General features: G+C 45.0%; 106 protein-coding genes and 1 pseudogene (2 of these 107 running past the window's edge). 50 read left to right on the plus strand and 57 right to left on the minus strand.

Annotated elements, in window-relative coordinates:
• The 3 genes from LX99_RS02735 to LX99_RS02745 all read right to left on the minus strand — a co-directional run.
• Window positions 1-1407 carry the 5' end (the start) of a SusC/RagA family TonB-linked outer membrane protein gene (locus LX99_RS02735; protein ID WP_109606159.1) on the minus strand. Its footprint begins 1869 nt before the window's first position, so only the first 1407 of its 3276 coding nucleotides appear in the window; it begins with the start codon at window positions 1405-1407; its stop codon lies off the left edge, out of view.
• 376 nt (window positions 1408-1783) lie between these two features.
• The gene (locus LX99_RS02740) at window positions 1784-2659 is read right to left on the minus strand and encodes a hypothetical protein (RefSeq protein WP_109606161.1); all 876 of its coding nucleotides are present in this window, start codon (window positions 2657-2659) and stop codon (window positions 1784-1786) included.
• An 11-nt stretch (window positions 2660-2670) separates the two neighbouring features.
• Window positions 2671-3918 carry a YdcF family protein gene (locus tag LX99_RS02745; RefSeq protein ID WP_109606163.1) on the minus strand — a complete coding sequence of 416 codons (1248 nt, stop codon included), beginning with the start codon at window positions 3916-3918 and terminating at the stop codon, window positions 2671-2673.
• Window positions 3919-4336: 418 nt separating this feature from the next.
• Here LX99_RS02745 and LX99_RS02750 point away from each other — a divergent pair, with 418 nt between their 5' ends.
• Complete coding sequence (locus LX99_RS02750; RefSeq protein WP_109606165.1) at window positions 4337-4792, plus strand: Rossmann-fold NAD(P)-binding domain-containing protein; 456 nt, start codon at window positions 4337-4339, stop codon at window positions 4790-4792.
• Window positions 4793-5124: 332 nt separating this feature from the next.
• Here LX99_RS02750 and LX99_RS02760 read toward each other — a convergent pair whose 3' ends face one another.
• From LX99_RS02760 to LX99_RS02795, 8 genes are all read right to left on the minus strand, one after another.
• Window positions 5125-5490, minus strand: a complete 366-nt coding sequence (locus LX99_RS02760) for a hypothetical protein (protein ID WP_109606169.1) — start codon at window positions 5488-5490, stop codon at window positions 5125-5127.
• A gap of 150 nt (window positions 5491-5640) precedes the next feature.
• A complete protein-coding gene (locus tag LX99_RS02765) occupies window positions 5641-6099 on the minus strand; it encodes a lysozyme (protein WP_109606171.1) in 459 nt (152 codons plus the stop codon).
• Between the two features lie 189 nt (window positions 6100-6288).
• Complete coding sequence (locus LX99_RS02770; protein WP_109606173.1) at window positions 6289-7320, minus strand: DUF1735 domain-containing protein; 1032 nt, start codon at window positions 7318-7320, stop codon at window positions 6289-6291.
• A 74-nt stretch (window positions 7321-7394) separates the two neighbouring features.
• Window positions 7395-9080 (minus strand): RagB/SusD family nutrient uptake outer membrane protein, encoded by a 1686-nt coding sequence (locus LX99_RS02775; RefSeq protein WP_109606175.1) that lies wholly within the window; start codon window positions 9078-9080, stop codon window positions 7395-7397.
• Window positions 9081-9103: 23 nt separating this feature from the next.
• On the minus strand, window positions 9104-11947 hold the full coding sequence (locus LX99_RS02780) for a SusC/RagA family TonB-linked outer membrane protein (RefSeq protein WP_109606177.1): 2844 nt from the start codon (window positions 11945-11947) through the stop codon (window positions 9104-9106).
• 34 nt (window positions 11948-11981) lie between these two features.
• Entirely contained in the window at window positions 11982-13841 is a 1860-nt protein-coding gene (locus tag LX99_RS02785) for a RagB/SusD family nutrient uptake outer membrane protein (RefSeq protein ID WP_245927830.1), read from the minus strand.
• Between the two features lie 15 nt (window positions 13842-13856).
• The gene (locus LX99_RS02790) at window positions 13857-17360 is read right to left on the minus strand and encodes a TonB-dependent receptor (protein ID WP_245927831.1); all 3504 of its coding nucleotides are present in this window, start codon (window positions 17358-17360) and stop codon (window positions 13857-13859) included.
• A 224-nt stretch (window positions 17361-17584) separates the two neighbouring features.
• Window positions 17585-18808, minus strand: a complete 1224-nt coding sequence (locus tag LX99_RS02795; protein ID WP_109606183.1) for a FecR family protein — start codon at window positions 18806-18808, stop codon at window positions 17585-17587.
• Between the two features lie 231 nt (window positions 18809-19039).
• On the opposite strand from LX99_RS02795, the gene LX99_RS02800 reads away from it, so the two are divergent.
• Both LX99_RS02800 and LX99_RS02805 read left to right on the plus strand, forming a co-directional pair.
• Window positions 19040-19279 carry a hypothetical protein gene (locus tag LX99_RS02800; RefSeq protein WP_109606185.1) on the plus strand — a complete coding sequence of 80 codons (240 nt, stop codon included), beginning with the start codon at window positions 19040-19042 and terminating at the stop codon, window positions 19277-19279.
• Window positions 19279-19692, plus strand: coding sequence for a PIN domain-containing protein (locus LX99_RS02805; protein WP_109606187.1), 414 nt, complete (start codon window positions 19279-19281; stop codon window positions 19690-19692). The genes LX99_RS02800 and LX99_RS02805 overlap by 1 nt, the downstream gene beginning before the upstream one ends.
• A gap of 148 nt (window positions 19693-19840) precedes the next feature.
• Here LX99_RS02805 and LX99_RS02810 read toward each other — a convergent pair whose 3' ends face one another.
• From LX99_RS02810 to LX99_RS25515, 4 genes are all read right to left on the minus strand, one after another.
• The gene (locus tag LX99_RS02810) at window positions 19841-20422 is read right to left on the minus strand and encodes an RNA polymerase sigma factor (protein ID WP_109606189.1); all 582 of its coding nucleotides are present in this window, start codon (window positions 20420-20422) and stop codon (window positions 19841-19843) included.
• A 325-nt stretch (window positions 20423-20747) separates the two neighbouring features.
• The gene (locus LX99_RS02815; protein WP_109606190.1) at window positions 20748-21218 is read right to left on the minus strand and encodes a hypothetical protein; all 471 of its coding nucleotides are present in this window, start codon (window positions 21216-21218) and stop codon (window positions 20748-20750) included.
• Window positions 21219-21387: 169 nt separating this feature from the next.
• Entirely contained in the window at window positions 21388-21639 is a 252-nt protein-coding gene (locus LX99_RS02820; RefSeq protein ID WP_109606192.1) for a hypothetical protein, read from the minus strand.
• 29 nt (window positions 21640-21668) lie between these two features.
• Window positions 21669-21836, minus strand: a complete 168-nt coding sequence (locus LX99_RS25515) for a hypothetical protein (protein WP_170122614.1) — start codon at window positions 21834-21836, stop codon at window positions 21669-21671.
• Window positions 21837-22053: 217 nt separating this feature from the next.
• Here LX99_RS25515 and LX99_RS02825 point away from each other — a divergent pair, with 217 nt between their 5' ends.
• The 5 genes from LX99_RS02825 to LX99_RS02845 all read left to right on the plus strand — a co-directional run bounded on the left by LX99_RS02825 (window position 22054) and on the right by LX99_RS02845 (window position 26798).
• Window positions 22054-22371, plus strand: a complete 318-nt coding sequence (locus tag LX99_RS02825; RefSeq protein WP_109606194.1) for a hypothetical protein — start codon at window positions 22054-22056, stop codon at window positions 22369-22371.
• Between the two features lie 90 nt (window positions 22372-22461).
• Window positions 22462-22884 carry a secondary thiamine-phosphate synthase enzyme YjbQ gene (locus LX99_RS02830; RefSeq protein WP_031266222.1) on the plus strand — a complete coding sequence of 141 codons (423 nt, stop codon included), beginning with the start codon at window positions 22462-22464 and terminating at the stop codon, window positions 22882-22884.
• A gap of 163 nt (window positions 22885-23047) precedes the next feature.
• A complete protein-coding gene (locus tag LX99_RS02835; RefSeq protein ID WP_022830823.1) occupies window positions 23048-23749 on the plus strand; it encodes an NUDIX hydrolase in 702 nt (233 codons plus the stop codon).
• 166 nt (window positions 23750-23915) lie between these two features.
• Window positions 23916-25784 (plus strand): ATP-binding protein, encoded by a 1869-nt coding sequence (locus LX99_RS02840; protein WP_109606196.1) that lies wholly within the window; start codon window positions 23916-23918, stop codon window positions 25782-25784.
• A 141-nt stretch (window positions 25785-25925) separates the two neighbouring features.
• Entirely contained in the window at window positions 25926-26798 is an 873-nt protein-coding gene (locus LX99_RS02845) for a creatininase family protein (RefSeq protein ID WP_109606197.1), read from the plus strand.
• Between the two features lie 94 nt (window positions 26799-26892).
• Here LX99_RS02845 and LX99_RS02850 read toward each other — a convergent pair whose 3' ends face one another.
• From LX99_RS02850 to LX99_RS02860, 3 genes are read right to left on the minus strand one after another with little or no spacing between them, the layout of a single operon-like run.
• Complete coding sequence (locus LX99_RS02850; protein WP_109606199.1) at window positions 26893-27585, minus strand: ATP-dependent Clp protease proteolytic subunit; 693 nt, start codon at window positions 27583-27585, stop codon at window positions 26893-26895.
• 14 nt (window positions 27586-27599) lie between these two features.
• On the minus strand, window positions 27600-27872 hold the full coding sequence (locus LX99_RS02855; RefSeq protein ID WP_146203045.1) for a hypothetical protein: 273 nt from the start codon (window positions 27870-27872) through the stop codon (window positions 27600-27602).
• Window positions 27853-28398 (minus strand): RNA polymerase sigma factor, encoded by a 546-nt coding sequence (locus LX99_RS02860; protein WP_109606944.1) that lies wholly within the window; start codon window positions 28396-28398, stop codon window positions 27853-27855. The genes LX99_RS02855 and LX99_RS02860 overlap by 20 nt, the downstream gene beginning before the upstream one ends.
• 495 nt (window positions 28399-28893) lie before the next feature.
• On the opposite strand from LX99_RS02860, the gene LX99_RS02870 reads away from it, so the two are divergent.
• Together LX99_RS02870 and lysA are read left to right on the plus strand one after the other, a co-directional pair.
• Window positions 28894-30204, plus strand: a complete 1311-nt coding sequence (locus LX99_RS02870) for an aspartate kinase (protein ID WP_109606206.1) — start codon at window positions 28894-28896, stop codon at window positions 30202-30204.
• Between the two features lie 123 nt (window positions 30205-30327).
• Window positions 30328-31497, plus strand: coding sequence for a diaminopimelate decarboxylase (gene lysA / locus LX99_RS02875; RefSeq protein WP_109606208.1), 1170 nt, complete (start codon window positions 30328-30330; stop codon window positions 31495-31497).
• A 143-nt stretch (window positions 31498-31640) separates the two neighbouring features.
• Here the strand turns inward: lysA and LX99_RS02880 are convergent, their stop codons facing one another.
• A complete protein-coding gene (locus tag LX99_RS02880; RefSeq protein WP_022830832.1) occupies window positions 31641-32294 on the minus strand; it encodes an HAD family hydrolase in 654 nt (217 codons plus the stop codon).
• 474 nt (window positions 32295-32768) lie between these two features.
• Here LX99_RS02880 and LX99_RS02885 point away from each other — a divergent pair, with 474 nt between their 5' ends.
• From LX99_RS02885 to LX99_RS02895, 3 genes are all read left to right on the plus strand, one after another.
• Complete coding sequence (locus LX99_RS02885) at window positions 32769-33905, plus strand: GAF domain-containing protein (RefSeq protein WP_109606210.1); 1137 nt, start codon at window positions 32769-32771, stop codon at window positions 33903-33905.
• Between the two features lie 121 nt (window positions 33906-34026).
• On the plus strand, window positions 34027-34221 hold the full coding sequence (locus tag LX99_RS02890) for a cold-shock protein (protein WP_109606945.1): 195 nt from the start codon (window positions 34027-34029) through the stop codon (window positions 34219-34221).
• Between the two features lie 181 nt (window positions 34222-34402).
• Window positions 34403-34789: a YtxH domain-containing protein gene (locus tag LX99_RS02895; RefSeq protein ID WP_146203046.1), complete on the plus strand. Its 387-nt coding sequence runs from the start codon at window positions 34403-34405 to the stop codon at window positions 34787-34789.
• 67 nt (window positions 34790-34856) lie between these two features.
• Here the strand turns inward: LX99_RS02895 and LX99_RS02900 are convergent, their stop codons facing one another.
• Together LX99_RS02900 and LX99_RS02905 are read right to left on the minus strand one after the other, a co-directional pair.
• On the minus strand, window positions 34857-36722 hold the full coding sequence (locus LX99_RS02900; RefSeq protein WP_109606213.1) for a M1 family metallopeptidase: 1866 nt from the start codon (window positions 36720-36722) through the stop codon (window positions 34857-34859).
• Between the two features lie 281 nt (window positions 36723-37003).
• Window positions 37004-37510 carry a DUF892 family protein gene (locus LX99_RS02905; RefSeq protein ID WP_022830836.1) on the minus strand — a complete coding sequence of 169 codons (507 nt, stop codon included), beginning with the start codon at window positions 37508-37510 and terminating at the stop codon, window positions 37004-37006.
• 119 nt (window positions 37511-37629) lie between these two features.
• Between LX99_RS02905 and LX99_RS02910 the strand changes: the two genes are divergently transcribed.
• Window positions 37630-38583, plus strand: a complete 954-nt coding sequence (locus LX99_RS02910) for a Smr/MutS family protein (RefSeq protein WP_109606215.1) — start codon at window positions 37630-37632, stop codon at window positions 38581-38583.
• 52 nt (window positions 38584-38635) lie between these two features.
• Here LX99_RS02910 and LX99_RS02915 read toward each other — a convergent pair whose 3' ends face one another.
• Window positions 38636-40303 carry an alpha-L-fucosidase gene (locus LX99_RS02915; RefSeq protein WP_022830838.1) on the minus strand — a complete coding sequence of 556 codons (1668 nt, stop codon included), beginning with the start codon at window positions 40301-40303 and terminating at the stop codon, window positions 38636-38638.
• 68 nt (window positions 40304-40371) lie between these two features.
• Window positions 40372-42522 (minus strand): alpha-L-fucosidase, encoded by a 2151-nt coding sequence (locus LX99_RS02920; protein ID WP_022830839.1) that lies wholly within the window; start codon window positions 42520-42522, stop codon window positions 40372-40374.
• 277 nt (window positions 42523-42799) lie between these two features.
• On the opposite strand from LX99_RS02920, the gene LX99_RS02925 reads away from it, so the two are divergent.
• Entirely contained in the window at window positions 42800-43021 is a 222-nt protein-coding gene (locus LX99_RS02925) for a hypothetical protein (RefSeq protein WP_022830840.1), read from the plus strand.
• A gap of 138 nt (window positions 43022-43159) precedes the next feature.
• Here the strand turns inward: LX99_RS02925 and LX99_RS02930 are convergent, their stop codons facing one another.
• The gene (locus LX99_RS02930) at window positions 43160-43948 is read right to left on the minus strand and encodes a carboxypeptidase-like regulatory domain-containing protein (RefSeq protein ID WP_022830841.1); all 789 of its coding nucleotides are present in this window, start codon (window positions 43946-43948) and stop codon (window positions 43160-43162) included.
• Between the two features lie 169 nt (window positions 43949-44117).
• Here LX99_RS02930 and LX99_RS25520 point away from each other — a divergent pair, with 169 nt between their 5' ends.
• The 4 genes from LX99_RS25520 to LX99_RS02945 all read left to right on the plus strand — a co-directional run bounded on the left by LX99_RS25520 (window position 44118) and on the right by LX99_RS02945 (window position 45426).
• Window positions 44118-44276: a hypothetical protein gene (locus tag LX99_RS25520; RefSeq protein WP_170122615.1), complete on the plus strand. Its 159-nt coding sequence runs from the start codon at window positions 44118-44120 to the stop codon at window positions 44274-44276.
• A gap of 19 nt (window positions 44277-44295) precedes the next feature.
• Entirely contained in the window at window positions 44296-44541 is a 246-nt protein-coding gene (locus tag LX99_RS02935; protein ID WP_109606217.1) for a hypothetical protein, read from the plus strand.
• A gap of 13 nt (window positions 44542-44554) precedes the next feature.
• Window positions 44555-44854: a DUF3175 domain-containing protein gene (locus LX99_RS02940; RefSeq protein ID WP_109606219.1), complete on the plus strand. Its 300-nt coding sequence runs from the start codon at window positions 44555-44557 to the stop codon at window positions 44852-44854.
• 80 nt (window positions 44855-44934) lie between these two features.
• Window positions 44935-45426, plus strand: a complete 492-nt coding sequence (locus LX99_RS02945) for a DUF421 domain-containing protein (protein WP_109606221.1) — start codon at window positions 44935-44937, stop codon at window positions 45424-45426.
• A 33-nt stretch (window positions 45427-45459) separates the two neighbouring features.
• On the opposite strand, the gene LX99_RS02950 is transcribed toward LX99_RS02945, so the two are convergent.
• Both LX99_RS02950 and yiaA read right to left on the minus strand, forming a co-directional pair.
• Window positions 45460-45795, minus strand: coding sequence for a hypothetical protein (locus LX99_RS02950; RefSeq protein ID WP_109606222.1), 336 nt, complete (start codon window positions 45793-45795; stop codon window positions 45460-45462).
• A 330-nt stretch (window positions 45796-46125) separates the two neighbouring features.
• Complete coding sequence (gene yiaA, locus LX99_RS02955; RefSeq protein WP_109606224.1) at window positions 46126-46593, minus strand: inner membrane protein YiaA; 468 nt, start codon at window positions 46591-46593, stop codon at window positions 46126-46128.
• Between the two features lie 132 nt (window positions 46594-46725).
• Between yiaA and LX99_RS02960 the strand changes: the two genes are divergently transcribed.
• The gene (locus LX99_RS02960; protein ID WP_109606226.1) at window positions 46726-48216 is read left to right on the plus strand and encodes a hypothetical protein; all 1491 of its coding nucleotides are present in this window, start codon (window positions 46726-46728) and stop codon (window positions 48214-48216) included.
• A gap of 259 nt (window positions 48217-48475) precedes the next feature.
• Here the strand turns inward: LX99_RS02960 and LX99_RS02965 are convergent, their stop codons facing one another.
• Entirely contained in the window at window positions 48476-50716 is a 2241-nt protein-coding gene (locus tag LX99_RS02965) for an alpha-N-acetylglucosaminidase (protein WP_109606228.1), read from the minus strand.
• A 368-nt stretch (window positions 50717-51084) separates the two neighbouring features.
• Here LX99_RS02965 and LX99_RS02970 point away from each other — a divergent pair, with 368 nt between their 5' ends.
• The 5 genes from LX99_RS02970 to LX99_RS02990 all read left to right on the plus strand — a co-directional run bounded on the left by LX99_RS02970 (window position 51085) and on the right by LX99_RS02990 (window position 56086).
• Window positions 51085-51774 carry an OmpW/AlkL family protein gene (locus LX99_RS02970; protein ID WP_109606230.1) on the plus strand — a complete coding sequence of 230 codons (690 nt, stop codon included), beginning with the start codon at window positions 51085-51087 and terminating at the stop codon, window positions 51772-51774.
• A gap of 171 nt (window positions 51775-51945) precedes the next feature.
• A complete protein-coding gene (locus LX99_RS02975; RefSeq protein WP_109606232.1) occupies window positions 51946-53025 on the plus strand; it encodes an efflux RND transporter periplasmic adaptor subunit in 1080 nt (359 codons plus the stop codon).
• Window positions 53022-54281 (plus strand): ABC transporter permease, encoded by a 1260-nt coding sequence (locus LX99_RS02980; RefSeq protein ID WP_022830855.1) that lies wholly within the window; start codon window positions 53022-53024, stop codon window positions 54279-54281. The genes LX99_RS02975 and LX99_RS02980 overlap by 4 nt, the downstream gene beginning before the upstream one ends.
• 1 nt (window position 54282) lies before the next feature.
• Window positions 54283-54975, plus strand: coding sequence for an ABC transporter ATP-binding protein (locus LX99_RS02985; RefSeq protein WP_109606235.1), 693 nt, complete (start codon window positions 54283-54285; stop codon window positions 54973-54975).
• A 238-nt stretch (window positions 54976-55213) separates the two neighbouring features.
• The gene (locus LX99_RS02990) at window positions 55214-56086 is read left to right on the plus strand and encodes a universal stress protein (protein ID WP_109606237.1); all 873 of its coding nucleotides are present in this window, start codon (window positions 55214-55216) and stop codon (window positions 56084-56086) included.
• Window positions 56087-56287: 201 nt separating this feature from the next.
• On the opposite strand, the gene queD is transcribed toward LX99_RS02990, so the two are convergent.
• Complete coding sequence (gene queD, locus LX99_RS02995) at window positions 56288-56650, minus strand: 6-carboxytetrahydropterin synthase QueD (RefSeq protein ID WP_109606239.1); 363 nt, start codon at window positions 56648-56650, stop codon at window positions 56288-56290.
• 231 nt (window positions 56651-56881) lie between these two features.
• Between queD and LX99_RS03000 the strand changes: the two genes are divergently transcribed.
• Together LX99_RS03000 and LX99_RS03005 are read left to right on the plus strand one after the other, a co-directional pair.
• Window positions 56882-57301 carry a hypothetical protein gene (locus LX99_RS03000; protein ID WP_109606241.1) on the plus strand — a complete coding sequence of 140 codons (420 nt, stop codon included), beginning with the start codon at window positions 56882-56884 and terminating at the stop codon, window positions 57299-57301.
• Between the two features lie 10 nt (window positions 57302-57311).
• Window positions 57312-58163 (plus strand): universal stress protein, encoded by an 852-nt coding sequence (locus LX99_RS03005; RefSeq protein WP_109606243.1) that lies wholly within the window; start codon window positions 57312-57314, stop codon window positions 58161-58163.
• Between the two features lie 62 nt (window positions 58164-58225).
• On the opposite strand, the gene LX99_RS03010 is transcribed toward LX99_RS03005, so the two are convergent.
• Window positions 58226-59194 carry a DUF542 domain-containing protein gene (locus LX99_RS03010; protein WP_109606245.1) on the minus strand — a complete coding sequence of 323 codons (969 nt, stop codon included), beginning with the start codon at window positions 59192-59194 and terminating at the stop codon, window positions 58226-58228.
• A gap of 402 nt (window positions 59195-59596) precedes the next feature.
• Between LX99_RS03010 and LX99_RS03015 the strand changes: the two genes are divergently transcribed.
• From LX99_RS03015 to adhP, 5 genes are all read left to right on the plus strand, one after another.
• Window positions 59597-59857, plus strand: coding sequence for a hypothetical protein (locus tag LX99_RS03015; RefSeq protein ID WP_109606247.1), 261 nt, complete (start codon window positions 59597-59599; stop codon window positions 59855-59857).
• Window positions 59841-61211: a cytochrome c oxidase accessory protein CcoG gene (gene ccoG / locus LX99_RS03020; protein WP_109606250.1), complete on the plus strand. Its 1371-nt coding sequence runs from the start codon at window positions 59841-59843 to the stop codon at window positions 61209-61211. Before LX99_RS03015 ends, ccoG begins: the two co-directional genes overlap by 17 nt.
• A gap of 3 nt (window positions 61212-61214) precedes the next feature.
• Entirely contained in the window at window positions 61215-61637 is a 423-nt protein-coding gene (locus tag LX99_RS03025; protein ID WP_109606252.1) for a FixH family protein, read from the plus strand.
• The gene (locus LX99_RS03030) at window positions 61634-62323 is read left to right on the plus strand and encodes a sulfite exporter TauE/SafE family protein (protein ID WP_109606254.1); all 690 of its coding nucleotides are present in this window, start codon (window positions 61634-61636) and stop codon (window positions 62321-62323) included. The genes LX99_RS03025 and LX99_RS03030 overlap by 4 nt, the downstream gene beginning before the upstream one ends.
• Before the next feature lie 313 nt (window positions 62324-62636).
• Window positions 62637-63671: an alcohol dehydrogenase AdhP gene (adhP, locus tag LX99_RS03035; RefSeq protein WP_109606256.1), complete on the plus strand. Its 1035-nt coding sequence runs from the start codon at window positions 62637-62639 to the stop codon at window positions 63669-63671.
• Between the two features lie 376 nt (window positions 63672-64047).
• On the opposite strand, the gene hemN is transcribed toward adhP, so the two are convergent.
• The 4 genes from hemN to LX99_RS03055 all read right to left on the minus strand — a co-directional run bounded on the left by hemN (window position 64048) and on the right by LX99_RS03055 (window position 68775).
• A complete protein-coding gene (gene hemN / locus LX99_RS03040; RefSeq protein ID WP_109606258.1) occupies window positions 64048-65415 on the minus strand; it encodes an oxygen-independent coproporphyrinogen III oxidase in 1368 nt (455 codons plus the stop codon).
• Window positions 65416-65417: 2 nt separating this feature from the next.
• The gene (locus LX99_RS03045) at window positions 65418-66458 is read right to left on the minus strand and encodes a 2-hydroxyacid dehydrogenase (RefSeq protein WP_109606260.1); all 1041 of its coding nucleotides are present in this window, start codon (window positions 66456-66458) and stop codon (window positions 65418-65420) included.
• An 80-nt stretch (window positions 66459-66538) separates the two neighbouring features.
• Window positions 66539-67591 carry a response regulator gene (locus LX99_RS03050; protein ID WP_022829509.1) on the minus strand — a complete coding sequence of 351 codons (1053 nt, stop codon included), beginning with the start codon at window positions 67589-67591 and terminating at the stop codon, window positions 66539-66541.
• Entirely contained in the window at window positions 67588-68775 is a 1188-nt protein-coding gene (locus LX99_RS03055) for a PAS domain-containing sensor histidine kinase (RefSeq protein ID WP_022829510.1), read from the minus strand. Before LX99_RS03055 ends, LX99_RS03050 begins: the two co-directional genes overlap by 4 nt.
• Before the next feature lie 285 nt (window positions 68776-69060).
• Between LX99_RS03055 and LX99_RS03060 the strand changes: the two genes are divergently transcribed.
• Window positions 69061-69792 carry an LOG family protein gene (locus tag LX99_RS03060; RefSeq protein ID WP_109606946.1) on the plus strand — a complete coding sequence of 244 codons (732 nt, stop codon included), beginning with the start codon at window positions 69061-69063 and terminating at the stop codon, window positions 69790-69792.
• Window positions 69793-69889: 97 nt separating this feature from the next.
• On the plus strand, window positions 69890-71173 hold the full coding sequence (locus LX99_RS03065; protein ID WP_109606262.1) for an acetyl-CoA hydrolase/transferase family protein: 1284 nt from the start codon (window positions 69890-69892) through the stop codon (window positions 71171-71173).
• 133 nt (window positions 71174-71306) lie between these two features.
• On the opposite strand, the gene LX99_RS03070 is transcribed toward LX99_RS03065, so the two are convergent.
• On the minus strand, window positions 71307-72047 hold the full coding sequence (locus LX99_RS03070) for a LytR/AlgR family response regulator transcription factor (protein WP_109606264.1): 741 nt from the start codon (window positions 72045-72047) through the stop codon (window positions 71307-71309).
• 14 nt (window positions 72048-72061) lie between these two features.
• Complete coding sequence (locus LX99_RS03075; RefSeq protein WP_109606266.1) at window positions 72062-73081, minus strand: sensor histidine kinase; 1020 nt, start codon at window positions 73079-73081, stop codon at window positions 72062-72064.
• Between the two features lie 204 nt (window positions 73082-73285).
• Here LX99_RS03075 and LX99_RS03080 point away from each other — a divergent pair, with 204 nt between their 5' ends.
• Together LX99_RS03080 and LX99_RS03085 are read left to right on the plus strand one after the other, a co-directional pair.
• Complete coding sequence (locus LX99_RS03080; protein WP_170122616.1) at window positions 73286-74329, plus strand: S41 family peptidase; 1044 nt, start codon at window positions 73286-73288, stop codon at window positions 74327-74329.
• A 29-nt stretch (window positions 74330-74358) separates the two neighbouring features.
• Complete coding sequence (locus tag LX99_RS03085) at window positions 74359-75543, plus strand: hypothetical protein (protein ID WP_146203048.1); 1185 nt, start codon at window positions 74359-74361, stop codon at window positions 75541-75543.
• Between the two features lie 50 nt (window positions 75544-75593).
• On the opposite strand, the gene LX99_RS03090 is transcribed toward LX99_RS03085, so the two are convergent.
• The 4 genes from LX99_RS03090 to LX99_RS03100 all read right to left on the minus strand — a co-directional run bounded on the left by LX99_RS03090 (window position 75594) and on the right by LX99_RS03100 (window position 78049).
• Complete coding sequence (locus tag LX99_RS03090; protein WP_109606272.1) at window positions 75594-76514, minus strand: bestrophin family protein; 921 nt, start codon at window positions 76512-76514, stop codon at window positions 75594-75596.
• A gap of 20 nt (window positions 76515-76534) precedes the next feature.
• The gene (locus LX99_RS03095; protein ID WP_245927832.1) at window positions 76535-77101 is read right to left on the minus strand and encodes a PhnA domain-containing protein; all 567 of its coding nucleotides are present in this window, start codon (window positions 77099-77101) and stop codon (window positions 76535-76537) included.
• A gap of 38 nt (window positions 77102-77139) precedes the next feature.
• On the minus strand, window positions 77140-77274 hold the full coding sequence (locus tag LX99_RS26210) for a hypothetical protein (protein WP_022829982.1): 135 nt from the start codon (window positions 77272-77274) through the stop codon (window positions 77140-77142).
• Window positions 77275-77389: 115 nt separating this feature from the next.
• Complete coding sequence (locus LX99_RS03100) at window positions 77390-78049, minus strand: methyltransferase domain-containing protein (RefSeq protein WP_109606276.1); 660 nt, start codon at window positions 78047-78049, stop codon at window positions 77390-77392.
• A gap of 97 nt (window positions 78050-78146) precedes the next feature.
• Here LX99_RS03100 and LX99_RS03105 point away from each other — a divergent pair, with 97 nt between their 5' ends.
• The 6 genes from LX99_RS03105 (at window position 78147) to LX99_RS03130 (ending at window position 88287) form a co-directional block, all read left to right on the plus strand.
• Window positions 78147-78854: a Crp/Fnr family transcriptional regulator gene (locus tag LX99_RS03105; protein ID WP_109606278.1), complete on the plus strand. Its 708-nt coding sequence runs from the start codon at window positions 78147-78149 to the stop codon at window positions 78852-78854.
• A 311-nt stretch (window positions 78855-79165) separates the two neighbouring features.
• Window positions 79166-81469, plus strand: a complete 2304-nt coding sequence (locus LX99_RS03110) for a S9 family peptidase (protein WP_109606280.1) — start codon at window positions 79166-79168, stop codon at window positions 81467-81469.
• Between the two features lie 316 nt (window positions 81470-81785).
• The gene (locus tag LX99_RS03115; protein WP_109606282.1) at window positions 81786-84950 is read left to right on the plus strand and encodes a SusC/RagA family TonB-linked outer membrane protein; all 3165 of its coding nucleotides are present in this window, start codon (window positions 81786-81788) and stop codon (window positions 84948-84950) included.
• Window positions 84951-84961: 11 nt separating this feature from the next.
• Window positions 84962-86482: a RagB/SusD family nutrient uptake outer membrane protein gene (locus LX99_RS03120; RefSeq protein WP_109606284.1), complete on the plus strand. Its 1521-nt coding sequence runs from the start codon at window positions 84962-84964 to the stop codon at window positions 86480-86482.
• 35 nt (window positions 86483-86517) lie between these two features.
• Window positions 86518-87231 (plus strand): hypothetical protein, encoded by a 714-nt coding sequence (locus LX99_RS03125; RefSeq protein ID WP_109606286.1) that lies wholly within the window; start codon window positions 86518-86520, stop codon window positions 87229-87231.
• 69 nt (window positions 87232-87300) lie between these two features.
• On the plus strand, window positions 87301-88287 hold the full coding sequence (locus LX99_RS03130) for a DUF5007 domain-containing protein (protein ID WP_022829975.1): 987 nt from the start codon (window positions 87301-87303) through the stop codon (window positions 88285-88287).
• 199 nt (window positions 88288-88486) lie between these two features.
• Here the strand turns inward: LX99_RS03130 and LX99_RS03135 are convergent, their stop codons facing one another.
• The 7 genes from LX99_RS03135 to LX99_RS03165 form a co-directional block, all read right to left on the minus strand.
• Window positions 88487-89881 (minus strand): TolC family protein, encoded by a 1395-nt coding sequence (locus LX99_RS03135; RefSeq protein ID WP_109606288.1) that lies wholly within the window; start codon window positions 89879-89881, stop codon window positions 88487-88489.
• The gene (locus LX99_RS03140; RefSeq protein WP_170122617.1) at window positions 89878-91227 is read right to left on the minus strand and encodes an HlyD family secretion protein; all 1350 of its coding nucleotides are present in this window, start codon (window positions 91225-91227) and stop codon (window positions 89878-89880) included. The genes LX99_RS03135 and LX99_RS03140 overlap by 4 nt, the downstream gene beginning before the upstream one ends.
• Before the next feature lie 18 nt (window positions 91228-91245).
• On the minus strand, window positions 91246-92907 hold the full coding sequence (locus LX99_RS03145; protein ID WP_109606292.1) for a peptidase domain-containing ABC transporter: 1662 nt from the start codon (window positions 92905-92907) through the stop codon (window positions 91246-91248).
• On the minus strand, window positions 92897-93184 hold the full coding sequence (locus LX99_RS03150) for a hypothetical protein (protein WP_022829970.1): 288 nt from the start codon (window positions 93182-93184) through the stop codon (window positions 92897-92899). The genes LX99_RS03145 and LX99_RS03150 overlap by 11 nt, the downstream gene beginning before the upstream one ends.
• Before the next feature lie 263 nt (window positions 93185-93447).
• Window positions 93448-94290: a DUF6671 family protein gene (locus LX99_RS03155; protein WP_109606294.1), complete on the minus strand. Its 843-nt coding sequence runs from the start codon at window positions 94288-94290 to the stop codon at window positions 93448-93450.
• Between the two features lie 7 nt (window positions 94291-94297).
• Window positions 94298-94540, minus strand: a complete 243-nt coding sequence (locus tag LX99_RS03160; protein ID WP_109606295.1) for a hypothetical protein — start codon at window positions 94538-94540, stop codon at window positions 94298-94300.
• 13 nt (window positions 94541-94553) lie between these two features.
• Complete coding sequence (locus tag LX99_RS03165) at window positions 94554-95990, minus strand: NADP-dependent isocitrate dehydrogenase (RefSeq protein ID WP_109606297.1); 1437 nt, start codon at window positions 95988-95990, stop codon at window positions 94554-94556.
• A gap of 92 nt (window positions 95991-96082) precedes the next feature.
• Between LX99_RS03165 and LX99_RS03170 the strand changes: the two genes are divergently transcribed.
• A complete protein-coding gene (locus LX99_RS03170) occupies window positions 96083-97012 on the plus strand; it encodes a LysR family transcriptional regulator (RefSeq protein ID WP_109606299.1) in 930 nt (309 codons plus the stop codon).
• Window positions 97013-97075: 63 nt separating this feature from the next.
• On the opposite strand, the gene LX99_RS03175 is transcribed toward LX99_RS03170, so the two are convergent.
• The gene (locus LX99_RS03175) at window positions 97076-99178 is read right to left on the minus strand and encodes a sensor histidine kinase (protein ID WP_170122618.1); all 2103 of its coding nucleotides are present in this window, start codon (window positions 99176-99178) and stop codon (window positions 97076-97078) included.
• Window positions 99179-99922: 744 nt separating this feature from the next.
• Window positions 99923-100165 (minus strand): annotated as a pseudogene (locus LX99_RS26430) (hypothetical protein); the annotation flags it as partial.
• Between LX99_RS26430 and LX99_RS03180 the strand changes: the two are divergent.
• Complete coding sequence (locus tag LX99_RS03180; protein ID WP_109606303.1) at window positions 100077-101567, plus strand: clostripain-related cysteine peptidase; 1491 nt, start codon at window positions 100077-100079, stop codon at window positions 101565-101567. The pseudogene LX99_RS26430 and the gene LX99_RS03180 overlap by 89 nt on opposite strands.
• On the opposite strand, the gene LX99_RS03185 is transcribed toward LX99_RS03180, so the two are convergent.
• Window positions 101517-101834, minus strand: coding sequence for a hypothetical protein (locus tag LX99_RS03185; protein ID WP_170122619.1), 318 nt, complete (start codon window positions 101832-101834; stop codon window positions 101517-101519). The genes LX99_RS03180 and LX99_RS03185 overlap by 51 nt on opposite strands.
• A 355-nt stretch (window positions 101835-102189) precedes the next feature.
• On the opposite strand from LX99_RS03185, the gene LX99_RS03190 reads away from it, so the two are divergent.
• Window positions 102190-102837 (plus strand): response regulator transcription factor, encoded by a 648-nt coding sequence (locus LX99_RS03190; protein ID WP_109606307.1) that lies wholly within the window; start codon window positions 102190-102192, stop codon window positions 102835-102837.
• Window positions 102838-102910: 73 nt separating this feature from the next.
• Here the strand turns inward: LX99_RS03190 and LX99_RS03195 are convergent, their stop codons facing one another.
• The 4 genes from LX99_RS03195 to LX99_RS25525 all read right to left on the minus strand — a co-directional run bounded on the left by LX99_RS03195 (window position 102911) and on the right by LX99_RS25525 (window position 105501).
• The gene (locus LX99_RS03195) at window positions 102911-104080 is read right to left on the minus strand and encodes a hypothetical protein (protein ID WP_109606309.1); all 1170 of its coding nucleotides are present in this window, start codon (window positions 104078-104080) and stop codon (window positions 102911-102913) included.
• A 17-nt stretch (window positions 104081-104097) separates the two neighbouring features.
• The gene (locus LX99_RS03200) at window positions 104098-104460 is read right to left on the minus strand and encodes a hypothetical protein (protein ID WP_109606311.1); all 363 of its coding nucleotides are present in this window, start codon (window positions 104458-104460) and stop codon (window positions 104098-104100) included.
• A 58-nt stretch (window positions 104461-104518) separates the two neighbouring features.
• Window positions 104519-104944 (minus strand): hypothetical protein, encoded by a 426-nt coding sequence (locus LX99_RS03205; protein ID WP_109606313.1) that lies wholly within the window; start codon window positions 104942-104944, stop codon window positions 104519-104521.
• 401 nt (window positions 104945-105345) lie between these two features.
• Window positions 105346-105501, minus strand: coding sequence for a hypothetical protein (locus LX99_RS25525; protein WP_170122620.1), 156 nt, complete (start codon window positions 105499-105501; stop codon window positions 105346-105348).
• Between the two features lie 283 nt (window positions 105502-105784).
• Here LX99_RS25525 and LX99_RS03215 point away from each other — a divergent pair, with 283 nt between their 5' ends.
• Both LX99_RS03215 and LX99_RS03220 read left to right on the plus strand, forming a co-directional pair.
• Window positions 105785-106669 (plus strand): oxidoreductase, encoded by an 885-nt coding sequence (locus LX99_RS03215; protein WP_109606315.1) that lies wholly within the window; start codon window positions 105785-105787, stop codon window positions 106667-106669.
• Between the two features lie 154 nt (window positions 106670-106823).
• A complete protein-coding gene (locus LX99_RS03220; protein WP_109606317.1) occupies window positions 106824-107624 on the plus strand; it encodes a helix-turn-helix domain-containing protein in 801 nt (266 codons plus the stop codon).
• A gap of 173 nt (window positions 107625-107797) precedes the next feature.
• On the opposite strand, the gene ychF is transcribed toward LX99_RS03220, so the two are convergent.
• Complete coding sequence (ychF, locus tag LX99_RS03225) at window positions 107798-108901, minus strand: redox-regulated ATPase YchF (protein WP_022829963.1); 1104 nt, start codon at window positions 108899-108901, stop codon at window positions 107798-107800.
• A gap of 223 nt (window positions 108902-109124) precedes the next feature.
• Here ychF and mgtE point away from each other — a divergent pair, with 223 nt between their 5' ends.
• Together mgtE and LX99_RS03235 are read left to right on the plus strand one after the other, a co-directional pair.
• Window positions 109125-110495, plus strand: coding sequence for a magnesium transporter (mgtE, locus tag LX99_RS03230; RefSeq protein WP_109606319.1), 1371 nt, complete (start codon window positions 109125-109127; stop codon window positions 110493-110495).
• 93 nt (window positions 110496-110588) lie between these two features.
• The gene (locus LX99_RS03235) at window positions 110589-111086 is read left to right on the plus strand and encodes a DUF5362 family protein (protein WP_022833110.1); all 498 of its coding nucleotides are present in this window, start codon (window positions 110589-110591) and stop codon (window positions 111084-111086) included.
• Window positions 111087-111158: 72 nt separating this feature from the next.
• Here LX99_RS03235 and LX99_RS03240 read toward each other — a convergent pair whose 3' ends face one another.
• Together LX99_RS03240 and LX99_RS03245 are read right to left on the minus strand one after the other, a co-directional pair.
• Entirely contained in the window at window positions 111159-111494 is a 336-nt protein-coding gene (locus LX99_RS03240) for a DUF3276 family protein (protein ID WP_022833109.1), read from the minus strand.
• A 134-nt stretch (window positions 111495-111628) separates the two neighbouring features.
• Window positions 111629-113416 carry an ABC transporter ATP-binding protein gene (locus tag LX99_RS03245; RefSeq protein WP_109606321.1) on the minus strand — a complete coding sequence of 596 codons (1788 nt, stop codon included), beginning with the start codon at window positions 113414-113416 and terminating at the stop codon, window positions 111629-111631.
• A gap of 557 nt (window positions 113417-113973) precedes the next feature.
• Between LX99_RS03245 and LX99_RS03255 the strand changes: the two genes are divergently transcribed.
• On the plus strand, window positions 113974-115077 hold the full coding sequence (locus LX99_RS03255; protein ID WP_109606325.1) for a carboxypeptidase-like regulatory domain-containing protein: 1104 nt from the start codon (window positions 113974-113976) through the stop codon (window positions 115075-115077).
• 262 nt (window positions 115078-115339) lie between these two features.
• Here the strand turns inward: LX99_RS03255 and LX99_RS03260 are convergent, their stop codons facing one another.
• Window positions 115340-115343 carry the end of an ATP-dependent Clp protease ATP-binding subunit gene (locus LX99_RS03260; RefSeq protein WP_109606327.1) on the minus strand. It continues 2531 nt past the right edge of the window, so only the last 4 of its 2535 coding nucleotides appear in the window; the start codon falls outside the window, past its right edge; the stop codon is at window positions 115340-115342.

A 115343-nucleotide genomic window follows, 5' to 3' on the forward strand; every position in this document is an offset into this window, starting at 1 on the left:
GTTTTCAATGCCCTGGTAACCATACTGGGTTGAACCGGCAGCCTCAACGTTGGTTTGCAATGAACCATCCGGGTTGTAAGCAGGTAAATAAGGCATGTAAATAAGAGCGCCTAAAATGGGGCCGTGATCAAAACGGCCTTCCTGGGTTTCCTGGTTGGTGTTTTGGGTATAAGATATATTGGCAGCAACGTGCAGCCTTTTGCTTACATCTCCCTCAACATTGGTACGAAAATTATACCGCTGCTGGCCGGTGGTAACAATAATACCGGCCTGGTTTTGGTACGAACCGCTTACATAGTAGCGGATGCCGTTTGATGCTCCCGAAAACGAAAGGGTATGTTTTTGCATAAACGCGTTGCGGTACAATTCGTCCTGCCAATCGGTATTTACGGTTTGTTTGATTGGCGTTTGGCTGCTGAAATTGTATAATCCATCAGGGATGCTTACACTGCCCGAGTTACCCACGTTGGCCACACGGGTAGCATTGTTATCAGAGTACATGGCATCGCTCCAGGTATGGCCGCTGTTAACCCAAAGGTCGTGGTAAGCATTGTTACGGCCATCAATAACCAGCAAAGCAGCCTGATCGGCATTTAACAATTTCACTTTTTTGGCAAGCTGGTCTATACCTGTTTGTACATCATATTCAAAACGGCCTTTGCCTTCTTTACCTTTTTTGGTGGTGATCAAAACTACACCGCCCGATGCGCGTGAACCGTAAATAGCAGCCGAAGCAGCATCCTTCAAAATGTCGATGCTTTCGATATCATCAGGGTTAATGTAAATATCATTACCTGCGGGGTAACCATCAATTACATACAAAGGATCGGAACTGGCGTTGAATGAGCCAACACCCCTAACCCTTATTTTAGGGCTGGTGTACGGCGCACCGCTGGTTTGCGATACCTGAACGCCCGATACTTTACCAACCAGCGCCTGGCCCAGTGTAGGCGCAGACAGGTTGAGGTCGCTTGATTTAACACTTGCGATAGCACCTGTTACATCGCTTTTACGGATGGTTTGGTAACCGATAGCAACCACCTCGTTGAGCATGTTGGCCTTCGGCTTCATTTTTACGTTGATGGTTGATGAACCGCCAACGGTTACTTCCTGCTGCTCATAACCTACAAAGTTAAAAACCAGCACCGCGCCTTCTTCGGCATTGATAACAAATTTACCGGATGTGTTAGTGGCGGTACCTTTATCGGTACCTTTTACGCGTACAGATACGCCCGGTAAAGGGAGATTGGCTTCATCTACCACTGTACCGGTAATCTGTGCTACAGCTACATGTGTAAAGTTTTTAATCGAAGCGTTTGAGATAAAAGGTTTTAGTAAAACCAGACAAAATAAAACAGGAATCAAAAAAAACCTGCTCAAAAGATTTGGAATAATCTTTTTATTCATATTTTTAAAATTGATTGTTGAAAAAAATGACTTAAAGCCTTGGACCGCTTATGAGTTATTTGACAATTGACCGGACCAGGTGAGTGTTAGCGCATTCACCGGTTCTTGATTGATCGCCGGGTTCGATATTAAATTGTTGTTAATGTTACATAGGCGAATATTTTTAAAATTAAAAAGCAAATATTAACGATTTAATAATTATTATTTCGTTATCATTAAACAATATAAGCAATCAGTTATCTACGTTGCAATAGTGGCAACAAAACTAAAGTAGCCACCTTAAGAAACAGACACCCAATCGTTAACTTTATATTAACAAATCAGCAAAAAACGGCTGTCTGTATGCAGGTATTTTACTTTGTCTTTTTACCGCCAACTACCATAAAGTACTCGTGAAGTTCACGTTATTTTTGCGTGATGAGGTAACGGCAATCCCTTTTTGGTTATCACCCAAAAATGAAAATCCTTCCAGTTCGTCAGCCCTGTCAATACTGTTAACCTCGCTGATAACTACCTGCTTGCCGGTTTCGACAGATTTTTTCAGATCGACATAGGTAAACCTCCACTGGCGGCCTTCATGTTTGTTCTGGATCAATACCAAAACGCCTTTATCAGCCTTCCAGAATAGGTTTTGCACCCAGGGTGTGCAGGTAAATTTTTTGTACAGCACACCAGGCTCTTTGGTACTTTTGGCGGCAGCCAGCCTTTCCGGGTCGTAGAGCCGCACTTCATTGCCATGGTCGCCATAATCGGCGGTGGCTACATACCACTTATTATTATATTTAATATACTCGGGGCGGGTGCCCTGAATACAGGCATTATCTTCAATGGTGTTGATCAGGTTGCCGTCTAACGTTCCGGTTTTAAGCAATCCTTTCCAGTTTACATTATAAATAACCGCGCGCCATTGTGTACCGGCAGCGTTTAACCGGATGGAGTTACCGATAAAGGTTGGCCCTACCCCATTGTAAGCTATCCCGGTTGGGTGGTTAATCACATCCTGCCCGTTTTGGGTTAACTTGCATTCTTTATGCTGATACATGAGGCTATCGTGATCCAGCTTAAACTCGCGGATTATGCCCACTTCCCTGTCGCCATATAAAAAGATGCGGCCGTTTTGGTAGGAGATCCCCTGGCAGGCACCTAACGAATCGACGGTGATGGCTTTATCCAGCTTTTGTTCAATTGTCCCGGTGGCAATGCTGCCCATACCCAATACGGCAGCTACAATAGTTAACGTAAGTTTTTGCATAGGTGTTGATCTTAACGTGGATCGAGCGGTTCGTCGTTGTCAATTTGTTTGGCTTCCTCAACCGGATAGTATTCAACCTCGGTTTCCGAATTACGCCTGGCCAATTTATAAGGCACATAGTTCAGCTCCTTCTGGCAACGTGCATCCATCGTCATGATAAAATCTGTTTGTGATTTATCGGTAACCACAATACCCGGCTTATCTGCAGGGAAACCATATTTATACAGCAACCTCGCGGCGTTACGCATATTGGTGGTGGTGTGGCGGGCATGGGGCTCAATAATCACTACGTTTTCGGGGATATGCAAAACCGAAACGAGGTAACGTTTCATCTCTTCGGCCTCGTTGTATTTGGTTTTATAAGGATGTACCCGCCCGCCCGATACGATAATGAAAGGCGCTTTGCCCGCATTGTATTCCTGTACGGCTAAGCGGCAGCGCAGCATACCCTCGCCGCTTAAAGGCGATGTTATATTATCGGGACCGGCACCCGGTACTAAAATGTTTGAATATGGATAGTTAGCCCATTTAATAGTTTTCACCCTGCTGAAAGCAGGTTTATTGGCGTTGGCTTCCATCGGCTCGTACTCGGCCGGGTTCTGGCGCTCATTGATCTGTAAATACAACAACGCGGCCTGCATCGACGGTTCGAAAAATAGTTTGGTGTTTTTAACATCCCCTGCCAGTGTCGCGTTCACATCATACATTAAAGTATAATAAGCCCTTGCCTTCACATTATAGCTGATCGAATCGATCTGCGGGTAATTAGGCTTTTTACCTTCGGCATAAACACCTATGGTGTAATTAATACCGTTGGCATCCTGTTCCCAGGCTTTTACCAGTAGTTGTGCCGGGCTTACATTTTTATATAAACTATAACAGCCCGATGGGACCAGTTTTGCTTTCACTAAACGATCGAGCGCGTTACCTGGTTTATACAAGGCAGTTAGGCGCGTACCAACGGATGAAATTTCATCAACAGATAATTTTACTACTGCACTAAGGCATGAAGCATCTTTGCAATTGGCAAGCGAAGCGTTTAAATCGCTTAATTTCTTTCGGGTAAGTTCCGCCAGTTCGGCATCGCCTTTTAACAGGTTACTCACTTCTGCATCCTGTTCAAACAAACTGAGCAGGTAGTAATTTTTAACTTTTACATAGTCAACGGCTTGAGCTTTCACAAGGGCTTTACCCGGGGCCTGGGCAAACAAACTAAAGCTGCTAAAGCAAAGCAGCAACGGCAGTAGAACTTTCTTCATAGCTGTTTTTTAAAGGCGCAAAGAACGCCTATGAAAGTAAACCCTACGTTAACATCCGGTAACTTTCCGATTACAAAACAATTCGATTGCGCGATTTTAAAACGTTTTATCAACATTTGTTTATCAGCAAATCCCGGTAAAATTTTATAGGCTTTACTGAATTGTGGTTGTACCCCGAACCCGGTTTTGTTCGAGAAAAGGATAAACGCAATGCATTGTAAATCCCATCAACACCTTAACCAAACAGGCAGGCAAGCTTAACTATCGCCACCCAATTAAATCAATAATGGAAAACGCAGGCTAACGATAATTACTTTCGAAATAAAAAGTGACGACGGTCACTTTTTAGTGTGATATTGCTCATTTCCCGCCTGCCTTTGGGGCAATAGCTTTGTGGTCGGTTAAATAAAATAAGGCGATGAAAGCGATAGCCTACAGCATAAAGCCCTTCGAAAAAGAGTCTCTGGCGATAGCCAATCATAAAAAGCACGAGATCACCCTGATTTCGAACGCGCTCGGGATTGAAACAGCAGCATTTGCCGGTGGTAAAGACGCGGCTATTGTAATGCAGGATGATAACGTTTCGGCGCCTGTAATTGAAATACTTGCAGGCCTGGGCGTAAAATATATTGTTACCCGCTCGTTAGATACCAGCCATATCGACAAAAATGCAGCGGCCCGGTTTGGCATCAAACTTTCCAATATCCCCTTACTATCAACACAACAAGCAGAACCCAATATTGATGACCTGCAACATATTGCCAATCAAACCATCCGCAACCTTGATTTATGGCAGCTTAACAAATGCGTAGGCAAAGCCTGTATTTGCGCAGAAGGCTGCAAAACCGTTGCGATGCACGAAGAAGCAAAGTAAATTATTGATTTACCGCTACTATGGGCTCAGCACGACCATCCCTGTGGTAAAAAGCATGCGTAAGTATTATTAGATGCCCGCTCAGGTTAATCAACTTAGCCCGGCAACGTTTAAGCTGTGTTACCTTACGGGAGATAGAAAAATTCCGTTCGCTTTTAAACAGGCATCCATTCACAAAAAACTCATCGCCTCCGTACGGCTTGCTGAACTATTATTTATTCAATATAAAACCGCTCTTCAATGGCCCGACAGGCTTAGCCCACACCAAATAAAAAAGCCGCCGGCATTGCGCCAACGGCCATATATAGATTAATGGGGTTAAATAAGCGGTTTTACAGTATAAATACCAACAGCATAGTAATATGAACCAGGATACTAAATGCGAATAAACCGAGCAGTGTACGGATGCCGGAGCCACCCATACCGGCTATAATATTGGCAAAGAAAAGTACCAGCGTAATTGCGAGCACAATTATAGGGGCGCTAAAATAATAAAGCAAAAAAGCAGGTACAGGTAAAAAAAGCACACCTTGTAATAACAGCGCGAACATAAACCAACCGGTGCGGTTAGGCGCCTGGCTATCGGCAAAGGCTATTATTTTTTCCCAGGTAGTTTGATTGCTTTTTGTGGCACCGGCACTAACGGCATTGTTATCAGCGGTTGCCCATTCAGGATTATTTATTTTTAAAGTTGCCATGATTGATATCTTTTAATGATACAAAAATGGCTGATCACGGCGGCGCAAACCATGACGGCAGAACGTAGAAAATGTGAGCCTCATCACGTTTTTCTGTTACCGCTTATAGTATAAAACTGCAGCGCCGTACAGGCAGGTCCTGTTGCCGTTTCAGGAAATATAAACCCGATATTCCTTCTTTCTCCGGTTAATCAGACCCGGAATTACCTTTCCTCCTGCTTTTTTCCACATCAGGAAAGCGGCCTCAAGGCGCTCGTCTGCGATACTCTCGTTTACAAGCCGACGCACTGTTGATGTTTTGAAGCCGGCAGTACCGATGTTATAAGTTAAACTAACCAGCGCGTTAAAGTTGTTTTGCGTAATGTCATCGCGCGTGGTTGAGTAAACAGCCAGCTCATAAGGTTTCAGCATCACCAAAAACATATCGTCGGCCTGTTTTTGTGTTATAGGTGGATCCTGCATGGTAACTTTTTTGCCGGTTGCCGGGTAATAGGTTTGGCCGTAGCCTATGGTGGGGATGCCTACCTGGTCCAGATAGGGGTGTAAAATACAGCCTTCAAATTGTTTGATAAGATCAAGGCCGGCCTGATCTAATTGTGTGATTTCCATGGTATGTTCAGGTTATTGTTACCATCAAATTTACACAATCTTAGAGCTGACACAACCCGTTAAAACACGGTATTTCTGCAAAAAACAGCGCCCCGGATCTCACCCCGGGGCGCATCATAGTATTTGATTATACTATTCAACTAAATCTCAATTGATCATTGAGAATCGGTTTACAACTTTTAAAGCAGATCAGTTTATCCTTCTGAAGTCGATATTGGTGATCTTGATGCCGCCGGTGCCCAGGCTCGAACCACCCGAACGCATGAGTATATAAACTGTACCTGCGGTTGGAAAACTTACCACATTACCGCTACCCGCGCACGAAAGCGATGATAGTAAAGCATTAAACGGTGATTTACCGCAGCCGCTCCAGGTATTTAAGGCGATACGGGTACCCCCATCTGCATAATCACTTGCTTCTGATGGTACGGCTTTACCAACATAAACCTCAAACCAGCAGTCGGTAGCGCCCGATCCGGCTACGTTCATATCTATTTTATACTTTTTATTGGCGCGCACTTCAACAGCCTGTACAATACCCTGCTGGCCCCAGTTACCTCCCGTAGCCAGTACGCTTCCATCAGCATTTACGGTGAAAGTTACGCCATCGCCACGATGATATATCTGCCATTTGGTATTATCGATCATGTTGGTTTTTGGGGTGATCGCATCTATCAAATCCTCAACACTGAAGTAAATAATGGCCTTATTCAGATCCGTATTAACTTCACGGCTTGATGCATTGGCAATTTTGATACCCAGGGCGGCAATTTTGCCCGCATACTTATTAAGACTGGCAATCTTTATTTTCGGGGTGATGGTACCCTTCATAATGTTGTTGTTTTTGCCCACGGTATCCTTTGCGGCCAGGATAAAATCGGCCGGGTCAAGGGCAACGGTATTAGCCGGAAGTTTACCGGCGGTAACCAAACCTGCAATGGCGCTGTTATCGGCGCTAACATCAACAGTAAGGGTTTCGAAATTCGATTCGCCCCCGCGGTATACCGGGATTGAAAAGTTCACGGTACTGGTGGCGCTATCTACCTTTAGCGTATTACCCGCCATCACGTCTACCAAACCATCGGGCTTTTCGGCATCGGGAAGGTAAACTTTTACTGATGGGTTGGACTTCACACCGTTCATATGCTCCTGTTTACAACCCGCAACGCCCATCAGCAGGCAAGCTGCCGAAAGCGTTAGTAATGATGCATTAATTTTCATAAAAATATCTTTTATCTTATTAATTTAAATCATGTAAGCCCTTCACCATCAACAGCGTGAAGGGCCTGTTATTTTTACCAGCCAGGGTTTTGTGTCCAGCCTGTTTTTGAAATTTCTGCCTGCGGTATAGGGTACCACTCCATTTTCTGGGTAAATACCCTGTCTTCCAGTTTTTTCACGGTATAAACACCGGCGCCGGTGATATCGATACGGTTAGCCGGTTTGCTGAAGTAGCTTGTACCTTTTTTCCACCTGCGCACATCCCATAAGCGGTTGTTTTCAAAGCTTAGCTCCACGTTACGCTCATGCTCGATAGCTGTTTGGTTTAACTGGGCGGCAGTAAGCGCAGGCATGGTTGAACGTGCCCTAACCCTGTTGATAGCCTGCAAAGCGGTCATCCCGTAACCCTGCGGATCAGCATCAGCACCGTAAGCGTTGTACATGGCTTCGGCATAGCTTAACAGGATATCGGCATACCTGAAATAAATCCAGGAGTGAACCGTAGTGGTATTGTTGATCAGATCGATTGATGAATTAACCCATTTTGACAGGTAGTACCCGGTTTTGGTAGCGTTTTGCCTTGGCAAACCACTGTTACCACCAAAAAAGGTTTCGATAGTGGTTGATTTGAACGATTTACCGTTATAGGTAACCGTTGTAGCAAAACGCGGATCGCGGTTGGCGTAAGGGGCAGCGGCGTGCGCGGGGTTGTTCCAGTCAAACGGTACCGAACCGGTAATGGTAGTGCCCGATTTTACCAGTACTTCATAATCGCTAACCAGGTTTTCGGTTGGGGTGATGCTGTTACCATTGGCATTTTGGAACACGATAGGGAAGTTATTGTACTCTATGTTATTAGTGGAACCGTAACGACGATAAAATATTACCTCGCCCGAAGTGGTGTTGTTGGCACCGAACAGGTTTGAATAGTTGGCATCTAACGAATAATTGCCTAAAGCGATCACATCGTGCAAAGCGGAAGCGGCCATGGCCCAGGTTGTGGTTGAACCATTACTTGTAAACAATGGGCTTGCGCCATATAATAACGCCTTCGCTTTTAATGCTTTGATAGCGCCCTGGGTAACCCTGCCCGCATCGTACCATGAATACGGCGACAGGTTAGCCGGGATAATAGCCGCGGCTTTATCGCACAATGAAGAGATGTACTTAACTACCTCATCAACAGAATTACGCTGAACGTTTTTCCAGCTGGCAGCATCTTTATAATCAAGCGGCTGCTCAAAAATGGGTACGCCGCCATAGCGTTTTACCAGTTCAAAATAAAAATAAGCCTTTAAAAACAGGGCCTCGCCCTCCATAAACTTCACGTTGTTACGCGCGTTGAAGTAAGCGGTAGAATCTGTAGAAGTGATCTTATCTTTAATGTAATTGATATCAATGGTGCCTTTATTTTTCAGGAAAAGGTTAGCCTGGCGGATTCCGTCGAAGTTTTTAGCCCAAACATCATCCGGGTTGGTGTATTGGTTCCAGGTACCGTAGTTAAAGGTTTGCACCCTCTCTACCGAGTTGGTGGCTTCGGCCTCATCGGTTGCCGCGTCTAAATCCAGGTCGGCAAAGCCATCGGGCAGGTAGCTGTAGGTATTCCACATTTGCTGCTGTACATAAGTATAGTTTGAGTACAGTTTATCTGTGGTAATGTCGGCCTTAATGGTTTGCACCTCCAGGTAATCGTGTTTACACGATGAGTAAAGCACGGTACCCAGGGCCAGCATTGTTATGATATATCGATTTCTTTTCATTTCCTTGTAATCAAATTTTAATACTACAATTTCACTTTCATACCAAATGTTACCGCTTTTACCAAAGGATAGCCCATTGAAAGGCGTTCGGCCTCCAGGTTTTCTATCTTATCCCAGGTAAACAGGTTGGTGCCGTTCACAAATACCCTTACCGCGTCAACTTTCTTCAGGAAGCCAACCTGCGGGATGGTGTAACCTAACTCCACACTGCGCAGTTTCAGGAAATTTCCGTTCCGCATCCAGAAATCAGATTGCTGATCATTGTTAGGATTGGCCAAGGTTGATAAGCGTGGCGAAGTGGCGGTGTTAGCTGTAGCCGGTGTCCAGGCATTAGCCGAAAACTCGGAGATGTTGTTGTTATACACAAACGGATGGGTATAAGTATACGCATCATCCAACAGGCTCACGGTGCGGTGCAGCACGCCCTGCAGGTAAGCGTCGAAATCAAAACCCGCGTATTTGAAACCAAGGTTAAAGCCTAAAGTAATTTCGGGCAATTTGTTGTAGTTCAGCGGCACTTTATCGTAATCGTTAATGATGCCGTTACCGTCCTGGTCTTTAAATTTCAGGTCGCCCGGTTTTACGTTGGTGTATGATGATGCAACTACGCCCTGTTTCAAAGCGCCATTGGCATCAAAATCTGATTGCTGGTAAAAGCCCTGGTACACCAGGCCTTTCATCTGGCCAATTTCATAACCCTGGGTGTACAGGTAGCTGAATGGCTGCGGGTTTTCTGAACGTTTGGTTATTTTGTTACGGGCATAAGCTATGGAGCCGCCTACATAGTATTTAAACTTATTAGCGTTTTGCTCATATCTTAACGAAGCCTCCAAACCTTTGTTCTGCACTTCGCCGGTGTTGGCGTACTGCAGGTTAAAGCCGGTATAGTCAGGAACGCTTGCCGACGGGATCTCGAGGATGCCTTTACGTTTTTCTGTAAACACATCCAAGGTACCCGAAAGGTTTTTCCATAACGTGAAATCAACGCCAACGTTCAGGGTTGTTTTTTTCTCCCATGCAAAATCAAGATTGGCAAAAGGGCCCTCGGTTAAACCGCCCTGGTAATTGTTACCGCTCCCGGTGATCCAGCCAGGTGCGCCAACGGCGAACTGCTGGTATAAAAAGCGGTAAGCCTCGTTAATATTACCCACGGTACCGTATGATGCACGCAGTTTCAGGAAGTTGATGGTCTGGTTATCTTTCAGGAAATCTTCCTTAGATGCGATCCAGCCCAAACCTACAGCCGGGAACCAGCCGTAACGGTGACCGGGAGCAAAATCGGCCGAGCCGCTGTATGATCCCGAAAGGTCAACGATATATTTTTTATCGTAATCGTAAGTTACGTTACCGGCAATGCCCTGGGTGCGTACCTGGTAAACAATACCATCGTGCGTATAACCCTGCCTGCGGGCCTGGATCATACCGGTAAAGGTTGATTTGCCGAAAGTACGGTCGTAATCAAAACCTAACCTTACCGATGTACGGTTCCAGTGCGCGCCGCCGCCATCACTGCTGGATTGGCTGATAGGCGTTACCGGGGTTGTGCCATAAATAGGATTTTTAGTATCAGGGTCCTGACCTACAATTTCGTATGAGTTTACCGAGAATTGTTTCTGGTAGATACCTACATACTGGTTGGCAAATGATACCTCGCCTTTCAAATCAAGCCCCGGGGTCAGCTTGTCCAGTTTTTGCACAAAGCTGAAATTGGTTTGCAGGTTACGGGTATGTGATTGGTAGATACCGTTTTGCTGTAACAACTGCACCGGATTAAATTTATAAACCGAGCTGTTGCCCCAGGTGCCGTTAGGGTTTTTAACCGGAAAGGCCGCCGCGGGTATAGCCATGATGTTGTTAAATACCTGCGAAGCGGTGAAACCCGACGGGGTATTCCTGTCTTCGGTAATACCGCTGATATTTGCCGTTACAACCAGGTTTTTATTAAGCTGCAACTCGATGTTGGCCCTTAAGTTTAACTTGGTGTATTTAGCGTTGGTACCGAAATCCTTATCAATGATGTCGGCATTTTTGTACATACCTTCAAAGTTGGTATAGTTCATCAGCACAAAATATTTGGCTGTATTGTTACCGCCGCGGAAACCGAAGTTATAATCCTGGATAGCCGAAGTTTTCTTCAACAACTCATCGTACCAGTTCACATTTGGGTGAAAAGGATCGTTGGCAGCTTTGTACAACTCCGGATTGGCATACTTAATCGGCAAACCATCGTTGGTGAGCGCATTGTTATAGTTTGTGGTGTAGCCGTAAGCATCCATCACCTTCGGCAGATCGATAGGGCTTAAAATGCCGTATTTGCCGTTAATAAACACCTGCGTTTTATCAGAAACTATACCTTTTTTAGTGCGGATGCTCAGCACGCCGGCACCGCCTTCCAAACCGTAAACCGCCAGGGCAGCGGCATCCTTCAATAACGTAACCGATTCGATCTCGTAGGCTGATAAGCCGGTGATAGCACCCATATCAACCTGGAAACCATCCAGGTAAATCAACACCTGGTTGCCCTGGATATTCCAGCTGCTTTGGCCGCGCATGTAAAACGTAGGGTTGTCATAACCCGGCTCACCAGAGCCGGTTACCACGGTTAAACCGGGGATGCGGCCTTGTAAGGTATTGAGCAGGTTGCCGGATGTCATACGGGTTAAGTCCTCACCCGACAGGGTGAAAACCGCGCCGGTATTGCGCCATGATTTCTGGATCCTTAAACCGCCATCAACTATATCTTTATAGGAGCTATTCGCTGTTTTTATGGTATCGGCCGGGGTTGTTTTTGCAGTTTGGGCATTAACCGCCGAGTAACTGCAGAACGCAAGCATCCAGGCCAAAAAGTTTTTATAATCTTTTTTCATTGTTTCTCACTAATTGTTAATGTGTAAAAGCCTGTTACCAACCCGGGTTTTGTCCGTCCCAGGTACTGTTACCCAAATACCTTAAACTTACTTCGGTACTCGGGAACGGAACGTAATAATACCTGGCCGGGAAAACCCTTGTAACAAACGGCACGGTTGTCCATGTACGTTTTAATTGTCCGCCAACGTTCCTGGCGGTGGTCTGGATCCCGTGCAGTACGGTATTCAGCACAGTTTTGGCTTTTAACCAGCGGTTCAGGTCGTTATAGCGGTGGCCTTCGTAAGCAAACTCAATGGTCTCCTCGTTTTGTACCGCGTCCCTGAACTCTTCAATAGTGGCCGGTTGTTTATCGGGCATACCGGCTCTTTCCCTTATTTTGTTTAAGTAGTTAGCGGCTTCAGCGCTTGGGCCCTGGTATTCGTTCAGCGCCTCGGCATAGCCCAGGTAAAACTCGGCTAAACGGAACACCGGCCATGCAAAGTGGTTATCGCTCATGTTATCCACACGGGCCACAAACTTGTAAGTTTCGGTAGCGTAACCATCAACACCGGCATCGCTTGATGCAAGGTTACCGTCGGTTGGGTAATCGCCTTTTTTGTAATAAGCCAGGATACCACGCTGCGCGCTGTAGTATTTACCATCGTAAGCAATGGTTTGGTAAAAACGCGGGTCAAGCTTCCAATCGGCAACATCGGCGGGTAAATCGGCGCCGCTTGCAGGCATGGTCCATTTGGTACCGTCGCGTTTTTCGTATTGCTGTATAAACTCGATTGGTACGTTGTTTTTAACGCCCCACTGTGCCAAACGCAGTTTCGAAGACAGGTACTGCCCCCAGGCCGAACCATCGCCCCAGCCGCCGCCCGCACCCGGTACCTGGTTTGAGGTGTTTACCAAAATCAATTCCTGGTTAGCAAATACGTTCCAAACAGATTCATAATCACCAAGAGTGGCATAAGTTTCGCCGGTTGTTTCTGGATGACCTGTATTCAGTATGGAAACACCGCCAGCGGCGGCGTTGTCAATAACATCTTTAGCAGCCTTGGCAGCACGGTTCCAGCGTTCTTTGTCATAGCTGGCGTAAGCCAATACGGTATCGCGGCTATCATTAAACCTCGCTCCCGATACTTCACCTTTCATATTGGCTGGTGTGTTGTAAAGCGGGCTTGCGGCATATAGCAATATCCTTGCTTTTAATGCCAGTGCTGCCAGCTTGGTAGCACGGCCAAAATCTGCCGAAGGACGTGTGGCAGGCAACATAGATGCTGCCTGATCGCACCATTTTACCACACTATCAACCACCGATTGTACTGAACTGCGCGGAATGGCAATCTTTACAGTTCCATCAAGTGGTTTATTTACAATGGGAACACCACCGTAATACCTGAATAATTCATAATGCTGTAAGGCGCGGCAAAACAAAGCCTGGCCTTTGGTATCGGTTTTCCAGGCGTTATCGGCATCAATAACCTTATCGATGTTTTTTAACACGAGGTTAGCCTGGCGAATGCCTTTGTAATGCCAGTAAAAGCCCGGGCCGGCATCCTGTCCAAAACCATAATCGCAGTTATTGTTGGCACTCATGTTGCCGGTTATGTATGAGCCTGTATTGATGGTATTTGAAGCCCAGTCATAAGCCGGGTGGATGATATAAAGCTGGTCTGTTAATGCTTCGGGGCGGCAGCCATCATAAGTTTGCGGAAAATATCCTCTTACGCAAAGCATGTACATTTGCGCCACCGCGTATTGCGCCTGGTTCCGGGTATCAAAAATGGTATCAACCGTTACAGCACCCCCCTTAGGCTTTTCAAGAAAAGTTTTTTTACAGCTTGTTGAAAGCATACTGCCTATAAAACAAGCTACAAGCAGTATAATAATATTTGTTCTTTTCATCATTGCTATACTTTATGATTAAAAATTAACATTAACGCCTACGTTGTAGGTACGGGTAAGCGGATAACCGATATATCCAAGGTTTTCAGGATCGCCCCAGATTTTGTTTGGCGACCAGGTGTACAGGTTGTAACCGTTGATATAGAAACGGGCCGAACGTACACCTATCCTTTTTAAAAGTTCGGGTTTCAGGGTGTATCCTATTTCGGCGTTTTTCAACCTCACAAAAGCCGTACTTTTAAGGAAGAAGGTGTTATACGCGGCAGCCTGGTTATAAGCTGCAATCGGGAAGTCAATACGCTCGCCGTTGTCATAACGCTCCTGGGTAAACCTGTTCAAATCCACATCAAACAATGATTGCTGCTTGTTGAAATGAAGCTCCTGCATAGCATATTTAGCCACGCCCGATTGGCCCTGGAACAAAGCCGAAAAATCAAACCCGTGTGTACTGAAACCAAATGAGATACCGTAGCTTAAAGTAGGCAGATCGGTTTTGCCCGAACGCATGTAATCTTTTTCGTTCACGATACCGTCGCCGTTCACGTCTTTCAGCCTAACCTCGCCCGGTTGTACCGGTGCGCCCGCGTAACCCAAATCTTTCTGGTAAACCGGATTGCCCGCAGCATTGGTATACGGCTTGCCGTTGTAGGTAGCCAGCACAGGCTGCGATAATATCGGGTTGCCGTTAGCGTCGATGTTGTAAAGCTGCGACCATGAGGTATACAACCCATCAGCCTGCAGGTATGAACCCTGGTTGATAGGGCGACCGGTAGAAGCCTGGTACTCTAAGCCCGGCGCGATGGCCTCATCCCTGAAAAGGATTTTGTTGTGGTTGGTTGAGGCGTTACCTTTAACCCACCAGGTAAATTTACCCGGCGCGCTGGTATAGCTCAGTTCAATCTCATCGCCCCAGTTTTTAACCTCGCCCAGGTTGTATGGAGGTAGTGTTGCCTGTACGATGCCCGGGATAGTACCCTTGTACGACAGGATATTTTTACGGTGTTCGTTATAGTGATCGTAAGTAAGCGAAAGGCGCTCGTTAAACAGGTGGGTTTCCAAACCGATGTTTGATTTGGTAGCCGTTTCCCAGGTTACGTTAGGGTTACCCAATACGTTTTCCTGCGCACCCTGAATCCTGTTACGATCATTCAGTGTACCGAAGGTATAACCGCCGCCATTGTTATAGCCGTTTACATACTGCCAGGTATCGGGCAGGTACAGGTAACGGGCTCCGCCAATGTTATCATTACCTACCTTACCTAACGATCCGCGGACTTTTAAGTAAGTGATGTAATCTGTTTTCGGGAAAAACGACTCGTTACTGGCAATCCATCCCAATGAATAGGCAGGCAGGAAACCAAAGCGCTTGCCTTCAGGAAAGTTTTCCGAACCATTGTAACCCATGTTGTACTCGGCCAGGTACCTGTCGGCATAGTTATAGGTTACCCTGCCCGATACACCCTCATAAGCATGCGGAAGATCGTACAGCAAGGTCGGGTCGTACTTCTTTTCGGCGTTAGCCAGGATCAAACCTGTAACGGTGTGTTTTTTACCGAAAACACGGTTATAGTTGATAGAGGCCTCACCATATACTTTACGCCATTTGCCGGTATAAAAATCATTCCAGCGGGCAGGCGCTACATCGTTGGTTAACTGCACCAGGATCGGGTCAAGCTTGTTGCCGTTGGGGTTTTGGCGCAAACCGTAAAGTAAAGGGGTATATTTACCACCGGTACGGCTCTGGAAATAGCTATCATAAGCGCCACGCGCATTGATAGACAGGCCCGGTGTGATATCATCCAGCTTATAAGTTAACCGGATGGCCGAGTTTAAGGTACTGTTGGTGGTAATGTTATAGTTATTACTGTTGGCGATGGCATACAGCGGGTTTAACTGCTCGTTCTGGTTGGTGAACGGAACAACGAATTTGCCGTTAACCAAACCCGGCGAACCCAGCGGAGACGACCAAAGGATCCGTTTTTCCCAGGTATAACCATCGTTATCCATACCGTTAATGGTTACATATTGGGTTGATACATCTACCGATACACGGAAATCGCTGTTTACATCAAAATCGAGGTTGGAGCGCAGGTTATAACGTTTCTTTTTAAACTGCATCTCTTCAGAAAACGGCATGTAATCGGTATTGAACAAACCGCCCTGCGACAGGTAACCTACCGATACGAAGTATTTAGTTGCTTTTGTACCGCCGGTAATGTTGGCATTTACCTGTGTTTGAGGGGCAAATTTGTTAAAGATCTGCTTTTTCCAGTCCTGGTCGGGGTGGCCGTACGGATCATAATAAGGGTTTGGCTGCCCGTTTAAAGTTGGAGTATGCGCGTTTTGGTAGTATTTCAGGTCTTCCGGCGAATAATAAATAGTGGCGTCTTTGATCCAGTTGGCATCGCGCTTGGTAACAAAATCGCTCCAGGTTTTAACGTCGGCATCCCTTGAGTGCTGTATCCAGTAGTTTTCGTAACTCTGCTCGTTTAACAGGGTAGCATATTGAAACGAATTGACAAAGTTGGGCATGCTTGCGAACTGTGAAATAGCGGTTTGGAAGGTAGCGCTTACTTTAGGCGCCCCTTCTTTACCGCGTTTTGTAGTGATAAGGATAACACCGTTCGCGCCGCGCACACCGTAAACCGCTGTAGCCGAGGCGTCTTTTAAAATACTGATCGATTCCACCTCGTTAGGGTCGATATCGTTATAACTGTCGCGGGCGATACCGTCAACCATGATCAGCGGAGCTGTCTGGCCGGTATAGGTACCCACACCACGCACATATAAGGTAGCGCCGTCTGATCCTGGTTTACCGCTGGTTTGTGTTACCGTTAAGCCCGATAACCTGCCAGCCAAAGCGTTACTTAAGTTAGCAACCGGCGACTGTACGAGGTCTTTTGTGCCGATAGAGGTGATAGCGCCGGTTACAGTTTCTCTCTTTTGAACACCGTAGGCCACTACCACAACTTCTGTTAAATCCTGCGGGGCGTCTTCCAGGGTTACATTTACATCGGCACGGCCGTTCAGGCCAACTTCTTTAGTTCTGAAGCCCACGAACGAGAAAACCAGCGTTGCGTTGGGTTCGGTTACAGTAATACTGAAATTACCGTTCAAATCAGAAACAGTACCCGTTGCAGCACCTTTTTGTTTAATGGTTACCCCCGGTAAAGGCAGGCCTTTACTATCAACTACCTTACCTGTAATTTTTTTAGGGGCGATGGTTTCCGCTTTTTTGCGGATCAGAATAGTTTTATTCTCAATGGTATAGGTTAATGACTGGTTGCTTAAACACAGATCGAGCACCTGGTTTATGGTAGCGTTATTCAGATCGACAGTTACCGGTTTAGACAGCTTCAGGTCGTCTGAATTGTACAGGAAATCATAGCTGGTTTGGTTCCTGATCTCTTCAAAAACTTCTTTTAAAGCTGTTTGTTTAACCTTCAGTGTAACTTTCTGTGCATAAGTTGCGGCAGATACCTGCAAAAAGGTAACTGTTAGCAAAATAAGAATTAGTTTCATAATAAGCACAGGTTTATATAGGCGCCCACGATGTTTGCCGCAAGTAAATGCAGTAAAATTTTTATACATTTGAATGTCAGTTTGTTAATAAGTGGTTGTAATCGCTGCAATTAGTTTTACTATCTGGCATTGCCATACGGCTTAAACCGGGGGCGGTCCGAAACGCTCCTGGTTTTTATTTTTATGCTGATAGATAATTGGTTGTGGAGATTGGGAAAGTAGATTTATTGCATAACGGTGATCCTCCTTCCTGTAATTTTAAAATGCACTTTGCCTATTTGTTCCAGGTTTTTTAACAGATCGGCGATGCTTTTTGAGCGGGCAAAAGTGCCGCCAAAGCGCTGACCATCAAAACTGGCTTTATATTCAATATCGGCATTGTACCAACGTGATACTTTTTTCATTATGGTAGCGATATCCTCATCGTCAAATACAAAATATCCGTTTTTCCACGCTACTGCTGTGTTTGTATTTACCTTTGATACCGCAATCTTATCGGCACCATTGTCAACCACAGCCTGCTGACCCGGCTTTAACAACGCCTGTTTACCGTTTTTACTAACCTGTACCGAACCCTCAAGTAAAGTGGTGGTTATCGCGTTATCATCAGCATAGGCCGATACATCGAAATGCGTACCCAATACCCTGATCTGGGTATTGTTCATTTCTACATAAAAAGGCTTGTCTTTATTTTTGGCAACTTCAAAGTAAGCCTCCCCGGTTAATTTAACCCTGCGCTCGTTGCCGCTAAACTCGGTTGGATAACTTAATGCCGATGATGAGTTTAACCATACCTGCGTACCATCGGGCAACACCACCTGGTACTGGCCGCCCGGCGGAATGGTTAGTGTATTATACAAAACCGCGTTTACACCGGCATGGGCCGCGCCCGGCAGCGCATCGTAAACCAGTTTGCCATCACCTACTTTATTTACGCGGCTTTTGCCCGTACTGGCTAAAGCGCCGTTCCCGGCACTATCCAAAACAATGCTTTTACCTGTTGAAAGTGTTAAAATAGCTTTATTACTGCCCGGTAAAATTTTTGCGGGCTGCATTACAGCCACTTCGTTGTGTACGGCGGCATTTTTATGTTTTTGAATAAAATAAAAACCAATTATACCGAAAACCAAAACAGCCGCTGCTATTTTAATCCATGCGGCGTATAATTTAAACGCGTTTGCTTTTGCTGTAATTGGTAAAACTACGGCATCCTCCGCTTCTTCTGCCGGTTTGAACCTTTGATCTGCCTTTATGCCTGCCAATACCTTCTGCGCCTGTATATTATCAAAAGCGGGTGCTTCTTCTAAATTCAAAACACGCTCATCAATGGCATCAAAAACATCCCCGGGGTTATCGTTCAGGTAATTGAGCAGCTCGCGGCAATCATCAGTGCCGATAGTATCGTTAAAGTACTGTTCAAGTAAAATCCTGAGCCTTTCGTTGTTCATATTATTGGTTTATATATCTTCCCCGGGAGGGGTGTTTGATGTATAGAACACGTGGGGAAGGCGATAGGACTACCCGGATGTAAAATATTTTTTAAGTTTCTGCGAATAAGTACGGTCGTCCATATTTTTCTTTAATAAAAAGATCATTCCAAAAGAAAATATAGAACGTAACTTACCTTGGGGCCTGATCTTAGAATATTTGTTATTTTTGTGATACAAGAAAATTCCTGAATGACTGCAGCAAACAAAAATATTGTCGATACTTATGCCAGATTGTTTGAGGGACTGGATACGTTGACTAAGTTGGAGTTGATTGAACGCTTATCTAAATCCCTGAAAAAAGAAAAGGATTTGAAAGAAAGCGCGTTTTACAAATCATTTGGCGCTTTTGAAACAGAAAAGTCTGCCGAAGACTTAGTAAATGAGATTAAAGCCTCCAGAAAATTCCTCGAAAAAGAGCTTAAATTCTGATGCAATACCTACTTGATACCAGCATATGTGTCTTCTTTTTGAGGGGTAAATTGGATTTGGCGACGATAATTCGCGAAAAAGGGCGCTCCAATTTTTTTGTTTCCGAAATAACAGTGATGGAATTACGATTTGGAGCCGAAAATAGTGGCAATTCCCTTAAAGCGCATAAAGCGGTAGACAATTTTGTTGCGGGGCTATCTATTATACCAATATTTGGCAGTATCAGACGCTACGCTAAAGAAAAAGTACGATTGAGAAAAATAGGTTTACCCATTAACGATGAATTTGATCTTTTGATAGGTGTTACTGCAACCGAAAACAATCTCATTCTCGTTACGGACAATGTAAAAGATTTTAACAGGATAGAGGGGATTGTTATTGAAAACTGGTACAATAGAAATTCAACAAATTAGGAATTATACTATTTTTAATATTTAGCTCTTCCCCGTACTTACAACTTTCATTCCTATTTCATATTTGAAGTGTCCACGCAAAGGGCACATATTTGAGGTATTGTTAAAACTTTTGCGCAATACGGAGAAATACAATTAGAATCACTGCCTACCCTATCCCAAAAAACAAAGCGAGTAAAAATATCAGATCGGAATATTGCAGCTGCGATCTTAAGGTTTTAAGCGCCTCCACCATGTGGTTTTTAACGGTATTGGGCGAAATCTGCAACTGATCGGCAATTTCCTTGTGCGAAAGATGCTCAACACGGCTTAACCTGAAAATGAGTTGCTGCTGGCGCGGCAGTTTATTGATGATCCGCTCGGTGAATTGTTCCAGGTCGCTCACCAGCATTTCCTCTTCGGTATTGTTATGAACTATAGCGATATGATTAACCAATTGATCGGCAAGCTCGCGCGACTGGCAGATTTGCCTCAACGAATTTAAAGATAAGCGTTTGGCAATTACATACAGGTAAAGCCACAGATCCCCCTCCGTGTTGAGTTTATGGCGATTGGTCCATAAATTTATAAAGCATTCCTGCACAATCTCCTCGCTCTGCTGCCCGTTTTTTAAAAAGCGGTAAGCCAGCCGGTAAACTTTGCTGCTATAGGCTTCATAAATTGCATCGAAAGCAGCTTCGTCACCTGCTATCAATTGTTGGATATGATTGCTGTTAATACTCTTACCCACTTCAGTTTAATATAATTGGTGAGATAAAAGTAAAAAGTTAATTTAAATTAATGCATCAAAAACTTGATAATTGTTTGAAGTAGTACCGTTGTAGTGGTATTTTTTTAACAAAAACAGGTGATTTTATGCCTCATTTGCAGAAAAAAACGGTTAAGCAACAATTGATCGTTTTTTTTGAGGCGATGGCTGTTTATTGAAAAATTAAAACGGACAGCGGTGTATTTTCAATACACCCACCGCGCAAAACGTCTATCCTGTAAACAATTACTTTGCGTTTATGAAAAAAAAGGTTGCCGGTACCCTCTCTCAGTATGCCTATGCGTTATTATGCAATGTACCCGTTAGCATCACTGAACTTTGAGCCAAGTTTTGTTTTTAAATAAGCCTCCAATTGTGCCAATCCTCCGTTTTTAATAATATCCTGGAGACTAAGTGTATGCTTTTCATTTTTTACTTCGATAATTAATGATGGCACCTTTTTTACCGAAATATAAATACAGTAACCACCAAGCAGCAGCGGTAAAACCGGCAACACGATTGATTCGATGTAGATTACCCGTTCGGCCGGGTCATTAAAGGTTCTGATTACCCCGATGATCTGAATCACGGCAAAACCGGTTAAAATTACGCCGACAACCAATGTTAATGTTACACGTTTTGTTTCTACCGCACGCGTAAAACGTGCATTATCAATATCAGTAAAGCTTATTGTTTTGTAATTGAACCTGTTGCGCAATAAATGCACTCCTTCAACCGACAGGGCAAAATCTTTGGCCCGGATATCATAGTTACTCATTTGTTTTGAATGATAAGGTATAAATCAGTTAACAAATCTGGGATTTTAAATAAGTTAAATCGCGAATCAGACAATTTTTGATGAAATACTTCTGAATTCTCACATATTGTTAAGCTTGGTTCGAACAACAAGATAAATCCAGGTATCATAAGTAAGCTAATAAAAAATACTATCTGCCGGTCATAAACCCTATTGATTTGGCTTCTTCCTTTTTAACGGCAAGTCCTTCTATAAAAAGCTGACCATCTTTTATTTTGTAGTTAAGTGAGCGTTCGTCAACCTCGTAACCATCTTCCTTAAAAACATCTTTAAGCTGTTTTAACACCTCCTTACGGTTAAAAACCGGGCTGGTACTGAGTAATTCGCTAACCGGGGCCAGGGTTATGCCATCTACTTTAAATGAAAATATTTTTGATTCCATTGGCTAAAGATACGGATCAAAGGGCGGCTTTAACGCGGTTTAAAGCCATAACGACGCTTATTTTTTTGCGGCCTCCAGCCATAAAGCCCGTTTAACGGAACAGGCAATGGTTTCGCTCCTTCACCTTTTCTTTCAGGGCCATCCGGAGATTTGTAAGCACCGGGTACCCACTCTAAACGTAACCTGCATTTTTCCATATCGGATATTTGTACTTCTTGGTATGTTGATTACAAGTTAGCAAAATCTGCGGCATTGTTGGCACTGCGACGCTTCTTTTTTACGTGCACGGAAACGGACAATCGCTGCATCAAAATGATGCATTTATTTAAAATTAAAAATATAAAAACCTAAATATCAATTACTTAAAACCATGGCATTTAATTTGAGTTTATTGTATCGCAATAAGATCATATCATGAAGCACGGCAAACAACCGGAAAGGCGCACCTTTAACCAGGACCGTTTTGAAATACTTATTAAGCGGCAAAGAACCGGTAAAGCTACCTTTAACGAACTTACCGAACTGGACGAGATTGTAAACCGGGACCCGGCAATACGCGAAATTGTGCTGGAAGAAATGCAGGAAACCAATATCCCAAAACCTCCGCAAGCTAATGATATACCGGCTATGCAAAAACCGGCAAAACAAAACATCCTCGAAAAAATAAAAACACTGATGAGCCGCTTATTCAGCGCCGGGGGAATCGGTTTCAGCGCCCCAGTCACGGCGTAAACCAAAAATATCAGCCTTAATGCAGCTTTATAAAAAAACGGAACAATGTTTATAGATATGTTTGCAACATCGCTATTAACAAAACTGTGTATGAAAATATTTCAGCAATTGCTGCAGCTTAGGGAACGTAAAAGGGGCTTCCATCTCATCACCGCCGAAGTGGTTAACGCCCTTCCACAAATAAATGAAATTAAAACAGGCATTTGCCAGGTTTTTATCCAGCATACCTCGGCTTCACTAAGCATTAACGAAAATGCCGACCCCACCGTGAGGCGGGATTTTGAAATGTTTTTCAGCAAGACTGTACCCGAAAACGACCCCGATTATCTGCACGACGACGAAGGCCCCGACGACATGCCCGCGCACTTAAAGGCCGCCCTTTTAGGCAGTTCGGTAACTATACCTATCCGCAACGGCCGGTTGGCTTTGGGCATGTGGCAAGGCATTTACCTGTGCGAACACCGCAACTACGGAGGCAGCCGCATGCTGGTTATTACCGCCTGGGGCGAATAAAACAGCATAAAACACAATTTATTATTGTAACAAATACAATTAATTTACACTTTTGAAAAATTAATGTAAATAATACCCATTTAATTGGTATAAATCCCCCTGTTAGCGGCTTATATCAAATGTTGTTTTATATTTGTTTTCATCATAAATATCAAGGTTATAAATGCTCAAGTATTCTAAGCAAACAAGGTTACTATTAGCTGTTGATTGTATTATTTTTGGCTTCGATGGCGAGGTTTTAAAGATATTGCTTATAAAACGAGGTTTCCAGCCCGAAAAAGGAAACTGGAGCCTGATGGGCGGCTTTGTACAACCCGATGAAAGCCTTGACCAAAGCGCCAACCGTATTTTAAAACAGTTAACCGGCCTTGAGGGCGTGTACCTTGAACAGTTATACACCTTTGGTCAGCCGCAGCGTGATCCTATTGAACGTACTGTTTCTGTGGCATATTTCGCGCTGATTGATATTCATAAATATGAAACCCAGATCAGCGATGACTATCACGCCGAGTGGTTCCAGCTTAAACGCGCCCCGAAACTGATCTTCGATCAGCAGGATATGGTTGAGCAGGCCCGCAAACGCATCCGCTACAAAGCTGCCATGCACCCCATTCTGTTCGAGCTTTTGCCAACCAAGTTTACCATACCACAACTGCAAACACTTTACGAGTGCGTATTTAACACCACCATAGATAAGCGCAACTTCAGCAAACGCGTACTGGCAACCGGTTTGCTTATTAAACTGGCCGATAAAGATAAAGCCGGATCAAAACGCGGCGCGTATTACTACCAGCTTAACATGCAAAACTATTACGCCAAATTCCAGGCTTTCATGAACTTTATACCCAATCCCGATACTTTATAAATAACAATTCATTTCCATTAATTATATTTAAGCAATAAGTTTAAAAACAAAGTTATAGTGCTGCCTGCATTTTTGTTCAGGTGTTGCATAACCATGTAACATTTTATACGTATAACACTATCCGGCTTTTTAAACCGTAACTCTCTTATTTGCGAAATTTTAATTAATGAAAAGATCAGTAAGCTTTTTGGTGTTGCTCATATGTATGGCGCCTGCGTGTTTCGGGCAGCCAACAGAGCTAAAGAAACTAAAAAAGTCACTGCGTTCAATCAGGGATAGCATTCAATATATCAACGCCCTTAACCGTTTGGGCCTGCTGATGTACGAACAGAACGCCGACAGCGCGTTTTACTATGCCAAACAAGCCCGGGCAATGGCCGAAAGCCTTGATTACAAGACAGGAAAGGCCGATGCCTTAAATGTTATTGGTATTGTGTACGATTTAAAGGGCAACCTGCAGCTTTCGCTTCGTTATTACAATGAGGCTTACAATTTATATAAAGAGTTAAAGGATACCTCGAACCAGGTTCAGGGCCTGATGAACATAGGCCTGGTATTTAATGAAAACAAGGAAGATAGAAAGGCCGTCGACTTTTTTAAACGTGCTATAAATACCGGAAAAACGCTACAGCGCGATTCGATCATGTCGCTGGTGTTGTGCAATTTCCTGCTGTTGTATCCGGAGCAAATCCCTAAAGACTCGGTTACCGTTTACCTGGAAAAAGCCAGGCAAATAGGCCTTAAATTTAATGATAAACGCATGCTGCTGGAGGCCGACCAGATTCAAAGCCTGATTTACATTCAAAACAACCAACGCGAAAAAGGTATAGCGCTGCTTCAGCATGCTATAGATAGCGGGCTGGCTATGGAGCTTTATTACCTGAGCCTGGACATGATCATTAACCTTGGCGACTTGTACCTGGATACCGATCTGCCAAAAGCCATTGCTTATTATAAACAGGGTCTCGCTATCGCAGAAAAAAGCAGGTATCATTATTATCAAAAGGTATTTGGCAAAAAGCTGTATGATATTTACGTAGCTCAAAACAATGTGAGCGCAGTGCGGCTTTACAGCGAGAAGTTACTGAAACTTTATGATGATGAGGAAAATTTTAACAATACCTCCGGTATCGATTACATTGATTACGCGCTGAAAGATCAGCAACTGGAAGCCGTTACCATCCGTAGCCATAACCGGCAAATCCTTACGATAATACTTGGTGTATTATTCGTGATTACAGCTTTAACCGTAATTTTTGTGTACCGGTTATATAACCTGAAAAAGCGGCACAGTAAAACACTCGAGGAGCTGAATAAAAAAGTGCAGCAACGCAATGCAAAACTGGAGGTTGATCACGACTTTAATAACCGCCTGGTATCCATCCTCGCCCATGACTTCAGGCAGCCGATAGGCGCGCTCAAAACGCTGGCTACTGTACTAAAAGATTCGGATACCTTTACCCGCGAAGAAATGGCAGAACTGGTAGACACCATTGAGCGCTCTTCAAACGTTTCACTGGAGATTTTTGAGAACATCCTTCAGTGGATCAAGCAGCAGCTATCAGGGTTCGAGTACAAGTCTGTTCCCCTTCTGCTGAAAGAACTGGTTAACGAAGCATTGCAGCCCTTTGCTTTAATGGGCGAAGACCGTCACCTGCACTTTGTTAACATGGTTGATCCCGAAGTTGTTATTTACGGTGATAAAGAGCTGGTACAGTTTATCAACCGCAATTTTATCCATAATGCCATCAAGTTTTCGCCCGATAATTCAACCATTACCATAAGCGCGATAAACGGAAGTACAGATATCACAGTTTGCGTAAAAGATGAGGGCAAGGGCATTTCGCCGGATAAACTCAAGTTGTTTTTTAATTTTCAAAACAACCTGCAATACAGCAACGAAAAGGAAAAAGGTGCAGGTGTAGCCCTCATGATTTGCAAGGACTTTATTGATAAAATGAACGGCAGGATCTGGGTTGAAAATAACGAAGTGCGTGGGGCGACATTCTGTTACTCGCTGCCCAAGCCTGAGTAAACACACCAACCGGTTCACTCCCCCCGCTTCGCGGCATTCACCCAAACACAACTTTGTAATTTTTAAATTACCTGCACAAACACAACACTTTAAGTTTGTAAATTACCATCAGCATTAACCAAGCATAAACCCGCTTTTATTATGAAAAACTTTTTACTGCTGTTTGCAGTCATGCTGCTTTCGGGCTTTTCGTACGCCCAGCAATTACCGGCCCGATGGGACGAGCTGGTTGCCTCCGATTTTTCGGCGGCGCTCGAAAAATCGTCAAAAACATGTATCCTGCCTATCGGCATCCTCGAAAAGCACGGCCCGCATTCGCCCATCGGCACCGATCTGATCCACGTGCGCGAATGGGCGGCCCACGCGGTTAAAAGCGAATATGCGGTGGTGTTTCCGGATTATTTTTATGGGCAGATTAATGAAGCCCGGCATCAACCCGGCACCTTCGCCCTGCCCAGCAAAGTAATTTGGGATTTACTGGAAGCTACCTGCGATGAAATTGCCCGCAACGGCTTCCAAAAAATCGTAATCCTGAACGGGCACGGTGGTAACCCTGAGTTTATCCGCTTTTTTATGCAGTCGCTGCTCAATAAGCGACATAACTATGCCGTATACTTTTACAATCCTGAAGGTAGCGATAAAGAATATGCCGAACAATACCGCAAAATGCATAAATCGCCAATGGAAAATGACCAGCACGCCGGTGAAAGGGAAACGGCTACCTTGCTTTACTATCGCCCCGATTTAATGAAGATGGACAGGGCGGAATCGCAATCGGGCGATAACCAGCATCGCTCTAACCTGCCCAACATTTACACGCCAATATGGTGGTATGCCGCCTACCCTAATCACTATGCCGGCGAGGGTGCTAAAGCCACACCTGGGTTTGGCAAGTTTATAGCCGAACATGAAATTGCAACCTTTGTACAGGCGCTAAAGGTTATCAAAGCAGATACCAGCACCATTAAATTGCAAAACGAGTTTTATGATAAAGTGGATGGGTTGAATAAGTAGATGTTTCTTCTATCGTAAAACAAAATAACTATGCCGACGCTCGGCTCTGGCCCCGAGCGTCGGCGATGTCATTTTTTATTATAAATTTATTTTCTCACTCCTCTTTCGCCCCCAGCACCTCGTCAATCATACCAAATTCCTTCGCTTCCTGAGCGATCATCCAATAATCCCTGTCAGATACCTCGTGTATCCTTTCGTAGCTTTGGCCGCTATGTTTGGCCGCAATATGATAAAGCTCCTTTTTCATTTTGGCTATCTGTATGGCGGCAATCTCGATATCTGAGGCCTGCCCCTGCGCGCCACCCAATGGCTGGTGCATCATGATGCGCGAGTGCGGCAGCGCGGCTCTTTTACCATGCGCACCGGCACAAAGCAAGGTTGCCGCCATAGAAGCTGCCAGCCCTGTGCAGATGGTTGCCACATCGGGCGAGATAAACTGCATGGTATCATAAATTCCTAACCCGGCATACACCGATCCTCCGGGCGAGTTGATGTAGATCTGGATATCCTTTTTGGCATCTGCCGATTGCAGGAACAGCATTTGCGCCTGGATGATATTAGCTACATTATCATCAACCGCTGTACCCAGGAAAATGATCCGATCCATCATCAGCCGCGAAAAAACATCCATTTGCGATATATTGAGCTGGCGCTCTTCCATAATATAGGGTGTCATCCCCATGTTTATTTGCCTGTTGTTTACCGCTCCGATAAACCTGTCCACGTGTAAACTTTGCACACGGCGGTGCCCTACCGCGTATTTGCGGAACTCATTTTTGATATTCATAAAATTTAAGGTGTTTAACGCTTACCGAATAAACGCATGATCTTTTGCCTGAAACGGCTGTGTTCAGGCTGGCAGAATAGTTTTTGATGTACGGCTTCTATTTCGGTCTTCAGGGCATTGCGGCCATAGCACACTACCAGGCCAAGGGTTTGCTTTTGCAAAATTACCTCTTCCCGAAGTGCCGGGTTAATGATCAGTTTAGCTTCAAACAGCAGCGCCTCATCAGGCGGGGAGAGTTTCAACAGGTGATCATCAATGGCCTTAATTTCATTCAAAGAAGTCCGCATAGGTTAATGATTGTTGTTTAACTGTTTCCCTTACTTTTTCAATGCATTTGTATTTCTGTACAGTGGCTGATCGTTCGCTTGCGTAACCGAATAATCCGGCAAGCTGCCTCATCGGCATTTTGTGGTAGTAAAAAGCGCCTAACAGCTCCATGCATTTTTTACCGGCGGTTTCAAGGTGGCGCATCAGTTTACCGGCAGATGGCAGCGCCTCGACTTCATCTGTAACATCAAGCCCATATGCTCCAAGCGGCAGGCTATTGCTATCCCCGCCAAATTTTTTAAGCCACAAATGTTTGGTAATGCCCAACAGGTAAGCTTTGGCATTACTTTGCGCAGGCAATTTGCCGTTAACCATTTTTTCATAGTAAATAACAAGCGCATCGTGAAAAATATCCTTCGCGTCGTCGAACGAGCCGCCCATTTTGCTTACATATTTTGCCGCCACCGGAAAGGCGCTTTTATAAAGCGCGGTAATCAGCTTCTCTCTCGCGGTTGCCGGGTCATCCAAAACTATTTCATCTGCCATGATCATTGCGTTTAATAGTAAGTGCGCAAAACGGGTGATATATCACCGTGAATTTAATAATTATTTTGAGAGGGCAATTTGGCTTCATTATAGTGGAGGCTCGCAAAGCCGCGACGACGCCAGTTTTTTTGAATTGTTTTAGTGGAGATTCGAGCGCGCTAAGCCGTGAAAGTTTTTCCATCATCTTAACACATAAAAAAACCTACAACTATCTGCCCCTAAAAAATTTGCGATTTCCAACCCTTGCACACTTAAAATCCTCAAACTATTTTCCCTTAAAAACCTTTGCGACTTCGCGCCCTTGCGTGCGTAAATCATCAAACTATTTTCACCTTAAAAAACCCTTGCGTCTTCGCACCCTTGCGTGCCTAAAAAAACGGCAACACACCCCAACCAATTTAATTCCAATCGCATTACAGATAAGCGTTTTAAAACGTTATTTTTAGCCCCTCAAATAAAGATGCCCGGGGTATCAGTTTAACAGTACAATAAAAAATGAAAGTTTTAAAATTTGGTGGCACATCGGTAGGGAGCCCTGCCCGTATGAAAGCGCTGCTTGACATCATCAATCCGGCCGAACGGCAGGTGGTGGTGCTTTCGGCAGTGTCGGGCACAACAAACAGCCTTGTAGAAATTGGACAAGCTTATCTTGCCGGCGATAAGAAGAAGGCGGCACAGCTTATTACTATCCTGAAGGATAAGTACGAGATTTTTGTAAAGGAATTGTTCGCCAAGCCAGAGTTCTTAGCCCAGGGCAAAGAAGTGATCGACTACCATTTTTCACTGCTGAGCAACCTGGCCAATGATCATTTTACCAATATTGAGGATAAAATAGTGGTGGCCCAGGGCGAGTTGCTTTCAACTACGCTTTACCATGTGTACTTAAAAGAGATTGGCGTACCATCGGTATTGCTGCCTGCCCTGGATTTTATGAAGATAGATGAGGACAACGAGCCTGTTGTTGATCACATTACCGAAAACTTGCAGCCTTTATTAGATCAGCACCCGGAGGTAAACCTGTTCATCACGCAGGGCTACATATGCCGCAATGCCTACGGCGAGATAGACAACCTGCGCCGTGGCGGCAGCGACTATACCGCCTCCTTAATTGGAGCAGGCATCCACAGCGAAGAAGTACAGATCTGGACGGATATCGACGGCATGCACAATAATGATCCGCGCATTGTAAAAGGTACGCAACCCATAGCCCAGCTATCGTTTGATGAAGCTGCCGAGCTGGCTTACTTTGGCGCCAAGATATTGCACCCGCAAAGCGTATTCCCTGCCCAGAAATATAAGATCCCTGTCAGGTTATTGAACACCATGGATCCTAAGGCACACGGTACATTGATCACCAATACCAGCGAAAAGGATAAGATCAAATCCATAGCTGCCAAAGATGCCATCACCGCCATCAAGATCCAATCGAGCAGGATGCTTTTGGCACATGGCTTTTTACGCAAGGTATTTGAGGTGTTTGAGCGTTATAAAACATCCATAGATATGATCACCACCTCCGAAGTGGGTGTATCGGTAACCATTGATGATACCACCTATCTGGGCGATATCACTAAAGAACTAAACACTTATGGTTCGGTAGAGATAGATGTTAACCAAACGATTATTTGCGTAGTGGGTGATTTCGGTGCCGATAAGCATGGTTATGCAGCCCGTGTACTGGAAGCTGTTAAGCATATCCCGCTCAGGATGATCTCGTACGGTGGCAGCGACCACAACCTGTCGTTACTGGTTAAAACCGAAGATAAGGTTGAAACTTTGAGGAGTTTACATAACAGGCTGTTTTAACCCCCTCTAAATCTCCCCCTGAAGGGGAGACTTTTTGATAGTATTAATAAATTTTAGGGCTTTATTTTAAAGTCCTCCCTACCGGGGAGGATTTAGGAGGGGCCGATTTGACGACAGATACCCATGTTCACAACAAAAACCATAGATAAATTTAACGGCCTGGAAACGCCGTTTTACTACTACGACCTGGAAGTGCTGAAAAACACTTTAAGCGCCTGCCGCGATGCCTCGGCAAAACACGGCTTCCATGTGCATTATGCCATGAAGGCTAACTTCAACCCTAAAGTTATCGATACCATTCAAACGTACGGGTTTGGCGCCGATTGCGTGAGCGGCGGCGAAGTGAAGGCGGCTATTGAACACGGCTTTGATAAAAGCAAGGTGGTATTTGCAGGTGTAGGAAAATCAGACAGGGAAATAAACATTGCGCTTGATGCAGATATATTCTGCTTCAACGTTGAATCGATCCAGGAGCTTTTTATTATCGACGGATTGGCTAAAGCCAAAAACAAAAAAGCCGGTGTAGCCATCCGGATCAACCCTAATGTAGACGCCCATACCCACCATTTTATCACCACCGGCCTGGATGAAAATAAATTCGGGATCAATACCTGGCAACTGCCGGATGTTGCCGCGGCTTTACGCAAATGCGATAACCTGCAGTTTTTAGGCATCCACTTCCACATCGGCTCTCAAATTACCGACCTGGAGGTGTACAAAAACCTGTGCACCCGGATTAACGAAATGCAGGACTGGTTTGAAGACCGCGGCTTCCCGGTAAAAGTATTAAATACGGGCGGCGGACTTGGTGTTGATTATTACCATCCGGATACTAACATTGCCGATTTTGAAGCCTATTTTCAGGTGTTTAAAAACTTTTTGAACGTTAAACCGGGCCAGGAAGTGCATTTTGAGCTTGGCCGCGCATTGGTTGCCCAAAGCGCATCGCTGATCTCGAGGGTGTTGTATGTTAAAAACGGTCAGAAAAAGAATTTCCTGATCCTTGATGCCGGCATGACGGAACTGATCCGCCCGATGCTTTACCAGGCTTACCATCAGATAGAGAATTTGAGTCGGAAGTCAGAAAGTCCGGAAGTCAGAAAGTCTGAAAGTTTAAAATATGACGTTGTCGGTCCGATATGTGAGAGCACCGATTGTTTCCAGAAAGATGTTTCGTTGCCCGAATCGTTCCGCGGCGATCTGATAGCTGTGCGTACTGCCGGTGCCTATGGTGAGGTGATGGCCTCGGGCTATAACCTGCGCGATAAAGTGGGTTCTGTGTATTCGGAATAGTTATTCAAAGTCAACCCGGTACATAAGCCTTGTAATAAGTGGCTTCGGCCAATGGCAATAAGTTTTCAAGGGTGTATCTATGCGGAATAGTACACCCTTGCTTTTACGCGTTAAATATTAATAATAGAAATGAGCCTCCGGGTTTAGCGCACCAGCCCGTCAAAAAAGCTACCTGTAAAATCGGCCGCGAAATGGATTATATTTCCCAATGCAGCAAACTCCGCCTCCTCATGCGTGGTTGTGAGCACAACGGCTTTCATACCGGCGTTGGCCGCGGCTTCGGCGCCCTTGGGCACATCCTCAAACACCAGGCAATCGGTTGATGGCGTATTCAATAGCTCAGCGGCCTTCAAAAATGTTTCGGGGTGGGGCTTGCTCAGCTCCACATCGTCGGCACTAACAATCGCCTTAAAATAATGACGGATATTCAGGTTATCCAACACAAAATCGATATTAAAAGGAATAGCCGCCGATCCGATAGCCATCGGGATCCCTTGCTGATAAGCGGCTTCCAAAAACTCTTGTAAACCGGGCAAAAGCGCCAGGTGCGGCAAAAATTCATCCTGGTAACGCTGCTCTTTCAAAATAGAGAGCCGGTCCATCTCTTCCACCGTAAAACGATCCGGACCAAACATACGCCTCAATACTTCCTGGTTTTTACCGTACATCTGCGGCTTTACCTCATCCCAGGTAAAGTTGCCGCCAAGGTCGTTATTTAAAAGGTATTGCCAGGCTTTGGTGTGATAAGGCATGTCGTTAATCATGGTGCCGTTAAGGTCGAAAATAAAGGCCTTCATTTTGTATTGTTCAATTTTAATTAAAGTTTTGAAACCGATAGCGCTTTCCGGCGCAAACTTAAGTTTTTAAAAACTAAAACATGGTTGTGCCCGTACATTACTTAAACACATTTGATATAAAGGCATCGTCCTGAACAGGATGTAAAATACGGCTAATTAATAAGATGGTAAGTTGAGGTTGTTTTGTGCGCTTATTTTTTAGCAAGCCCTTTAGCCATAAGGCCAAAGGGCTTTTTTAAGCCTGTAGTTTGTAAATACAGCCTGTTCGCATAATTCAAATCAGTTGAACATTATCCTGTTGATGCTTATTAATCCGCCCCAATGTTACACCACTGTTACAAAAAATAATTGTTATTTTTACACTTTCAACATCTGTAATACAATCTATTGCGTATTTAAAATAACAGGTGTGTTAGGATCAGCGGTAAGGTAGCCTGTTTAAACGTTAAAAATTCTACTAATAATCCTTACATAATGAATAGCGAACCCCTGCGCCTGCGTACCGTTAAAAGATTTAAGGATCTGAGCGACGATATTACAGTTGATTTGAATGAAATAGTGAGCCTCGCGGCTGACATTTGTAATACCTCCGCTGCGCTTGTCACGTTGCTTGATGCTGATACGCAGTGGTTTAAAGCCGCCATTGGTACCGAAATAACCTGCACCCCGCGCGAGGTTGCGTTTTGCAACCACACCATAGTTCAAACCGAGGTATTGGTAGTGCCCGATTTATTGAACGATGAGCGTTTTTGCAATAACCCCATGGTTACGGGGCCTGTAGCCGCAAGGTTTTACGCCGGTGCGCCGCTCATTACCAAAAACGGCCATGCCGTAGGAAGTTTATGTGTAATTGATTTTAAACCCGGCCAATTAAGCGAGCGGCAGGTTAAAGCTTTAAAAGGTTTGGCTAAACAGGTAATCAACCTGATGGAACTTAACTGGAGCCTGCAATCGTTAGAGCAGCAGCACAAAAAGGTTCAAACGCAAAAAGCATCCATCACCGAATCGGAAATGAAGCTTAAGGCGATTTTTGACAGCTCGATAGATACCCATATCCTGGTTAACCGCCAACTTGAGATCATGGCCTTCAATAAATCGGCCGCGGCGCTGATGAAAACACTGTACAATAAAAAAATCACCAGGGGCGATAACCTGGCAGATTTTACCGACCCGGCCATCAGGAGCAGTTTTTTAAAACACTTTGCCGCTGCCCTGAGCGGCCGGACAGTAAAACGTGAATGGCAGCTTTTATGCGGAACGCCAAATGCCTGCTGGAAAGAGACCACCTTTGTACCGGTAAAGAACAACAATGACCAGGTGATCGGCGTTGCTATCAATTCGACGGATATTACCACCCGGAAACGTCACGAAGAACAGATCAATATCCAAAACGAGGCGCTTAACCGTATAGCCATCATTCAATCGCATGAACTACGGCGGCCGGTAGCTTCGCTGCTGGGTATGATCGACCTGATGCGCCTTGAAAATATCCACTTCAGCTATTTTAATATGATGGAACACACCGTTAACGAGCTGGATGAAAAGATCAGGGGTATTGTTAAAGATTCGGAAAATACCATACAGGGGCGGCACCTGGCTATAGTGGCCTAAAAATAAACAACTTAGCAGCATTTACAACCAACTGCTATTTAGCAGCTTTCTAAATAAAGCTTTCGGGCTTGCTTTATTACGCTAAATTATGCCTACCTTGGGCGCATTAATTAATAAAATAATGCAAAATCAAGGAACAGTAAAATTCTTCAATGAAACAAAAGGTTTCGGATTTATAGTGCCAAGCAATGGCGGTCCGGATGTATTTGTTCATTCAACAGGCCTAATTGACGAAATCCGTGAAAACGACAACGTAGAATACGAGGTTGAAAACGGTCGTAAAGGCTTGAACGCGGTAAATGTAAAAGTTATATAATTATAATATAAATCATTAAGCCTACAGGCACCCATTTTTATGGGTGCCTTTTTTGTGCGCTTTTGTTAACAATTAAACTACTGCAAATTAATGTTTAACTGTTACCTTCAAAATAAAACTGGCATTGTTGTTGTTTAATCAGTTGTATCATAAATCGTCTACACATAAACAAATAAAAAACATGAAAGATCAAGCAAAAGTTATAGCAGCATTATTAATAGGTGCAGCTGCAGGTGCGGCTTTGGGTTTGCTATTGGCTCCGGAAAAAGGAACTGAGCTAAGGGGTGATATTGCAGATTATATCAACGATTTGGTTGATGATGCAAAAACCAAAGCTCAAAACACAGCAAAAGATATTAAAGAATATAGCGGCAACGTTATTGACAAAGCTAAAAGCAAATTTAACGGCACCGTTAGCGACCTTTGGGACGCGAAAGACAATGCCGTTGATGTAGCTAAATCAACCATAAACGATGCTGCCGGTAAAGCCGCTGATGCTGCCGACAGTGCAAAAGCAAAAGTTAAAGAAACAGCAAACGACTGGAACAATTCAGTACAGAATGCATAATATTTAGTACTATCATAAAAAACAAAACCCGGTTTAGGCCGGGTTTTGTTTTTTATAGCAGGTTTTATTATTTGCTCCAGGTGTTATCGCCTTCGGTAGCATCCATAAATATCCCGCCGTCAAGCCTTACCGATTTAACGGCTTTGGCTGTTTTTATGTTTACAGCTATGGCTTTCTGATCTTTTTCCCATACAGCCGGGGTTTGGTGCAGTGTTTCGGTACTGCCGTCTTCATAAGTTACCTTTACATCAAACGGTACCACAAAGCCGCCAACATTTTTGATGGCTAAGGTATAACCGCCGACAGCCTTAGTTACACTTTTAAGCGACAGATCGATATAGTAATTGGTAAAGAACCAGTTATTGAAAAACCAGTTGAGGTTTTTACCTGTGATACTGTTAACCGAGTTAAAATAATCCCACGGAATAGGGTGCTTACCATGCCAGCGGTCCATATAGCCGTGCAGGGCTTTTCTGAACATGTCATCGCCCAGCATATCTTTCAAGGCAAAGTAGCTTAATGATGGTTTACCGTACGAGTTGTTGCCATATCCGCCGCGCAGTTCACTCGATGGTGTAATTACGGGAAGGTCTTCGGCTGTGGCAGCATCATGGATCCAACCGTTAACCCTGAACATTTTATACAAGGCCTCAGCTTTTTCCTTGCCGACTTCTGAAGTGCCTATAAGCAGCTCGAAAGTTGTGGCCCAGCCCTCGTCCATAAAGGCGTAACGGCTTTCATTAATACCCATATAAAAAGGAAAATAGGTATGGGCAATTTCATGATCCTGAACAAACTGCGAAAAACGCACATCGTCGGTGTGGCTGTCGTTCACCATCATAGGGTATTCCATATCTGCAAAACCCTGAAACGAGGTCATTTTAGGAAAAGGATACGGTACGCCCGGCCAATTGTGCGAAAGCCAGCTCAGTGAATTGCGACCGTTTTGTACAGCATGGTGAAAATCTTCCGAACTATCTAAAAAAGCGGCCTGCATACTGGCCCGGCGGTGCGTAGCATCATCAACCACAACGCTGGCAGCATCCCACACATAATGGTCGCTGATGCCTACAGCCATGTCACTGATCTCGTTAGCTGTCCATACCCAGGTATTGAAGTCTTTTTGCGCGGTTACCTTATGCGCGGCCAGTTCTGAAGCGGAGGCCACGTGTATTGTCGAATCGCTGGTAAATGAGGCCTGCAGGCGTTTGGCGTACTCGGGCTGCAATACTTCATCAGGGTTTTGCAGGGTGCCGGTTGCCCAAACCACATAGTTTTTAGGCGCTGCTACACGCAGCTTGTAATTGTTAAAGTCGTTATAAAACTCCTGCGCATCTAAAAACGGCAGCCTGTCCCATCCGTTGTAGTCATCGTATACCGATACCCTTGGATAAAAATAAGCAAGATAGCAGGTGGTTGAATCGATCATACCTTCCCGTCCGCTTTCTTTCGAGATTTCGAAGTGCCAGCCGATATCAAGCTTAACCGAGTCATGCGGCATTAACGGTTTGGTTAAAGGCACCCACTGGTTGGTTGAGGTAGAAGGAACTTTTTTGGCTTCGCCATTCACCGAAAAATTATCGAACTGGATACCGGGAGTAAGGTAATCGGCACCTGCATCGCCCATGCGGGCAACACCCGGTTTATGAATATTAACAATCAGCTTCATGTTGAGCCTTTTCAGCGTATCAGGGCTGTTGTTGATATAAATGATTTGCTCTGTTCCTTTTAACGAGCGGCTTTGCGGGATAGCCGTAATACTGATATCATATTTGCCCGTATTTTGCCAGTACTTTTTGCCGGGGCGCCCATCGGCAGACCGGGTTTCCTTTTGATAAGCCTTTTGTATATCGCGGGGCATATACAGGCTTTGCGCCTTAGCCTGCACCAAAATAAAGCAGGATACGGCCGATAAAATAATAGGTTTGATCATGTCGTCTTAAATTTTAACGGGCAATTTAATGCAATTGCATTAAATAACGATAGGCGGAAAACATTATTCGATTTTAAAATAGAAATACAAACGTTATAGAAAATGCTATTTGTAACAAAGTTGTAACATTCTTTTTTTATAATTACATATCTTCTTTTTAACAAATATATTTTTTTTACTTTGTCGCCAGTTATTTTAATAGGGGTATTAAATAACTAAATTTAAGCCATTCGCGCTATGCGGATGGCTTTTTTTATTTACCGGTATTTATTATTAAGTGTCTAATTAACACTAATATATTCCTTAATGATCAGTGTAAAAAGCTCGTCATTATCAATCGACTCATCTTTACACTCGGTTAAAAGCTGTTTTGCCGTAGTATAATTTAGCTGTTCGGCAACCATAATAAGCATATGGCACGATGTAATATTAATATGCTCCAGCAATTGCAGGTACATCATAATATCCATATCCAACAGTACCGGAATAGACTGCCCCTCATCTAAACAAAACTCATCTTTAACAATTGATTTTATGGGGTTGCAATTCTTATCAGACGGGGTTTCGCCGATAAGCTTATAAACCTGCTCCATCCGCACAATCTGTTTTTTAACATCGTCCCAAAACTCCTGGAGAGCCTGTTGCAGGGCGTTGAATGATACAAGGCTTTTCAGGTGATCAAGATGGGCATCCAGGTAGCATTTTCCAAAATAAATGCGGTTTAAGTTGTGAACGAATACCTGTTTTAGGGTATCCTGGCCAAGGGTTTTAGGTGTATCGTTGCTCATAGGTTAATATTAAAGACACGGCTAAATTTTCAATCAAACTTACTTTAAAAATCTGTATATTTTATTATTGCTGACAGTATGCCCGGATAAATTACCTTTGCATTATTGACACCAATGCTATGAAATATAAATTAGGCGATTTTGTTCGGTTTGTTGATGAAAAAATGGAGGGTTTTGTAACCCGCATTATAGATGAGCAAATGATAGGCGTTACCGGCGATGATGATTTTGAGATTCCGGTACTGGCAAGTAAGGTAACTTACGTGCATGGTTACGAGCCCGACGGCGGCAAAAAAAGCAGCGGCAACGGTACCGACGAAAAACCGGTGGCTTTAAGCGAATTTGTAAAAAACGGTGTTTACATTGGTGTGGCTGCCGATGAAAAAGCAAATTCGGTTGTTCATTTTCACCTCATTAATGAAACCTCTTTTCAATTGCTGGCAACGTTAACTACCGATAAACAGCAGGTTTTTAAAGGTGAGTTTGCCGGAATTATTGCCCCGAAAGCCGCAGAAAAAATTTATTCGGCGCAACTGGCCGACCTGCAGGTTTGGCCTAAGTTTATTTTTAACGTATTGTTCAGCACCAAACAGAATATTGAACCGCCTGCACCTTTAAGCATCCAGGAAAAATTTAAAGCTAAGGATTTTTCGACTACCAAGAAGAACCTCCCCTTATTGAATAAAGCAGGCTGGCTCATCAGGCTTGACGAACCCGAACTGGTTATTGACGCGCAAAAATTAAAAGAGAGCTTTTTTGAAAGCCCCGCCCAGAAAATTGTAGTCGAAAAACCGGTTAGCGAGGTAGACCTTCATATTGAGAAACTGCGGGATGATTACCAGTTTTTGGATAATTCAGAGATTATGAATATCCAGCTGGCCCATTTTCATAAAGCGCTGGATGCGGCCATTGTACACCAGCTGCCCGATATTACCTTTATTCACGGCGCCGGCAACGGCACACTGCGCAATGAACTGCACCGCCAGTTGGGTAAAAATAAAAAAGTGCAAACCTTTATGGATGCCCGTAAAGAGAAATTTGGTTACGGGGCAACTAAAGTATTGCTAAAGTAACTCAATAAAACCGAAACAGGATCGCGGCGGCGATCCTGTTTCGGTTTTATAGTTATCCTATCGCCCCTTCAATTTTATACACCACCGCTATATCATTAGGCTTAACAGCGGGTGTTTCAATTTTAAGGCCCTCCGCTGTTTGCTGCCAGTTTAATTTGCCGTGATAACCAATCATGCTTACACCGGTAATTTTCCTGGCTCCCAGCTGCGCCGATGAACTTGCCAGCGTTTTGATCAGGCTGCCCTTTTCGCCCGGCCAGCCAAGAGCGATGGCATAAAGCGCGTTATGCTTTTTGGTAAACCTGAAATCGTCTGCGGTAAACGGTTTCCCCTTTCCTTCGTTAAAGCCCTGAGCGCTTAAAGGCGCCGCCGATTCTATAGCCGGGCCTTCGCCAAATACCGTCCATGGGCGGGTTGCGTATATGGCTTCGCTGTTCACCTGCATCCATCCGGCTATGCCCTCAACCACTTTACGTTCTTCCTCGTCAATAGAGCCATCTCCACGAACCGGGATGTTCAATAAAAGGTTTCCGTTTTTGCTTACAACATCGGCAAGGGTGTGGATAATTGTCCTGGCTGTTTTATATCCTTTATGATCAAATATCCGCCTGTCGTAGTGCCAGGCGCCTATGCAGGTATCGGTTTGCCAGGGCTCGGGTTCAATCTGGTTACTTTGCCCGCGCTCAATATCCCAGATCATGCATTTACGCTGCTGTTCATCCAGTATTTTACCAAAAAGCGCGGCCTGCAGCTTTCCGTGTTTTTTAATGCTGGTGTTATACATATGCGCGGCAATTTTTAAACCGGCATCATTAACCGGCCACAGCGGCAGCACGGTATCATCAAAGTAAATAAGCTCCGGACCGTATTTATCAATAAGCTCAATGGTACGGTTTAAAAATTTATCGCAATAAGCCTTATCTGGCATAGCCACGCCGTTACCCCAGGCCCACTGGCTGTGAATAGTCCCATCGTTCAGGCTGTCTTTACTTAAGGGATGATTTTGCGCGTAAAGTTCCTGCGGATCATAGCCGTCCCACCATTTGCCCTTTCCGTCGGCTTTGGTAAGCTTTCCATCGTACGGAACACCGGCCATGGGTCCGGTTTTATCAGCCCGTTGCGCCACCTCCATCCAGCTCCAGGTGTGGGCGGCGTGTACAGTTACCCCAAACGGGATTCCCTGCGCCCTGGCAGCTTTGGCCCACCCGCCTATCAAATCCTTTTTGGGCCCTAAGCGGGTCGAATTCCATGATTGATAGGAGCTGTTGTATAAATCAAAACCATCATGGTGGTTGGCCAGCGCCATAAAATATTTAGCGCCTGCCTTTTTATAAAGCGCAAGCAGTTCGTCGGGCTGCCATTTTTCGGCTTTCCATTCGTTAATTACATCCTTAAAGCCAAATCTTGAAGGGTGCCCGTATTTTTCGATATGGTATTTATATTGGTCGCTCCCCTCCTGGTACATGCCGCGGGCATACCAATCGCCGCGTTCGGGCTGGCATTGCGGGCCCCAGTGTGCCCACAGTCCAAATTTCGCATCCCTGAACCATTCGGGTACGCGGTATTGCTTAAGCGATTCCCAATCGGGTTTAAACGGCCCATCGGCAATTACGCTGCCATAATTTGAACCAGGCGATGGCGCTATGCTGCCAAAAGCTTTGCTAAGGTAAAAAGCCGGGATAGCCGCGGCCATCCCTTTTAATAATTTTCTCCGCTTCATAGGTTTATAATTAGTGTTTCAAACACACTTAATAATAAATGCAATTTAGAGGATAAAATTTTATTTACCTACTTTTTTGCAAACCATATTTCAAGGTTGGGCAATTTCATGGTTTGATGCGGCGATGGCGGATTGTGCAGCTTTAAACTTACCGGGTACAATTTATTCAAATCGAAAACTACCGGATCAAGATCTTTGATATAAATATGCTGCGGAATACTATGGCTGATTGCGAAGGGAATGGCTTTTTTAAAGTTGTTAAACACTTTAATCAGCAATTGATTGTTGCCCGGCATCAGTACCAAACCAATTACATGGCTTACCGATGCCGCTTTATCCGGGTTGTTATTAATAAGCAGCTGCCTGCCATTAAGCAATACCACAATGCCGTCGCCGCTGGTGATTTTAACCTGGGCATAAACTATTCCGGCACCGGCGTTAATGTTTTGTAAAATGTAGTGAGCGTTATCCATACCGGCAGGCAAATCAACCAACTGCCCGTTTTTGTAATTATCCATTAGCTGCCATGGCTTACCCGCATCCGGGGTATAGGGTTTTGTGATGTCAATTTTATCAGCACTGCCGTTTAAACCGCCTAAGCCAGAATAGTAAGGACCTGTGATATAAAGCGGTCCCCATTTTATTTTGGCGGTATCGGGTTTGTACTTCATCAGCCTGTCGCTATCAAGCGTAAGCGTATGGATTGCACCATCAACCGCTAAATCAATTGTATTTCCCTTTTCCTCATCGGTATATTTTATGGTGGGCAGGTATTTTCCTTTGTGTTTCACTTTCACCGTCCATGATTGCTTTACGGTACTTCGGTAATTGCTGTTATAGTCAATTCCCGATGAGCTGTAGTAATTGTAGGCGTTATGCTCATCCAATTTGATATGATCATAACTGCTTACAATGATATGAGCCGGCCGTACCTTATAGCCTTCGGCGATATCAACGGCTATTACCTTAATGTCATTAGCCAAATCAAAATCAACAGGCAGCGTAATTTTAGCGGTATCTGCAGTTTGCTTAAAGCTAAGCTGCTGCGCTCCGCCTAAAACGGATACACTATTTATTTTGCCTTCCAGTCCGGGTAATGTGATTAGCCCACCTGCCGGTGGCCTGGTTACAAAAAGATAAAGTTTACCAGGCTTAGCGGTAACATTGCCCCAGTTAAACGAAGTAAAAAAAGGATCGGCTGTGGTGCCGTAAACAGCATCGGCATTTTTACGCAGCCACGCGCCTATACGTAACAATACATTTTTTTCAAAGCCCACTACGCTGCCATCGCCTTTGGGGCCAATATTGAGCAGGTAATTACCTCCCCGGCTTATCACCCTGATCAGGCTCTCCAGTTTCTCTTTATATTTATCATCTTCGCTGCCGCGCACCTGCCAGGAGCGGTAGCCCCAGGTTTCATCAAAAAAAGAAGCGGGCGACTGCCACGGTGTCCCGATAGCATAATCCGGATACTGGTTATCGCCCATCACCGCAAAATCGCCCTGATCATTACCCAGCCTGCTGCTTACCATGCAATCGGGCTGCAGGCGGTGTACCAGCTGGTATAACTCCCGGCTTTGCGCAGGGCTTTGCGAACCCATATCAAACCAAAGCTCGGATATGGTACCATAGTTGGTAAGCAACTCGGTTACTTGCTTTTTATTGTACGCGTGATGTTCGGGGGTTATATAGTCTGAATTATGACTTGATATGGGCGAGGCCTGCGGGTAATGCCAATCTATCAATGAAAAATATAAACCGAACCGTAAACCGTGGCGTTTACAGGCTTCGGCCATCTCCTTAACTACATCGCGTTTAAATGGCGTGGCATCAACAACATTAAAATCGGTTGTGGTGGTTTTAAACATACAAAAACCGTCGTGATGTTTGGAAGTCAACACGATCGACCGCATCCCGGCGGCTTTGGCCAGCAAGGCAATACTATCGGCGTTCCAGTTTACCGGGTTAAAGTTTTTGGCCAGGTTGGCATAAGTATCGCTGTAAATGCCAGCATGTGCCTGGATCTGTTCACTTAAGCCGCGGCTTACAGGCTTGCCATCCCAAACGCCGCCTAAAACCGAATAAATCCCCCCGAAATGGATAAACATGGAAAACTTTTGATCCTGCCATTGCTTAACCGACTCCGCAGCCGGCTGTGCCCTAAGCCATTGCGTAACGCCTATAAAAAACAAAATGAAAATAAGTTTATACCTGGTCATGGTGATGGAATGATTTTAACAAATGTAAAAAAGTTGCCATAAGTTAAATAACTAACAATTTGAAGCTATACACAGCTAAACGCAACGCCATATGTCAACTCATAAACCCTCAGTTTAAATTATCTTAATAATACATACATATTGTTACCATTTTGATATTTAAAACAGGTATTTGTTATTAAAAAAACTTTTTGCATCTTTGCAGTGTCCCCCTACTTAGTTATAAACATCATTAATTGCTGTGTAAACTGCTATCAGTTAATTTTTTTTATAAAACATGTCCGAATTTTCCATTCAGCCTAATATTCCCTGCGAACCGTGTAAAGAGTGCGGGGCGCGACCGGTAATTGAACAGACCCGTAAAGGTTTTGTAGTTAAATGCCCAACCAGCAAAAAGCACTTTTCAACAGAACCTGGAATGGTTAATGTAGAAGAATGGAACAGGTACAACCAAACAACGCCGGTAATTGGAAATCAGATAAAAATCAAGGCATCGTAAATAAGCGATGAGAGGTTAGTGATTAGAGGTTGGGCAATTCGATATTCACCATATTGTTGTAAAATCCAATAAAGCTTTTCGTGGCTTATAGTTAAAATCAACTAATCTCTAAACGCTAACCACCAACCGCTCCTGCTCCTATTTAACAAACAGCGGTTTGCCCTGCTTGCTGCCTGTTTTTACATATTGTGCGTAACTCTCCTTAATATAACTCGCCATATCATAGTCGTTCATCTGTTTAACCTTTTTGATATCGGGGCGATACCGGTTCATAAAGTTTTGCAGTGAATCGCCCTTCAGGTTAGTGATCACCGAAACTTTCTCGGGCGAGAAAAACCTGTCGACATATTGAATTTCCTCATCTTTCAATAAAACCTTTTGAAGCTTTGATTGCGGAGCCTTGTGATTACCCAGCATATCAATTACCGAAAGCAGGTTTACACTTAAAATAGTCGCAGTGCTTTTATCGGCATTGATATAATTAGCAGGAACGTATTTGGTTGAGCGGGTGATCAGGGCATCTTTGATGGTTGCGCCATGATAATTAAAAACAGCGGCATACTCACGCCTGTTTCGTAAAGAATCGGCTTTGGCGTTGCGCATGGCCCGGATGCGCACCTCGTTTAAAACCGTTGAAGACGGATCGACATAACACCTCAGGGTATCTGTTTTTAAAAAGCCTGTAACTATTTGATAGGGTTTATAGCCCACGCAGGTTATCCGCAAAGTATCACCGGGCTTCATGTTGCTGAGCGTAAACCTCCCCTGCAGGTTGCTGATCCCTTTTGACGACCGGGTACCCACAAACGCGTTAGCCACAGGCAAGTATGTTTTTTTATCGATAACCACGCCCGCTATGCGCTGCGCAAACAGATTGTACGACAGGAACATTAATACCAGTAAAGGAATGTTTTTCAATGCTTTCATGACGGTTCAGTTAAGGGTTGGGCAGGTGATATAAATATAGCTTTTTAAATAACCAAAAACATCCTTTTTAACAAAAATTAACCTGCATTTAAAATTGGGGAAAACTTTTCTGCAATAACGAATATTAACTAATAATATAATTAAACATCAATTAAATTAAAAAATTATTATGACAACAAAAAACGATACAGGTACCGCCAAAGGTAAACTACCCGGCGAACAGAAAAAAACCGAAGCACCAAGGATACCAACGGTAACGCCCGACAACGAGAACGGCGACCCGGGACCACCGGCCAAACCAACATCAAAAGATAAAACACAAAAGTAACCCTCACTCATCAGCTATCATGAAAAATAAATTAATAACAGGTCTGCTCCCGTTGTCAGTGAGCCTGATCATGGCCTGCAGCGGCAATCATTCGGCAAAAGGCGGCGAAGACACCGCAAAGGCGCAGCACGAAGCGCCATCCAACATCGATACTTCACAAACTACCACCGCAACCGGCGACGCTTCTGCGGTTGACAACAGTGCATCGGGCGGAACTAAAACCGCGCGCCCAGATTCGCTCAAGGTGGATAGCACCAAAAAATAAATGATCATAAAAAATGAAGGGCAAAACAAAAAAACCGAAGAAAAGATGGTCGGCCAGGGTAACCGATAGCAGCAATGCGATGGACCTGGAGAAAGACATTTTTAAATCGAAAGATCCGGACAAGATAGCGGCTTCATTAAAACACTCGGCCGAGGCCAGTCACCGGCGTAAAGCTTCGCCGTTTCAAAGCGCCATGTCGATGCTTAATTTTTACGAGAACCGGGCAGGCCGCAACCTGAGCAAACGCCGACGGGCGCCGCTTGAAAAAGCGAAGAACAAGCTTCGCCGTTTATTTGGAAAAGAAGAAAAGTAGTTTTAGGGCTACTTTTTTTTGATATATCCTTATCTTAACAGCCACCAATAATAAAGCTACTTATCAAAATTTGACCTAAAATGGAGGTGCTGGTTAAAATATTTGGCCAAGGCAGGGATCTGGGTGCCCTGCAAATGGGCTGCCGGGGTTTAGTTGTGTTTTTAATAGCCTTGATCCTGATCCGCATTTCGGGCAGGCGCAGTTTTGGGATACGGGGGCCTTTGGATAATATTATTACCATTTTATTAGGCGCGGTACTTAGCCGGGCGGTGGTAGGCGCGTCGGCGTTTTTGCCTATTATTACAACATGCCTGGTAATAGTAGTGCTTCATCGCTGGGTTTCATGGCTTATAATCAGTAAAGATAACATCGCCAGGCTGATACAGGGCGAGAAAATACTCCTGTACAAAGACGGCGCCTTTATTGAACAGCACATGAAACGCGCTTTACTAAACCACGAAGATGTGATGCACGGTGTCCGCAGATCGGCCCTGACAGAGGACATGAGCCAGGTTGACAGAGTTTATATTGAGCGGAACGGCGAAATCACGGTTGTTAAAAAGAGGGAATGAGCCCGGTTGCCCGGGCTCTGATCAGCAAATAACTTATTTATTGTAAGCGATAACGCCTCTGAAAAACTGGATGCCGCCAAAAACTATAGCTCCCCAAAATATGAAGCCGATATGCGCCATGGTTAAACCCAAACCGCCTACACACCACAAGGCACCATAAAGCATATCCTTTTTTGCACGCTCCCTGTGTGAACTGCTGATTTTTTGCTCCAGTTCGCCCACAATATAATCCGCGTTACCCTCATCGAGGCCGCGGGCCAATAGTGCCTGTTTTACTTCGTATGAGTTTTGTCCGCCAATGAAAAGGTTTGTTGCATATTGATACATATGGTTGATGTCAACTGCTGCTGATTGTGCGTTTTCTTCCATGATAAGGTTGTTAAGTTTGTTATTTGTAAGTTGGCACCAAGTTAGTTATTATTCATAGGGTAGGCAATATCAATTATCAGAAATGCAAAAAAGCAAGCCAACTGACTTGCTTTTCTGCTGTCTACTCTACCAATTTTAATTCCAACCAGATCATAAAAAACTCTGCAACCGGTCATCACTTAAAATCCTGTCGGGAACAACAATCGATTGGATAGGTTTAGGAAAATTTTGTACTATTTGATGACGCGTATTTAAGTTGTTTGATGCCTCGATATTTAAATAACCCCGCAGGCTTGCAAAACAAGGCACCGCGGGGAGGCAACCGCTACGTTACAGATCTTTATCCTCAAACATTTTCGCGTCGCGGGTATTTTTTTGTACGGCAATGGCCGAGAACATGCTCAGGCTGAATGCCATGGCATAAAAGCCTTTTTCACTTCGGGCCAGGTCGGCATTCCACAGGCCGATAGTTAGCAGGATCATTGCCGCGATGGTGGCAAACCAGCTCAGGCCATAGTAAAGATCAGTAACGGCGAGCCCTTCCGATCTGTCCCTTACACTTTTTTGTACCGAGATCACGGCGAACAAGCCGAATAACAAAATGGTAAAATAATATCCTTTTTCGTTTAACTGTATGTCGGCGTTCCATAAGCCAATACAGTAACCGGTAACCCCGGCCAATAAGGCAAACCATGATGCGCCGATAAATGCGCCTGTTGGCTTGAACGGGCTCCTGCCCTTTTCGCCATATTTTCCATTTGGTGAATTTTCGTCTGTTTTGTGTTGTAGCGGTTCCATGTTTGTTTTTGTTTGTTTGATTACTATGGGAGCAAATGTGGGATGTAAAAACTGCCTGAAAAAATCAGATTTGAATAATTACTGACGATATATTTTTGATTATTGTACCTTTATACATCCCCAACTACCGCCATGGATTCACTTTCGGAATTAATAAACCTGCTAAATAACCATGATAAAAAACTATTTAAAGCATTTTTAGAGCGAAAAAACAAACGGGCGGATGTTAAAAACCTGCAGTTGTTTAATTTAATTGAAACTGACGATATCAGTAACCTCAACAAACTTTATAATAACGAAAAAAATAAAGATGCCTACCACGCTTTGCGCAAAAGGCTACAGGATAATCTGGTGCTTTTTTTATCGCAGAAAACTTTTGAAGGTACCCATTCAGATACTTACGAGGCTTTACGCCTGGTAGTGGCCGGCCGCTTTTTGCTGGAAAACGATGTACCCAAAATTGCCTTTAAATGCCTGGATAAAGCCGAAACCCTTGCCGCCCGACTGGAACAGTTTAATTTATTGAATGAGCTGTTGTTATTAAAGATACAATACGCGCACCTGCCGGGAGCTGAAGATTTTGAAGCCTTAACCGCGCGCTTTCTGCAAAACCAGCTGCATATGCAGCGCGAGGCCAGGCTTAATCTGGCCTACGCCTTTTTAAGACAGGAACTGCAGCAGATCCACCTGAAAGGGAAGATCGTTAACCTGACCAGCCTGATGATCAAAACCATCCGTAAATACAGGATCGCCGCCGAGGATTTGATGACCTATAAATCAATCTACCAGATTTTGTTTATAGCAAGTGAATATGCCGACATACAGCAAAATTACGCGTTGATAGAACGTTACATTAACCGTACCGGCAAGTTTATACAAAACCAGCGAATTGAAAAACACGCCTATCTTTTTTACCATATCTCCATCCTGTACTTTTTGGCAAACTTCCACCTGCGGCAAAAAGATTTTGTAAAAAGCATAGCGTATCTTAAAGAAATGGATGTTTTAATGGGTGCCGATAGCCATTACCACAGGCTGTTTTACTTACGTTACCAATTGCTTTCGGCCCTTAACCGGTTTTTTACCGGTTTTGCAGGCCAGGCCATCGCGCAATTGCAGGAATCGCTCTCCGGTACTAACAACCGTTCAAAACCGGCCGATATTGAGGATTTACGCATATGCCTTGCCATGTTTCTGGCTTTATGCAACGACAGGGGAAGTTTGAAGCAACTGGCTTTACTTACCCGCACTGATGCCTGGTACGAAAAGAAACTGGGCATGCTTTGGACCATCCGAAAAAGCCTGATGGAAATTTTGGTGCAGGCACAGTTCGCCAACATTGAGGTTGCCATGTCGCGTTTAAACAGTTTTAGGAGAAGGTATAAGAAGTACCTGCTGAAAACTTCGGAAGAGCGGGTGCTGGTATTTTTAGGACTTGTTGAAAACTACCTGCTAAAGCCTGATATTGCTATTGAACCTTCATACAAAAAAGCGGTTTTAACCTTTGTTGATGAACCGGGGAATAACGACCTGTTTACATTGAGTTTTATTGCCTGGTTAATGGCAAGATGGGATAAACGGACGGCTTACCAGGTGGTTTTGGGGTTGGTATCACAATACTGACCAAATGCATAATTAAAGCTTCACTTTAACTTATTGAGTAACCACATGATACCAAAATGATGGCAACGTAACGCCTTTGAAGCTTGGAACCGAATAGCAACCTGTAAAAACCGCTTATAATAAAAGCCTTTAATCTTTCAACTAAAGGCTTTTATTTCCTGGTTTCAGCAAGGCCGCTTAACCATCCATTCAGTACCTGCGGGTATTGAATCTGCGGTTAAAACAGGGCCTGTTTATCGAGGGACTTATCATCAAAACATTACAAATACAAAGCCCATTTTTTATAAATATCCATACAAACCTGCACGGTGTTTCCGGATGGTGTTGAGGGATAGTGTTGTGTTGTTTGAGTTTTACCGGTCCAGTCCCAGTCAAATTTGGCGCGTAATTTATTAATGGCCTTCATATCCGGTTCTGAGCCGGTTTTGATGGTTTTCCGTAATTCGTTAAAAAACAAATCCCAACGTAATTTATAATACGAACCGATCAGGCCCGACCAATCTTTCGAGGCATAGTCTGAATTTACATTATCCTCACCACCCCAGGTAGTAATCAGCACACGGGCGCTTTTTTCATAATAATCTTTCTCCGCTTCAGTTTTTCCGAATGCCCTTGCCTGCTCAAGCCATGAGCCCAGTAAAAATTCGGTCTGGGTTCCGGTTAATTTATCAACATCATCACAAATATCATCAAACAAGGCAGTGAACTTATTAAAGGCAACTTCATTTTTAGCATAGTAGGCATTGCTGATAGAATCGCGGATTGACAGGGCCAGGTTAGCCAATACCTGCTTTTCTACCACCACCAGGTCGCGCTGGTAATGAGCAGAACGTTTGGAAACCGAATCGGCAAGGAATAGGCCCGGTAATATATTGGCCAAAGCCTGGTAATCATAACTGCTCAACGACGAATAATCGCCATGCCCCTTCAGCATCGGTTTGGATTGGATGATATTGCCCAAACCAACCCCCGAAACCTGGTTGTTATACACCAGCGGCAAAAGCTTTGCCCACACCGCCTGCACGGCCGCGTCATTATTGCCTGCCCTGCTGGCGGCGTATTTTTTAATCCAATCCTTAGTATTGATGGCATCTTTGTTCCAGGCATAATCAAACACCCACTCAAACATAAAATCATTAATCCCAAAACCCTCAAGGGTTGATCCGATACCCGCCATTTGACGGCTGTTGGGATCATTTTCGGCTGCAGGCAGCAGCCTGGCTACTTTTAAAAGCGGCGCTGCCATTTGTGTATTACCTCCAAAATTACCGAGGTAACACCAAATATACGGCGCGTTAAAAAAGCCGTCGGTAGGGCGCCATATTTCAGTATGTTCGCCGAAATAGTCAAGCAAAATCATTTTGTTTGCCGGCACCGCTTTAATCATGGCCTCCAGGCGAGGATTGGTCCAATGTTTACGGTCATAATAAAATGTCCAGCCCATTTGTATCCAGCTTGCATCGGCATCAACCGCCTGCATGCCGCTGTATATGGTTTTAGCCACCTTTGCCAGGTAGGCGGGTTCCCAACTGGGCGGGTTCATTTCATTAAATGGATCGGCGCCGTAATAGTGATTGGTTCCTAATAGCTTCTGTTGTTCTTTAAGGTAAGCTTTTTGTATTTTAACAAACAGGGGGTCCATCGGATCCAGGAAAAAGGCGTCGTTTTCTGCCCCCGTATCGTACGAACCCAGGTCGGTAAGCTTCATATCCGGAAACCTAACTTTCAGATCTTTGGGTACATGCCCCGCAAAAGCCGGCAAAATAGGCGTCATGCCGAAAGCTCTTTCCCGCTTTAAAATTTGTTTTTGCAATGCAAACTGGTTATCGATAAAGCTTTGCGGCAGGGGACCTAACCAACGGTCGAGGTTACCCATTCGTTGCCAGGGCAGGTGCGACGGACCGGTAAAGAACGAGCGGCTTTGCTCATCTGTCATCCCGAATTGTTTCCAGACACGCTGCCATATATATTCCTGTCCGGTTATTGCCAGGGGCATATTAATGCCGTTTAAGGCCATCCAGTCTATAAGCCGCTCCCACTCATCCCATTTCCACCAAAGCATGGTATAGCCAAAGGTGCAGTAATTTAAAAAGAAGCGCTTATCAAAACGGCATTCCTGCCCAACGGGTACTTTCACCATCGGCAATACAGCAGGTACGTTGATAGCATCTTTTGAATACCAGCTAACCGATATATTACATACATTTTTCAAATAATAATTCAGGCCCTTAGCCATAGCTAAGGCGTTGGTACCCTTTATTACTATTTTATTGTTTTTGCTTTCCACATAAAAACTGTCGCGAAGATTTTTAGAAGCAATGGGCTCAAGCAAAAAAGCTGCGGATTTACCAGGCAGCAACCGCTCAATTAACGCGCGTACTTCGCCGTAATCGGGGTTAACGGGCCCCCGAGGCTTTGCGGTAGCAGCCGCGTTAATTGCTCCCGCAAAAAAAATGATCAGTAAATAAGTAAGTTTTTTAAAAGTAGCGGTTTTTATCATCGTTAAGGGTTAAGTAGATTAAAGCAGGAAAGCATATTGCTCCGCCTTCAAAAATATTACTATTACCCAAGCAAGCATTGACAAAATTTATCACAAATCGGGTTATTAATACTTACGCAGCGTTAATTTAACAGAAAGAAAATACTTTTTATCACTTCACACAGGTTAATTTAGCAGGTAATCAGCCATCCCCTGCCGGGAGCAAACTCACCCTGCGGCAAAATTTTTACGGGCTTTCCGGATGTCCGGTAAACGCCTGTAATTTTCGGCAACCGGTCAATGATTAGCATCATTTTGTACGCTGATACTCATCAGTCGTCCCGGAAATTCCAACACTAATTTTGACCCATATTCTAACACGCATATTTATGAAATATTTAAAACTAACCTTAATCTGTGCCCTTTTTTGCAGTGCGACTGCTGCCTTTGCACAGGAAAAAAACGAACTTGATATCCGCGTACGCGCAGTAGCTGTGATCCCGCAGGAAAGCGCGTCTATCGGCGTGATCGGGGGCGGCGTGAACATTTCCAATTCAGTAATACCGGAGGTGGATTTTACCTACTTTTTCGCCAAAAACTTTTCGGCCGAACTGATCCTTGGTACCACTAAACATAAGGTAAATACTAAAGGATCAAACCTGACCGCTATCGGCGGAAGCAGCTCGGCTGATGTTAACCTAGGCAGCGTATGGTTATTGCCGCCAACGCTTACCCTGCAATACCATGTTCCGGCCGGAAAAGTATTCAAACCTTATTTAGGTGCCGGCGCTAACTACACTATTTTTTACAGCGCTGATAAAGGCAATACCGTTCAGGGGATCAAATACAAAGACAAATTTGCCTTTGCCGCGCAGGCAGGCGCCGATTTTGACATCAGCAAAAAGGTATTCCTGAATATTGATGTGAAAAAGCTTTTCCTGAATACGAAAGCTACAGTAGATGCTTCGAACTTAACCCCGGCCGGTAGCCCCGCGTTGGCGCCGGTACTGCAAAATATCAATGCCGATGTAAAGATCAGGCCATGGCTGATCGGTATTGGCATTGGCCGACGCTTTTAGTGTTTGAGTTGTGTTAAAGTGGTGAAAACCTGCCTCCGGGCGGGTTTTTTTATGTGCATCCGGATAAGAAAAGTGATCAGCGTCATCTTTTTTGCTGACCGGCATCTTTCCGCCCGGCCCCTGCAATACTGACCTTTACTGCTGACAGTAAACTGTTTTCAATCATTTGTTATGCGCAGCAAGTTACCGTACCTACTTTTGCTCAGCCTGTTTGCCTGTAAAAACAGGCAGGAAAGGGTCCGCCCGGTCCTTTCATCTATTTCCGAGTCTGTTTATGCCTCCGGCACACTGAAAAGCGGTAATCAATACCAGGCCTTTGCCACGGTTAGCGGCGTAATCAGGAAACGGTTTGTAGAGGTGGGGGATGCGATATCCGTGAATACCCCCATATTACTGATCAGCCGGGAAACACAGCAATTAAACAAGGAAAATGCCGAATTAAGCGCGACCTACGCCTCCGCCGCGGCTAACCGGGGTAAACTGGAAGCTGCCCGCCAGGAAATGGAAACCGCACATAACCAAATGCTCAATGATTCGGTACTGCTGGTACGGCAGCGCGCACTGTGGCAGCAGGATATCGGTACCAAAGTACAGCTGGAAAACCGGGATTTAGCTGCGAAACAAAGCCGGACAGCCTGGTACACCGCCGCCGTAAAACTGAAAGACCTTCAGCGGGAAATCAGTTTTAACGCCGCCCAAAGCAGGAATAACCTGCAGCTTAACAGGCACCTGGAAGATGATTTTATCCTGCGGAGCAAAGTGAACGGTAAGGTATATGCATTGTTTAAAGAAAACGGCGAATCGGTAACCCCGCAAACGCCACTGGCCCTGCTGGGTGGTAACGACGGGTTTCTGCTGGAGATGCAGGTAGACGAATATGACATTGCCCGCGTAGCCACCGGGCAAAAGGTACTGGTAACCATGGATAGCTATAAGGGAAAGGTTTTTGAGGCTGTGGTTACTAAAATTTACCCTGCCATGAACGAACGCAGCAAAACCTTCCTGGTGGAAGCCGCCTTCACCAGGCCGCCCGCTAAACTATTTCCCAATGCCACGCTGGAAGCCAATATCATTATCAGCACCAAAAAAAACGCGCTGCTTATCCCCCGGTTTTGCCTTCTGAACGATTCTACCGTTCTGATGTCGGACGGGAAGCCGCGGACCATAAAAACCGGGTTGAGTGATTACAGCCAGGTGGAAGTGTTAACCGGTATTGACCGGCAGGACGAACTTTTAAAACCAAAGCCGTGAGCCTGAAACTGATCATCGAGATAGCCCGCTCATTATTGCTGGCACGCTGGCGCCAAACGCTGGTTGCGGCTATCGGTGTAACCTTTAGCATCACCATGTTTATAGCTTTGCTCAGTTTTATGGGCGGCCTTAATAAATTGCTGGATGGCCTGGTGGTGAACAGAACGCCACACATCCGGTTATACAGCGATGTGGAAGCGGCCAAACACCAACCGATAGAATTATCGCCGGAGTTTAGTGGTTATCATCATTTTATCAGCTCGGTTAAACCGGTATCCAAATCCCCGGCAATCCATAACGCGTTGCCTGTAATGAAGGCGCTTGAAAATGATCCGCAGGTGTTGGGCGTTTCGCCCCGGGTTAGCACCCAGGTGTTTTACAATATCGGCGCCACACAACTGAACGGTTTGGTGAGCGGCATTGATGTTTTACTGGAAAACCGACTGTTCTCCTTCAGCGATTATGTAACCGAGGGCAGGTTTGTGGATTTAAAAAACACGCCGAACAGCATTTTATTGGGTAAAGGTGTTGCCGTCAAAATGCTGGCCCATATCGGCGATGTTATCCATATCACAACTGTTACCGGCGAACAGTTTCCGCTAAAGGTAGCGGGAATTTACCAAACCGGCCTCCAGCAAGTTGATGATGAACAAAGCTACGTATCAGTAGCAACGGCGCAAAAAATCATAGGAGCATCCAATAATTATATAACCGATATCGAGGTTAAACTGAAAGACATTACCCGGGCGCCTGCACTGGCCGCAACCTACCGGCAACGCTTTGATGTGGATGCTATTGACATACAAACCGCCAATTCTGAATTTGAGACCGGGAACTTTATCCGGACACTGATTTCCTATTCGGTGGGCGTAACCTTACTGATTGTTGCCGGTTTCGGAATTTATAACATCCTGAATATGATGATCTATGAAAAGCTGGACACTATCGCCATCTTAAAAGCGGTAGGTTTTTCGGGCAGGGATGTAAACGGCATTTTTAACGCCATCGCTTTAAGTATCGGGTTGTTCGGCGGCGTGTTCGGGCTTTTACTCGGTTACGGCCTATCCGCCGTTATCGCGCATATCCCCTTCAACACCACCGCCTTGCCTACAATCAAAACCTACCCGATTGATTTTAACCCCAGGTTTTACCTGATAGGCGGGGTATTTTCGATGGTTACCACTTACCTGGCCGGTTATTTCCCCTCCCGTAAGGCAAGCAGGGTTGATCCGGTCATTATCATCAGGGGGAAATAACATGAACGATACACTTTTACAGGCCACGGCCATCTCCAAATATTTCCACGATCCGCAAACCATACAGATCCTGAAGGAAGTTAGTTTTTCGCTTGAGCGGGGCGAGTTCGCTTCCATTATCGGGAAATCCGGCTGCGGCAAATCAACGCTGCTTTACATTCTTTCTACAATGGATACGGATTATGAAGGCGGGCTGAAAATAGATGGCCGCGAGATGAAAGGGCGCAGCGAACAGGAACTGGCAAACGTTCGCAATGAAAAGATCGGCTTTGTATTCCAGTTCCACTATTTGCTCAATGAATTCTCGGTACTGCGCAACGTTATGCTGCCGGGACTTAAACTGGGCAAAATTTCGGCGCAGGAAGTGGAACACCGCGCTATGGAGAAGCTAAAGATACTGGGTATTGCCGACGAAGCGCTCAAAAACCCCAACCAGCTATCGGGCGGGCAAAAACAAAGGGTAGCCATAGCGCGAGCGCTCATTAACAATCCGGTAATTATTATGGGCGATGAACCTACCGGGAACCTGGATAAAAAAAACACAGAGATTGTTTTTGACATTTTTAAAGAACTGGCCGAAAGCTATCACCAGACACTGCTGGTAGTTACGCACGACAACGCCTTTGCCGAACGTACGCACCGGATCATCACCATGGAAGATGGCATGATCCTCCCGCCGGGAAGACCCAAATAAACAATAAAGCATATCGATTAAAATGATGTACAAATACCTGTTTAAAACTGACCGACATCAAACTTCAGCGTCCCGGCCATCATATGTAGAGCCTGTGATACGGTGTTTCATCACACCGCTTTCGGAGGCGGGTGTTGTCGTTTTAAATAATGTAACTTCTTTAGATCATGTGATACGGTGAAAACACCGACCACAGGCTCGAACTATAATTTACCTGCAAAATCAATTTATAAATATCATGAAAAAAATACTTGTTCTGACCGATCTGAGCGCCACAGCGGCCAATGCGGCCTCCGCAGCGCTCCCGCTTTGCTGCGCCCTGCACACCAACCTGGTATTACTGCATACCTGGACCCCGCAACCGGTACTGGCAGAATATCCCAACAACTCCCGGATTATTGACGCCCTGCTTTATGGCGAGCAATCTAAAGGGCAACTGGAAGCCTTAAAAGAAAATTTAAAGGAAGAACTGGCAGGCTTGCCGCCACCGGAAAGGCTGCCATCCATTGACTGGCGCCATGAAGACGGATCGCTCAGGGATTGCGTACAAATTCAGCTGCACCATAAGGATATCGAAATGCTGGTGATGGGCAGCCGCACAGGCGGCAAGCTGGACCACTTGTTTCTGGGCAGTGATACCCGCGCAGTGATTGATCATAGTAACCGCCCTGTATTGGTAGTTCCGGATGGTAAAAAGATGGGGCCGATAAAAAAGGTAACCTTTGCCAGCGACCTGAATGATGGCGACCTGCGCGCGGTTCATTACCTCACCAGGATAGGTCGGCTGATAGGTTTTGAACTGGAGATCATCCACGTGGTGATTTACGGCTCGCAGGAAGACGACGCGGTATTACGCCAGGAGCAGTTTAAAAAGCATGTGGATAAATTCCGTTTCCCTGATATCAGCTACCGCAATATTTATGGGGAGAATATAACCGACCGGCTAAGCCACCATTGCCACGAAAACGGATCGCACCTGCTGGCCCTTTGCCATGACCGGCACAGTTTCTGGAGCAGGCTTTTTGGAGGCAGCCAGAGTGTTAAACTGCTGGATAAACAACAGTTGCCCTTACTGGTGATTCCCGCAAACCTGGAAACCGGGGGACTTTGATAAGCGCATTTCCGGGCATTTAGCTTGCACTTAGTCGCCTTTTATTATAGAGGGCTGAATGATACCAACGGTGCAGCAGTTGCTTAGTTAACAGGTGACCGGCAGCGTCACCTGTTAACTGCTTATATTCTGCCTCATCACCATGTGCAAGCACCCGTTTCTATTGCCGGGCGGGCGAATTCCACAGAACCGGTTTTTTAATCAATCGGCTCCGCCCTCGTAAATAACACCCGAGGTAGGCGTTTCTTTCAGTTCAATCCTGCTCAATCCGGGTATCTCCGGTTGGATGCCGCGCCATAGCCAGCGCGCTACATTTTCGGCAGTAGGGTTTTGCAGTCCTGCAATCTCATTGAGCATGGCATGGTCCAGTTGGTCAACCAGAGGTTTAACTACGGCCTTCAAATCTTTAAAATCAATCACCCAACCTTCTTCGGCACTAACGGCGCCCGATACATAAACGGTTAAATGATAAGTGTGTCCATGTACCCGGCGGCAACGGTGCCCCTCCGGTACGTTGGGCAAAAAATGGGCGGCATCGAACGTAAATTGCTTATATATAGTCATAAATCGCTTTTAAGAGTGTAACCAATCAGATTACACCATCCCAAAATTGCATGGTAATGCCCGGCCATAAAATGCGCAGGATCATAAAATTTCCTGATCCATGCACTGGATTTTCAGAATAAAGCCCGGTATAGCAAACCGCGGCAGGATCACAGGAAAAAATGATACGCATCACTTTTCAGCCCAACGTCAATCCCCAACTTTACCTCAACAAAACAAGCGTGTAAAGCCATGAGTAACTTATTAGCGGATACCGAACTGGAAACCGAATTACAGGAACTATTTATCCAGGCCCGCCACTGGCAGGACGATATTTACTTTTTAGAGGATGAGATCCGCTTTTTCAGAAATATCCTGCTTAAATATGATACAGCACCGGCTGAAAACAACCGGCCGGAAGCGGAGTTACGCCAAATGATCGAAAACCAGGAAAGCCGGTTGGCAAACTTAAAGAGCGCGGTTCCTGAATTTATAGTGTTCCTGAAACCTTATGTAGGGGATAACATACAAGCCATGGACCTGAACTTCCTGGAACGTTACAATGACCTGCAAAATGAGTTGACCGCTCTGTTCGCGGGGATCAAAAAAACAAAAACAAAACTTTTTGCCTATGCCGAAACGGTAATGGCGGGCAACCTCACCACTATATAATCCTCAACTAATGAAGACGATAGCTGTATTGACAGATCAAAGTTCGGGCGCCCATACCGCGGCGCGCTACGCCCTGCACCTGGCAAAAAAAATGAAGGCCAATGTATTGTTATTTAATCTTGCGCCGGTACCGGCAACTGTGCTGCAGCTGCAAACCGCCGGTGCCGAACAGGAAATGGAGGAAACCGAAGTTAACAGCCTTACCGCTTATACCTTGCAACTGGAGCAGGAATTGGCAGCAAGCTCTTTTACCGGCAGCTGGCTACCGCAGATCAGTTTCGATGTAGAAAATACCGAACTGGTAGATATCATGACCGCTATAGATGCGCATAAGGATATTGCCATGGTGGTGTGCGGTGTTCCTGATGAGGAAGAACTGGCAGATTATGTTTTGGGCGATACCTGTAGCCGCGTTATTGACTGGGCCCGGATCCCCGTTATGGTTGTGCCCCGGGGTGCGGCCCGGATGAACCCCGAAAAAATAGCCTATGCTGCCACATTGAAAGAGGAAGATCTGCAAAGCATCGGGGAACTGGGAGAATTGATGGAAGCGTTCGCGGCCGAACTGATGGTAGCTCACCTATACCGGTCTATACCGGATAAAGCAGTGAAAGCCAAAGAACGGGCGCTGCAAACCGCGCTTTACCGTAACCTGAACTGTGGCGCTGTTTATTTCCGCAGCGTTGACGACAGCCGGCCCCTGGGCGACTGGAAATGGCTGAAAGCTAACAAGCCCACTGATATTATGGCGCTGATGCTGCGCCCGAAAGAGGAAATGAAACAATTTTTTAAACGCGGTAAAAATGATCAGGCAACTTATCACATCACCGTACCGGTAATCATCATGCCCAAACGGCCCTGAACATTGCCATACAACCGGACGGCCGCACCTTTTCGGGAACGGCCTTCCGGTGAAGAAAAGGATCAAACCTGTGCCTGCCGCAGCCGGAGTTCATGATCATTCCGGATAGCGGCCGGAAAAAGGATATTATTTTCCAGGTGCAAATGCATCTGCAGGTCATCTTCAAACTCCTGCAATATCTTGTAAAGAATCCGGAACCCGTGCGTCACATAGTCGGGCGGCTGATAGCCCCGGGTAAGCTGCCTGATCTGCGAAAAAGCATCAAACATCCGTTCATGAGCGGCATCCATGGCGTAAACAAGCTGCTTTAGCGGGCCCCGCTCAGGTGCAGTTAGCGGCTTTCCCGACTTCAGCGCATAGGCTACATCGGTAAAGTAAGGAAAAAGCACTTCTTCTTCCTGCTCCATATCAGCGGTCAGCCTTTCTGCCATCTTTATTACCAGCTTGCGCAATTCATACAGCTCGGTATATTTAGCCCCGTACGAACGGGTAATCTTATCACTCGTTTCCAGCAGGAATGGCAGGTTGGCACGTACATAGCCGTGGTGCAGATCGACCAGATATTTACAAAAAAAGCCGGTATCCCAGTGCGGGAAGTCCATCGCGGGATAGGCAATATCCGGTAGTTCGCCCTGCAGTTTTAACATTACCTTATCTACATCCAGTTGCATTTCCTCACAAACTTCGGTAAGGGTACGGCTACCACCGCAGCTAAAGTCTATTCCAAATTCTTTAAATACGGCTGCTTTACGCGGGTCGTTGATAACGATCCGGCCAATGCTGTCCTCGCCGTTTAAATCGGCCCGTTTAACTAATTTCACCTGCCAAACCTCCGGCCCGCTTTCCAGGTTTTTCCAGCTAAAGTTCCGGCCGGTATGTTCAATCAACCGAAAATATAACGACCTGGGATCACGGTCAAGGTTCAATACCAGGCGACCGCCCACAGGCAGGCAGCTGAATTTTTCCAGCAGCAAATCGCCCGCCAGGCTTTCCTCAATAGCGGTTATATCTAAGATCTCCGGTCCGTCCATTCAAAAATTCAATTTTCAAATTTATCCTGCCCGGCACCATCATAAAATGATACAAGTCACAATTTGCCGCTGTGCACCTGATTTGATGAAGCGAATTGCTGTATAGTTTGCCTAAACACATCTTGTAATCGGTGTAAACAAAGGCTTAACAGCGGCAGTATGGTAAGCGGTTTCTCGCTTTGTATCCATAGCGAGTGATTTACGGGGCGCTATTTTTAATCATTCGCAACGTTTAACAAGCCTTAACTATGCTTACAGCCGTTTTTTACGATACCCTCGCGTGGCAGCTGCTGAAATATCAACAATCCAAAAAAGTGACCTGAATCACATTTAAACGTACCCGGCATCATTCTGCTGCTCCGGCGCGCTTTATAGTTTTACAGCCATAAAAGATAGTAGTTTATGCAGCCGGAAAAATCTGATGATTACCACAACAATGCCCCAAACTTTGGCGCTGCTGCCATCATCCGGGGCATTGCCAAAGTGATGCCGGCCCGGGAAAAACAATTATCGCCTAAACAGATCCAGGACGTAGTAAAATCTATCAAATCCATTCACGTAACGAACGCCGCTCATCCGAAAGCGCCGCAGGGCGAAAGGGAAGCGGAGTACGGACCACAAAACAAACCTCTAAATCATAATACTCATGGACTTATCAGCTGATGTACAGGCGGGAAAGAGAAAGTGGATGTATCCGCTGATCCGCAAAGGCAGATTTTATCAATGGCGCAGTTACCTGAGCTATGTGTACCTGATCTTCTTTTTTTCAGGGCCATTTATCAGGATAGGCGGCCAGCCATTGCTGCTGCTCAACTTTATGGACCGGCAATTTGTTATACTGGGGCAGGCGTTCTGGCCGCAGGATATCTTCCTGTTTGTACTGGCCACCCTTATATTCCTGGTTTGCGTGGTGCTGTTCACCATAGCGTTTGGCCGCATTTTTTGTGGCTGGATCTGCCCCCAGACCATTTTTATGGAGATGGTGTTCAGGCGTATAGAAGTATGGATTGAGGGAGAACCGGCGGCACGCAAAAAACTCGATGCCGGCCCCTGGACCAGGCAGAAGATCTGGAAAAAATCCCTGAAACACGTAATCTTAGTATTCATTTCGTTCCTGATTGCCAATACTTTCCTGGCTTACCTTATCGGTAGCCCGGCGCTGTTACGGATAATTACTGAACCGATAGCGCAACATGTTACCGGTTTTATCAGCATCTGGGTTTTTACAGTGGTATTTTACCTGGTGTACAGCCAGGTGCGTGAAATTGTGTGTACCCTGATCTGTCCTTATGGCCGCCTGCAAACAGTGCTGATCGACCCGCATACACTGGTGGTTGCCTATGATGAGGTACGCGGCGAACCACGCGGAAAACTACAGAAAAATGCCGATGTACTTAACCTGCACGGCGACTGTGTAGATTGCGGGCTTTGCGTGTCGGTTTGCCCTACGGGGATAGACATCCGTAAGGGAACACAGCTGGAATGTATCAATTGTACGGCCTGTATTGATGCCTGCGACCAGGTTATGGATAAGATCGGGAAACCACGCAACCTTATCGGTTATTTTTCGGAAAATATGATCCATGCCAAAGAAAAACCTTCCTTTACGGTACGCATGAAAGCCTACGCGGCAGTGATCACCATTTTGTTCAGCGTGTTGGGTTATTTTGTTTTTAGCCGCAGCGATATGGATATGACGGTGTTGCGCGGTGCAGGCATGCTTTACCAGCAACAGCCCGGGGGCATGATCAGCAATATTTATAACGCGGAGATCATTAATAAAACCAATCATGACCGGACCATCAGTATTACTGCAGACAATCCCGACATCCGGATCAAGTACATCCAGGCCCCTGCAACCGTAGCTAAAGGCGGGATGGTTAAAACCATATTTTTTGTGATGATGCCTGAAAAGGACATTCATGCCGCCAAAACCGATATCCAACTTAAACTGATTTTTAACAACCGGGTAATTCAAACGGTGAAAACCACCTTTGTAGGGCCTGAAAACGATTAAGCTATGAACTGGGGAAAAGCACTGGTTATCGGAATGACCTTATTCATTCTTTTTATTTCAGCCATGGGTGTACGGATGTTCCTGTTGCCGGGCGACGATTACGATCATCAATATTATGAAAAAGGGCTTACCTTTAACCGGGACCTGGAACGGGAAAAACAGGTTACAACCGACCATGCAACGCCCGTTATTAAACAGAACGGCCAAACGCTGTACCTCACTTTTAAAACTCCGCTAACCGGCTCAGTCCGTTTTGAGCGGCCGTCTGATCAGCGGCAGGACCGCTCTTTCCCTTTAAAGCCGGATGCGGCTAACAAAGTAACGCTCCCGGTAACCGGGCTGGCCGCCGGGAGATGGCAACTGACCATGAACTGGCAGAACGAGGGTAAAGCCTATTTATATCACCAGGAAATCACTATCCGATGAGCACCGCAGCAATCGCCTTTTTTATCGGGTTATTCGGCAGCGTTCATTGCATTGGCATGTGCGGGCCGCTGGCCTTTTCTATTCCGTCGTTTCATGCCCAATGGTGGCGGGTGGTGCTGGATAAGGTGATCTATAACCTGGGGCGCCTGTTTTCTTATACATTGCTCGGCTTTTTAACCGGCCTGCTCGGGAGGCAGCTTTGGCTGTTGGGCCTGCAGCAGGGTGTCAGTATTATTAGCGGGCTGCTCATCATGGGCGCGGGCCTTTCCCGTATCCTGAAAATCCGTTTTACGCAAAGCCGCCGCCTGGCGCCCCTGCTTCAGCCTTTAAATAAACTGATCGTATACGCGCTGAAACAACGGGCCGGGCACCTCATTGTAGGTATCCTGAACGGTTTCCTTCCCTGCGGCTTTGTTTATATCGCGCTGGTTGGCGCGGTCAACACCGGTACCCCTGCGGCTTCTGCCGTTTATATGTTTTGGTTTGGGGCGGGTACATTTCCATTAATGCTGGCCGCTACGGTCAGCTCCGGGTTTGTTGGCCCTGCACTTCGCCGCCGTATCAATAAGGGTATCCCCTACCTGATGGTTTGCCTCGGGGTTTGGTTTACGTTGCGCGGGCTCGCGCTTAATATCCCCTATCTAAGCCCTGCCAAACAGGAAAGCAGCATACAGGTTTGCCATTAAAATGATGGCAGTAACCGTTAAATGCTAACCTATTTAAGGCAAAATAATATCCATTACGGCACTTCTTCAAACCAATACCGCAGCCTCCGGAAAGTGACCTCAATCATTTTTAAGCAGGTATCGGGTCATGGTGGATACAGCCGCTTACCATGATATTTGTTTCATAAAACTATCAGTGACGCAGCAAATCAAAAGCGCAGCCAACGGCTACCACAAAAGGCGCCGGTAAACGCGCCGCCTGGTTCCTGTTCGCGCTGATCTTCCGGGGTAACCTGCTCATGTTCATCTTATTTATGTTATAAAATATACCGTTATGATCCCAAAAACTATGAAAGCCGCCGTGATCCGTGAATTCGGACAGCCGCTGCAAATTGAAGAAGTACCCGTTAAGATGCCCGCAGATGATCAGATCCTGGTTCGCGTGGTGGCCTGCGGCGTATGCCATACCGACCTGCATGCCTGCAACGGCGACTGGCCGGTAAAACCCCACCTGCCGCTGATTCCCGGCCATGAGGCCATCGGCTATGTGGCAGCTGTCGGCTCCCGGGTTACCGGCGTAAATGAAGGCGATATTGTTGGCGTTCCCTGGCTTCACAGCGCCTGCGGTTGCTGTGAGTTTTGTATTACCGGCTGGGAAACCCTTTGCGGCACCCAACAAAACGGCGGTTACAGCGTAGACGGTGGTTTTGCCGAGTATGTGCTGGCCGACCCGCGTTACGTAGCTCATTTTCCGGCGGGTGTTGACTTTGCTCAAATGGCGCCCATCATCTGCGCGGGTGTTACCGTTTATAAAGGATTGAAAGAAACCGAAGTGAAACCCGGCGAGTGGGTAGCCATTTCGGGGATCGGCGGCCTGGGCCACCTGGCTGTACAATATGCAAAAGCCATGGGCATGCATGTGGCCGCGATTGACGTAGCTGACGATAAGCTGGCACTTGCCCGCGAACTGGGCGCCGACCTTACTGTTAACGCACTGAACCAGGATCCCGGCGCATACCTGCAACAACAGGCGGGCGGCATGCATGGCGTACTGGTTACCGCCGTATCGCCCGTTGCATTTGAACAAGGTATTTCCGCGCTGCGCCGCAAGGGCACCATCGCCCTGAACGGCCTGCCCAAAGGTAGTTTTGACCTCCCTATTTTTGATACCGTACTGAACCGTTACACCGTGCGCGGCTCAATTGTAGGCACCCGTAAGGATATGCAGGAAGCCGTGGAATTTGCGGTGGAAGGCAAAGTTAAGGCAACCATCCATAAAGCCAAGCTGGAAGATATTAACGACGTTTTTGACCAGATGAAGGCAGGTAAGATTGACGGCCGGATTGTGCTGGAAATCGGTCAGCCCTGAATTGTATGACTATGACAAAGGGTGTTTTCTGATTACCCCCCAGGGTTCGTAGCGAAGCCTGCGGTTGGAGATCAGGAAATACATCGCCGGATTTTTAATGATACCCCGGATGATCAACATCGCGCACCTGTGTGCCTGTTGCTTGTCCGGGGTTATCATATTATGCCTTTCGCTATCACCTGCCACGAAGTTTAACAGGATGTACGGAAGATGAAAGACGGCTCTCCTCTTAATTTTCCGGAGTCGGCTGCAGCAAAGGCCACCCTACAAAACAAGTTCAGCGAGTGGAGGGCTGATTAAAACAAACAACCCTCCATTCACTGCACTACCCGCCCCTCAATAACCAAATAAATATAGCCTGACTACGGCCTTATGCTCAAATTGCCATGCTGAATAACTGTGTGGCCGGTTTATCCGCCCAAAGCCGGGTGTCAAAGCATAAACAGATATTCCTTAAAAAACGCTTGCCGGTTTCGGTAACCTGCAAACCGTCAGCGGATAAATTAACCAGGCCGTCTGCCTCCAGCGGCTCCAGCCGTTTCAAAACTTCAGGGAATTCGACGGCAAACAGTTCGGCATCCCAGCCGGTATGCTGTTTACACATAATATCGAGAATATGACACCGGATCTGCAGGTCTTCGTCGCTGAGCACATGCCCTTTAAATACGGGCAATTCTCCCTCGTTTATCATCGCCAGGTATTCTTCAAGCGTTTTAACATTCTGCGCGAAAGCATACCAGCTATCGCTGATTGAAGAAACGCCCAATCCGACCAGCAGCTGGGTATGCTGCTCGGTATAACCCATAAAGTTGCGGTGCAGCCTGCCATCCCTTTCGGCGGCAAACAGTTCATCAGCGGGCAGGGCAAAATGGTCCATACCAATCTCCCGGTAACCGTAGCTCAGCAGCAAACCGCGACCGGTTTCCTGCAGCTTTTCCTTTTGTTCGGGGCTTGGCAGGTCTGCTTCTGTAAAACGTCGCTGTCCCGGCTTAATCCAGGGCACATGGGCATAACTGTAAAAAGCAATACGGTCCGGTTTAAGCCCGGCAACGATATTCATGGTATTGATCAGCCCTTCCTGGTTCTGAAGCGGCAAACCGTAAATCAGGTCGTAATTAATGGAAGTATAGCCGATACTGCGGGCCTGTTCGGTCACTAACCGGATTTGCTCCACGGTTTGATGCCGGTTGATAATAAACTGTACCCGCGGGTCAAAATCCTGGATGCCGAGGCTCAGCCTGCGAAAACCGAGGTCGAAAAGCACCTGCAAATGCCCGGCACTGGTATTGGCCGGATGGGCCTCGAAGCTGAATTCAGCCAGCGGATGGGGACGGGCATCTTTTAGTATGCCGCTAATCAGCCGTTGCAGATTTTCAGGGCTAAAAAAAGTAGGCGTACCGCCGCCCAAATGCAGTTCGCGGATAACCGGCACCTCAGCAAATAACTGAAGATAGAGCGCCCATTCTTTAAGCACGGCGGCAATATAAGGTTCCTCTACACCATGATTTTTAGTGATGCGGGTATTACAGCCGCAATAAGTGCAAAGGCTTTCGCAAAAAGGCAGGTGAATGTACAGGCTGATCCCTGATCCCGCGTTACTTTCCCTGAAAGAAAACTTTACCGAATCTTCCCAGCGCGGGCGGGTAAAGGTGTTCAGATCCCAATAGGGCATTGTGGGGTAACTGGTATAGCGGGGCACAGGCACATTGTATTTACCGGCCAGCGTTTTATCATTTTGTTGCATAATCAATTCTTTAGTTGAGCTGTGCTATCCTGAACAGTGGATGTGGCTCTGCAGGCCTGGCCGCAGGCACAGGCTTTGCCCACGCACTTATTTTGCTGCCAAAGGTCCAGGCTGCGGATGGTTTGGTCGGCAATCTGCTGGAGCGCCTCTTTGGTCAGGTAAGCCTGATGCGGGGTAACCAGCACATTAGGATGGCTGAGCAATTGCTGTAATAAGGGATCTTTAACCGGATCGTTACCCTGTTTCCCTACAAACATTCCTTTTTCAAACTCGGAAACATCAAGGCCGAGATAACCGATCTTCCTGTCTTCCAGCGCGGCCAGTACCGCCGCCGTTTGCAGCAGCTGCCCGCTGGAAGTATTGATCAGCATTACGCCCGGCTTCATCTGCCGCAGCGCCTCGCTGTTGATCATATAGCGGGTTTCATCTGTTAATGAAAGATGGATAGAGATGATATCAGACTGCAGGTAAAGCTTTTCGAGGGGAACAGGCCTGACGTAACGAAAATTACGCGGAAACTTTTCATCATATGCTATCAGCTGGCAGCCCAGGCCATGATAAATAGACGCGGCGGCCTGCCCGGTACTGCCCATACCAATAATTCCTACGGTTTTACCCGCAAAATTGAACCCGACAAGGTCATCATTGCGAAAATCGAAACCATGGGCGTTATGATCGGCCTTAACAATCTGGCGGTTTAGCGCAAAGGCAAGGGCCACCGAATGTTCGGCGATGGCCTGCGGCGAATACGACGGTATACTGGCCAGCTTAATGCCATAGGCCGCGGCCGCAGCTTTATCAATATGATCGGTACCTGCCGACCGGGTAACGATATAACGTACACCCAAACCGGCCATCTTCTCTACCACCGGCGCAGAAACATCGTCACCGGCAAACACGATCACCGCGTCCTTTCCACCGGCGTATAAAGCTGTATCGATAGAAAGCGGGTTGGATATCAGCGTAATATCGTGCTTTTTCTGGTTAGCCTTAGCCAGGTATTCTTTTTCAAACGGCTTAATACTGAATGCTACTGCTTTCATCAATTTGTTTATTTCAAACAAAATTACCCGGATGCAATAGCTTTGGGAATGAGCGGTATCAGCTCAAAATATGATGTGTATCAGTTTTTCATTTTAGCCAGTTTCTCCGGTTCAAGGATGGTGATCAGGCTGCCTTTCTTTTCAATCAACCCCTCATCCTTAAAATCGGATAATGTTCGGCTTACCGTTTCGGTAGCCATACCGGCCATTGCCGCAAGGTCCTCCCGGGTAATCTTAAAACCATCCTTTTCTGCCGATGGCTGGCGGTGCAGCCTCATGATGGCCTCGGCCATACGCTTGCGCACCGAATGGTAAGCCAATTGCATCAGCTGTTCTTCCTTTTCGCGGATATTATGCGCAAGCAACTTAATAAATTCGCGGCCAACCTCCGGCGAGGCATGCAGCAACTGTTCCAGCTGGTCGCGCGGGATCATGCAAAGCGCGCAGTCTTCAAGCGCGGTAGCTGTATCGGTATAGGGTTCGTTGGTCAGCATGGCGTGAATGCCCAGGTATTCGTCGTTGCTGTAAATGCCTGTCATCAGCTCACGGCCATCTTCGGCCAGGCGAATGGTTTTCACTTTACCGCTCAGCAACAGGTACAGCCCCGCCCCTTTATCGCCGTCGTAATAAATAACCTGCCCCTTTTTAAAAAGCCGGCTTTTGCGTTCCTGGATAATCTTTTTCAGTTCCGCGAGTCCGTCATTCCTGGAAATCAGGTTACCCAGCGAGTCCAGGGAGCGGCTGTAAAAATGCTTGTGTACTTCTTTTTTCTTCAAACGGCTTTCAATCGCGTTCAGCAGGTCAAGGTCGTCAAAAGGTTTGGTCAGGTAATCGTCGGCGCCCATTTCCATACCTTTGCGCAGGTCCAGGCGTTCGGCTTTAGCCGTCAGGAAAATAAACGGTATAGCCGCAGTTTCGGGGTTTTTATGCAGGATATGAAGCACACCGTAACCGTCAAGTTCGGGCATCATGATGTCGCACAGGATAATGTCGGGCAAATGCGTGGTAGCCAGGTCAACGCCGCCTTTACCGTTGGCAGCCTCGTACACTTCATAACCGGCAAGGCCCAGAATTTCCGAAACATTCTCGCGGATATCGTTATTATCTTCAATGATCAGTACTTTCTTTTTCATAACAATGGAATGGTGATCTTAAATAAAGTGCCCTGGTTGACGTTGCTTTTGAAAGCGATTTCGCCATTCATGAGGCGGGTATAGCGGGAAACAATGTTAAGCCCCAGCCCCGTTCCGGGGATGCTACCGGTATTATGAGCCCTAAAAAATGCTTCGAACAAGTGTTTCTGGTCGGTTTCAGGAATACCAATGCCATTATCCCGGATGGTGATCACACAGGTATCATTGGTGAGTTCCGTATTAAATTCAATAAAGGTATTCTCGCCCGAATACTTGATGGCATTACCAATCAGGTTGACAACGCAGTTCTTCACCAGGTTCGGATCCAGGTTCACCATGCTGAGCGTACCGGTATGCTGGTAAATGATGCTCTGGTTTTGCTTGGCAATCAGCTGCATTTCCTCGGTCACCTCCTCCGACATTTTCACCAGGTCGAAATACTGGTTAGTGGCCTCCACCTTCCCGGCTTCCAGTTTTTCCAACGACAGAAAATCGTTAAGGATATTGGTCAGGTTACCTACAGAATTTTTGATTTTGGCAACGTGCTTGCTGATATTGGCATTGTCAAAAGGCTGCGCGTACTTCTCGATAAGCGATGAGGAAAGCTGAATGGCGCTGAGCGGCGTACGGAATTCATGCGAAGCCATCGACACAAACCGGCTTTTCAATTGGCCAAGCTCCTTTTCCTTTTCAAGGGATGAACTAACTTCTTCTTTGGCCAGTTGCAATTCGCGGATGGCGCTTTTCAGGTTTTGGGTACGGTTTTCCACCAACTCTTCGAGGTGGGCGGCATATTCTTTCAATTGCTCTTCAGCTTCCTTCTCGCGCGACAGGTCATGAATAAAACCGGTATAGATTTTCCGGCCCGCGAAGGGCACTTCGCTAACACCCAAACGAAAGGGAAATACTGATCCATCCTTACGGAGGCCTTTAACCTCGCGGCCAATACCAATAATATGGGCCTGGTGTGTGGCGTGGTAACGCTCAATGTATGCGTCGTGCCGGTCCCGGTCTGGTGGCGGCATCAATACAGATATATTTTTACCTACAACCTCTTCCGGGCTGTACTGGAATAAATTACAGGCGGCAGGGTTGATTGTTTCGATATGCCCGCGCCCGTCGATGGTGATGATACCATCAATAGCATTTTCAATAATTGCTTTTAAGAGTGCGGCACTTTCCATGTTGTAATACGGCCTTGCTTATCATATTTACCACAAATATTGGCAATAAGGATCATAAAAAACATAATATAATTCAGTTAAAAGAGTGACGGCCGTCATTTTTAGCGCATTTTACTTGCTTGAAGGAGAAAAAACTGACCGGCGGCAGTTTTATGGCTGATGGTTATCATATTGCAGGCAAGTTAAAAATTCAAACTTTGTATCATAGTTCCCCAAACCACCGGTCATGTAATGATCTGCCTCCGGGCAGATCATTACAAACTGCAACAGAACAAGATACCAATAATGAACCAGACCAATACCAACACAGAAATCAAATTCCTGGCCGGGCCGCAGTCGCGCCTGAAGGAATTGAAATTTACTTTCGAGACCATGCTCGACCTGATACGCGGGTTCAGGGGGTTGCATTTTTTAGGCCCCTGCATTACTATTTTCGGTTCGGCACGCTACAAAGAGGACCATCCTTTTTATGAACTAACCCGCAAGGCAGCAGGCGAATTCGCCAGGCTGGGGTTTACCATACTCACGGGCGGCGGCCCGGGCCTGATGGAAGCTGCCAACCGAGGGGCCAAAGATGTGGGGGGCAGATCGGTAGGGTGCAATATCCAGTTGCCGGTTGAGCAGGCGCCCAATCCTTACCTGGATAAATGGGTGTATATGAAGCATTTCTTCCTCCGTAAAGTGCTGCTGGTGAAATATTCCTTCGCCTTTATTGTTATGCCCGGCGGATACGGTACCCTCGACGAATTTTTTGAAGCGCTCACATTGATCCAGACCCATAAAATCAAAAACTTCCCGGTTGTTATATTCGGTAAGGCGTACCACGAGGAGTTGTTACAGCATATTCGCGTTATGCAGAAGCATCAAACCATCAGCGATGCAGATACAGGCCTTTTCCTGGTGACCGACGATATCGCGGAAGCAACTGAATATATCCGCGAAAAAAGTGTGAGGAAGTTTGGCCTGAAACCCGAAAAACGCCGCAAGCCGCTGCGCTGGCTGTTTGAAAAGGACTGAGACGGCCATAAATGACCAGGATCATATTCCCGGCTGTTCCGCATCAGGATTCAGGAACGTTGGGTATTTTAGTTTTGGCCATCCTAATATCATTCAAATGAACAACATACAATATATCCCCGCAGCCGAGGCCCTAAAATGTGTAGAACCCGGTAACCGCGTATTTATACACGGCAGTGCCGCTACCCCGGTTTGCCTGGTGGAAGCACTGCAGAATCGTTACCAGGAACTGTATAATGTAGAATTGGTTAGCATTACCACACTGGGCAACGTTAATTTTGACCGGCCGGAACACCGCAAATCATTTTTCTTTAACTCCTTATTTGTTTCTGCGGCTACCCGCAATGTGGTGAACAGCGATGACGGAGATTACGTACCGATTTTTTTAAGCCAGATCCCGCAGCTGTTCCGCGAAAATATACTGCCTATTGATGTGGCCCTGATCCAGGTATCACCTCCCGACGCGCACGGATACTGCTCGCTGGGTACCTCGGTGGATATTGCACGGGCGGCTGTAGACATGGCAACCTACGTGGTTGCACAGGTAAACCCGCTGATGCCCCGTACCCATGGCGAAAGTTTTCTCCATATCAGTAAGATCAACGCGATGGTGTGGCATTCTGCCGAGCTCCCGGAGGTTAATTATGACGCCGAAACCAACGCGGTAACCGAGAAGATTGGTTATCATGTAGCCTCATTGGTAGAGGATGGCGCTACTTTACAACTGGGTATCGGCAGCATACCCGACCAGGTTTTGAAAAACCTGACCACTCACCGGCACCTGGGCATCCATACCGAAATGTTCTCGGACGGGATCATCCCGCTTATCCAGCGCGGCATCATCGATAACAGTTGTAAAAAGCTGAATGCCGGCCGCTCGGTAACCGCCTTTATTACCGGCACCCGCAAATTGTACGATTATGTGAACGATAACCCCGGCATCCGCGTAATGGATATCAGTTATGTGAACGATACCAGTGTGATACGCCAAAACCCGAGGGTAACGGCGATCAACAGCGCCATTGAAATCGACCTTACCGGGCAGGTTTGTTCCGATTCTATCGGTACCTTCCAGTATTCAGGCATCGGCGGGCAGATGGACTTTATCCGCGGGGCCTCGCTCTCCGCCGGGGGCAAACCCATCATCGCGCTGCCGTCGCAAACCAATAAAGGCATCAGCCGGATTGTTCCCTTCCTGAAACAGGGGGCGGGCGTAGTAACCACACGCGGACACGTGCATTGGGTAGTAACCGAGTACGGTATCACCAACCTGTTTGGAAAAAACATGAAACAGCGGGCACAGGCACTGATCGGGCTGGCGCACCCCGACCACCGAGAAAGCCTTGAGCGTGAATATTTTAATAGGTTTGAACATGCGTAACCTCACCCCAGCCCTCTCCAAAGGAGAGGGAGTTTCTTGCTCACTTAAATCCTCTCCTTCGGAGAGGATTTAAGTGAGGCCATGCTTTCAAAAGCTATTTCCTGCAGCATACCTTTCTTTAAACTGTATTTTGTTATTCGTTTTCCCTTATCAGTTTAAAAAAAGCTTCACGGTAGGTTTCTCCTATTGGGATAGCCTGTTCACCGATATAAAGCATATTTCCATCAATCATTCTGATCTTATCCAAGGGTACTATATAGGATTTATGCACCCGGTAAAACGGGGGGCTGGGTAACTGTTCGCCAAGATCGCGCATGCTTTGGTAGGTCACTAATCTTTGCGATGGCGTGAAAATGGAAACGTAATTTTTAAGTCCCTCAATATAAAGGATATCGCTGTAATCAATCCTGATGAATTTGTTCTTGCTTTCGCCCTTGATGAACATGTATTGAGCTTCAGCATTAGGCGGATCAGCAGCGGGAGCCACCTCGCGCGGGGGCTCCATCGCCCGCTTTGCAGGAACAATTTGATTAAATGCCTTTTGCGTGGCTTTTAAAAAACGGTCGAAGGCTATTGGTTTTAGAAGGTAATCAATTACCTCGTGTTCAAAGCCCTCCAACGCGTATTCGGCATAAGCGGTGGTTAAAATTACCTTACATTTAGTGCCACAAAGTTTTAAAAACTGGATGCCGGTAAGTTGCGGCATCTGGATATCGAGAAAAACCAGGTCGATATCACCATTTTGCACCATGCTTAGCGCCTCTATAGCGTTAGTGGTTGTACCTGCAAGTTCCAGATAAGGCACTTTGGCAATATAATTGGCTATCATCTTGATAGCGTAGGCTTCGTCATCAACCGCAAGGCAGCGTATCATGGTGTGCTATTAACTTAATTTTTATTATTGTTCAGGCTTACACTCAGCGTTACCCTGTACGTATCCCCGTTGTTACTGGTCAGCAGTTCAAACCTGCCGGGGTAAATCAATTCCAGTCGGCGTTTGATATTTGCCAGCCCTATACCGCTCGACTGATCTTTTTGGCCGTGGCTGATTTTGTTGCTTACCACCATGTGCAATTGCCCGGCGGTGATGCTGATCTTAATTTTTACAGGCCTTCGCGAATCATCTGTCACCCCGTGTTTAAAAGCATTCTCCACAAAGGGTATCAGTATCAGCGAGGCGATCTTTTTCCCTGTAAAATCGCCGGTGGTTTTAAAATCAACAAAAAAATCATCCTCAAAACGCAGCCGGTAAATCTCAATGTAGTTTTCCAGATACTCAATTTCCTGCTCCAGGCCAAGCATCCCGTCAACACTATTGTTGAGCATGTAGCGCATAAGCTGCGAAAGCTTAATAATGGCGTCGGCCAGCTTTTCTGATACCGGGTAGGCCAACGAATATAAATAATTAAGCGTATTGTATAAAAAATGCGGGTTGATCTGTGTTTTTAAAAAAAGCAGCTCGGCCTTTATCTTTTCATGTTTTAGCTGCTCTGTTTCCTGTTCCCTCCGGTAAGTATCTACCAGGGCCCAGGCAATAAAGCTGAATATGATGGGCTGTAAGGCCCGCCACCAGTTATCGCTGATATAGTAGAGCAGGTTTATGGGGTGGTCGTAATTACCGTAACCAAGCAGCCATAAATAAACCACTTCCTCAATTAGATAACGGCAGCCAACAAATAAAGCATCGGCCATCACAAGCCCGGCAATGAGCAACGGCAGCTTTTTAAGCTTTAAAAACCGGGGATAAACAAAAAAGAAGCAGAACGAAAATTCAACAAAGCCCGATACCAGGTTTGACCACACGTAGGGCTGCGGGCCCCGGTTATTAGCCACGTTATCAATATACAAATAAAGTGTGTAACAAGCCCATGCCAACAGGTAATAAATGGCTAACCGGTTTCTTTTCATTCCTCAAATATAGTAACCGCATTTCATCCGGCCGTTTTATTATCCCAATCGCTTATTTCCTGATACCAACTGCGCTTTCTGCGCCAAATTGAGCCGAACCATGCATACCCAGGTGTTGGGATAACAATTTGAAGCCTTGGGATAAGAAAATTGAGCGGGCCGGTTATGCGGCGCACCTTTGATGCACAAACCAAAACAAAGACAATGAAAACAATAACTAAATTATTCTTGTGCCTGCTGATAGCGGTTGTAATTAACCCGGCCGCCACCAGGGCACAGCAGGCCGATAGCGTACGCCGCCTTATTGATACCCTATTACAATTTGGCAAAGAACATTCGCTTTACAGCAGCCAGGTTGATTGGAAAAAGGTTTCAGACAGCGTTCGCCTCGAGGCTGCGAACGCGGCTACCATTAAAGCGGCGTTACCTGCCATTCAAACATTTTACCGGCTAATAGGAGACCGCCATGGATTTATCACTTACAATAACAAATACTACGGCTGGCGGGGCAATAACAAACCGCTTGATAAAGCAACCCATGCCGCGTTAATCAAAAAGATGAAGGATGGTTACCGGCTGAAAAAGCAAATGCTGGAAAAAGGATACGGCTACCTGCTGGTACCGGATAACAACCCAACACACCGGGGTGCCGTGACCGAGATAGCCAGGCAGATTAGGGATTCGCTGGCCGCCCTTAATCCGGAGAAATTAAAAGGCCTGGTCATAGACCTCCGTTTAAACCCCGGCGGCGATATGTACGCCATGATTGGCGGCCTGAGTAACTTATTTGAACCCGGCAAACTGGGTTCCTTCATATACCCCGGAACAAAAGCGGAAGAAAACTGGAATGTTAACAGTATAAACGGCGTTGATAAAGTATATAGCGGACCCGACACCCCATGCACCATCAATCGCCGTGGTAAAGCTTTATACCGGTTAAAAGTAGCGGTATTGACAGGACCTTATACCTGCAGTTCGGGCGAGGCGCTCGCTATCTCCTTCAAAGGGCGCGGCAATACCCGTTTTATCGGTGAAAACACCGGCGGTTATACAACTTCTAATGTATCCTTTCAGTTTACCAATGAGATTGGGGTTTTCGTGGCTTCCGCGGTTGAGGCCGACAGGCTCGGGAGGGCGTATCCCGACCATGTTCAACCCGATGATGAACTGACAGGAGGGGATGATTTTGACAACCTAAACAATGATTTGAAGGTACGCGCCGCGCTGCAATGGCTGAAGCATAAATAGTAAATATACATTGCCGGCACCATAGCAAAATGATCCTAACATTAACATCATCAACATTGAAACAAATGAAAAACGCCCTGCTTTATATCATGCTGCTAACCTCCTGCTTAAGCTACTGCCAAACCAGGCGCACTGTTGCAGATTCGGTGAAACTGAATAGCCATATAGCCGTGCATACCAGCTATTTTACGTTTAACGGGCAACAGCCGGTTGGGAAAGGATGGGATACCTTAGAGAACTTGTTTGCAGAAAACCAGTTTGTTGCCTGGGGAGAATATCATAATTCACCGCTCCTTTCGCAATTAACGGCCTACGCGCTGGGCTGCGCCGACAAATATGGCTATACAAAATGGTGCGTTGAAACGGGGCCCTTCACCGCATCAACGCTCATGCGCCTTGCAGCCTCCAAAAACCCGGCAGATAGCTTGAACAGGCTGTTTAAAGAGGGTTATCCCAAAATCGGCACTTTCCCGTTTTTCAGCAATAGTAATGATGCGCAAATGCTGCTTGCCGCCCATAAACACAATTTTACGATATGGGGAATAGACCAGGAATTCCAGATGAGTTTTCCGTACTGGCTCTCCAAAGTTTACCAGGCGCAATCAAATCAATTAAAAAAACGTTACCAGGCTGTTTACGATAGTTTACAAGCCAAATGGTGGTACCCTGCCGATAAACTGTTGGACAGCCTGAGCAGCGCCATCCCCCAAAAGCAATACCGGTCGGTTTTAAATGCCATCAAGGTATCGAAAGAAATTTACCGCAATAATGATAACCAGGGGCGTGCAACACTAATGAAAAACCAATTCTTCGCTTATTATGACGCGGTACCTAAAAATGAAAAGGTATTCTTTAAAATGGGGAGTAATCACCTGGCCAGGGGCCTCAACCTGCAAACCAATTTATATGATATCGGCAACGCTGTTTATGAACTTGCGCAACGTAACAAAACGGGCTTTGCAAATGTATACCTGATGGTGCGCTATACCATCGAACAGGGAAAATTAATTGACGACCTTACCAATAAGAGCCGGGAGAACCCGAAAGTGTTCTCAAAACTTTATGATAAGGACAAATGGACATTGCTTGATCTGAGATCATTAAAATTGAAACATGACGATTCGTTACCGCGGGACGTTTATCAGGTCATAGAAAAATATGATTTTGTTCTGGTATCTCCCGAAATACTTAACACCGACAGGGAAGGCAATTAACCGGCGCTTAGCCGTGATTCTATCCTTTACAGAATCACGGCAGCGTGGGTTTACGTGATATAAAAGGAATTAACCGGTTCAACATTTGCTACCGGCAAATCCTCAATTTCTGCAATACTTCTTTCAATATTGGCCGACATGGCATCAAGCGCGAGATCGTTAGGCATATTCCCGAAGGGATCTTCCAATTCATCGGCAATGGCTTCCAGGGCGGTAAAGGTGTAAGCTACGAAGGTGATTATAAAGGGCGCGAACCAGCCCAGCGCATTGGCAAAACCTAAGGGGAGCAAAAAACAGTAGATATAAATCGTTCTGTGAAGTAGAACATCATAAGAGAACGGTATAGGGGTACCGGCTATCCGCTCACATCCGCCGATGATATCAGAAAAGTTGGCCAGGTTTTTATCCATAGCCGCCTGCAGGATGGTATCAATGGAGCCACGCAGCCGCCAGCTATTTATACGGGCACCCAATTCCCTCATAATCAAAACCGGTTTATATGCTGCATGTTCCAACTTCGAGGCCAGTTCCGGCTCCAAAAGTTTTTGCAGTTCGGGCATGGCATCGGTGTGCCGCAACTGGTGATTAAGCGCGTAAACCATCGCTGCCATTTGCCTGATGAAGATCACCTTCTCCGGTTTGTGAAGTTCATCATTAGGTATAAAATTGTGTACCTGCTGGGCGAGCGAACGCGTATCGTTTAGCAGGGCGCCCCAAAGTTTTCGGCCCTCCCAAAACCGGTCATAGCTCACCGTATTCCTGAAGCCGAGAAATATGGCCAGCGCTATACCAAAAACCGTGTAGATATTGGTAGATAGTTCGCCGTGTACCCTGTCAAGGTCTGATTTGAAATAAACCACTACCGCGGTAAATGTAAAAAGTACGCTCAATCGCGGCAGTAGCTGGGGCAGCACAGAACCCCTCAGCACAAACAGCATCCCAAACCAGTTCTTTTTTTTCCTGATGATCATGCCCTGGCAATTAATTAGGTTTAACTTTTTTGCCTGCGCAGGTACCTGGTCAGGATCACGATGGTCTGGCCTTCAATCTTACCTTCAACCTGGTCGGTATTATCGCTAACCAGACGGATATTTTTAACCACTGTGCCCATCCTGGCATTCAGCGAACTTCCCTTAACATCCAGCGTACGGGTTAAAACCACGCTGTCGCCATTCTGCAGTTCATTCCCCAGGCTGTCGCGGTGCACCTCGGTAAGTTCTTCAGTTTCTTCGGTAACGCCTGCCTTAGCCCAGGCCAGCAGGTCATCATCCAGGTAAAGTATTTCCAGGCACCCGGCAGCCCAATCCTCATCTTTAAGGCGCGACAGTATGCGCCACGATAAAACCTGTACCGCTGGTATCTCGCTCCACATCGCCTCGGCCAAAAAGCGCCAGTACCTGCTGTCGGGTTTATCAGTTTGCGCCAGTTCAGACAGGCAGGCCGCGCAAACGGCTATCTCGTTATTGTTAAAACCACCCGGCAAAACGCTGTATGGCGTAAGCTCGGTTACTGACTTGCAAAGATCGCAGGCTTTAACCTGTGGTGATTCTGTGTTCATAGTAATACTCATCAATTTTTAAATGTTTACGTTATTATTTATTCCCGGATAAAGCTGATCACGATGATACCAAGTACAATACCCAGCACCATGATCAGGTAAAGCAGGATTTCGTTACCTGCAAACCTTTTATATTTTGTCCAAAAGGAGTAATTGTGTTTTTGCTTTTTCATATGTAATCTCCTTCCCTCCTATTGTTTACGCTTATTTTAAGATACCTGTTTTATAATTATCCGTTAATTGAAAGCCGCCCGGCACCTGCTTGCCGGGCGTGTGGCAGGCAAGGGTTTACCGCCTGATCCACAAGCGCAGCAGTGTAAAAAAGCCCTGGTCTACCAGTTCATAATTGTCGGGAACCATCTCACCAAGGCTTTGGTATGTAACTATACGGGTACCTGCGGGTTTATCTTTAAGGACAGCCAGCAGGTAACGGTTGTAATATTCGTAGAGGCTGTGCGAAACCTCAATCGTATCGTCGATAGCATTTTCCGTATCGATATTCTCGAAGAAAGAATTATAAAAGTAAAAGTGATCAAATTTATCAAAATCAACCTGGGTGATGTCGGCGTGAATAAAACGGGCGTTGGCCAGGTCCAGGTAGTCGCCGGCCACATTGGCATAATGAAACAGTTCATGCCGCTGCTCTACCCCGAAATAATTGCAATGAGGATGGCGGTGTGCCGCTGTGAGGCAAAATTTACCGGTACCGCTCCCGATATCAAGGATATTTCCCGGGATATTCAAATAATCGGCAGCCTTTTTTGCCACCGCCAGGGGTGTCCAGTGCCTGCCGGAGAGCAGTTGCAGGTGTTCGGGATATAACCAGTCAAATTCCGCGTCGTTCCGGAAGAAACAGTCGTTAGGCCGTTTTTTCTCATGGGAGGCGGCCAGCCTTTGCCGGTGTGCCTCCGGTTCGGGAGGAAAAGGAGAAAAGGGATAACTGTCCATCCAGCAAATTTCATTATTCCGGCATCCTGCCGCAACTGAAGCAGATCAGCAAAAAAACTGATATTTATCAGTTTTTGATATTTTGTAACTTTGGGGCATGAGTTTAAACGGGATCTTTCCGATCGACAGGTGGAATTTCACAACCCATTCGGTGCTAAGTGTACTTTCTGATCAGGAAATGGCCCTGCTTACCCGGCATGTCACCGAACAGCGGCTCTTTAAGGGTGATGTGATCTTTCGTGAAGGAGCCGTTCCCTCAGGTATATTTGTTGTACGCAGCGGCAGGGTAAAAAAGTACAAGGTAGATCAGACCGGCAGGGAACAGATCATTTACCTGGCCGGCCCCGGAGAACTGATGGGCTACCACCCGGTGCTTTCCGGAGAACGCTACGCGGATTCTGCCGCGGCCATGGAGGAGACAATGGTGTCGTTCATCCCCAAGGAAGATTTTATGGATATGTTAGCCCGCTCGCCCGTTTTCGCGCTGCGCCTGCTGAAAGCAATGAGCCATGAATTTACGGTACTAACCAACACGATATCGGTAATTGCGCAACGCACCGGCCCCGAGCGGCTGGCTATCGCGCTCATCGTACTGCGGGAAAAGTTCAAATACGGTTTGAACGATCACGATGCCATCCCCATCAATATTTCCCGCGCCGACCTGGCAAATATGGCGGGCCTCGCAGAAGAAAACGTGATCAGGCTGCTCAGCGAGTTTAAGGCAGAGGGCATATTATCAACACAAGGCAGAAAAATTATCATTAAGGATATTCATTTACTGGTAAAACGGGCCAATTACCGGTAACGCTATCCGGCTATCAGCAAAACTTTCGTATATAATAGTTCACGGCCAAATGATGGAGCAGACCTAATGCTACCGCTGACCAGAGGGGCTAACTACCTCCGCTTACAGGCCTGAAAATTTCATTAAAACTTAACACAGATTACAGACATTATTTATATAGCCGGATGCAACAAAAACGGCTCTGATAAACCGTTTTATCAAAAAAACGCCATTATTGTTAACAAATGGATAATTATAGGTAAGTAGAAGATAATTTACTGCAATTATAAGCAAGGCTTTTGGCTAATTTTAGTCAATCCAGTCTTATCTATATGCACCGCAAATATTTGCACCCATTTACTTTTTTATTTGTTTCGATTTTTACTGTAAGCGCAGGCTATGCGCAGCAAAACACGGTTACCCCTTATTTACCCAGCCACGCACAAATGTTGCAGGCCTATGCCAATGTCAACAAACTTGATTCGGCATGGAAAAAGCTACCGCTTAATTATACTATAAGGCCCAACTGGCAATCAAATGGCAGGCAGTTTTGGTACGGGATGAGGGCGGCCGATAACCAGAGTGATTACTATTTTGTGGATGCGGAGCAAGGTAAAAAACAAAAGGCCTTTGACACGCGAAAAATGGCGGAGGCTATAGCCTCGGTTACCGGCAAACCGGTACCGGCAAATAAATTCAGGGTAACACAACTGGTTTATGGCGCCGATAAAAAAGAGATCAGATTAAAATACAACGACGCCTGGTTTAAATGTAACCTGGATAACTACCATTGCGAAAAAACGGCCGACACGGTAATTAAAACCTACGACCCCAACCAACCGCTGCAGCGCCGCAGATACCGTTGGGAAAGCCCGCTTAATGATTCATTATCTCCTGATAAACAATGGGTTGCATTTGTAGAAAACGGCAATATTTATGCAAAAGCAGTAAAGGGCGGTACCGAGATCCAATTTACTACCGATGGCAATGCAGATAAGCCTTATGGCGAGATCTCGTGGTCGCCGGATAGCAGGCACCTTGTTGCTTACCATATAGACCCACGCAAAATTAAAGAGGTTTACTACGTGCTGAGTTCAGTACCCGGAACCACCCGCGGGCAATTGAAATCACATGAATATGATCAGCCGGGGGATGAGTTCACTACCTATGAGCCCTTTTTATTTAGCATAGCCGATAAAAGCAAGCTAAAAGTTGGCGATGAAAAAATAGACTTTTTTGGCGCCCCCGCCCTGCATTGGAGGGACGGAAACAGCAGGTATTTTACCTACGAAAAGGTTGACAGGGGCCACCAGCGCTTTCGGGTAATTGAGGTTGACGTAGAAAACGGTAAAACCCGGAATATCATAGATGAAAAAACAAATACCTTTATATACGAGCAACGGATTTACACCCGCTATTTACCCAAAACCCACGAAATAATCTGGGTTACCGAAAAAGACGGATGGCGCCACATTTATATTGTAAATGAATTAACCGGCACCCAAAAGCTTGTTACCAGGGGCAACTGGGTAGTGAGGGACATTGATAGCGTTGACGTTAAAAAGAGGGAGATCTGGTTTAACGCGGGAGGCAAAAACGAAGGTGAAGACCCTTATTTTTTACATTATTACCGGATTGGCTTTGATGGTAAAAACCTGGTTGACCTTACCCCCGAAAAAGGCAACCATAGCATCAGTTTTTCGCCCGACAGAAAATACTATATAGATACGTACTCGGAGGTTAATGTTGCCCCGCGCGTTTTGCTCAAAAACACTTTAACCCTAAAAACAATTACCGAGCTGGAGCACCAGGATTTAACCGACCTGCTGGCCACAGGTATAAAACTGCCTGAGGTTTTTGTTGCGAAAGGGCGCGACGGGAAAACAGACATCTGGGGCGTAGTTTATCGTCCGGCCAATATGGACCCTGCAAAAAGTTACCCGGTAATTGAAAACATTTACGCCGGTCCCCAGGATTCATTTGTACCTAAAAGCTTTTCGCCGGTAAATGAAATGCAAAGTATAGCCCAACTTGGTTTTATAGTAGTGCAGATTGACGGCATGGGCACCGCGAACCGTTCAAAGGCTTTTCATGATGTTTGCTGGCATAACCTTGCCGATGCCGGTTTTCCTGACAGGATACTATGGATAAAGGCTTTAGCGGCTAAATACCCGCAGGTTGATACAAGCCGCGTGGGTGTTTACGGAACATCTGCCGGCGGGCAAAACTCAGCAGGCGCCCTGCTGTTCCATCCCGATTTTTATAAAGCTGCGGTATCTGCCTGCGGGTGCCATGATAACCGCATTGACAAACAATGGTGGAACGAACAATGGATGGGGTACCCGGTTGGGCCGCACTATGAGCAGCAATCAAATATTACCAATGCGGGTAAATTGCAGGGCAGTTTAATGCTGATCGTGGGCGAGGCAGACACCAACGTGCCGCCCGAATCAACCTACCGTTTTGTTGACGCTTTGATAAAAAACAATAAAGATTTTGACCTGCTAACTGTGCCCGGAGCCGGGCATACCGATGGCGGCCCTTATGGCCGGCAAAAAAAGCGTGACTTTTTTGTGAGACACCTGTTAAAAGCCGAGCCGCCGGCACGGAACTACCAGGAAAGCAGTGTTGAATAATATTACCCGGGTGTTGGTGAGGGCTTATGATATCCTTATCGCTTATCATTTAAAAAAAATAAGGACACAATCGCTCACCAAACAAACACTTCAAGGTAATAATATTTATTAAATACCATTTTAACACATATTTTAATAATACACCTAAACAACGTAAATGGAAGAGTATTTTTATTACTTTCTGTAAATAAGATATTTACAAATAAAAAATGTTAAAAAAGTGTTAAAACAGGACAATATCATCAACAAATAAAACACCCTCAATACATATATTCGAATTTATTAATTTAACTATTCACAAACCAAATCTTTAACTATGACAAAAAATTTTACATTCTACAGGAAACTCTTGATTGTATGCCTTTTTCTTTGTTGGCTACTCCCCCGGAGCGCGTTTGCTCAATCGGTTGTAAGGGGAAAGGTTGTAGATAAGGACAACCTACCCATTATCAGCGCTACGGTGACTGAAAAGGGCACCAAAAACCTGACTACCACCAATGAAAAAGGAGAATTTACCATCCGTACCACTAAAGCCGGCGCTATTTTGGTGGGAACAAGCGTTGGCTTTTTACCTTTTGAAATAGCGGTTGAAAATAAAACCACGGTTACCCTGGTATTGCAGGAAAACCAGCAAACGCTTAATGAGGTAGTATTGATCGGTTACCAGAAAATTGCCAGGAAAAAATCAACAGCAGCTATCTCCAGTTTATCGGCAAAGGAACTTGCCAACCTCCCGGCCGCAAGTTTCGATCAGCTTTTGCAGGGCAGGTTATCTGGCGTTAACGTGCAAAACTTTTCGGGTATGCCGGGCGCAACACCTACGGTATCTGTTAGGGGTAACTCATTAGTAAGCACCTCATACGATGAATACAATGTAGTAAACAGCCCACTTTACGTTGTTGACGGAGTACCGCAGCCTACAGAACAATATGTAGGACCTGGCGCAGGTACCGGCGCCAACTACCTGGCCGGCATAAACCCTGCCGATATTGAAACTATCGACGTATTGAAAGACGCTTCGGCTGCGGCTATCTACGGCTCGAGGGCGGCCAATGGCGTTATATTAATTACCACTAAAAAAGGCTTGTCCGGCGAACCTCGTGTAACACTCGGATCGTACGTTGGTCTTACCCAGCGCCCTGAATTGCGGCCGGTTACCTTAGGTACCATTGAGCGAAGGCAAAAACTTGATGTTTTACGGGGCCAGCTAACCTATGATCAACAACAACAACTCCCCTACATTCTGACCGATAGTTTAAACTCGGCCTTTAATGGAAATACCGACTGGCAGAGCCTTTTTTATCAAACCGGAAGAATTAACAATACCGATCTTAGCCTAAGCGGCGGCGGTGCCGGCAACTCCACCTATCGTTTCAGCACCGGGTATTATAATGAGCAGGGTATTATTAAGGCTACCGGGTTTAAACGCTTCTCAACCAGGTTAAACCTTATTTCGCACGCGCTTAACGGCAAATTGACTATCAACCCGTTGGTAGCCTACTCACGTACTGATAATGCCAGGGGTAACGGCAATAATGCCAGCCCGATAAGTTTAGGAGCCGGAAATATGCCCTCCTCATTACTGAACCTTGATCCTGACAAAAAAGCCTATTATTTAGGGGCTTACAGCGAAAATTTAGATAAAAACATAAGCAACCAGTTTACATTCAATTTAAACCTGTCTTATGATTTTTCTAAACACTTTTCATTTAATTCGCAATCATCATACTTGTATAACACCAACCGGAGGGATTTAAGCCGGAGCGACCTGTTACAAAATAACCAGGGTAATTATTCATATAGCTATGCCGATAACTCGATAGCGGTAACCACCTCTAACTTTGTAACCTATAATAATGTGTTTAAAAAGCACACCATAAGCTTCATTGCAGGGCAGGATATCAACTATAACCAGTTTCAAAATACCATAGCATCGGGTTATAACGGTCCTTCAGATAATATCCAGGTTGTTAACGGTTTCCAGCAATCAAAAATTGGCGCCAGTTCTGATTACCAGGCCTACGGATTAGTATCTTATTACTCGAGGCTTTCTTATGATTACAACAGCCGTTACCTGTTTTCATTAAGTGCAAGAACAGACGGATCATCGCGCTTTGGTAAAAACCACAAATGGGGCTTTTTCCCCGCTGCATCCGTGGGCTGGTTAATATCCGAAGAATCATTTATGAAGGATAGCCCGAGCAATATTTTCACCATGCTGAAATTAAGGGCAAGTATTGGTACTTCCGGCAGCCTGCCAAATGATAACTACCTGCAGTATAACCTTTACAATGTAAACAATGGCGGTTTTGACGGCAATGGCGGCGCTACTACCTATAACGGGGTAACAGCTGTAACCCCTAACTTCTACAATGGCGCGGCCCAGGATAACCTGAGCTGGCAGCGATCAAAACAGTGGAACATCGGCACTGATATGGAAATGCAAAACGGTAAATACGCGGTTTCATTTGATGTTTATAATAAAGAAAATTCATTGCAGCTTTTCGGGGTAAATTTGCCTGTAACAACCGGTTATGACATCGCGTTAACCAATTCGGTTGGTGTACGTAACTCGGGCGTTGAGTTAACATTTTTAGCAAACCCGCTGGAAGGCGCTTTCAGATGGAGTTCACGCGTTAACATATCATACAACAAAAACATGATTACCAGCTTGCCAAACGGCGGCAGGGATCTGGTTTTGAACGGCGACAGGTTTGATAAATCGCACGTGTTATCAGTAGGTAGCCCTATAAACGCGTTTTACCTATATCAAACCAAAGGCGTTTTCCCAACTAACGCCAGCGTTCCTCAAAACCCGTTAACCGGCGAAAGATACAAAAACAGTAACGGCGAATACCAGGCGGGCGATTTTTACTTAGCCGATCTGGATGGCGATTACTATATCGATACATTTAATAGCGGCATCAATCCTGATAAAAAAGTATCGGGCGATCCAAACCCCAAATACACCGGCGGCTGGACCAACAATTTCACCTACAAGAATTTCAGCCTCGGTATTTTCTGCACCTTCACTTTCGACAGGGACGTACTGAACCTGTATGACTCGGACAGGTTTTCAAATTCGACGGACGGTAACGCTATTGCTAATTTTGCGGCCTATTCAATTCCTGATTTAAGCAAGGTTAATATCTGGACACCTACCCACACCAACGCTACCTATGCTAAATATGATATAGGAACATACAGGTATTATTATACCAGCGCGCAAACATTTTTCCTTGAAAAAGGAGGCTATTTCAGGATTAAAAGTATAAACGTTGGGTACGATTTTTCGAAAAGAGTTTTAAAAAGGCTTGGCCTGAGCAAATTCAGGATTTACGCCGTAGCCGACAATGTTAAAATGTTCCAGCAATCAAAAAAGCTACCTGATGCTGAAGCTGTAAACCCTTACGGCGAATACAATGGCGGCGGCTACCCTATACCGAGTAAATACACTTTAGGTTTTGAAATTAATCTATAACAGAATTGACGATGAGAAATATATATAAAAAATTAAGCATCTTTTGCAGTGTCCTGGTTTTGATAAGCCTGAGTTCGTGCAAAAAATTGCTTGAACAGACACCCAAAAACTCAACATACTTCCAGGTGTTCTGGAAAAACGCCAACGATGCCCGCTACGCGATATCCGGTAATTATTCGATGGTAAGGGCCGCGATAACGAACTACAACGACCGGTATTATATGTACGGCGAAGCCGTTGCCAAAAATTACTTCACTATTCAGTATAAAGGCGACGGGCTTGAGGGTATACAAACCGGCGATTTCACGTTTCAATATAACCTCGAGAACCTTGGCAACTATACCAATTTTTATAAAGCCATCGCCATGTCGAACCTTGTTATCAAGAATGTATCGAAAATGACGGATGACCAGTTGAAAACGGAAGATAACCCTACCGCTTTCAGAAACAATATACTGGGGCAAGCCTTATTTTTAAGGGCGTTCAGTTACTTTATGATGGTTAGGGTATGGGGCGATGTGCCTATTGTTACCGAAGCTTATGACGACCCGCTTACCGCGCCTCAATTAGCAAGGAGCCCTAAAGCCGAAGTAATGAAGCTTATTGAGGATGATTGCCATAAAGCAGCAGGATTGTTAACCTGGTCATACACCAGCGCGGGCGATGCAAAGGTTACTGCCAACGCCGGCGCCGTATATGCGCTCCTTGCTCATTTATACCTGTGGCGGGCAACCATGCTTGATGTATCAACAGATACTCCAAACCCTATCGATGTAAACAGTGCTGATACAACTATCAATACCTTAATGGCCCGTGGCGGTTATTCATTACCCGATACCAGCAAATACAAAAATGTTTTTATCGGCCGGTCTTCTGAAGGCATATTTGAAATCAATATGAGTGAAAACACGCTCGAAGGTTCAAATTCAAGCATTGGTATGAACTTCTTAAACCAGAGCTATATCAACCAGGGTGCCACCAACCCACGCGATTTTGTGACGCCAAAATACCTGAGCGAGCACTATGGTTCAGGATCAACGGATATCCGCTATGCAAATAACTTTGAACTGGTTTCCTCTACCCAACCGATGTGTGTCAAGTATAAAAATATCATCTACAGAAATTATGCCCAGCAACTTGATCCATACCTGAGCAACAACATGATCATTTTCAGATTAAGCGATTTTATACTTTTAAAAGCCGAGATAGCTTTATACAAAGGAGATAAAGCCACAGCAATTTCAATTATCAATAAATGGAGGACAAGGTTTAACAAAAACCCCGATCTGATAGACGACAGCTACTCGCTGAGCGATGTGATGTATGAATACGGCATTGAGCGCGGCAGGGAGTTTTACCTGGAAGGCGAAATATTTTATGACCTGTTACGCACCAGGGAATATCAAAACCATGTGGATTGGTTAACAATGCCCCGATTTAGAGCAGAGGGTTACTACTGGCCGGTTGACCCTGCTTTATTCAGGCAAAACCCGTTATTAAAACAAACTAAATACTGGCTTGGTAAAGTGTAGTGAAATAAGTGTATAAGACTAAACAAGAGAACATCATGAAAAAATATATAAGTTTAATATGTTTATGCTTAGCTGCCTTTTTTATCGCTTCGTGTAAAAAAGACGGCTATAAAAACGATGGCGGCGTAAGCGACGCGCATGTTAATATGACAACGTACGATTACCTGAAATCAAAACCCCAGTTTGATTCGTTGGTGAGAATTATTGACAGGGCCGGGTTAAAAGACGTGGTTAACAGTAATATTACCTTTTTTGCCACCACCAACTACAGTATAGCGCCTTATGTGGCAGCTAAAAAGTATCAAAAATCGCTTGAAACAGACAATGAGAATTTTGATTTTGGGATTAAGGATATCCCGGCAAAAGAGTTAAGTGACTCATTAAAAACCTACATGTTTGCCGGTAAAATTAACCGTGACCAGATCACGTTATCAGGCAAGCTTTATGATAGTTTGCTTGGTCCTATCCCTCCAAAACCAGGTAAACCCAACTCAGGCATACAATACCTGATCAAGTTCAGGCGGGCATTTGACTACAGCAGCTATGTAGATCACGTTGACTACGTTAATTATATAAGGGTAACAGGATCAAGAGACGACTTACAGCTTGACCCAAGCACCATTCCGGATAGCGAAAAAGATCTCGCTGTTGATTGCCAAACATCCGGCATAATTACAACTACGGGTATTGTTCACGTATTAAATGGCTACCACCGTTTGTTTTTTAATGCCCAACCACTCGGTAATTAATAAATTACAATCCGATCCGGTTTGTAATCAGTTCATGCTGACACAAACCGGATCATAAAATTAAATTATATGCAAGTAAAAAAATATATTCTGGGCACCATACTTTTAGCGAGTGTTGTTGCCTGTAAAAAAGTGCCCACCGGCTTTCAAAGCGATGCTATCCGTTACAAGGATAACGAACTTGTGGCAAAACGCGGGTTGATCCTCTATCAATCAGACAGGATAAATGCCGATGGTTCAACTCCGCCGTACAGTTTCAAAATGCTTAATTTACGGGGTATTGACGGCAGCCCGGCCCCCAAAGAATTTACTACGCCTTACCAAATATTGGTGTTTAAAGACGGTTTATCTTTTGATGCCGCAAAAGATACGACCGTAGCGCAGCTCAACGCAAAAAGGGAAACCAGAACAGTGCCCCCTATGTCGTTTAACGAAGTGAGCGGGCAGTTAACTTTTAACAGGGGTTCAATTAATTTACCGCTTGGTAAATACACCTTTGATGTGCAATTTACAAACCCTACGGGCACTAAACTATTTAAGTCGCTGGCTAACATTAACGTTGTTGACCCTACCACCGACGACCTTTTTACACTTACGGATAACGTTGCAAACGCCTTTCATGACGTAACCGGAGCTGTTACTCCTATGAAAAACCCTACGATAACATGCACCCGGATCTCGGCCAACGGGGCAAGGGTAATCTTAAAAATGGTTGATAAACACAATAAACCGTTTAACCCCCAGGCAGGCGAAATTATACAACGGGGCGACAGGCCTGTATTTGAAAACTACGCCAAGTTTAACCCGGTTACAAAAAACGATACCGCCATGATTTGCGATTTTGAGGTTGCGCCTTTCCCGTTAGCGGCTTATAAAACGCCAACAACAAACTGGGGGTTTTTAATGTATTACCGGATACCAAGCAGATTTGTTGAAATAGATGGTTTCCCTGCTTCGTCAGGTACGTTCTCGGTAAATCCAAGGTGGTCATGGCAGGTAAAACTTGAAGGAACTTACATTGTACAGATTAAATTTAATGATGTGACACACAAATAACGGGCTGTGCAGGTTAAGTATAATACAAACCGGCTACAACCCGCTAATTAATAGTTAATTGCTACCGGCGGCTAATATAATATTAGCCGCCTTTTTTATTATGAAGCACCCTTTGGGGGTTAGATACTGCTTTGAAGAATTCTTGGCCGGTCCGGCTTTTTAGGGCAATCGTAATCTTGAAGATACAACAAAGCCTCCCCTACCAGTTATTGGCCAGCCATTTGAGGTATTGTATCGTTTTAAATCGCTTGGTATAAATTTCGTTCAGCTTTTCCTGCGTATCAAGCACCTTTTGTTCGCGCGAATTCACCAGGAACAGGGAGCTTTCGCCCATTTTAAACTTAGTTTCTTCGCCATCTAATAAAAGCCGGTTATTGTTTTGTATGGCGTTATTGATCTGGATTTGCTTTTCGAAGTTGATAAAATCATTACGATAATTATTCCACTTTACGGTGATCAGGTTTTGCTTGTCCTTAAGGGAATATTCTGCCTCTTTGATCTTGATCTTGCTTAAACTGTACGCGGCGCGCTGTTTGGTAAAAGTCAGGGGCATGGAAACCGTAAAGCCGAACTTTTGATTGTTTTGCAACCAGTTAAAATTCATATTGTTAAAGATGCCGCCACCGGCGTTCAGGATACCGATATTAACATTAAAAGTGGGTTTGATCTCTTCCAGTTTAAGTTTTCTTTCAACGTTCAGCTGTTCAATTTTAAGGCTATACCCATTTACTTCCGGATTTTGTGCCGACACGCCTGCCGGTTCTTTTAACAGCAGGCTATCGGGTATAGCGGTTTTTATAATACCGGTGTCAGGTTTAATATCTAATTTTTCGGGGTCGGTGGCGGTTAAATTATCCAGCCATAAATAAGCGGCCAGATCATTTTTTTTATTCAGCAGTAAGGTTTGATATTCGGCAAGTTTTTGCTGCCTGCTCTGAAGAAGCGTCAGCGCCTCCAAAGTGTCAATAGCAGGTTTGTCGCCATTTTTATAAAGCAGGTTCACCCCGTTAAGCCTCACCTGGGCCAATTCAACAGCCTTTTTATAAACCTCGGTATTTAACCATGCATTGAGCCATTCGGCATAGGTATGGGTAGCGTTTACAAACAGGTCGTTCAGCATCTGCCGCTGTTCGTTAGCTGCAACTTTTTGATAAATGGCTGCCCGCTTAATCGCGGCCCTTCGCTCGTCAATCAACAATCCGCGGCCCAGGGGTACGCTAACACCGAAATAGCTCAGCCCATCTTTAGGCACCTTATTTTCCGGGTTAACGTAGTAGCCTTCATAACTGGTGTAACTCCCTTTTAAATCAATACCGTACCAAAGTGGTAATTTAAGCTCTGTTGTCAGGTAATCGTAGTAGCTGGTTCCGCCAAACACCTTTTGTTCCCGGTTTGCTTCCAGCTTTGGGTCGAAACCGCCAAGCGCTTCCCGGCGGGTATACCGGGCTTTATCGTTATTTAAGGCGGCTTGCAATGCTATGGGGTGGTAACGCTTTATGGCCGCCAGGTATTCATTAAGCGTCAATAACTTGTCTTGCCCAATAGCATTTAAACAAACCGTAGTCAGGAAACAGGCTAACACTATTCTTTTCATTTTTTGCTATTAGCTTTATCTTTGTCTGTAGCTTTTGGTTTTGGAGTGTAAAAATTCGGCGGGAAACCATTGAGTTGCCGCCAAAGTTCGTACCATATAGGCACGTTATTAAGCAGCGCTATAACCTGGCAACCGGTACCATACCGTACATTGGCAGGCCACTGCTTACTGCCTTCATCAGGCTGTACCCATACTTTAAATTTACCCGAGGCGTCTATACTGTTATCTATGGCTGCAACGCGGCCGCTGAATAAGCCGTAGGATGCCTGCGGCCAGCCCGAAAATACAATGGCCGGAAAACCGTCAAACTGCACACGTACCAGCTGGCCGGTACTGATCAGCGGCATGTCATTTGGCTCAACAGCTATTTCTATGGCTTTTTGAAAATGCAGCGGTACTATGGTAAGCAGTTGCTCACCATCCTTAACGGTTTCGCCTATACCTGCTTTAATGCTTTGTAAAACCTGGCCGCTTTGCGGGGCTAAAATGTAATGGAAATTACCCCTGGCTTTATAATTAAATAATTGATTTTTAAGCTTTGCAATCTCCCCCTCGCCGGTTGCCGCCTGCGAAAGCGCTGTAAAACGCTCGCCCGAAACCTTCGAGATCTTCTCGGTATAATCCTGCGAGGTAGCCGATAGCTCCAGCTTAATGTTGAGCAGTTCGTTTTTACTGTTGTAAAACTTGTTTTCTGTGCTTATTCTTTTGGCTAAGGCGTCCTGGTAGTATTGCTGCTTTTGCTCATACTCTGTAAGCGATTTTAAACCGGCATGATAAAGCTCCTTCTGCCTTTTCAATTGCACATCAGCTATGTTTAACTGGTTAGCGGCGGCGGTCATGGCAATACTGTCTGATTGTACTTGTAGCCGGTATTGCTTAAGCTTATTTTGCAGCTGGTTTATTTTAAGCTGCAGGCTTTGTTCCAGGGCCGCTATCTGGGTATCAGCGGTTCTTACTTTGCTTTTATAAAATTCCGTCGCGTTGTTTTTTGAGCGAAGCTGCTCCGAGGTACGCTCGGTAAGTTCGGGGTCAAGGTACTCGTCTTTGGTTTCAGTAATCTGCAGCAACGTATCGCCCTGCTTTACCATTGCGCCGTCGCGTACGTACCACTTGGCTATCCGCCCGGGTATCATGGTATTTACCTGCTGCGGGCGCTGCTGGGGCTGAAGGCTGGAAACGTTACCTCTTGAACGGATATTCTGGGTCCAGGGCAGCAACAGTACTATTAATATGATCATAAGTATAGCCACCATCCATTTAACTTTGTGCGCCTGCGGACTGGCATCCATCGCTTTTTTAAACGACTGGTAGTTTAAAAAACGGTTGGCATCTGTATTTTTTTCCAAAAACATCTGTTTATCAGTTTACTTATTTAAGGTAATTAGCTTACTGCACGCGCCGGTGAGTTCTTCGAGGTCTGATATGGCGACGAGGCTAAAACTTTTATCATTGATGAGTTTATCAATTATCAAACTGCGGTGTTCAGGCTCTATCGCCTGCCAGCCGCTTTCCATAATAAGGAGCGCCGGTTTTATTAAAAAGCACCGTGCCAATAATATTTTTTGTATTACGCTGTACGAAAGCTTTTGGCCCTGCGGGTCGAGCACGGTATGATAGCCGTTAACACTCGTGTCAATAAAGGATTGTAAACCTACCAAGCCGCAAATTTCAACAATGAAATTAAAGTCTATCTGCTCATCGCCCATGGTAAGGTTTTCCCAAAGGGTACCGCCAAACAGCTCCTCCCTGGCGAAGAATATAGCAACGCGCGACCGCCAGATGCCGGCAGGCACATTTTGAAGCGGGATGCCATTGATCAAAATCTGCCCGCTGTAACCGTTATATAAGCCGGAAATAATCCGCAACAAGGTTGTTTTGCCGGAGCCTTCCTTCCCGCTGATACAAACTTTTTCTCCCGGTTTAACTTCAAACGTAAGCTGATCAATAACCGGTTTACGCTGGTTAAAAGAAAAGCTGAGGTTTTGCACAGCTACAGTGAAAGGCCCGTTGAAATCCATGTTTTCGGCAGCGGCATTGCTTATTTCGCTATCCTGCGGTTTTTGCAAAACCTTATCCAGTTTTTCGATAGAGGTAAGCACATCATATAAAGTTTCAAGGCTGATGATCAACTTCTCTACCGAGTTTAGTACCGCGATGATGATGATCTCTGCCGCGATGAATTGGCCCAGGTTTATTTGTTGTTTTAAAAACAGCAAGGTGCCGATGATGAGCATCGCGGCAGTAACAATTACTTTAAAGGCTATTAACGCCCTGTACTGAAGTACAAGTACGTTAAAATGCGCGCTGCGTGCGTCAAGATAACCCACCGTAAGCCGGTCGGTTTTTTTCATATGCAGCTGGTGCTTTTGAGCAAACTTAAAGGTTTTAATGGCCCTTGATATCTCCTCCAGCCAATGACCAACCTCGTACTTATAATCGCTCTCTTCCATACTGGTTGTAAACCCCTTATGGCTGCTGAAATAAAATATGAGGCATACGATGGCCAGCAGTATCAACCCTAAAACTATGAATACCGGATGGTAAAAACTTAAAAGAACCAGGCCAAAAAGTATTTGTATAGTTGCCGCCGGTATGTCAAGCAATAATTTGGAGAGCCCCTTCTGTAAACTTGCCGTATCAAAAAAACGGTTGATCAGTTCGGGCAGGTAATAGCTATCAACACTCAGCAAATCTATGCGTGGTATGCGGTAAGCATAGGCCAACGTAAGACGGGTAAAAATACGCTGCTGAATGCCTTCGGTTACGCGCATTTGCATTACCTGCAGTATACCGCTCAGCAAAACACCTGCTACCACAAAGGAGATCAGTACCACTAACGACGCGGACAAAGCCCCCCCGAAAAGCAAGCCGATAATGGCCTGTATACCCAAAGGCAGCGAAAGCTGGATCAGGCCCGTAAGGATAGAAAAAAAATAAATCTGTCCAACTTCCTTTCTTTCAAGGCTGATCAGTTGCAGGAGCTTTTTACCCGCAGCTCTGATGGAGATATTAACCTTATCTGCCATCGGTTACCGGATTTAAGTTCAACTCGATAAAACCCTTAACCTCTACCTGGTGGTCATGGGCTATCCCCTCTGTCAGGTCCCTCCTTACCATCTCGCCGGTGTTGCGCAATTCCTTTACTTTTTGTTCAATTTCGGCTACGTTATTGTCGTTCCGTTCCATAGCGGTAAGTAATTGAACATTGTGGTAATTGATTTTATGGTTATAAAAACTCATGATAATTGACAAGGCCTCGCTGGCCTTGAATGTTCCTGAAATAAGTTGATATTTTTGAGACATGGCCGTGTTTTTTTATGGCAATTTAATTGTTTTGTTGATAATAAAATCCGTTTTAATCAAGTAATTCGCTACGCTTTTTTGAGCAGAGAAATCGCTTTTAAAAGGAGTTTCCATCGCGTACCTGCAAGAGCCTCTCCCCAGCCCTCTCTAACAGAGAGGGAGTACCTTTGTTTATTAAAGTCATCTCCTTTGGGGAGGATTTAGATAAGGTATTCCAACGCATTTTTTAAAAGGCGATTTCGCTACGTTTGTTTGAGTAAATATTACGGATTGCAATAATCGCAATACGCAGGGTCTTCAAATTGCAGTTGGTTTGGATAAAGCTGTTCATGTTCAAAACCGCAGTTGCTGCATTGATACAGGTACGCGAGCGAAGAACGTGTTGGCAAGCCACATAACCGGCAAGGCAATCCGGCCCTGGCTGAAGTAACCCCAAACCCCGGCGTGTTGCATACCGTACAGCGGGATTTGATTTTTTCAACAAGCTTTTCAGTAGCCTGCCCGATCACCGCCATCCTGAGCGGATTGTACATGGCCCGCATGTCGGTCTGCACGAAAACTTTACCGTACATCTTTTGCAATCTTTCAAACTCATTTGCCAGCTGCGCCGGGTCCCGGATGCCTTTGGTGATGGTTTGCAAGTCGTCTTTCGATTTTCTGAGGATTAAACCGTGCGAAGGAAATTTGGCGCGCTCCGCGAAATCCAGCAGTTGAGGCAAACTGTCAACAAACCCGCCGTTGAAATTTGTGTCTACACTTACACTGACCGCCGAAATTTCAAGGTTGTTCCTTTTGTCAAGCAGCAAAACAATCTCCTCGTCGGCATAGCAAAACGGGTTTAACGGGTGCGGACCAAAAGAGCCTTCGCTCGCTACAGCCAAATCGCAATCATACATCATCATCCCCTGCAGACATTTTTTTCGTGCTGTCGTCAATGCATCGTCCTCACGCTCCTTTTCCCCCGAAAACGTACCCAGGCTATCGGTATCCAATCCATCGGCTACCAGGCACCTGGCCCCCAATGCTTTCTCAAGCAAAGGGGCCATTACCTTTTCTTTGGCGTGCATGGTTGCAATTAATAATATCCTGCCCTCAAATTCGCGCATATGCAAATTACTGAATCGCTACTACCGATTTGAGCTCCACCGGGCCGCCTTTGCCGCCGATCAGCTCCCGGATATTAAACAAATCTTTCTGTAATTGTTTGATCCTTCTTTCGCGCGATTTGATGTCCTCCTCGGTACATTGCCCGCTGATCTTGTTTTCGTGAAATCGGATCTTTACATGAATCATCTGTGTAAGGAGGTCAAGCGCGTCGGCGCTGCTAAAGTGTCCTTCTATTAACTGTATATCCATTTTCTTTGTTTTTTTATTGTCCCTGGCCTAATGAAAAAGCAGCCTTACCATCAAAGGCGTACAAATTTTCTGTTTTAATGGTATCAATCCCCAATTCAATAGCTTTAGCGAGCAAGCCTACAATTTGTTGATGGGTTAAGAGTTGACCGGCCGCTGCCTTAAACCGGCAACGCCAGTGATCGGTACAAAAAGTTTCCTCAAAACCTTGCGGCCAAACTTTTATACCACGATTAGTGATCATTGTAAGGGAAACCCCATCTGTTTCCAAACGTTTTACCGAGGCCGCCAATTCATCCGCGCTGGTACCGGCCCAGTGTACAAATAAATCAACGCCCAGCAGTTCCTTTTTAGCGGCAGGTTTCCTTTTGTAAGCCGGAAGCTTTAAGGTAGAATTGCCCGCATAGGATACCTGCTTCAGCAAGCCCGGTTTTTGACCCAGGTTGTTAATTACTGCCTGTGCAAATTCGCGTGTACCTACCTTTTGTTTACTGGTGCCTTCCTTGTAGATATCGTAGGTGTGGATGCCGTCTTCAATGGTTTTCAGCCACGCGTTCTGCACCTTTTCTGCCACATCGGTTTGGCCAATATGGTTGAGCATCATGATAGCGCCCTGGAGCAAGCCGGAAGGGTTTGCCAGGTTTTGCCCTGCCCTGCGCGGTGCCGAGCCATGTATGGCCTCAAACATGGCGCACTGCTCACCAATATTTGCCGAGCCCGCAAGCCCTACCGAACCGGCAATCTGCGCTGCCACGTCACTCAAAATGTCGCCGTATAAGTTAGGCATCACAATAACATCAAAAGCTTCGGGCGTATCGGCCAGTTTGGCGGCGCCAATGTCAACAATCCAGTGTTCGTGTTCCAGATCGGGGTATTCGCGGGCTATTTCTTCAAAAACCAGGTGAAAGAGACCATCGGTTTGTTTCATGATATTGTCTTTTGAAAAACAGGTCACTTTTTTCCGTCCGTATAACCTGGCATATTCAAACGCGTAACGAACTATCTTTTCACAGCCCGGCCTGCTTATCAATTTCAGGCATTGTACAACTTCGTCAGTTTGCTGGTGTTCAATACCCGCGTAAAGGTCTTCCTCATTTTCGCGGATAATAACCACATCCATTACCGGGTGCTTGGTACTTACAAACGGGCTAAGGCTTGAACACGGCCTTACGTTGGCATATAAACCCAGAAATTTGCGGGTGGTTACGTTAAGGCTTTTATAACCGCCGCCCTGCGGGGTAGTAATAGGCGCTTTCAAAAACACCTTGTTTTTACGAATACTATCCCATGAATCATCGGCTATACCCGAAGTATTGCCTGACAGATAAACTTTCTCGCCAACCTCAATTTCTTCAATCTCAATTTTAGCGCCTGCTGCCAGAATAATAGATAGGGTGGCATCCATAATTTCGGGGCCGATGCCGTCGCCTTTTGCTACTGTGATCTTTGTCATACTTGTTAGTTGATTTTTATTTGCGACAAAAATGTGCGCTTTTCATTATAAATTTTCATTTATATTTGTAATGACTTACATAAAAATATTTAATGAATTACACCTTGCACCAGCTGCAAATATTTTTGAAAGTTACCCAGCTGAAAAGTATTACCAAGGCGGCCGAAGAACTGCACCTAACACAACCTGCAGTATCTATACAGCTAAGAAATTTCCAGGACCAGTTTGAAATTCCGCTGACGGAAGTGATTGGGCGGCAATTGTATGTTACTGATTTCGGGACAGAGATTGCTAACGCGGCAGAAAAAATACTGGCCGAAGTATACGCCATTAACTATAAAACGCTGGCATATAAAGGCCAGCTGGCGGGCCGGTTAAAGCTGTCGGTCGTTTCTACCGGGAAATATATTATGCCCTATTTTTTGTCGGGATTTTTAAAGCAGCACCCTGGTATAGAGTTGGTATTGGATGTAACCAACCGGGCTAAAGTGATTGAAAGCCTTGAAAATAATGAAGTGGATTTCTCACTGGTATCCGTTCTTCCTGATCAGCTGCAGGTTGAGCGTACCGAACTGATGCCAAACAAACTATACCTGGTGGGCTATAAAGAGCACGGCCTCGACAAAGAAAGTTACGACCATAATATATTTGAAGGGTTACCGCTGATTTACAGAGAACCAGGGTCTGGTACAAGGCACACCATGGAAAAGTTTATCAACAAATACCACCTGCCGGTAAGGAAAAAAATGGAGCTTACCTCTAACGAAGCGGTGAAACAGGCGGTAATAGCAGGTCTTGGTTTTTCCATTATGCCGCTTATCGGTATTAAAAACGAACTGATTAATGGTGAACTCCGGATCATACAGGTCAACGGCTTTCCGATCACCTCTACCTGGAACCTGATCTGGCTTAAAAACAAGGAATTCTCACCATTAGCCGATGCTTATCTGAATTACCTCGACCGGTATAAAAACCAAATTATATCAGATAAATTCAGGTGGTTTAGTGATTGGGACAAATAACCGCGGCTGTTATTATCAGTTGGGTACTTAAAAAATGCTATATGATTTCCCCTTATAAACTGTTTACTTTCTTTTTGAAAATACCGGGCTATTTTTTTCTAGAGTTATTTGAGTTCCTGTACTTGAGGAGTGGATAAAAAATTGATAGTTTATATGAACGCACCTTGTACGCATATTTTTTAAGCCGTATCCCATATTTGTTCCTGAAGGATCAAATCCGTTGCCGTTGTCTGTTATTTGAACTAAAAGACGCTTTTGACGGATTTTGAACTTGATGTTTATCCTGGTACATTCAGCGTACTTGATGCTGTTGTTAACAGCTTCTTTCGCAATCAGGTATAAATATCTTTTCTCCGTTTTTTGCAGTATAAGGCCTACGCAGGATTCGTCCACAACAATTTCGAGTACTATGTTAATCGCGTTCGCGACGGGCTGCATCGATTCTCTTAACCTGTTTACCAAATCCTCAAGGGTATCTTTTTTATCGTCTAAAACCCAAATCAAGTCCCGTAGTCCTATTATAGCCGCTTCGAGATTGGCGTTGATATTGTCCAGGTATTCAACTTTTTCGGGCTTAATGATTGCCAGGTTAGTAAAAACTTTAATTGTGTTGAGAGAACTCCCGATATCGTCATGCAAATCGCCTGCAATTCCGGCGCGTATGCTATGTTCTTTCAGTATTTGCCTCAGCCTGAGCCTATAAAATAAATAACCTAAACATGCAATGGTGAAACCAATAAGTGCTTTAAACCACCACGTTTGGTACCATTTAGGCAAAAAAATAAGTGAAATCTCCGTCGGGATACTCCAGTAATTGTCTTCATTAGCTGCCTTCAGCTGAATTAAGTATTTTCCCGGCGGGATTCCTATTAAATTAATAAAGTTACGGTTGCCGATATTAATCCAATTTTCAGACTGTTTATCAATGCGATAAGCAAAGGTGGTATGGTTGGGGCTGGAATAATTTATACCTGAAAAATACAGCGATGTTTGAATAACGTCATTAGGTACTATAAGTCTTTTTATTCTGATGCTGGAAGTGTCGAAGCTACGCCTGCCGGTCTCCATCGATATTCTGTTAATATATACTCGGGGTGCGATAGTGTTGATCCTGAATTTGGATGGATCGATGATAGTAAAGCCTTTAACCCCACCGGCATATATAATGCCGTCTTTCATAAAACCACACGCTTCCTCAAAACTATTTGAATGGAGGCCGTCTTGTTGGTAATAATTTTTAAATTTTCTCGTATTTAAGTTGAGAATCGAGATTCCGTTATTTGATGTTATCACCAAAGAGGAATCACCAACATTAAAAATTTTGTAAATTCCCGCATTGCTCAGTCCGTTTTTCGTAGTGTAAATGTTCCTGATCTTGTAGTCGGTGCCGAGTTGTATGATACCCGTTCCATAGGCAGCAACCCAATAATTGTTCCCGGCTTCGCACATGTCAAAATAAATGTTATAAGCCTGCTTATTTTGTGAATCATAAAAGCTCAGGATTTTAGACCGGGACAAGCTGCTGTCAAGAATAGTGATCTTTTTATCAGACAAAACCCATATATTTTTCATTTTATCGCGATACACCGTATTTACAATGTTTGCGGCAAGCGCGGGCCTGGAAATCTGGTCAATTACTTTAACCGTTTGTTTTTTGTAGTTCCAAATCAACACGCCTTTATCGTTTTCTGTTCCCATGATATTCAGCGAATCGCCGACACAGAGGTGACTGTTAATAGCATAATTTGAAAACGCTTTAAATTCAGGATAGACATCAGCTATAGGCGACCATTTTTTCTTTAAAAAAACAGCCGTGCCACCGGGATAGCTTGACTGTAACAAGCCAAACGGATCGGTATAGTTATGTTGGAACGATTGATTTTTGCTTATTAATGAAAATCGTCCCGAAGCTGTTTGAACTTGAACAAACCCGTTCCTGAGACCCGCAAATACCGTTCCCTTCCCGGGGGAAGAAAGACTTAGAACATGTTCCAGCTTCAAGCCGGAAACTTCATCATTATAAAAAGACCTAAAAGGCGTCGCATTACGGTTAATAAACGCCAGCCCATCCTGGCAACCCAACCATAAATTATTTTGCTGGTCAGAAAATGAACAAAAAACGGCATCAAGCCATTCGCTTTTTTCCGCACCTGCCTGATCTTCCAATTTCGTGAAGCTTGAAAAGGTATTATCAAACCTATAAAGGCCGGTGTGGCTCGCAACATAGACCTGCCCCTTTTCATTCTTTGATACATACTGTACATTTTCCGTATTCAGCAGCGAAAGTGTTTTTGCGGGCGCGTTATTGATTGAGATATTGTAGTTTTGGTCATAGCTAAGCACCCTCAAACCGGCATTTGTGGCAAGAAGATAGGAATGCTTTTTCAGCGCTATTGCGTTCCAGTAAATGATATCAGAATCCTTTTTTTTAGTAGCTAAAATCGAATTGGGTATCAGTTTAATCAGCTTTTTACTTTTCCCATCGAAGATTTTAATACCCAGCCCAGTAACGCACACCCAAACGTTGTTGGCTGCATCGGCAAAAATCGTTCGTATCTCGCAGGATATATTTTTGCCTGCTCTATTAGGTATCACTATACTTTTTCTGGTTTCGGTGTTATACACACGCAATCCTGTAAACGTACCAATCCATAACTCATTTCCCAACGCGGCCGTCGTCACATTCCACTCCTCGTTTATCGGGTTTCTCGACGAAAATTCCGGTTCAACGTTTGACGTAATGGTATTAATGCGGTCTATTCCCTGATCCGTTAGAACCCAAATGAAATTTCGGCTCCGGTCTTCTGCCAATTTCCTGATATCGGTTCCTGTGAGCCGCCTTTTGGAGGTAAGATTTTTGTTATAGCAGATAAACGACTGGCCGTCAAAGCGGTTTAAACCGTCCTGGGTAGCGATCCAGATGTATCCGAATTTATCTTGAATAATTTCCCTGATATTATAACTACTAAGTCCTTGGTTTTGTGTATATTTAGTGAGTGTATTAACCTCCGTTTGCTGTGCGGGGGCCGTAATACTTAGCAATAAACCAGAAATCACGAAAAGTATGAACAATCTATCTCCAAAAAAATGGAATATCATTTTTTTAGTATATGCCAAGTTGGAGCTTGATACCGGCGACCTTGATGAAACCATCACTAAAAATAACTCAAATTTCCTCCCGCCGCAAGGCATTCCGCCTTCATTGCCTATTGAGCAGGAGGTAACTTTTTTATTTAATGATATTATAGATGCCGGTGAACCACAGGACGCTCATGTGTTTGTTATTTATAACAGGGTTGATATTGAGCACCGGAGTGACAGAACAGCGTTATACCAATTGCAAACTCAAAATGAAACAGGCTTAGTACTGCAACGCATTTACCAGACAGCAAACAGCAACATAACCAAACCTGAGATCATCATTTCGTTGTTTAGGGATACGGATAAAATAAACCCGGCAAAGCACCGGGTATTATTCACCTGGGACCATGGGTCAATATTCGGGATTGCCCAGGGCGATAACCTGCCTGCAGATTTTACAGCAGTTAAAGAGCAGTACCAGGTAAGAACAAAAGAAATTAACGGGAAAGAGTGGGTTGTAACATTGAAGGGAAACCAGGCTTATAACAGGTACTGGGATAAAACAAACCAAAAACGCAACCCATTTATTGCCGATGCCTGCAAAAGTATGCAGCGACTTCCTTCAACAAGCCTCATCCATGAGATTCTAACCAACGAAGAACTCGCACAGGCAATCGCAGAGGGGTTCGATAATCACCAGGTAGATGTTTTGGTTATGATGAATTGCTGCATGATGAACGTAAACACAATTTACGCTTTGTATAATAAAAGCGCAGCCAGGTATATGATAGCGCCGCAATCTGAAATAAACTTCCCGAGCTACAATTACCTTCAAATTTTAAAAGAAATCTATAACCATCCGGAGATAGATCCCTTTTTGTTATCAAAATATGTCATTAAAACCTTGTCGCAGAAAAGATCTTTCCCGAGAGATTATAATTTCATTTACAACACAAAATTCTGGGCAATCCTCTGCATAGATATCCAACAATTTACCAAAGTCATCTATTTGATAAAGGAAGTGATCAAAGAATTAACAATCCAAATCCAGACAAGCGATATTTCAGGGATAGTTAATAAACTTAACGCCTGTTACCGCTTCGATTCATATCGCGTAGGGCTTTCGGATTATATGATAGACCTCAACACATTCCTCTTTCTTTGCAGAGACTTATCGACAGAGATCTATCGTATTCATTCAGAGCTTGAACATCACCTGAACCAATTGATCGTCGATTCGTTCATAGGCCCCTCGCTATTTCCAATTGACAATCCAACCAACGATTTCAGGGAAAATCTAAAGCCGTCAGGCATATGCATCTTCTTCCCAAGATCAAAAGAATACCTGGAGGCTGACATTTTTCAATCCTTTATTGCCGAAAATTCCCTGTCGAGATCCGCTTTTTTTTCGGACATACCGTGGTTAAACCTGGTCTGCAAGTTTATCAGTCTTGTCAACGGCGCCGTGACGTAGTCTACCTGCATGATTAGTCTTAATGGCGTTGATCTTAATTTTAACGTTAAGGAAGATGTGCGTTTCGTCCGCCGCCGTAAAATACAAATCCGGTGTACTTCCCACCTCGAAAATATTTCTGGCGGCGTCCGCCTCCTTTACGAAAATGGTATTATCGCTTATTACTGTCCCTGCCGGGGCGTCGATGCCGATGCCGCTTAAATTTGTCGAAATAACAAGCTTGTGGAAGATATTGGCAGGATCTGTCGTATCCAATTTAAGTGTCACAGCAGTGTTCTCAGATTTAATTGCGCTTCCGTTTTCTTTGTAAAAATTTCTTTCCATTTTTTTAAATTTAAGTAGAGAATAGTTTGTCAGTAATAGTGTAGCATTGTTATATGAGGATAATCATTCATTAAATCGGCCTGATCGCCTCCACATTTTTGCATAGTGGCCTGCCATATGAGCCAGTCCAAAATTGCATATATCCCTTAATATGAGATCAATATATTTCGTCCATCATAAATTTAAGGCTTTCCTGTTTAACATCGAAATTTACTTTTTAATTCATTAAAAACATTGGTGTCCCTTTTTAAAGTATAAAACTTATGCTAAGTTTAGGCAAAATCACCTGTCACAAAAAATGGTAAATATCGCTTTAGTTGAAGACCATGTTTTACTGCGCCGGGCACTTGCCGTACTTATAAAAGAACTTGGAAACAATATATCTTTTGAAGCCGACAACGGTAAGGATTGCCTGGAGATGCTTGCTGCCGATTACAAACCTGACGTCATCTTAATGGACATTAACATGCCGGTTATGGACGGTTATGAAGCCTCTTTGATTATCAAAAACAAATATCCTGATATAAAAGTGCTTGCATTATCTATGTATGATGATGAATTGGCAATTATAAGAATGCTGAAGAATGGGGTACGTGGCTTCATCTTAAAAAACTGCGACCCCAGGCAATTAACCGATGCCATTCATGGCGTTATGATTAAGGGTTATTACCACTCAGATCTCGTTTCTTCTAAATTAATCCATGCCATCAATAATTATGATAATGATCAAAGCGGGCTAAAAAATGTATTGTTACTCAATTCACGCGAGATCGAATTCCTGAAATTAACAGCTACCGAACTTACCTACAAAGAAATGGCTTCAAAAATGCACGTGAGTTTCCGCACAATCGATGGCTATCGCGAAGCGTTATTCTTAAAACTCAATATCAAAAGCCGTGTTGGCCTGGTAATTTACGCCATTAAGGCCGGTATTGTGATCCTTTGATATTGAGCAATGGATTTGCAAGGCCGGATACTGCCGATTTCATCGAAAAACTGAACCCTCGTCCAACCCGGCATTACATACGCGCGGAAGCGGCCTTTCTCTCGCCATTGCCAAAAAACAGGTTGAAACCCGGCGTGAAAACAGCCTTAGCCCCCTGCTGCTTGCTTATGCCTAAACTAAAATCAACCCACATGCCGCCAAAAAATGCAGTTTCGATACCCAGGCTGGCTTTGTAAGTAAATTTTTGGTTGGTTTGAAAAAGGCCATTGGCTTCTACAAAACCTTTAACATCATTACTCCCATAGTATGCCCGTGAACCTATACTGAGACTCTTTGCACCTAAACGGGAGTTAACTGTATCGCGTAATTGCCCTGTTGCGCCGATCAGCAACTGGCCTTTAGCCCCCAAAGGAAACCCGGCAGTTGTCCATAAACCAAGTTTTGATGCCGGTTTAATGTTTCGTATTAAAGAATCTTTTGAATTAAAAAGAGCAGCGATACCCACGTCCCAAATGCTTTTATTCCATAAAACATTTTTTATGCTGTCTCTTATCTGAACTATCCTGTCCGGATTAAACTTACCTACATTCTTAATGTAATCCAGTATTTCCTGTTTGATAACTTTACCTGTGGCTGTACCAGGCTCTGCCAGCCTGTAAATGCTGTCCACAACATGACGCCAATGTTGATAACCATTACCGTTGGTATCGGCGTCCATGTATTTTTTTGCCACAAATCTTAAAGCCTCCGAGTATGACCTTGTGCCGGCTTGTCCAAGCAAGTTTAGTTGATTAATCAAGGAAGCATTAAGACGCAGATCCTGAAAATCTAAAATTCGGAATTTAATCCCTAAGCCGATCGCATAGCTTTTGTCTGAATTAACTTTTGTACCGACCGACAAAGCTGAGGTATACCAAAACCTGTTTTTATAGAAATCGTTAAGGCTGACATTTGGATGAAATAGTTTGGGTGACAACTCCACCGCAAGATTTTGGGGTATTGCAGCGCCGTTCGCTGTAAAATAGTTACCTATCGAAAAAGCGATATCACGCACAGATGTAGGCCTCATAATACTGCTCGGGCTCGTGCCGAGTATCTTAAAACCAGGAGATTCCGGTACTGCGTAATTCAGATCGCCCCAACCCGCTTCTATGGCCGGAAAATGTTTTGACGTATCCGTTTGAGCCCATACCTTACCTGAGCCTGCAAACAATATTAACAAAATGATCCTGATCGTTTTCATGGCAATTTGTTCCGGGTTTAAATAAATACTGCTTCCGTAGTGTCATTTACTATTGTAGCTGTTGAATTTCCGGTGAATACCTGGACTGCCGCGCAACTGATACCATTTTGTTTTACCGTAGCCGTAGCACGAAAGATGCCAGTGCCTCCGGCGGGATCAATCTCGCCCCAGGCGATGTTGAGACATTTTCCAACCAGGTCGCTGCCACGTCCGAGGTTAAACTCCGTTTCACCATCCCACTGCCCCTTGCCCGTTTCGAATTGATTGCCGGAATCGCAGTCAACAACTTCAAACTCATAAAAAAACAGATCGGTTGTTTGGAATTCAAACACCAGTTTCGCATCATCCCCGGGAGATGCGATTTTAATTTGGGTACTCATGATTGTAAGGATTTGTTCAAAAATTAATTTATAGTTATTTAACCGCTTACAGCGGACATTAATTGTGCTTAAATGCACTGAGCTGCGCACTGGTATTTAATGTTTCCTGTTGCGATTTTTGCTTGTTTACGTCTTTTACGGCACTCACATAACCCAACAGGTTGGTCCAGAAAGCGGATCCGCCACTTGCCATCAATCCGATGAGAGCAACAGGAATATGAGTGTCATCCTTCCCCAACCAGAAGGTTTCGAAAAAACCATGTTCACCGTTAGAATATCTTGCTGTAACCCAGGATACGATGAAAGCTATGATCATCAATGCTGAACGGCGAGTTTTCTCCTTGCCGTCATTAACGGGAGGTACAGTGGGTGGCGGCTCCTGAAGCCAGGAAAAATTTGTTTTAACCAACGTAATCAAGCGCTCGCTGGCCAGGCTGATGGCGAGAATAACCGAGATTAATTTAGTGATTGCTGAAATGTCCATTGTGATAAATTTGCTTGGTCAAATTTGATCAATACATCAGGAATCAGAAACGGGTTATTTCCCGTATTTATATAAGTGTTTTTCCCATTCTCAACCGGTGTTTTTTTCTAATTTCCGAGATGAGCCATGCTAACGGAGATGTGAGATATGCTATAAAGACCTCTCCTACTTTCCATTTGCCTCAAAAGAGCTTACGCGGAACCAGTTGGCTGTTTAAAGCTTATAATCTAAAATCGTAATTACAACGTTTTTACAAAAGTGAAAGTCTTAAGTCACCCTCCCAAATACACTTGAGATTCGACTTAAGACTTTCGACTTATAATCTGAGACTTGAAATTACACGTTAAACCTGAAGTGCATAATGCCGCCATTCGGCACAATGTAGGTTTTACCTTCAACGCCTAATTTACCTGACCACATAAACCTTTAAGGGTGCCTAAATGGTGATCGAACGGGCGGTTTTGCTGCATCAGGAACACAATATGCCCGGCATCATAAAAAATACTGTCTGGCTCGGGATTAACGGCCAATGCTTTCTGTATTACGGATGGCAACATGTTTATAGCGGCGGCGCTGCCGGATAATAAGGCTGCCTTTTTTAAAAAATATCTTCTGAATTCAGGTTAAAAATCTATTTAATCACTTTGCTTTATGAAAGATACTGCAAAGGCCAGGTGAAGCCCTTTAATAACCTTAAACTATAGCAAATGTTATCTGCCGGGATACGTTTAGTCCTGCAGATAGCAGGCATTGAGCTTCTCAACAAAACAACTTGAGCTTTTTAACAAAACACAGGGTTGCCTGTCTGGCTAATTTTGTATCATCAAAACAAATAAAAAGATGAAAAAAGTATGGTTTATAACAGGCAGCGGCAGAGGTTTAGGCCGCTCGCTTGCCGAAACGGCTTTAGCGGCGGGCAATTATGTAGCCGCCACTGCGCGCAATCCGGAACAATTACGTGATTTGGCCGGAAAATATCCCAACCAGGTTTATACTATAAAATTAGATGTTACTGATTACCCTGCAGTGCATCAGGCTGTAGCTGATGCGGTAGCCCACTTTGGCAAAATTGATGTACTGGTAAACAACGCCGGTTTTGGAATTATAGGTGCAGCCGAAGCTTTTACTGACGAGCAGGTTAGAAGTCAGCTGGAAACCAATTTATATGCCCCTATCGAGATAACCCGTGCCGTGCTGCCTTATATGCGCAAACAAGGCTCGGGTCGCATTTTACAGATTAGCTCAATTGGCGGCCGTATTGGTAATGCCGGTTTAAGTATTTACCAGGCAGCTAAATTTGGCTTAAGCGGCTTTACTGAAGCGTTAGCAAAAGAGGTAAAACCATTAGGAATTTTAGTTACCAGTGTTGAGCCCGGCGGCTTCCGTACCGATTGGGCCGGCGATTCGATGAGCTATGCGCCAAAGGTTGAAGGCTACGAACAAACCGTTGACGCCCGCGCTGATTATATTTCGAGCGGAAAATTCATCCCGGTGGGTGACCCTGATAAAGCGGCTGAAGTGATGGTTAAATTAATTGAAAATCCCGAGCCGCCGGTGCACCTTGTATTGGGTAGTGAAGCCGCAGCTTTATTAACGCTTGCCGATGAAGCCCGCAAGGCCGAGTTTGAAAAATGGCTGCCGGTTACCAAATCAACAGATCATGACGAGGCCGGTGATTTTATGAATACCGAGTATGGTAAGGCGATAGCAGCGCAGAAAGATTAAATATTGTTCAGCTGTCGTGTTTCCACGACATCTGAATTTCTTGCTTTCGGTTACTGCTTGGCAGCAAGATCTGCAGGCATACGTGATAACGCCCCGGGGTGAAAGGATATGGATAACTTAGAAAGTTATACAGGTATTATTAAATTTGATCAGTATGCCAACGTCAAAAACACTACCACGCATAATTTATTCCTGCTACTCGGAAGTTAGCCGTGCCGGTGAGCAGTTTATTGCCGACCATGTATTTGGCTATATCCTCTCCGGCGATTCGGAACTGTATGTTAACGGCAAAAACTACTATTTTAAACAGGGCGACTATCGTTTTTTAAAACGCAATGAGCTGGCCAAATTTGCTAAACATCCTCCTCAAAACGGCGAGTTTAAAACCATAACTATTGGGATTGACCAGGATACGCTGAAAGCCATGAGCGCCGAATTGAACATACAGGCCGACGGCCGTTACACCGGCGAGAGCGCACTGTTTTTAAAACCCAACGAACTTTTCAGCAATTATATTCAATCGCTAAGCCCCTACATGGATAAAACTGCCGGAGAAATTAATCCCTCACTTACCCACCATAAGGTTAAAGAAGCGGTGATGATATTATTGGAAACCAACCCCGAATTGAAAAACATCCTGTTTGACTTCAGCGAGCCAGGGAAAATTGACCTCGAAGCCTTCATGACAAAAAATTACCGTTTTAATGTTGATATCAGCCGCTTTGCCTATTTAACCGGCCGGAGCCTGGCAACATTTAAGCGCGATTTTGAACGTGTGTTCAATACTTCTCCCAACCGCTGGATCCAAAACCAACGATTAAAAGATGCTTATTACCTGCTGAAAGAAAAAGGCGAAAAAGTATCGGATGTGTATATGGAAGTAGGCTTTAAAGACCTGTCGCATTTTTCATTCGCTTTTAAAAAGGCTTACGGTGTAGCGCCGTCGGCGGTATAATTGCAAAATAGAAGCAAGAAGTAAAGGTTCAAGAGACAAGAAAAAGAAGCTGAAATAAAAAGCCAGGAAAAAGTTGGAAGTTTTGATTTCCTTTCTTCTTTCCTGGCTTTTGTAGCTTGATATCTTAATTCTAATTTCTTGTCTCTTGAATCCTGATTTCCTGACTCTCTCCCTTACACGTTAAACCTGAAGTGCATAATGTCGCCATCCTGCACAATATAGGTTTTACCTTCAACGCCTAATTTACCGGCTTCTTTAATAGCAGTTTCTGAGCCATTGTATTTTACAAAATCTTCGTATTTAATCACCTCGGCACGGATAAAGCCTTTTTCAAAATCGGTATGGATCACACCTGCGGCCTGCGGGGCGGTAAAACCCTGGGTGATGGTCCAGGCACGCACTTCCTGTACACCGGCAGTAAAGTAAGTAGCCAGGTTTAACAGGCGATAAGCAGCTTTGATCAGTTTATTAACTCCCGATTCGGCCAGGCCCAGATCGTCCAGAAACATCTGGCGTTCTTCGTAAGTTTCCAGTTGCGAAATTTCAGATTCAATCTGCGCTGAAATGATCAAAACTTCCGCATTTTCTTCTTTTACGGCAGCTTTCACCTTCTCCACATAAGCATTACCCGTATTTACCGAAGCTTCGTCAACATTACAAACATAAAGTACGGGTTTGGCGGTAAGCAGCCAAAGGTCGGCCACATATTCTTTGTCTTCTTCCTCAACCGGGGCGTTACGGGCCGATTTACCGGCAAGCAGGTGGTTTTTGTAAACCGTTAAAACATCAAAAGTTTTTTTAGCTTCCTTATCGCCGCCTGTTTTGGCCATCTTTTCAACCTTCTGGATCTTTTTCTCTATCGATTCCAGGTCTTTTAGTTGCAGCTCGGTATCAATGATCTCTTTATCGCGGATCGGATCAACCGAACCATCCACGTGGATCACGTTATCATTATCAAAGCAGCGCAACACATGGATAATGGCGTTGGTAGCGCGGATGTTGGCTAAAAACTGGTTGCCCAAACCCTCGCCTTTGCTGGCGCCTTTAACCAGGCCCGCAATATCCACAATCTCGATGGTGTTGGGCATTATGCTTTTAGGGTTAACTATTTCGGTAAGTTTGGTAAGGCGCTCATCGGGCACGGTAATTACACCCACATTGGGCTCGATAGTACAAAACGGAAAGTTAGCCGCCTGTGCCTTAGCGTTTGATAAGCAATTAAAAAGTGTTGATTTGCCCACATTTGGCAAACCTACTATCCCACATTGTAAACCCATTGTTGTAGTTGATTTTAGCCCCCTCTAAATCTCCCCCGGAAGGGGAGACTTCCGTATTTTTTTTATTAAAAGCCCTCCCTTCCGGGGAGGGTTGGGAGGGGTTGAATTCGGCTGCAAAGATAACAGAAAATTTTGCCTTATAATTTGAAAAAATAAACGACTTTTGCGCACGAAAAAAGAAGCTAAAATATTTTAACACCGATGTAAAAAGGAGGGCCTATATATGGAAGAGATGGTTGAACAAGTAGAATTGTTACTTGAAAAACAAGACGATACCCAACTACAGGAATATTTGAACAACCTCAACATATCGGATGTTGAAGAACTGATTGGCGAACTTCCTGAACATGGCCCCAAATTTATCGAGATCCTTTCGTTAAACCGCGCGGTGCACGTATTCCGTATCCTCGATTTCCCGGTGCAGGAACGGATTATCAGGAAGCTTTCGGCCCAAAAACTCGAAGACCTGGTAAACGAACTCCCGCCCGACGACCGCACAGCTCTTTTCAGCGAATTACACGGCGATGCGCGCCAAAAACTGCTTCAAAAACTTTCGAAAGAAAACCGCGACGAGGTAATCAAACTTTTAGGTTACGAAGAAGACAGCGTTGGCCGGTTGATGACGCCCGATTACATTGCCGTTAAACGAACCTGGGACGTAAGCCGGGTATTATCACATATCCGCCGTTACGGCAAAAACTCCGAAACCATTGATGTTATTTACGTGATTGATGACCAAGGCGTACTGCTGGATGACATCCGGATCCGTGAGATCTTACTGGTAAAACCCGAAACCAAAGTGAGCGAACTGATGGATGGCCGGTTAATTTCGCTTAGCGCCGCCGACCCGCAGGAAGAAGCCATTAACGTTTTCAGGATGAACAACCGCACCGCCCTGCCCGTGGTTGATGATGAAGATGTATTATTGGGCATCGTAACCATAGATGATATCCTCTGGATAGCCAACGAAGAATACACCGAAGACATCCAGAAAATTGGTGGTACGGAAGCCCTGGATGAACCCTACCTGGATATCAACCTGTTTAAACTGGTAAAGAAACGGGTAGGCTGGCTTATTATTTTATTTTTGGGCGAGATGCTTACCGCTACAGCCATGGGCTATTTTGGCGATGAAATATCAAAAGTGGTGGTACTTGCTTATTTTATCCCCCTGATTATTTCGAGCGGCGGAAACAGCGGCTCGCAGGCCTCTACCCTTATTATCCAGGCCATGGCTCTTGGCGAAGTTACCGTTGCCGACTGGTGGCGGGTTATGCGCCGCGAAATTCTTTCGGGCCTGATGCTGGGAATCTGCTTAGGTTTGATAGGCTTTTTACGTATCGCTGCCTGGAGCATGTTCAGCAGCATTTATGGCCCGCACTGGATGCTGGTAGGCTTTACCGTTGGCGCTTCACTTGTTGGCATTGTGTTATGGGGATCATTATCGGGTTCGATGCTGCCTTTGCTGCTTAAAAAGCTCGGGGCCGACCCGGCAACCTCTTCGGCGCCGTTTGTTGCCACACTGGTGGATGTTACCGGTTTGATTATTTATTTTACCATCGCGGTAATTTTTATGCGGGGGATACTTTTATAACGCGCTGTTTGATAATTAATATTGAGCAACTGGTGTTTTTAGTTATAATAATTATCTTAGCGTAAATTAAATTTAAAACCTTAACACTAAAAGATGGAAACTACCGTAGAGGAAAAGTATCAATCCCCGCAAATCCCTAACAATCTTATTTTAACACCCGAAGCGCAAAGTTTCCTGTTGTCCAGCGGAAAATGGGCTTCCTTTTTGGGTATCCTTGGCTTTATCTTTTGCGGCCTGTTTTTGCTTTTCGCCCTTTCTGTGGGAACGATCATGACGAAAATTGCCGAGTTACAGCCCGGTAATCCCGCAGCTATGATGATGGCAGGCATGGGCGGAGGCCTGAGCGTTGTATATATTTTACTTGATTTATTGTATTTTTTCTTCGCGCTTTACCTTTACCAGTTTGCCGTTAAAATAAAAGCCGCCATAAACTTTAACGATAACTTTCACCTTACTGCAGGTTTAGGCAAACTAAAGTCGTTTTTTAAACTTTGGGGTATTGTCACTATCGTTATCTTAGCGTTATATGCCATAGGCATTATTTGCTTTATCGCATTCGCCGCCTCTATGGCTTCGGCAATGCACGGCTAAACAGATCAACTACATAAAAAAGCCCTGCCATCTTATGGATAGCAGGGCTGTATATTTTTGGTTAATTTGATATTACAAATTCTCGAAAGTGAAATCCTCGTCGGCCGATGCACGGGCAATTTCAGAATTTTCACTGTACTCGTAACGTTTTTCAACTACTTCCTGGTTCGATTTGATATAGTCGATAGTGTCTTTTAAACCTTCGGCAAATTTTTCGAAGTCTTCTTTGTATAAAAAAATCTTGTGTTTTACAAACACGCCATCTTCCAAACGCTTTTTACTCTCTGTAATTGTAACATAGTAATCGTTTGAACGGGTTGCTTTTACATCAAAAAAATAAGTACGCTTCCCGGCTCTTACTTTCTTCGAATAAACCTCTTCACGCTCTCTATTGTCAAAATCTCCCATATATATTTACCTGTAATTAGTTTTGGTTGGCATAAATATAAATAATTTTTCAAAGTGCAACTATTTTATTCGATTTTATTGAGGTTTTTGAAACAAAAGTGTCATTTTTTTGTAGAGGCAGCATTGTGTATACCCTACGCATCCTGCTCTTCTTCCAGCAATTGCTTTTCGTAAAGCTCAAAGTAAGTGCCTTTAAGCTGCATCAGGTGTTCGTGGTTGCCCTGCTCAACTATTTCGCCGTTATCCATTACCAGTATTTTATCGGCGTTTTTTATAGTAGATATGCGGTGCGCTATGATTATACTGGTTTTGCCCCGCATCACGCGGCCAAGGTTGCTCAAAATCTCCTCTTCGGTACGGGTATCAACCGCCGAAAGGCAATCGTCAAAAATCAGCACCTGCGGATGTTTAAACAGCGCCCTTGCGATTGATACCCGTTGTTTTTGCCCGCCGGATAGGGTTACACCACGCTCGCCAATCAGTGTAGTAAAGCCCTGTTCCAATTCCATAATGTTGCTGTAAACAGCGGCATCTTTAGCGGCCTGCTCTACCACGGGCATATCCAGCACATCGGCGCTAAATGCTATGTTGTTGGCAATGGTATCCGAAAACAGGAAAACCTCCTGCGGTACAAAGCCAATCTGCGAGCGGTAGTTTTCAAGATGGAGCGAAGTTACCGGGCGGTAATCAATCAACACCTGCCCTTCGGTAGTATCATACATACGCATTACCAGGTTGGCAATGGTTGATTTACCCGACCCCGTACGACCGATAATGGCCAGCATCTGCCCCGGCTCTACGGTAAAAGACACATTTTTAAGGGCTTTGATACCTGTATCGGGATAGGTAAAAGACACGTTTTCAAACCTGATGTGGCCGCTTAGCTGATATTTTTCGCCCTGCGGCGAAATAATTTCGGGCGTTGTGTGCAAAAATTCGTTGATACGTTTCTGCGAGGCAGCGGCGCGCTGTACCAGCGAGGTTACCCAGCCCAGCGAAATTACCGGGAACGAAAGCATATTGAGGTAAACAATAAACTCGGCGATATTACCCGCGGTGATGTTGCCCTTTATCACCTCTACCCCGCCCACATAAACGGTAATTACGTTAGCCAGCCCCACCAAAAACAACATGGTTGGAAAAAACATGGCCTGCACTTTGGCCAGGGCCATGGAGTGCACTTTATAATCCTCGCTCTCCTTAGCGAAATTATCCCTCACAAACGCTTCGCGAACGTATGATTTAATGACCCTGATGCCCGAAAAATTTTCCTGTACAAAGCTGGATAAGCCCGAAAGCCGCTCCTGGATCTGCTCGCTGCGTTGGTTGATGATATTATTAACATAATAAATAACACCGGCCAATATCGGCAACGGCAGCACCGAAAAAACGGCCAGCTGCACGTTTACCGTAAGCATGGCGTAAATCACCATGATAAATAATACCACGGTATTGATAGAGTACATAATACCCGGCCCCAGGTACATACGCACCCGGCTTACATCCTCGGTTACGCGGTTCATCAAATCGCCGGTGTTGTGACGGCGGTAAAAGGCGAGCGAAAGCTCCTGGTAGTGGCTGTAAATTTCGTTTTTCAGATCGTACTCGATATGGCGCGACATCAGGATAATGGTTTGCCGCATAAAAAACAGGAACAGGCCCCTGAGCAGGGCCAGCACTAATACCAGCGTACCAAACAGAAACAGGCTGGTACCAAAAATATCATAAATAAAGCTTTGCCTGTTAAAACCTGCAAAAAGCTGGTAAGCCCCTATATTTTCGGTAACCAGATCAAAAGCTACGCGCACAACCTGTGCCGGCAGTACGCCGAACACGTTCGAGATAATTACAAACAGCACACCCGGAATAAGGCGCCAGCGGTATTTGCGAAAAAATTTATTGAGGTAAGCGAGGTCTTTCATGTATGGTTAAGTCCGAAGTCTTAAGTATCAAGTCTTAAGTCGTCCAATAATTCAAAAGTATTAAAAATTGAACAGAGTGGTTGCGGGGAAAAGTCGGGAGGATGTAAGAATGTTACAAACGTTGCGCAGCGCCTGCGGCGGTATTGTTTCACAGATCGATATTTATGGGTAATGTGGCTTACCGGACACCGGCAACTGCCCTTTAGTTGCTGGTAACAAGACACAACAACGGCTTACCAACGGAACATCAACAAGGGTAGAATTTTTGAGGTGTAATTCCGGTTGCTTTTTTAAATAGTCAGGATTTTTAAAGTTTACTCCATAAAATATGTGTTTGAGCTTTTTCAACGAAAAATTGCAAATTAACTTCTCTTTCTCCTCCATCACCTTAAAATTATGCTGTCATTTTTACAAAGGTCTATTGCTAAACCTGGAAAGTTTATGCCTGCACAATCAATTGCTTTTAGCTGCTTAAACCGAATTCACGTTATTTTTATTTCCCGATGGATTCCTGAGGCCAATTTTGAATAACTAACTTATTAGTTTAACTTTATTCCATGAGTCGATTATCCTTCCTATTGTTATTGCTGCTTCCGGGTGCCTGCTTCGCGCAATTTAAAATTACGGGCAAAGTGATCAACATGACCGATACCAAACCTGTAACTAATGCCAGTGTATTTTTAAATAATGCCCAGGTGGGCAGCACAACTACCGACGACGGCACTTTCACCCTCCGCAATGTAAAGCCTGGAAAATATGATTTCATTATTTCGGTGGTAGGCTTTGAAACATATACTTACAGCATACAGATTAACAGCACAGATGTTAACCTGGGCACGATCAGCATTATCCCAAAAACCTTCCAGTTAAATGAGGTAAAGATCAGGCCTGATCCTAACCGCGAAAAATACTATGCCATTTTCAGGAGGCAGTTTTTAGGTACGTCTGAAAACGCGGCACAGTGTAAAATACTAAACTCAGATGTGCTTGATTTTGATTATGATGAGGATACCCATATTTTAAAGGCCACCTCGCACGATTTTATGGAGATAGAGAACAGGGCCCTCGGGTATCGTATAAAATACAAATTAACCAATTTTAGTTATACCAATAGCATCCAGTTACTCTATTACGAAGGGATGTCTTCCTTCGAAGATCTGAAAGGCTCCGACAAACAAAAACGCAAATGGAACAAGCAACGTCAATTTGCTTATCTCGGCTCGCCTATGCATTTTTATCGATCAGCTATTAAAGGCACCTTAGAAAGTGAGAATTTTGTAGTTCGGCGCCTGATCCGTAAGCCGAACCCGGCTTACCATGGCGGACTGAACAATAGGTACCTGCAAAGTTTGGTAAACACACCATTACAGCGACCTGAATTTTTCATGCTTACCGACCAGGAAGGTTTGTATGCCATAGGCTGCACCGATTGCCTGTATGTGATGTACACCAAAAAAACGCAGGATCCTGCAAGCAACGTTTATAAACCTATAGACATGGGCGATAACGCCACTACAATTATCGCGTTTGACGAACCTCATGCTTTTTTTGACAGCAACGGAATTGTAACAAATCCTCACGCCGTAATTTACGAGGGCGACTGGGGAAGCAGCCGCGTTGCCGAAATGCTGCCGGTTGACTATGAGCCGGTGAAAAAATAACCTGAACCAAGATTTGGGGAGATTTGTAGAATTAACAGGATATTTCCTGAACCGGAATTTATCGAATGAAGAAATGACCAGAATTTTAAAGCGATGAGCAAATTCCATAAATTCCTTAATTCGATAAATTCGGGTTCAGACCAACCCTCATGTTAAGCAAAACCCTGCCCATCCCAAAATCCCCTAATCCCGGTTCAGACAAAAACGCCCCGTTTCAATTGCTCGAAACGGGGCGTTTATATATTCAATCAAATAAAAATGATTAT

Source organism: Mucilaginibacter oryzae, from assembly GCF_003148845.1.
Taxonomy (GTDB): Bacteria; Bacteroidota; Bacteroidia; order Sphingobacteriales; family Sphingobacteriaceae; genus Mucilaginibacter; species Mucilaginibacter oryzae.

What these genes read in the sequence shown, in the direction of transcription:
- LX99_RS02740 (WP_109606161.1), bottom strand. Translation starts at nt 2,659, where the DNA reads ATGCAAAAACTTACGTTAACTATTGTAGCTGCCGTATTGGGTATGGGC.
- LX99_RS02745 (WP_109606163.1), bottom strand. Translation starts at nt 3,918, where the DNA reads ATGAAGAAAGTTCTACTGCCGTTGCTGCTTTGCTTTAGCAGCTTTAGT.
- LX99_RS02750 (WP_109606165.1), top strand. Translation starts at nt 4,337, where the DNA reads ATGAAAGCGATAGCCTACAGCATAAAGCCCTTCGAAAAAGAGTCTCTG.
- LX99_RS02760 (WP_109606169.1), bottom strand. Translation starts at nt 5,490, where the DNA reads ATGGCAACTTTAAAAATAAATAATCCTGAATGGGCAACCGCTGATAAC.
- LX99_RS02765 (WP_109606171.1), bottom strand. Translation starts at nt 6,099, where the DNA reads ATGGAAATCACACAATTAGATCAGGCCGGCCTTGATCTTATCAAACAA.
- LX99_RS02770 (WP_109606173.1), bottom strand. Translation starts at nt 7,320, where the DNA reads ATGAAAATTAATGCATCATTACTAACGCTTTCGGCAGCTTGCCTGCTG.
- LX99_RS02775 (WP_109606175.1), bottom strand. Translation starts at nt 9,080, where the DNA reads ATGAAAAGAAATCGATATATCATAACAATGCTGGCCCTGGGTACCGTG.
- LX99_RS02780 (WP_109606177.1), bottom strand. Translation starts at nt 11,947, where the DNA reads ATGAAAAAAGATTATAAAAACTTTTTGGCCTGGATGCTTGCGTTCTGC.
- LX99_RS02785 (WP_245927830.1), bottom strand. Translation starts at nt 13,841, where the DNA reads ATGATGAAAAGAACAAATATTATTATACTGCTTGTAGCTTGTTTTATA.
- LX99_RS02790 (WP_245927831.1), bottom strand. Translation starts at nt 17,360, where the DNA reads ATGAAACTAATTCTTATTTTGCTAACAGTTACCTTTTTGCAGGTATCT.
- LX99_RS02795 (WP_109606183.1), bottom strand. Translation starts at nt 18,808, where the DNA reads ATGAACAACGAAAGGCTCAGGATTTTACTTGAACAGTACTTTAACGAT.
- LX99_RS02800 (WP_109606185.1), top strand. Translation starts at nt 19,040, where the DNA reads ATGACTGCAGCAAACAAAAATATTGTCGATACTTATGCCAGATTGTTT.
- LX99_RS02805 (WP_109606187.1), top strand. Translation starts at nt 19,279, where the DNA reads ATGCAATACCTACTTGATACCAGCATATGTGTCTTCTTTTTGAGGGGT.
- LX99_RS02815 (WP_109606190.1), bottom strand. Translation starts at nt 21,218, where the DNA reads ATGAGTAACTATGATATCCGGGCCAAAGATTTTGCCCTGTCGGTTGAA.
- LX99_RS02820 (WP_109606192.1), bottom strand. Translation starts at nt 21,639, where the DNA reads ATGGAATCAAAAATATTTTCATTTAAAGTAGATGGCATAACCCTGGCC.
- LX99_RS25515 (WP_170122614.1), bottom strand. Translation starts at nt 21,836, where the DNA reads ATGGAAAAATGCAGGTTACGTTTAGAGTGGGTACCCGGTGCTTACAAA.
- LX99_RS02825 (WP_109606194.1), top strand. Translation starts at nt 22,054, where the DNA reads ATGAAGCACGGCAAACAACCGGAAAGGCGCACCTTTAACCAGGACCGT.
- LX99_RS02830 (WP_031266222.1), top strand. Translation starts at nt 22,462, where the DNA reads ATGAAAATATTTCAGCAATTGCTGCAGCTTAGGGAACGTAAAAGGGGC.
- LX99_RS02835 (WP_022830823.1), top strand. Translation starts at nt 23,048, where the DNA reads ATGCTCAAGTATTCTAAGCAAACAAGGTTACTATTAGCTGTTGATTGT.
- LX99_RS02840 (WP_109606196.1), top strand. Translation starts at nt 23,916, where the DNA reads ATGAAAAGATCAGTAAGCTTTTTGGTGTTGCTCATATGTATGGCGCCT.
- LX99_RS02845 (WP_109606197.1), top strand. Translation starts at nt 25,926, where the DNA reads ATGAAAAACTTTTTACTGCTGTTTGCAGTCATGCTGCTTTCGGGCTTT.
- LX99_RS02850 (WP_109606199.1), bottom strand. Translation starts at nt 27,585, where the DNA reads ATGAATATCAAAAATGAGTTCCGCAAATACGCGGTAGGGCACCGCCGT.
- LX99_RS02855 (WP_146203045.1), bottom strand. Translation starts at nt 27,872, where the DNA reads ATGCGGACTTCTTTGAATGAAATTAAGGCCATTGATGATCACCTGTTG.
- LX99_RS02860 (WP_109606944.1), bottom strand. Translation starts at nt 28,398, where the DNA reads ATGGCAGATGAAATAGTTTTGGATGACCCGGCAACCGCGAGAGAGAAG.
- LX99_RS02870 (WP_109606206.1), top strand. Translation starts at nt 28,894, where the DNA reads ATGAAAGTTTTAAAATTTGGTGGCACATCGGTAGGGAGCCCTGCCCGT.
- lysA (WP_109606208.1), top strand. Translation starts at nt 30,328, where the DNA reads ATGTTCACAACAAAAACCATAGATAAATTTAACGGCCTGGAAACGCCG.
- LX99_RS02880 (WP_022830832.1), bottom strand. Translation starts at nt 32,294, where the DNA reads ATGAAGGCCTTTATTTTCGACCTTAACGGCACCATGATTAACGACATG.
- LX99_RS02885 (WP_109606210.1), top strand. Translation starts at nt 32,769, where the DNA reads ATGAATAGCGAACCCCTGCGCCTGCGTACCGTTAAAAGATTTAAGGAT.
- LX99_RS02890 (WP_109606945.1), top strand. Translation starts at nt 34,027, where the DNA reads ATGCAAAATCAAGGAACAGTAAAATTCTTCAATGAAACAAAAGGTTTC.
- LX99_RS02895 (WP_146203046.1), top strand. Translation starts at nt 34,403, where the DNA reads ATGAAAGATCAAGCAAAAGTTATAGCAGCATTATTAATAGGTGCAGCT.
- LX99_RS02900 (WP_109606213.1), bottom strand. Translation starts at nt 36,722, where the DNA reads ATGATCAAACCTATTATTTTATCGGCCGTATCCTGCTTTATTTTGGTG.
- LX99_RS02905 (WP_022830836.1), bottom strand. Translation starts at nt 37,510, where the DNA reads ATGAGCAACGATACACCTAAAACCCTTGGCCAGGATACCCTAAAACAG.
- LX99_RS02910 (WP_109606215.1), top strand. Translation starts at nt 37,630, where the DNA reads ATGAAATATAAATTAGGCGATTTTGTTCGGTTTGTTGATGAAAAAATG.
- LX99_RS02915 (WP_022830838.1), bottom strand. Translation starts at nt 40,303, where the DNA reads ATGAAGCGGAGAAAATTATTAAAAGGGATGGCCGCGGCTATCCCGGCT.
- LX99_RS02920 (WP_022830839.1), bottom strand. Translation starts at nt 42,522, where the DNA reads ATGACCAGGTATAAACTTATTTTCATTTTGTTTTTTATAGGCGTTACG.
- LX99_RS02925 (WP_022830840.1), top strand. Translation starts at nt 42,800, where the DNA reads ATGTCCGAATTTTCCATTCAGCCTAATATTCCCTGCGAACCGTGTAAA.
- LX99_RS02930 (WP_022830841.1), bottom strand. Translation starts at nt 43,948, where the DNA reads ATGAAAGCATTGAAAAACATTCCTTTACTGGTATTAATGTTCCTGTCG.
- LX99_RS25520 (WP_170122615.1), top strand. Translation starts at nt 44,118, where the DNA reads ATGACAACAAAAAACGATACAGGTACCGCCAAAGGTAAACTACCCGGC.
- LX99_RS02935 (WP_109606217.1), top strand. Translation starts at nt 44,296, where the DNA reads ATGAAAAATAAATTAATAACAGGTCTGCTCCCGTTGTCAGTGAGCCTG.
- LX99_RS02940 (WP_109606219.1), top strand. Translation starts at nt 44,555, where the DNA reads ATGAAGGGCAAAACAAAAAAACCGAAGAAAAGATGGTCGGCCAGGGTA.
- LX99_RS02945 (WP_109606221.1), top strand. Translation starts at nt 44,935, where the DNA reads ATGGAGGTGCTGGTTAAAATATTTGGCCAAGGCAGGGATCTGGGTGCC.
- LX99_RS02950 (WP_109606222.1), bottom strand. Translation starts at nt 45,795, where the DNA reads ATGGAAGAAAACGCACAATCAGCAGCAGTTGACATCAACCATATGTAT.
- yiaA (WP_109606224.1), bottom strand. Translation starts at nt 46,593, where the DNA reads ATGGAACCGCTACAACACAAAACAGACGAAAATTCACCAAATGGAAAA.
- LX99_RS02960 (WP_109606226.1), top strand. Translation starts at nt 46,726, where the DNA reads ATGGATTCACTTTCGGAATTAATAAACCTGCTAAATAACCATGATAAA.
- LX99_RS02965 (WP_109606228.1), bottom strand. Translation starts at nt 50,716, where the DNA reads ATGATAAAAACCGCTACTTTTAAAAAACTTACTTATTTACTGATCATT.
- LX99_RS02970 (WP_109606230.1), top strand. Translation starts at nt 51,085, where the DNA reads ATGAAATATTTAAAACTAACCTTAATCTGTGCCCTTTTTTGCAGTGCG.
- LX99_RS02975 (WP_109606232.1), top strand. Translation starts at nt 51,946, where the DNA reads ATGCGCAGCAAGTTACCGTACCTACTTTTGCTCAGCCTGTTTGCCTGT.
- LX99_RS02985 (WP_109606235.1), top strand. Translation starts at nt 54,283, where the DNA reads ATGAACGATACACTTTTACAGGCCACGGCCATCTCCAAATATTTCCAC.
- LX99_RS02990 (WP_109606237.1), top strand. Translation starts at nt 55,214, where the DNA reads ATGAAAAAAATACTTGTTCTGACCGATCTGAGCGCCACAGCGGCCAAT.
- queD (WP_109606239.1), bottom strand. Translation starts at nt 56,650, where the DNA reads ATGACTATATATAAGCAATTTACGTTCGATGCCGCCCATTTTTTGCCC.
- LX99_RS03000 (WP_109606241.1), top strand. Translation starts at nt 56,882, where the DNA reads ATGAGTAACTTATTAGCGGATACCGAACTGGAAACCGAATTACAGGAA.
- LX99_RS03005 (WP_109606243.1), top strand. Translation starts at nt 57,312, where the DNA reads ATGAAGACGATAGCTGTATTGACAGATCAAAGTTCGGGCGCCCATACC.
- LX99_RS03010 (WP_109606245.1), bottom strand. Translation starts at nt 59,194, where the DNA reads ATGGACGGACCGGAGATCTTAGATATAACCGCTATTGAGGAAAGCCTG.
- LX99_RS03015 (WP_109606247.1), top strand. Translation starts at nt 59,597, where the DNA reads ATGCAGCCGGAAAAATCTGATGATTACCACAACAATGCCCCAAACTTT.
- ccoG (WP_109606250.1), top strand. Translation starts at nt 59,841, where the DNA reads ATGGACTTATCAGCTGATGTACAGGCGGGAAAGAGAAAGTGGATGTAT.
- LX99_RS03025 (WP_109606252.1), top strand. Translation starts at nt 61,215, where the DNA reads ATGAACTGGGGAAAAGCACTGGTTATCGGAATGACCTTATTCATTCTT.
- LX99_RS03030 (WP_109606254.1), top strand. Translation starts at nt 61,634, where the DNA reads ATGAGCACCGCAGCAATCGCCTTTTTTATCGGGTTATTCGGCAGCGTT.
- adhP (WP_109606256.1), top strand. Translation starts at nt 62,637, where the DNA reads ATGATCCCAAAAACTATGAAAGCCGCCGTGATCCGTGAATTCGGACAG.
- hemN (WP_109606258.1), bottom strand. Translation starts at nt 65,415, where the DNA reads ATGCAACAAAATGATAAAACGCTGGCCGGTAAATACAATGTGCCTGTG.
- LX99_RS03045 (WP_109606260.1), bottom strand. Translation starts at nt 66,458, where the DNA reads ATGAAAGCAGTAGCATTCAGTATTAAGCCGTTTGAAAAAGAATACCTG.
- LX99_RS03050 (WP_022829509.1), bottom strand. Translation starts at nt 67,591, where the DNA reads ATGAAAAAGAAAGTACTGATCATTGAAGATAATAACGATATCCGCGAG.
- LX99_RS03055 (WP_022829510.1), bottom strand. Translation starts at nt 68,775, where the DNA reads ATGGAAAGTGCCGCACTCTTAAAAGCAATTATTGAAAATGCTATTGAT.
- LX99_RS03060 (WP_109606946.1), top strand. Translation starts at nt 69,061, where the DNA reads ATGAACCAGACCAATACCAACACAGAAATCAAATTCCTGGCCGGGCCG.
- LX99_RS03065 (WP_109606262.1), top strand. Translation starts at nt 69,890, where the DNA reads ATGAACAACATACAATATATCCCCGCAGCCGAGGCCCTAAAATGTGTA.
- LX99_RS03070 (WP_109606264.1), bottom strand. Translation starts at nt 72,047, where the DNA reads ATGATACGCTGCCTTGCGGTTGATGACGAAGCCTACGCTATCAAGATG.
- LX99_RS03075 (WP_109606266.1), bottom strand. Translation starts at nt 73,081, where the DNA reads ATGAAAAGAAACCGGTTAGCCATTTATTACCTGTTGGCATGGGCTTGT.
- LX99_RS03080 (WP_170122616.1), top strand. Translation starts at nt 73,286, where the DNA reads ATGAAAACAATAACTAAATTATTCTTGTGCCTGCTGATAGCGGTTGTA.
- LX99_RS03085 (WP_146203048.1), top strand. Translation starts at nt 74,359, where the DNA reads ATGATCCTAACATTAACATCATCAACATTGAAACAAATGAAAAACGCC.
- LX99_RS03090 (WP_109606272.1), bottom strand. Translation starts at nt 76,514, where the DNA reads ATGATCATCAGGAAAAAAAAGAACTGGTTTGGGATGCTGTTTGTGCTG.
- LX99_RS03095 (WP_245927832.1), bottom strand. Translation starts at nt 77,101, where the DNA reads ATGAACACAGAATCACCACAGGTTAAAGCCTGCGATCTTTGCAAGTCA.
- LX99_RS26210 (WP_022829982.1), bottom strand. Translation starts at nt 77,274, where the DNA reads ATGAAAAAGCAAAAACACAATTACTCCTTTTGGACAAAATATAAAAGG.
- LX99_RS03100 (WP_109606276.1), bottom strand. Translation starts at nt 78,049, where the DNA reads ATGGACAGTTATCCCTTTTCTCCTTTTCCTCCCGAACCGGAGGCACAC.
- LX99_RS03105 (WP_109606278.1), top strand. Translation starts at nt 78,147, where the DNA reads ATGAGTTTAAACGGGATCTTTCCGATCGACAGGTGGAATTTCACAACC.
- LX99_RS03110 (WP_109606280.1), top strand. Translation starts at nt 79,166, where the DNA reads ATGCACCGCAAATATTTGCACCCATTTACTTTTTTATTTGTTTCGATT.
- LX99_RS03115 (WP_109606282.1), top strand. Translation starts at nt 81,786, where the DNA reads ATGACAAAAAATTTTACATTCTACAGGAAACTCTTGATTGTATGCCTT.
- LX99_RS03120 (WP_109606284.1), top strand. Translation starts at nt 84,962, where the DNA reads ATGAGAAATATATATAAAAAATTAAGCATCTTTTGCAGTGTCCTGGTT.
- LX99_RS03125 (WP_109606286.1), top strand. Translation starts at nt 86,518, where the DNA reads ATGAAAAAATATATAAGTTTAATATGTTTATGCTTAGCTGCCTTTTTT.
- LX99_RS03130 (WP_022829975.1), top strand. Translation starts at nt 87,301, where the DNA reads ATGCAAGTAAAAAAATATATTCTGGGCACCATACTTTTAGCGAGTGTT.
- LX99_RS03135 (WP_109606288.1), bottom strand. Translation starts at nt 89,881, where the DNA reads ATGAAAAGAATAGTGTTAGCCTGTTTCCTGACTACGGTTTGTTTAAAT.
- LX99_RS03145 (WP_109606292.1), bottom strand. Translation starts at nt 92,907, where the DNA reads ATGGCAGATAAGGTTAATATCTCCATCAGAGCTGCGGGTAAAAAGCTC.
- LX99_RS03150 (WP_022829970.1), bottom strand. Translation starts at nt 93,184, where the DNA reads ATGTCTCAAAAATATCAACTTATTTCAGGAACATTCAAGGCCAGCGAG.
- LX99_RS03155 (WP_109606294.1), bottom strand. Translation starts at nt 94,290, where the DNA reads ATGCGCGAATTTGAGGGCAGGATATTATTAATTGCAACCATGCACGCC.
- LX99_RS03160 (WP_109606295.1), bottom strand. Translation starts at nt 94,540, where the DNA reads ATGGATATACAGTTAATAGAAGGACACTTTAGCAGCGCCGACGCGCTT.
- LX99_RS03165 (WP_109606297.1), bottom strand. Translation starts at nt 95,990, where the DNA reads ATGACAAAGATCACAGTAGCAAAAGGCGACGGCATCGGCCCCGAAATT.
- LX99_RS03170 (WP_109606299.1), top strand. Translation starts at nt 96,083, where the DNA reads ATGAATTACACCTTGCACCAGCTGCAAATATTTTTGAAAGTTACCCAG.
- LX99_RS03180 (WP_109606303.1), top strand. Translation starts at nt 100,077, where the DNA reads ATGAACAATCTATCTCCAAAAAAATGGAATATCATTTTTTTAGTATAT.
- LX99_RS03190 (WP_109606307.1), top strand. Translation starts at nt 102,190, where the DNA reads ATGGTAAATATCGCTTTAGTTGAAGACCATGTTTTACTGCGCCGGGCA.
- LX99_RS03195 (WP_109606309.1), bottom strand. Translation starts at nt 104,080, where the DNA reads ATGAAAACGATCAGGATCATTTTGTTAATATTGTTTGCAGGCTCAGGT.
- LX99_RS03200 (WP_109606311.1), bottom strand. Translation starts at nt 104,460, where the DNA reads ATGAGTACCCAAATTAAAATCGCATCTCCCGGGGATGATGCGAAACTG.
- LX99_RS03205 (WP_109606313.1), bottom strand. Translation starts at nt 104,944, where the DNA reads ATGGACATTTCAGCAATCACTAAATTAATCTCGGTTATTCTCGCCATC.
- LX99_RS25525 (WP_170122620.1), bottom strand. Translation starts at nt 105,501, where the DNA reads ATGTTGCCATCCGTAATACAGAAAGCATTGGCCGTTAATCCCGAGCCA.
- LX99_RS03215 (WP_109606315.1), top strand. Translation starts at nt 105,785, where the DNA reads ATGAAAAAAGTATGGTTTATAACAGGCAGCGGCAGAGGTTTAGGCCGC.
- LX99_RS03220 (WP_109606317.1), top strand. Translation starts at nt 106,824, where the DNA reads ATGCCAACGTCAAAAACACTACCACGCATAATTTATTCCTGCTACTCG.
- ychF (WP_022829963.1), bottom strand. Translation starts at nt 108,901, where the DNA reads ATGGGTTTACAATGTGGGATAGTAGGTTTGCCAAATGTGGGCAAATCA.
- mgtE (WP_109606319.1), top strand. Translation starts at nt 109,125, where the DNA reads ATGGAAGAGATGGTTGAACAAGTAGAATTGTTACTTGAAAAACAAGAC.
- LX99_RS03235 (WP_022833110.1), top strand. Translation starts at nt 110,589, where the DNA reads ATGGAAACTACCGTAGAGGAAAAGTATCAATCCCCGCAAATCCCTAAC.
- LX99_RS03240 (WP_022833109.1), bottom strand. Translation starts at nt 111,494, where the DNA reads ATGGGAGATTTTGACAATAGAGAGCGTGAAGAGGTTTATTCGAAGAAA.
- LX99_RS03245 (WP_109606321.1), bottom strand. Translation starts at nt 113,416, where the DNA reads ATGAAAGACCTCGCTTACCTCAATAAATTTTTTCGCAAATACCGCTGG.
- LX99_RS03255 (WP_109606325.1), top strand. Translation starts at nt 113,974, where the DNA reads ATGAGTCGATTATCCTTCCTATTGTTATTGCTGCTTCCGGGTGCCTGC.